Genomic DNA, 91,484 nt, shown 5'->3' with positions numbered 1-91,484 from the left:
GGCCTTGGCGCGGCACTGCGTTTCGCCGATGGCGAGCGCCCGGTGCTGGCCAGCGAGATCGGCCATGCCGCGCTCGGCGCCGGCAACGCGCTGGAACTGCAGGTGCTGGGCAAACTGCTGCAGCGCTGGACGCACGTGGACAACGAGCGCGTGCTGTCCGGCAGTGGCCTGATGAACCTGTACCCGTGCCTGTGCGAGCTGCGCGGCGTCACCCCGGTGTGGACCAGTACCGAAGCACTGATCGGTGCCGCCCGCAGCGGTGAAGACGCGCTGGCGGTGGAGACGCTGCAGGTGTTCTGCGCCTGGCTGGGCAGCCTGGCCGGCGACGCAGCGATCGCCGTCGGTGCGCGCTCGGTGTACCTCGCCGGAGGTATTTCCGCGCATGTGCAGGATTTCCTGGCCGATGGCCGCTTCCGTGAGCGCTTCCTCAACAAGGGCGTGCTGACTGAGGTGCTGCGCCAGGTGCCGGTATGGCGCGTGGAGCACGGCCAGTTGGGCGTGCTCGGCGCAGCGGTCTGGCACGCCGCACGGCAGCCCACGCACGACTGATCGGCATGACCGGCATCGTGCCGGCCGTGCATTGCAGACTGGGAGGGGAAGATGGTGGATCGCAGGCAGTTCCTGCAGGCCGGTGCACTGGCTGCAGGCATGGCGGCTTTGCCGGGCGTGCAGGCGCGCACGCAGGGTGGGGCCAAGGTGGTTTCGACCTGGGACTTCGGCGTACCGGCCAACCAGGCCGCGTGGAAGGTACTGGCGCAGGGCGGCAGCGCGCTGGATGCGGTGGAAGCAGGCGCACGCTGGGCCGAGAGCGAGCTGTGCAACCCCACCGTCGGCCATTGTGGCAACCCCGATCGCGACGGCGTGCTGAGCCTGGACGCGAGCATCATGGATGGCGATGGCCGTTGTGGCGCAGTGGCCGCGCTGGTCGACATCCTGCATCCGGTGTCGGTGGCCCGCAAAGTGATGGAGAACAGCCCGCACGTGCTGCTGGTGGGCGAGGGCGCGCAGCAGTTCGCGATGCAGCAGGGTTTCGAGCGCAGGCACCTGCTGACGCCGCAGGCCGAAGCGGCCTGGCGCGAGTGGCTGAAGACGGAGAAGTATCAGCCGCAGATCAACGCCGAGCGCCGTAGTATTCCCGGCAACAGCGACAACCACGACACCATCGGCATGCTGGCGCTGGATGCCAAGGGCCACCTTGCCGGTGCCTGCACCACCAGCGGCATGGCCTGGAAGCTGCACGGCCGGGTCGGCGACAGCCCGATCATCGGTGCCGGCCTGTATGTCGACAACGACGTGGGCGCGGCCACTGCTTCGGGCGTGGGTGAAGAGATGATCCGCAACGCCGCTTCGTTCCTGGTGGTCGAACTGATGCGCCAGGGGCGCTCGCCGGCACAGGCCTGCCGCGAAGCGATCGACCGTGTGGTGCGCAAGCGGCCGGAGGCGAGCAAGACCCTGCAGGTGTGCTTCCTGGCCATGAACAAGCAGGGCGAGGTCGGCGCCTACGCGCTGCATCGTGGCTTCGTCTATGCGGTGTGCGATGCGCAGCGCCAGGATGACCTGCGTGACTCGCCGTCGATCTACACGAGCTCCCAGGCGTGAGTACGCGGCGGATCCTGGAGATCGCCAGCAACTCGCTGGCCTCGGCGCTGGCCGCGCAGGCCGGCGGCGCCGACCGCATCGAGCTGTTCGACAACCTGGCCGAGGGCGGCACCACGCCGTCCTTCGCCAGCATCGCGATTGCCCGCGAACGCCTGTCGATTCCGCTGTTCGTGCTGGTGCGGCCACGCCCGGGCGACTTCCACTACGACGCGCTGGAAACCGAACTGATGCTGCGTGACATCGCGCAGTGCCGCGCGCTGGGCTGCGATGGCGTGGTGATCGGTGCGCTGGACGTGCAGGGCGGCATCGACCTGGCGCTGTGCCGGGAACTGGTGCAGGCCGCCGGGCCGTTGCAGGTGACCTTCCATCGCGCCTTCGATGCGGCCCGCGACCTGCCGGCAGCGCTGGAACAGGTGATCGGGCTGGGCTGCCAGCGCGTGCTGAGCTCGGGCGGCCAGGTCAGCGCCGAGGCCGGTGCCGAAGTGCTGGCGGGCCTGGTGACCCAGGCGAAGGGACGCATCAGTGTGATGGCCGGCGCGGGGCTGGGCCCGGCCAATATCACCGCCGTTGCGCGACGGACCGGCTGCACCGAACTGCACGCCTCAGCCAAGGGCCTGCGCCGGTCGGTGATGCAGTTCCAGAACCCGGCGCTGCGCGGGCTGGACCCGGACTGGAGCCAGACCGCCACCGCCACTGTTGCCGCGCTGCGGCAGGCGCTGGACGGCGCAAGGTAGCCCGCTTCTTCTGTAGAGCCGAGCCCACGCTCGGCTGCTCTTTGGGCCCCGGGGTCGGATCCCTTCGCAGAATGGCTCCGACCCCGGGCCTGCCCATCGTTGCGGCCCAAGAAGTGACGCTTACAGCACGTTCGAACGGCTGGGGCGGCAGGCCAAGTCGTTGAAATGGATACGCTGGTGCGCCGTCGCATGGCGGCGCAGTCGGTGATTGCCGATAGTGGTTCATACCGTCGTTCGCCAACGAATTCCCGCATGTTTCGACTGTTCCTGCTGCTTGTCTGCGTGGTGCCAGCCATTGCAATCGGCGCACGTGAAAGGCATGCACCGGAGTGGGTGCGGGAGGTGACTGCCGACAAGGACCTGCAGGTTGACCCCGAAATGGTTGGTGTGAGGCTTGAGCCAACCGCGCGGGGCGCGTTGCTCGACACGCGCGTACATCGGATCGGGGAGAAGCGCTTTCGCGCGCTGTATCAGGTGTTCGATTCAAACGCTTCCAACCCGATGGGACGTTGTGGCGCTGGGCGCGAGATCCATCTGTTCGTCTACGAATTGACCCTGCCGAAGCCCATTGAGCGCGGCAGGGTGTTGATCAGCAGCTGCCTTGAAACCCTGTCTCTGGTGAGCCAGAACTCAGGGCGATCCAACAGTGAATCCGACTTTTCCTCGGTCATCTGGCAGGGGGACGGGTTCTCCATCGAGTGGTGGGGTATCGGACCCGGAGGCGATACGTCGAGCCACTACGCGCTCCGAAATGACCGCTTCGTCCCGACTCGATCGGGTGAGGGGAATCGCTGAGGGCGGACAAAACCGTTCCGCGCGCGGTTGTCGTGATCATGTCACTACTTCGTGCGCCGTTCTCTCAGCGATGTGTCGCAACTATTTGATTGTTATGGATGTCGGTGGCCGCTAGCGGCATTCCGCCGGCTGATGCTGCGCCGCCGCATGCCGGGCGTGGTTCAGCTGTGCTTTAGTTTGGATCGATCCACAGGGGAGGTGCCATATCGGTCGTGAACCGATCCAAGCGCCTGGATCCGTCGTAGTGCCGCGCCACCGTCCGCCCGTGCGTCCACATCTTCGAAGAGCAACCACCATGGCTCAGATCGTCCACAAGCGTCGCCACCTGCTGTCCCAGGCCCTGATCCTGGCCCTGCTTCCCCTGGCTGCCAATGCGCAGCAAGCCTCAAGCTCGTCTACCAAGGATCTCGACGCGGTCACCGTCACCGGCTCGCGCATCAAGCGCGCCAGTGTCGAAGGCCCGGCCCCGGTCAACGTGATCACCGCGCAGCAGATCCAGAAAGAGGGCTTCGTCAGCGTGTATGACGCGCTGAAGACGCTCACCGAAGCGACCGGCACCGTTGAAGCCGCCTCGCAATGGGGCTCGCACACGCCCAACGCCAGTGGCCTGAACCTGCGCGGGATGGGCCCGAACCGTTCTCTGCTGCTGGTCAACGGCCGCCGTGTGGCCGACTACCCGCTGCCCTACGGCGGCGAAACCAATTTCTCCAACTACGGCAACATTCCGGCCGCAGCAGTGGAGCGGATTGAAGTGCTGACCGGCGGCGCCTCGGCCATCTACGGTTCGGATGCGATCGCCGGCGTGGTCAACGTCATCCTCAAGACCAACTACGACGGCGACGAAGTGCGCGTGCGTGGCGGTACCTCCACAGAAGGTGGACGAGATACCTGGGACCTGTCCTGGGCCGGCGGCAAGACCGGCGACAACTGGAGCGTGACCTACGCGCTGCAGTACACCAAGCGCGATCCGCTGTTCGGACGCGACCGACCGCAGATGGACGACGCCGACGACGCACCGTATCCCTCCTGGAACATGGAGCAGCGCAAGGTCGGCTTCCGCCCCACCTCGGGCCTGGCATTGATCGACCCGACCAACGGCCAGCGCCTGGCACCGCCTGCAGGCACCTGCGAGAAGTTCGACGGCGAGTACTACACTGCCGATCGGCTGGTCTACAACTACGCTACCAACACCATCACCAACACCGGCCGCCTGTGCGGCATGAGCGCCGACTACGCCAACTGGCTGCTCACCGGCGGCGCCGAGAATGTTTCCGGCAACCTCTACGCCACCTTCGATTTCAGCAGCGACCTGCAGGCCTGGACCAACCTGGCGGTGTACCACTCCGAAGCGATCTGGGGCACCAATCCGCCCAGCGTCTCGCTGATCGACGACGACAACGGCTATTACTGGGATGCCAACCGCAACCGCCCGATCCTGGGCGTGCGCCAGTTCACTCCGAACGAAGTCGGTGGCCTGGATACCCTGCGCAACACCAACCGCGAGCTGTCCTGGGACTGGAGCGCAGGCCTGCGTGGCCGCCTTGCCGATCGCTTCGACTGGAGCGCCTCGGTGGGCCGTTCCTACTACCGCGTGGAAGAACGGCAGAACGTGGTGGACGAGCAGAAGTCGTACGACTACTTCCTCGGCCCGCGCCTGGGCACCACCCCCGATGGCGAGGCGATCTACGCGTTGAACGAATCGCGCTGGTGGAATCCGCTCACGCCGGACCAATACTGGCAGATGGGCACGGTGGCCAGGAACCGCGCGTCATCGTGGGTCAACCAGGCCTCGGCGGATATCACCGGCGAGCTGTTCCAGGGCTGGGCAGGCCCGATCTCGTTCGCAGCGGTTGCTGAAGTCGCGCAGCAGGGCTACCACCTCAGCCCGGACCCACGCGCCGGCATCGATTTCGACCTGCAGAACGTCGACCGCGGTGGTGGCGAGCGCACCCGGTATTCAGCGGGCGTCGAGTTCAAGATCCCGCTGCTGGAGAGCGTAACGGCCACCGCGGCCGCGCGCTACGACCGCTATGGCAACTACAAGGCCGATGACAGCAGTGAAGCGTTGGATATCGGCAGCCAGAAGGAAACCACCTGGAACGTCGGCCTGGAATGGCGCCCGGTCGAATCGCTGCTGGTGCGTGGCTCGTATGCCACCAGCTTCCACGCGCCGGACATGCACTACCTGCTGGGCCAGCCGAGCAGTTCCGAAGTGCAGACCTATGATCGCCTGCGCTGCATCCAGAGCGGTGCCTACCTGGTCAACAACTGTGGCGTGGGCAACACCGATGTCTGGTACACCTTCGACGTGAACCGCCGTGGCACGCCGCTGCTGCGCTCGGAAACCGGTGATTCGTGGACGGTCGGCTTCGTCTGGGACGTGATGCCCAACCTGTCGGTCAGCGCCGACTACTGGGCGATCAAGCTGGAAGACATGATCGTCGACGTCGGCGCCGATGAGGTGCTGGCCAGCGAGGCGGGCTGCCTGACCGGCAAGAACATCGATGGCACGCCATGGGCCAATCCGGCCGGTGGCGACTACTGCGCCGGCATCCTGGCGCGCGTGAACCGTGACAGCAACGGGCGCCTGGTGTCGATCGAGCGCGGCCCGTTCAACCTGGCCAGCCGCGAAGTGCGTGGCGTCGACCTGACCGCGCGCTACCGTCTGGAGACCGCGCAGTGGGGCAGCTTCCAGCTGGGTGTGAACTACACCAACCAGATCTCCACCAAGGAACAGCGCTACGCCAACGACCCGAACCCGGAACGCCGCGACCGCGACCTGCGCAGCAAGCTGCGCGCGAGCCTGGCCTGGCAGCGCGGCAACTGGAATGCCAATGTCTATGCCGACCGCGTGGGCTCGGTGCCGGGCGTGCGCTACCACTGGGGCACCGACCGCCTGGACAACCCCGGCGGCTGCCTGCCGTTCGCCGATGGCTACGTGCCCAGCGACAGCCCGTCGCTGAACTGCCTGGAGCCGGCAACGCGTCCGGATGGCTCGCCGAACCCGAACCCCAATGCCGGGCAGCAGACGGCGCGCTACTACGGTCGCGTGGGGCCGTTCATCACCTGGAACTTCAACGTGGGCTACCAGGTGACCGAACACGCGAAGGTAAACGTGTACGTCAACAACGCCTTCAACTCCGCCAGCTGGAACCACAAGGATCCGTACAAGCTGGACTATGACTTTGCCCCGACCCGGTTGCTGAGCGCGGTCGGCCGTGAGTTCGCATTGGAGTATGTGTTCACGTTCTGAAGAGACCGACCTCGCCGCTAGATCCACGCCATGCGTGGATGCGGAAACGGAACGCCGGGCGCGGCGCCCCCTTCAGGCATGCGGACAGGCTGGATTTGACCTTCCCACGATGGCAAGGTTTAGCCTGTCCGCATCCAGAAGGAACCCCGGGAATCCGATCATGAGCACGCCCCGCGCCGCTGCCGCCTCCGCAAGTCCTGCCACCATCAGCCTGCCCATCGAGGGCATGACCTGCGCCAGCTGTGTCGGCCGGGTCGAGGCGGCGCTGTCCAGGGTCGAAGGCGTGGGCAGTGTTTCGGTCAATCTGGCCACCGAGCGCGCGGATATCCGCCCGTCCGGCCCGGTCGATCGGGCCGCGCTGATCCAGGCGGTGGAGCGGGTGGGCTACGACGTACCTGCCGCCACCGTTGAACTGGCCGTGGAAGGCATGACGTGCGCCTCCTGCGTGGGCCGCGTGGAGCGCGCGCTGCTGGCGGTGTCAGGCGTGAGCCAGGCCAGCGTCAACCTGGCCACCGAGCGCGCCACGGTGCGTGGCGTGGCGGATGCTGCGACGCTGGTCGCCGCCATCGACAAGGCCGGCTATGACGCACGCGTAATCGAGGCGGGTGTGCAGTCCGATGACGAGGCCGTAGAAAAGAAGGATGCCGAGCGTGCCGAACTGAAGCGCGACCTGATCGTGGCCACTGCGCTGGCATTGCCGGTGTTCGTGCTGGAGATGGGCTCGCATCTGATTCCCGGCATGCACGAATGGGTGATGGCCACGATTGGCATGCAGGCCAGCTGGTACCTGCAGTTCGCACTGACGCTCCTGGTGCTGGCCATCCCCGGTCGCCGTTTCTACCAGAAGGGCTTCCCGGCGCTGCTGCGCCTTGCACCGGACATGAATTCGCTTGTGGCGGTGGGCACCGCTGCGGCGTTCGGCTATTCGGTGGTCGCGACCTTTGCACCGCGGCTGCTGCCGCCGGGGACGGTGAACGTCTACTACGAAGCGGCGGCGGTAATCGTCGCACTGATCCTGCTCGGCCGCTTCCTCGAAGCGCGCGCCAAGGGCCGTACCTCGGAGGCGATCAAGCGCCTGGTCAACCTGCAGGCCAAGGTCGCCCACGTGATCCGTGACGGCCGCACCGTCGATATCCCGGTCAATGAAGTGCAGAGCGGCGACGTGGTGGAAGTGCGGCCAGGCGAGCGTGTGCCGGTCGATGGCGAGGTGGTTGAAGGCCGCAGCTACATCGACGAATCGATGATCAGCGGCGAGCCGATCCCGGTTGAGAAGCAGCCGGGCAGCAGCGTGGTGGGCGGCACGGTCAACCAGAAGGGCGCACTGACGGTACGTGCGACGGCGGTGGGCGCGCAGACCCTGCTGGCGCAGATCATCCGCATGGTCGAACAGGCGCAGGGCTCGAAGCTGCCGATCCAGGCGTTGGTTGACAAGGTCACGCTGTGGTTCGTGCCGGCGGTGATGCTGGCCGCGCTGGCGACCTTCGCAGTCTGGCTGATCTTCGGCCCGTCGCCGGTGCTGAGCTTCGCGCTGGTCAACGCGGTGGCGGTGCTGATCATTGCCTGCCCCTGCGCGATGGGGCTGGCCACGCCGACCTCGATCATGGTCGGTACCGGCCGCGGCGCCGAAATGGGCGTGCTGTTCCGCAAGGGCGAAGCACTGCAGCTGCTGAAGGACGCGAAGGTGGTGGCGGTGGACAAGACCGGCACGCTGACCGAAGGCCGCCCGCGCCTGACCGACTTCGAGATCACGGACGGCTTCGATCGCAGCACAGTGTTGGCGGCAGTGGCTGCAGTGGAATCGCGCTCTGAACATCCGATCGCCCGCGCCATCGTCGATGCAGCCACTGAACAGTGCATTGCACTGCCGTTGATGGTCGATTTCGAATCGGTCACCGGCATGGGCGTGCGTGCCAGCGTTGATGGTGCGCGGGTGGAGGTCGGTGCCGATCGCTTCATGCGCGATCTGGGCTTGGACATCACTTTGTTTGCGGAGCTGGCGGCAGAGCTGGGCACCCAGGGCAAGTCGCCGCTGTATGCCGCCATTGACGGTCGTCTGGCCGCAATCATCGCGGTATCCGATCCGATCAAGCCGAGCACGCCGGCCGCAATCGCGGCACTGCATCAGCTTGGCCTGAAGGTGGCGATGATCACCGGTGACAACGCTGGTACCGCGCAGGCGATCGCGCGCCGCCTCGGCATCGACGAAGTGGTGGCCGAGGTGCTGCCGGAAGGCAAGGTCGAGGCGGTGCGCCGCTTGAAGACCACACATGGCCATGTCGCCTTCGTCGGCGACGGCATCAACGATGCGCCGGCATTGGCCGAGGCCGACGTCGGCCTGGCGATCGGAACCGGTACCGATATCGCGGTGGAATCGGCCGACGTGGTGCTGATGTCGGGTAACCTGCAGGGTGTGCCGAATGCCATTGCGTTGTCGAAGGCGACGCTGGGCAACATCCGGCAGAACCTGTTCTGGGCCTTCGCCTACAACACCGCGTTGATTCCGGTGGCCGCCGGCGTGCTGTATCCGGTCTGGGGCGTGCTGCTGTCACCGGTGTTCGCGGCCGGTGCGATGGCCCTGTCCAGCGTGTTCGTGCTGGGCAATGCGCTGCGCCTGCGCCGCTTCCAGCCACCGATGGCGGATTCCGCCGCCGTCACTGATTGAAGGGAATACCCATGAACATCGGTGAAGCCGCCAAAGCCTCCAGCGTGTCGGCGAAAATGATCCGCTACTACGAACAGATCGGCCTGATTCCCGCCGCTGATAGAACCGAGTCGGGCTACCGGGCGTATTCGCAGGCGGACATCCACCGCCTGCGTTTCATCCGCCGCGCACGCGATCTGGGCTTCCAGGTGGCCGAGATCACCGATCTGCTCGGCCTCTGGAACGATACCTCGCGGCACAGCGCCGACGTCAAGCACCTGGCCGAGCAGCACATCGCCGATCTGGAGCAACGCATCGAGCACATGCGGCAGATGGCCGACACGCTGAAGTCGCTGATCAGCTGCTGCGCGGGCGATGAGCGCCCGGAGTGCCCGATCCTGGAGCGGTTGGGTGAGGACAATGGGACGCTGGTACCGGTCGATACCGCGAAGACTGGTGCGGTGCGGCGGCGTACGCACAAGCATTGACTCGATATCGCATGCATGAAAAAGCCCGCCGGGTGCTGTAGTACCCGGCGGGCTTTTCAGTATGGGACAGGACAGGGGATCAGGCAGTACGCGGCGGGAAGCCGGCATCGGTCAGTGCCGCCACGATCTGCGCTTCGCTGGCCGAGGTCTGCACCTGCACTCGGCGGCTGGCCGGATCTGCCTGCACGCTGGCCTGCGGATCGACCAGTTCGATCGCCTTGGTCACGCTGCGCGCGCAACCGCCGCAGGTCATGCCTTCAACATGGAATTCCATCCGTAGCTCCTTGGGTGCTCTTGGGGTGGAGTCAGTGTGCACCTTCCAACGATGGCAGGGTCAAGTGCCGGGCTGAACGACAGGCAAGGCGGCAAAAAGAAACGGCAGCCGCCTGTACCAGCGCGGCTGCCGTGGAGGAACGTCCCCGCCAGGGCGGGGCGCGGGTTGCACCGGGGCGCGCCCGGGCAACCCGGTGTTGCCTTAGAACTTCCAGGTAGCGCCGAAGTACAGCTGGCGGCCTGCATAGGTATTGGAGATCAGGCGTGCCTTGGTGTCGCTTCCCAGGTGCACGCGCTGCTCGGACTTGGTGGCGTTGATCACCGAGGCGGTCAGGGTCCAGTCCGGGGTCAGGTTGTAGGCAACATTCAGATCCAGCTGGTCATACGGTTCGGTGTAGACGGTGAGGCCATTGTTGAGCCCGCCGACCACTTGGCCGCGACGGTTGAACGAAGCGCGCGCGAGGAACTTCTCGTTCTCGTAGAAGACCGTCACGTTGGCCTGGTTCTTGGCGCTGCCGACCAGCGGCGAGGAGCCGATTTCCTGCCCGTCCAGAACAATGGAAGCCAGGTTGGTGTCGTTGTAGGTGTAGTTGGCCTGCACGCCGAAGCCGAAATCGAAGGTGTACTGGCCATACAGCTCGACGCCCTGCGACACACCATCGCGGCCATTGGCCTGGGTCTCGTAGCGCTGCACGTTCACCGCTTCACCGTTGATGACCATGGGCGTGTCGCGCACCACCGGCAGGGTGAAGTTGTCCACGTTCTTGCGGAACAGGCTGACGCCGGCGACCGCGCCCGGCTGGAAGTACCACTCCAGGCCCAGGTCGAACTGGGTGGCCTTGAACGGCTCCAGCTGCTTGTTGCTGCCCTGGCCGACCCAGCCTGCGGTCGATGCGCCACCGGCAACGCGGCGATCATTGACGTACTCCTCGCTGTAGTAGCTCAGTGCGCCCGGTGCTGCGATGTCGGTGTAGCCAGGGCGGGCGATCACCTTCGATGCGGCACCACGCAGCACCAGCGTGTCGGTGATGTCCCATGCGATGTTGAAACTCGGCAGCACGTCGGTGTAGGTGCGGTCCACGCCGATCAGGCTGTAGGTCTTGCTCTGCGCCAGGTCATGCGGCAGGCGCACGAAGCCGCTCTCGCAGCTGTAGGTCGGGTAGGCCGCAGCGGCGGGGTCGGTGCACGCCATCGGCGCGCCGGACGCGTTGTCCAGGAAGTAGTCGTTGAACTTCTCGATCGAGTCGGAAGACTGCGCGAACTGCTTGGTGCGCACCACGCGCACGCCGACATTGCCGCGCACGCGCTCGGTGCGGAAGTTGGCCTGGAAGTAGCCGGAGTAGATCTTCTCGTTGACGTTGTAGACGAAGTCTTCCTCGGTACGGTTGTGCGAACCACCGTAGGTCTTGTTCAGATAGTCGATGTACGCCGGGTAGTTGATGCCCGGGAACACGTTGGCATTGAAGCCACCGGCAATGTTGCTGATCGGATTGGACAGGAAGAAGCCGGGCTGCGCATCGCCGGCAGTCGGATCGCAGCCACTCTGGTAGCGGCTGTTGTCATAGTCGGCCGGGTCACGGCCGGGGCACACCCAGTAGGTGTTGCCGGTGTTGCGGTGCACCTTGCCGTCGCGGTATTTGGCACCGAACTGGATTGAATCCAGCCAACCGGTCTCGAACAGCTTGGTCACGTCGGCCTGGAAGTAGTTCTGCTTGACCTCGGTGCGCTTCCACGACGAATCGGTCGAGCCGGTGTCGACTTCGGCGATGCCGTTCATCAACTGCTGCTGCAGGTCGGGCGAGAAGGTGGCAGACGGCGTGCCGGTCAGGTCCCATGCGCTGTACTGGTTACCGGACAGGTAGTCGTTGCCGACCTTGCGGCGCGGCTTGGCCGACATGCGGAAGTTCATCGACGGACCACCTTCGGACCAGGTGCGGCCACCGGTGAACGAGGCCTTCCACAGCGGGCTGATGTCCCAGTCGATGGTCAGGTCGGCGGTCTGCGACAGCGCCTTTTCCTTGCTGTAGCCACCGGTCAGCTGCGGTGTCGGAATCGTGCAGTCGTCCGGGCCCCAGCCGCCGGGCTTGAGGCCGGCGGCCTTGGCCTGGTCTTCGCTGCAGTAGTAGGTCTTTCCTGCCAGCTTTTCGAACTGGGCACCGGTGACGGTGTTGCCGCTGGCATCGAAGTCCAGGCCATTGAGCAGGCGGCCTCCGGCCCAGTTGCCGTCCTGGTTGTAGCGCGCCATGCTCCATTCCGGAATCTTCAGCATGTTCTGGGTGTAGTCACCCTGCAGCTCGAAGCGGAAGTAGTTGGCGGTCATCGTGACGTTGTCGACCGGCTTGAACTGGAAGGTCAGCTGGCCGCCCTTGCGCTCGCGCTTTTCTTCCTTCACCGCGAAGTTGACCGAGGTCGGCATGAAGAAGTCGCTGTAGTTGCCGCCGGTCTGGTTGTTGAAGCCGGACTTGCCCCACCAGTAGTGGATGCCATCCTGCTGCTGCACGTTGCCATAGGCGTCGCGTGCCCTGCCGGCGCCGTACCACTGGTAGTCCTCGGTGCTGGCTTCCATGGTACGGGTCGTGCGCTTCTGCTGCGTCACGCCGACCAGCACGCCGAAACGCTCATCCTTGCTGTGCCACGAATACAGGGCCGAGGCCTGCGGGTCGATATCGTGGTGGGTATCGGAGGAGGTGCCCTCCAGTGTGACGAAGCCCGAGTTGGACTCCATGTCCAGCGGACGGCGGGTGTGCAGGATGACCGTGCCGCCGATGCCGCCTTCGTCGATGCGTGCTTCCGGCGACTTGAACAGCTCGGCGCTGGACAGCATGTTCGACGGCAGCAGGGTGTAGTTGAACGAACGGGTGGCTTCGTCGTTGGTTTCCGACGTGGCCACGTAGTTGCCGTTCAACTGGGTCAGGGTCAGGTCCGGCGCAAGGCCGCGCACGCTGACACTCTTGCCTTCACCACCGCTGCGGGTGATGACCACGCCGGGCACGCGCTGCAGTGCGTCGGCCACGTTCTTGTCGGGGAACTTGCCGACGTCCTCGGCGGTGATCACTTCGACCACGGCGTTGGCATCGCGCTTCTGCTCAAGGCTCTTTTCAATGGCATAGCGGTAGCCGGTGACCTGGACGCTGTCCAGAGTGGTGGCATCCGGCGCGCCGGTAGACGTGGCCTGTTGCGCGGCGGCGCCAGCCGGAATGACGGCGGCGGCCAATGCCAGCGCGATGGCCAACGACAGTGCGTCCTGGCCATGCGTACGTATTGAATGCTTCATTCCCATCTCTCCCTCTCTCCTGGATTGATCCGGTGACGTGGCACGGACAACTTGAATCGATCTAATTTGAAGTGACTTTGCGGCTGTCGCCATGTGGGTGGCAGAGCACCGCGCGTGTGGCCTGGTACGTCCTGTTGCTGCTCCCCCAACTCCCGGCCATCGCAATGTCGTTCTTGGATCGATCTAAGCGATGGGCGGGCGATTTTTAGCACGGGTCGCCCGTGGGCGCATGCTGCTGCGCAATATGGTACTGGCGTGGCGAAGGGATGACGGTTTGCTGAAATCAGTGAAATCGTTTTCGTGCGCAGGGGAAGGGTGGGTCGGCAGGGCTGCGCCCTGCACCTGCTTGAAGCCAGGGCAACGGCCAAAGCTAAAGCCAAAGCCAAAGCCAAAGCCAAAGCCAAAGCGGCTCTGGTTTTCTGCTGGTTTGGCGGGACGGTGTGGGCTGGCAGGACACGCCGTAAACCCGTCCATGGGGGCTCGATGGCGCCATCCATGGCGCCAACGGTCCTGCCAGCCCACACCGCCCCACCTTTGACAGTTTCCCGGTGACGGTTGGATGGGTCCTGGAATTGCGTGGGGTCATGGAGTCAGATCCGTTTTCCAGCGGAAAACGGATCTGACTCCAATCGATTTCGTTATCCGACAGAGATTCATCCACGCATGGCGTGGATCTACAGATCGCGGGACTCTGTCGAAGGCGGGGTGGGTCCGGTTGCGGGGGCGTGAGCCGCATGGATGCGGCGACCGAGCTTACATGGATGTACTTGCAGCGTCCCCCGCAACCGGACCCACCCCGCCATCCCGCCGAATGCCTGCTTCTGCTGTTGCTGTTGCTCCAGCTCGAAGCAGGTGCAGGGCGCAGCCCTGCCGAACACCCCTCTCATGCTGCGCCGCAGAATGCATTCGGCTGAACCTGCATGCTCTACTTGAATCGATCTAAATTCACGGTCGCATGGGTCGGGCGTCATTCCAGGGGGAGCTCTCTGCCGGTCACGGCGGGACTCAGCGGAACGGTGCCGAACGACCCCGGCCGTCTGCCTCCGCGTCATCGACTACAGGAACCTGACATGCGCCCAGTGCCGTCCGCTCCCGCCGTCCCATCGACCTCGCGCCCGCTGTCGCGCCTGGCCTGCCTGTTCGCGCTGTCGGCGGTGCCGATGCTGCTGCAGGCCGCGCCGGCAGCGCTGGAGCGGGAGGTCAATACATTCATCGGCAGCAAGGACGACGGCAATACGTTCCCGGGCGCGTCGGCGCCGTTCGGCCTGATCCAGGTCAGCCCGATCGGCAGCCACTATTCGGGTTGGCGCTATGACGACGAGAAGATCCGTGGCTTTGGCCACTCCTTCATCTCCGGTGCCGGCTGCTGGGAACAGGGCGGCCAGGTGTCGGTGCTGCCGGTGACCGGCTCGATCGGCCCGGGCGGCGATTTCGATACCGGAAACCCCAAGAAGTTCGACCACAAGACGTATGCCTCGAACTACACGCATGACGGCGAGATCGGCCAGGCTGGCTACTACAAGGTGCGCCTGACCAGCTACGGCGGCATCGATGCCGAGGCGACCGCGCGCACCCGTGCCGCGGCCGAGCGCTACACCTTCAGCCAGCGCAGCGGCGATGGCCACGTCCTCGTCAATGTCGGCCAGGCCAACGAACGCCATTCAGTGATCGGCAGCGTGGTCGATGTGGTCGGCGACCGTGTAGTCGAGGGCAAGCTGGTGACCAAGAGCTTCTGTGGCGGTCATCAGTACACCACCTGGTTCCGCATCGAGTTCGACCGTCCGTTCAAGGCGCATGGCACCTGGGGCGAGGGCGGTGGCCTGCCGGGCGCGCGCCACAGCATGGAAGGCGAGCAGAAGCCGAACGGTGCTTGGCTCAGCTTCGACCTGGCCAAGGGCCAGTCGGTGACGGCGGTCAGCGCGATCTCGCACGTGGATGCCGAAGGCGCGCGTACCAACCTGCGCGCGGAAGGCATGCAGGGCGGGGCGCTGCTCGGTTTCGACCGGATGCGGGCGCTGTCCCAGCAGTCGTGGCGCGAGCAGCTGGGCCGGGTGCGCGTGCAGGGTGGCAACGCCGACGACCGCGCTGTGTTCTACAGCGCGGTCTACCACGCGCTGCTGCAGCCGATGACCGGCAACGACGCCGACGGCCGCTACCGCGGCTATGACGATGGCATCCACCGTGCCGATGGCTGGACCTACTACGAGTACTTCTCGCTGTGGGATACCTACCGCGCGCAGAACCAGTGGTTGGCGCTGACCCGTCCGGACGTGGCGCGCGACATCGGCCGTACCCTGCTGGCGATCGACGAGCAGGGCGGCTGGCTGCCGCGCTGGGGCTATGCCAACTTCGAGACCAACATCATGACCGGCGATCCGGTCACCCCGTTCATGGTCGACCTGTGGCGCTTCGGTGCGCTCAAGGGCCGTGAATCGCGGGCTTGGGATGCGCTGCGCCGCAATGCCTTCGGCACGCCGCCGCTGAACTCGCGCATGGCTGGCCGCTCCGGCAACCCGACCTATCTGGACAAGGGCTACGTGGTCTACGACCGCGCGTTCCCGTCCAAGGGCATGGACGTCGATCCGCATCACGGCGGTTCGGCGACGCTGGAATACGCGCTGGCCGACTGTGCGCTTTCGCAGATGGCCGATGGCCTCGGCCATGCGCAGGACGCGGCGACGCTGCGTGAGCGCGGCCGCAACTGGCGCAAGGTGTGGGACCCGCAGGTGCGTGACGCCGAGACCGGCTTCACCGGTTTCCCCCGCCCGCGCACCGAGGATGGCCAGTGGTACACCCCGGCCGATGGCCACTACAGCCCGCGCTCGCATCACGGTTTCCATGAAGGCACGGCGTGGCAGTACCAGTGGCTGGCGCAGCAGGACGTGCCGGGCCTGGTCGAAGCCATGGACGGCCGCGAACAGGCCGGCCGCCGCCTCGATGCGTTCTTCGCGATGGACGCGCTGCAGGCCGACCCGCTCAATGCCGCCCGCAAGGCGTGGGTGGTCGGGCCGTACAGCTATTACAACCAGTTCCGCTACAACCCGAACAACGAGCCGGACCTGCACGCGCCGTGGCTGTACACGCTGATCGGCCAGCCGTGGAAGACCGCCGCCGTGGTGCGTGCGGCGCAGCAGCTGTTCACCAACGCCCCCAACGGCGTGACCGGCAACGATGACCTCGGCACGATGTCGGCCTGGTACCTGTTCAGCGCCATCGGCGTGTACCCGGCGGTGCCGGGCAGTGGCCAGTTCCTGCTGCACACCCCGCGCTTCAGCAAGGTGGAAGTGGACATGGGCAATGGCCGCACGCTGCGCATCGATGCGCCGGGCGCCGATGGCCGCCGCCTGCAGTATGTGCAGGGCGTGCAGGTCGATGGCCGGCCGCATGCGCCGGTTTGGCTGGACTGGAACCAGCTGCAGCAGGGCCCGCGCCTGCAGTTCGCGCTCGACGCGAAGGCGCCGGAGCAGGGCTGGGGCACGGCGGTGAAGGACCTGCCGGTATCCTGGTGCGCGGCACCGGGTAGCCAGCTGCGCTGAGACGGACTGTGCCGTTCGCGGTGACCCAGCGAACGGCACGGCACGACAGGTCCCTGATCCATTAGGCTTGAGCATCCAGCGGAGTCCGGGAAGACGATGAACGACAACGGCAGCAGTCCCAGCAAACGCGCCGGCAAGGCGGTGACGGTGACCGACATCGCGCGTGCCATCGGCGTGTCACGGGCAACGGTGTCGCTGGTGCTGCGCGGCAGCCCACTGGTCAACGTCGATACCCGCGCCAAGGTCGAGGCCGAACTGCGCCGCCAGCGTTATGTCTACAACCGCGCGGCGGCCAACCTGCGCCGGCGCACGTCATCAAGCATCGCGCTGGTGATCAACGATCTGTCCAACCCGTTCTTCGCCGAATTCGCATCCGGTGTGGATGAGGCGCTGGGCGGGCGTGGTTATGTGACCCTGCTGGGCAGCACCGGCGAATCGCCGGAGCGCCAGCAGGCGGTGCTGTCCACGCTGATGGAGCACACCCCGGCCGGCCTGATCCTGTCGCCGGCCGAGGGCAGTGATACCACGCTGCTGCGGCAGGCGCTGGGTGCCAATGCCAACGTGCTGCTGTTCAACCGCGAGCTTGAAGGGGCTGACTGGGATTTCCTCACCCTCGACAACCAGCACGGCGCCTATCTCGCCACGCGCCACCTGATCGAGCGCGGCCATCGCCAGATCGCTTTCTTCGGCGGCCACGCCGCATCCAGTTCGTGCCACCAGCGCCGTGCCGGTTTCCAGCAGGCGCTGGCCGAGGCCGGTCTGTCGCTGCCGCCGGGCTGGATGATCGAATCTGCACCGAACCGCCTGGAAGCCGCCGCGCGCACCGATGAGTTGTTTGCCGACGGCCATCGCCCGAGTGCGGCGGTCTGCTACAACGACACCGTCGCGTTGGGCCTGATGCTGGGCCTGAATTCGCGTGGCATCCGTCCGGGCGGCGATTTTGCCGTTACCGGTTTCGATGATATTTCCGAGGCTGCGGTGGCGGTGCCGCCACTGACCACGTTGACCGCCGACCCGCGCGAGCGTGGCCGGCAAGCTGCGGCGCTGCTTCTGCAACGGCTGGACGAACCGGATGCGCCGCCGCGGCGCACGGTCGCGCCGGTGCAGCTGCGCATCCGCGAAAGCAGTGCCGCACGACCGAACTGATTCCTTTCATACATCCCTTCCACGCAACAACGACCTTCCGCGCATCGAGGCGCGTACCGCATGCCGATCTCCGCAACGCCCCGTCCATCGGGTTCTTCGGGCAACGCACCCGCCGTCACCAACGGCAAGGCGCTGGCCGTGGTCACCACGATCTTCTTCATGTGGGGCTTCCTGACCTGCCTCAATGACATCCTGATCCCGCACCTGAAGGCGGTGTTCGAGCTGAACTACGCCAAGGCGATGCTGGTGCAGTTCACCTTCTTCGGCACCTATTTCCTGATGTCGCTGCCGGCGGGTCGGCTGGTGGCGGCGCTGGGTTACAAGAAGGGCATCGTGGCCGGCCTGCTGATCGCCGGTATCGGCGCACTGGGTTTCTGGCCCGCGGCCGAGCTGCGCGTCTACGGCGCCTTCCTCGGTGCACTGTTCGTGCTGGCGACCGGCATCACGGTGCTGCAGGTCGCCGCCAACCCGTACGTCGCACTGCTGGGACCGGAGCAGACCAGCTCAAGCCGCCTGACCCTGGCGCAGGCGTTGAACTCGCTGGGCACGGCCATCGCCCCGATCTTTGGCGGCATGTTGATCCTGTCCAACACGGTGAAGAGTGCCGATGACATCGCGGCGCTGCCGGCCGCCGAGCAGCTGGCCTACCGTGCCGCCGAGGCGCAGGCCGTGCAGGGTCCATACGTAGGCCTGGCGGTGGCGCTGGTACTGCTGGCGCTGTTCGTGTTCCTGTTCCGCCTGCCGGCGTTGAGCGACGCCACCGAGCAGGCTGACCAGGGTCACCACCACAGCTACCTGGATGCACTGCGCAAGCGCCACCTGCTGCTGGGCGTGCTGGGCATCTTCTTCTACGTCGGTGCCGAAGTGTCGATCGGCAGCTTCCTGGTCAATTACCTGTCGATGCCCAACATCGGTGGCTTCAGCGAACAGGAGGCCACCCATTACGTGTCGGCCTACTGGACGATGGCGATGATTGGCCGCTTCGCCGGCTCGGCGCTGCTGGCGCGCTTCTCGCCCAGCCGCCTGCTGGCGATCTTCGCGCTGGTCAACGTGGCCCTGCTGGTTACGACCATGCTGACCTCTGGCAGCATCGCGCTGTACTCGGTGGTGGCGATCGGCCTGTTCAACTCGATCATGTTCCCGACCATCTTCGCGCTGAGCATCGAGCGCCTGGGGCCGCTGACCAACAAGGGCTCCAGCCTGCTGATCATGGCCATCGTCGGCGGTGCCGTGGTGCCGTACCTGCAGGGCGTGCTGGCCGACCACATCGGTGTGCAGGCCAGCTTCATCCTGCCGCTGCTGTGCTACGGCTACATCATTTTCTACGGACTGGTCGGCGCACGTACGCCGGCTTCCGCAACGCAGGGAGGCTGAGTCCGGAATGGGTGCCATTGTCTGCTTCGGCGAAATTTTGATCGATCTACTAGCGCAGCCGCCGGCCTCGGCCGACACCCCGCGCGCATTCCTTCAGTACGCCGGCGGTGCGCCGGCCAACGTTGCGGTGGCGGCAGCGCGACTGGGGGCGAAGACCCAGTTCGTCGGCATGCTGGGCCGAGACATGTTCGGTGACTTCCTGGCGGACAGCCTGGCCGAGCACGGCGTGGGCACGGATTACATCGTGCGTACCGATGCGGCAAAGACCGCGCTGGCCTTCGTCGCGCTGGATGCCAGCGGCGAGCGCAGCTTCAGTTTCTACCGCCCACCGGCGGCCGACCTGCTGTTCCGTGACAGCGACTTCCAGGCCGCGTGCTTCGACAGCGCGCAGTGCTTCCATGTCTGCTCCAACAGCCTGACCGAGCCGGGCATTGCCGAGGCGACCTTCGCCGGCATGGACCGCGCCCGTGACGCCGGTGCGGTGGTCAGCCTGGACCTCAATCTGCGCCCGGCGCTGTGGCCGGCCAACGAGGACCCGACGCCGCGCCTGTGGCAGGCGCTGGAACGTGCCGACCTGGTCAAGCTGTCGCGCGAGGAGCTGGACTACCTGGCCGCGCCGCTGGGCAGTGACGGCGAGGCGACGGTGCTGCGGCGCCTGCTGGCCGCGCAGGCGCGCTGGGTCATCGTCACCGACGGTGCGGCCACGCTGCACTGGTACACCCGCGACAACCACGGCACGGTCACCAGTTTCCGCGTGGCCACGGTCGACACCACGGCTGCTGGCGATGCCTTCGTCGGTGGCGTGCTGGTTGGGCTGCTGGAGCGTGGCGGGGCCGGTGCAGGCTTTGCAGCGTTCTGCCAGGACCCGGAGGCGATCACCGCCACGCTGCGCTTCGGTGCCGCGGTCGGCGCTCTGGCTGTTACCCGCAAGGGCGCGTTCGCCGCGATGCCCTCGCTCGATGAAGTGCAGCAGCTGCTGCAGGCCCAGGACATTACCGCATGAGCACCTCGCCCGATTTCCGTTCACCCGCGTTCCTGCGGGCGCACATCGCCGACACGATGGCGTTCTACCACCCGCGCTGCATCGATCCGAACGGCGGCTTCTTCCACTACTTCCGTGATGACGGCAGCATCTACGATGCCAGCCACCGCCACCTGGTGAGCAGCACCCGTTTCGTCTTCAACTACGCGATGGCATACCGCGAGTTCGGCAACGCCGAATACCGCGACGCAGTCGAGCATGGCGTGCGCTATCTGCGCGAGGTGCATCGCAATCCGGCCACCGGTGGCTACGCCTGGACCCTGCGCGATGGCAAGGTCGAGGACGACATGAACCACTGCTATGGCGTGGCGTTCGCGCTGTTGGCCTACAGCTGCGCGCTGAAGGCCGGTCTCGAACAGGCCCGCGCATGGATGGACGAGACCTGGCAGCTGCTGGAAGCGCGTTTCTGGGAGCCGCAGCACGGCCTCTACAAGGACGAAGCCGATGGGCAGTGGAATTTCACCGGCTACCGTGGCCAGAACGCCAACATGCACATGTGCGAGGCGATGCTGGCCGCCTTCGAGGCCAGCGGCGAACAGCGCTATGTGGAGCGCGCGTTGCAGCTGGCCGACAACATGACCCGCCGCCAGGCCGCCAAGGCCGGTGGCCTGGTGTGGGAGCACTACGATTCCAAGTGGGAGATCGACTGGGATTACAACTTGGATGACCCCAAGCACCTGTTCCGCCCGTGGGGCTTCCAGCCGGGCCACCAGACCGAATGGGCCAAGCTGCTGTTGATCCTGGACCGCCATGTGCAGGCCGATTGGCTGGTGCCGACCGCGCAGCACCTGTTCGACGTGGCCGTGGCGCGCAGCTGGGACGAGGCGCGGGGTGGCCTGTACTACGGTTTCGCGCCGGAATCGCGCCGGCAGCCGGGCATGGATGGCGCCCCGATCGGTGGCGACAGTTTCGTCTGCGACGACGACAAGTATTTCTGGGTGCAGGCGGAGACGCTGGCGACCGCCGCACTGATGGCCAAGCGTACCGGCGATGACCGCTATTGGCAGTGGTACCAGCGTATCTGGGCGTATTCGTGGGAACACTTCGTCGATCACCGGTACGGCGCCTGGTTCCGCATCCTCGATGCCGACAATCGCAAGTACAGCGACGAGAAGAGCCCGGCCGGCAAGGTGGATTACCACACCATGGGTGCGTGCTACGAAGTGTTGAACGTGGTGCGTTGAGGTTGGTGCGCCGGGCATGGCCCGGTGCTGCCGTGAGCTGGACTTGCAGGTAGCGCCGGGCCAAGCCCGGCGGAATAACAGGAGCATCCCGTGCATCGCTTTCCCCTCGTTGTCCGCCTGCTCCTGCTGCTGATCGCGGCGTCCGCCTTCCCGGTCGCTGCCGCGCCGCTGCAGGCGCAGTGGAAGTTCCGCATGCTGCCCGGCGACGCGCAGGGTGCAGCCCATCCGGGCCTGCAGCAATGGCGGGCGGCGACGGTGCCGGGCAGCGTGCACACCGACCTGCTGGCTCACGAATTGATCCGTGATCCGTATGTCGGTGCGCCCGAGGCCGAACTGCAGTGGATCGGCCTGGCTGCCTGGGAGTACCGCGCGCGCTTCGACGTCGATGCCGCGACGCTGTCCAGGCCCAATGCCGAACTGCGCTTCGATGGGCTGGATACCTACGCCGAAGTCAGCCTCAACGGAAAGCCGCTGCTGCGCGCGGACAACGCACACCGCACGTGGCGTGCCCGGGTCGAAGGCCGCCTCCGTGCGAGCAACAATGAACTGCAGATCGTGTTCCGTTCGCCGATCCGCACCCTGCTGCCGGGCGTGCAGGCGATGCCGCACAAGATCGCTGGCAACTACCCGTCGCCGTATGGCGATGAGCCGAAGGACGCGATGGTCGGCAACTTCGCGCGCAAGCCGGCCTACCACTTCGGCTGGGACTGGGGTCCGCGCTATGTCACCGCCGGCGTCTGGCGCGGAATCGATCTGCAGGCTTGGGACGCGCACCGCCTGACCGATCTTGCGGTGCGCACGGATGCATTGAGCGCGGAGCAGGCGAAGCTGGCCGTGCTGCTGCGAGTGGAGCAGGGCGCGGCGGCGGGCTCGGCCGTGGTGAATGTGGATGTGCAGGATCCGCAGGGCCGCAACGTGGCCCAGGTGCAGCGCACGGTGCTGCTGAAGCCCGGCCAGAACAGCATCGAGGTTCCGGTTGAACTGGCCGATCCGCGGCGTTGGTGGCCAGTCGGCCACGGCGCGCAGGACCGCTACACGGTGCAGGCCCGCCTGGACCAAGGTGGCGCGCCGGAGCTGGTGCGCGAGCAGCGCATCGGCCTGCGCACGGTTGAACTGCGCCGCGAGGAAGACGGCAAGGGCGGGCAGGGCTTCGCTTTCGTCATCAACGGCGTGGAGATCTTCGCAAAGGGCGCCAACGTCATTCCGTTCGATGCCTTACCCGCACGGGTCGACGCCGCGCGCCTGCGCCAGGTGCTGACCGCCGCACGCGACGCCAACATGAACATGCTGCGCAACTGGGGTGGCGGCTACTACGAGGACGATGCGTTCTTCGACATCGCCGACGAACTGGGCCTGCTGGTCTGGCAGGACTTCATGTTCGGTGGTGGCATGCAGCCGGGCTACGATCCGGCCTTCCGTGCCAGCGTGGTGGCCGAGGCACGCGACAATGTGCGCCGGCTGCGCCATCACCCCAGCATCGTGCTGTGGTGTGGCAACAACGAGGAAGAAACCGCCTGGAAGGACTGGGGTCACGGCCGCGACCTGCAGGCGGCCGACCCGGCATTTGCGGCGAAGGTCTGGCAGGGCTATGTCGACCTGTTCGGCAACGACCTGCGCCAAGTGGTGGGCGAGGAAGGACTGGGCGTACCGTACTGGTCCAGTTCGCCCAGCAATGATCTGGACGGGAAGGCCAACGATTCCACCCGCGGCGACAAGCACTACTGGCAGGTCTGGGGCAATCCGGCGCTGCCGGTGCAGGCCTACCTGCGTGAGACGCCACGCTTCATGTCCGAGTACGGCCTGCAGGCATGGCCGTCGGTGGCCACCGTGGACCAGATCGCCACCCGCGCCGAGCAGCGCATCGACAGCCCGGTGATCCGCGCGCACCAGAAATTCATGGCCGGCGAGGGCAACAGCCGCCTGCGGCACTACATCGAACTGGGCTACGGCACGCCGAAGGACTTCGAGGACTTTGTCTACCTCAGCCAGGTGATGCAGGCCGATGGCATCGCGCTGGCCGCGTTGCACCATCGCGCTTCGCGGCCGTACACGATGGGCTCGCTGTACTGGCAGCTCGACGATGTCTGGCCGGGTGCTTCATGGTCCAGCGTGGACTACTTCGGTCGCTGGAAGGCGCTGCACTTTGCCGCGCGGCGCTTCTTCGCGCCGGTCACGGTAGCGGCGCTGCGCGATGAGGGCAGCACGCGGGTACGCCTGATCAATGACGGTGCGGCGCTGGATGCACGTTGGCGGCTGCGGGTGATGGACGTGGAAGGGAAGGTGCTGCGCCGTCGCGAGGACGCGGTGACGCTGGCGGCGTCGGGCGTGACCTCGATCGGTGATTTCCGCGATGCCGAGCTGCTGGCCGGTGCCGACCCGAAGCGCACGGTGGCGGTGTTCGAGCTGCTGCAGAACGGGGCGGTGAGCGCGCGGCAGGTGGTCGGATTCGTCGAAGCCAAGGACCAGATGTTGCCGCGGCAGAAGCTCAAGGCCACGTTGTCCATCGAAGGCGACCACTATCGACTACGGCTGGAAAGCGCGGCTTACGTGCGCGCGGCGTCGATTGATTTCGGTGCGTTGGATGTGCAGGTCGAAGACAATCTGCTGGACTTGCTGCCGGGCGAAACCCGCGATATCGCCGTACGCGGCCCGGTGGATCTGGTTACCCTGCGCGAAGCGCTGAAGGTGAAAACGCTCAACGATCGATGAGGGCAGGTGAACCATGTTCTGGTAGGTGTCAACCTTGGTTGACACATCGGCCGTATGCCAACCAAGGTTGGCAACTACCAGAAGCGGAGCCGGGTAGGTGCGGACCGTTGGTCCGCACACCCTTCTTTTTTACAGTTGGATCTGCTGGAAGTTCTCGACCCGCTCGTGGCCATTGGCGGCCTGGCCGGTGCGCGGCATCGGGTAGTCGTCGCGGCGGTCGATCAGGCGCGTCTGCAGGCCGGCTTCACGGGCGGCATCCAGCTCTTCCACCACATCGGACAGGAACAGGATCTCGCCGGCCGGTACGCCGATGGCCTGCACGATGCGGCGGTAGCTGTCGGCCTCGCGCTTGCCTCCGATCTCGGTATCGAACCAGCCCGACACCAGCGGGCTGAGGTCACCGGCATCGCTGAAGCCGAAGAACAGCTTCTGTGCCGGCACCGAGCCGGAGGAATACACGTACAGCGACAGGCCGGAAGCGTGCCAGCCCTTCAACACCGGCGCCACCTCCGGGTAGAAGTGCGCGGTGTAGTCGCCGCGGCGGTAGCCTTCATCCCAGATCAGGCCCTGCAGCGCTTTCAGCGCGGTGTGCTTGCGGTCCTGGTCGATCCAGCCCTGCAGGGTCTCGGCCACCAGGCTGTCCTGGCAGGCACCGCCGATCTCGGTCGCCACCGCATCCAGCCAGCGGCGCACTTCCGGCTGCTGGCCGTGTTCGGCGACGAACGCGGGCAGGGCCTTGCGGGCATAGGGGAACAGCACGTTCTTGACGAACGAGATGCTGCTGGTGGTGCCTTCGATGTCGGTCAGGATGACGCGGGCTTGCATGGATCAGGACGCCTGGGTGGGTACGTAACGAGGGAACTTCTGCGCGATGTCGGTGCCGGTGAAATGGCCGACCCAGCCGTCCGGCTCGGTGAAGAAACGGATCGCCACGAAGCTGGGTTCCTCGCCCATGTCGAACCAGTGGGTGGTGCCATCGGGCACGGCGATCAGGTCGTCCTTCACGCACTCGATCTCATAGACCTTGTCACCCACGTGCAGGGTGAACAGGCCGGAGCCGGCGACGAAGAAGCGCACCTCGTCTTCCTTGTGGAAGTGCTCGTCGAGGAACTTTTTCCGAAGCTCGGCGCGGTTCGGGTTGTCCGGGGCGATCGAGGCCACGTCCACGCTCTTGAAGCCGCGCTCGGCGACCAGGCGGTCGATGTCCGCACGGTAGGCGGCGAACACTTCCTCCTGGCTGGCGCCCGGCGCGACTGGCGCGGTGGCCTGCCAGCGCTCGAAGGTGACGCCGATCTTCTGCAGTTCGGCAGCGATGACCGCGCCGTCCTGGGTGTCCAGCAGCGGCGATTCGGGGCGGGTGTCGTCGTAGATGCGCAGTCGGCTCATGGCGGCAGCTTGAACGTCTCGGGGGAAGACAGGGTAGCAGGGTGGGGGGGGGCGCAGATTCCGGATCGGCATCTGCACCTGCGCGCCGGTTCAGCTGCGCAGCTTGCGCAGTTCCAGTTCGCAGTGGAACAGGAATTCGAACGCTTCCAGGTGGCGGCGTGCTTCGGCCATATCGCGGCCCCAGGCGTACAGCCCATGGCCGTCGATCAGGTAGCCCCACAGGTTCTGCCGGTCGAGCAGGTCATCGACCTGCTGCGAAAGCACGTTCATGTCCTGGGTATTGGCGAACACCGGCACGTCGATGGCCATCTCGTGGGTGCTGTTGCCGGCGAAGGCCTTCAGCAGCTCGTAACCCTCCAGGCGGATGTGGCCCTGCGGCGCATACAGGCGCGAGGCGATGGTCTGCACCGGCGAATGCGTATGCAGCACGCAGCCGACCTCCGGGAAGCGGCGGTACAGCTGGGTGTGCAGCAGGGTCTCGGCGGACGGGCGCAACGGACGGCCCACGGCCTGGCCGTCGAAGTCCACCACCATGATGTCATCCTCGATCAGGCGGCCCTTGTCCTTGCCCGAGACGGTGATCGCCGCGTGGCGGTCGTCCAGGCGGTGGGAGAAGTTGCTGCTGGTGGCCGGGGTCCAGCCGGCGTGGGCCAGTTCGCGGATGTTGTCGATCAGCAGCTGGGCCAGTTCGCTCAGGCGCGCGGTGTCGTACGGGAAGGTGGGGGCGTTCATGTCGGCGATTTTACTGGATTCGGCCAACGGCTGAGCCCCTCGTGGCGGGTCGTGTAGAGCGGTCCAATGGGTAGGGCGGGGCGGGTGGGCCGTGCAGGGGACGCTGCAAGTACATCCCTGTAAGCTCGATGGCGCCATCCGAGGCGCCAACGCCCCTGCACGGCCCACCCGCCCCGCCTCTGACAGGTTCCGGCGCGCGGCCGGCCACGGAGTGAAGAAGGAAAAGCGAAAGCGGGTCGCTTCGCTGCGCTTGCTCGGAGCGGAGCATGGCTCCGCTCTACAGAATCATTCATTCCGGAGCATTCGTTCATGAGAACGTTTCATCCACGCATGGCGTGGATCCACCGGACGCACCGGGATACTGTCAGGGGCGGGGGGCATGGGTTCGCGGGGGTGTCCGCGGCATGGATGCCGCGGCCAAGCCTCCAGGGATGGATTCACGGCGTCCCCCGCGAACCCATGCCTCCCCGCCAAGCCCTCAGCCCAGCTGTTGCCGTTGCTGTTGCCGTTGCTCCGGCTTCAAAGGCGGGGGCAGGGCCGCAGGCCCTGCAATGCAAAACCCCTTACTTCCCCCGCAGGCGGCTGTGCCTGAAGCCGTAGCAGAAATAGATCACGAAACCGACGAAGGTCCAGACGCCCATCAGCATCCAGTTGTGCATTGTCATCGCTGACAGCAGCGCCAGGCAGCTCAGCACGCCCAGGCTGCAGATCAGCCAGGCCATCGGCATGCGGAAAGGGCGCGGCAGATCCGGTTGGGTGCGGCGCAGGATCAGCACGCCGGCGCAGACCGCCGCGAACGCAATCAGCGTGCCCATCGAGGTCAGCTCGCCGAGAATGTCCAGCGGGAACAGCGCCGCCAGCAGCGCGATGCCGATGCCGGTGATCACCGTGTTGATGTGCGGGGTGCGGTACTTCGGGTGGATCCTGGTGAACACCGGCGGCAGCAGACCGTCGCGGCCCATGATCATGAAGATGCGCGGCTGGCCGATGATCATCACCAGCACTACCGATGACAGGCCGACCAGCGCGCCGACCTCGACCACCCAGCGCAGCCAGCCCAGCTGCGGGTGTGCGGCCACGGCAGTCACCACCGGCTCGTCGGTGCCCAGCAGCTGGAACGGCACCAGGCCAGTCATCACTGCGGCCATCGCGATGTACAGCACGGTGCAGATCACCAGCGACAGCATCATGCCGATCGGCATGTCACGCTGCGGGTTCTTCGATTCCTGGGCCGCCACCGATACCGCCTCGAAACCGATGTAGGCGAAGAACACCATCGCCGCGCCACGCAGCACGCCTTCCATGCCGTACTTGCCCGCGCCTTCATTGGCCGGAATGAACGGGGTCCAGTTGCTGGTGTCCACGTACTTCCAGCCGACCACGATGACCAGCACGATCAGGCCGGTCTTGAGCACGACCATTGCCATGTTCATCGTCGAGGACTTGCTGATGCCGACGTAGCACAGCCAGGTCAGCAACAGTACCAGTGCCGCGGCGGGCAGGTTGGCGATCGCGCCGGTGGGCCGCAGCTGTGCGTCCAGTGGCGCACTGACCAGCGCTGCCGGTAGATGGATGTCGAACTGGCTGAGCAGGCTGAGGAAGTAGCCGGTCCAGCTGACCGCCACCGCCGATGCAGAGACGCCGTATTCGAGCACCAGCATCCAGCCGATGAACCAGGCCGAAAGTTCGCCGAAGGTGGCATAGGTATAGGTATAGGCGCTGCCGGAGACCGGCACCATCGAGGCGAACTCGGCGTAGGCCAGCGCGCAGAAGGCGCAGCAGATGGCGGCCAGCACGAACGACAGCATGATCGCGGGGCCGGCGTGGTTGGCGGCCGCCTGGCCGGTGATGACGAAGATGCCGCCGCCGATCACCGCGCCGATGCCGAGGGCGGTCAGCCCCCAGGGGCCTAGGTGGCGGCGCAGGCTCAGGCCGTTGGCGTCTTCATGGGCGGCATGCGGGTGCTTGGTGGCCCACAGTTGCTTGAACATGTGTGGTGGTCTTGTCGAAGCGCGCCAAGAGCGGCGCGCGGGGAAAACGGACGGGCCGGCGCGAGGCCGGCCCGTAGGCGGATCAGGGCGACTTGGCCAGCTTGCTGTTGCGCATGCCGTAGCCGAGGTAAATCAGCATGCCCAGCACGGTCCAGCCGACGAACAGGTGCCAGTGCACCACGAACGCCTGCCAGAACAGGAACAGGCAGGCCGCGGCGCCAAGCGGGCAGATGATCCACACCGCCGGTACGCGGAACGGGCGATGGATCTCCGGCTTGGTATAGCGCAGCACCAGCACGCCGATGCAGACGGTGGCGAAGGCCAGCAGGGTGCCCATCGACACCAGTTCGCCGAGCACGTTCAGCGGCACCAGGCCGGCCAGCGCGGCGGCGATCACGCCGACCACGATCGTGGCCCAGTAAGGCGTGCGGAACCGGGCGTGGACCTTGCCGAAGAACTTCGGCAGCAGGCCGTCGCGGGAAATGGTGTAGGCGATGCGGGTCTGGCCCATCATCATCACCAGCACCACCGAGGACAGGCCGGCGATGGCGCCGATCTCGACCAGGGTCTTCAGCCACGACAAGGTCGGGTAGGGCTCCAGTGCGGTGGCCACCGGCTTGTCGGTGCCCAGCAGGTGGTACGGCATCATGCCGGTCAGTACCGCGCAGACGATGATGTAGACGATGGTGCACACCGCCAGCGAGCCGAGCAGGCCGATCGGCATGTTGCGCTGTGGGTCTTTGGTTTCGCCGGCGGCGGTGGAGACCGCATCGAAGCCGATATAGGCGAAGAACACGATGGTGGCCGCGCGGAAGATGCCGCTCCAGCCGAACTCACCCGGCACGCCGGTGTTTTCCGGGATGAACGGCTGCCAGTTGGCCGGGTCGATATGGGCCGCGCCGATGCCGATGAACAGGCAGATGACGGTGACCTTGATCGCCACGATGATGGCGTTGACGAAGGCCGACTGGGTCACGCCCACGTACAGCAGGCCGGACACCGCCGCCACGATCAGCACCGCAGGCAGGTTGAACAGCTTGCCGGAGGAGACGAACTCGCTGCCGGTCCAGGCGATGGGCGCGGCGCTGAGCAGGTCCGGGAACGGCATGTGCAGCGTGGTGGTGATGAAACTGATCAGGTAGGCCGACCAGCCCACCGCGACCGATGCCGAGGCGAACAGGTACTCCAGCACCAGGCACCAGCCGATGAACCAGGCCATGCCTTCGCCGAGGGTGGCATAGGAATAGGAATAGGCACTGCCGGAGACCGGCATCATCGCCGCGAACTCGGCATAGCACAGGCCCGCCAGCGCACAGGCGAAACCGGCCAGCACGAACGACAGCATGACCGCCGGGCCCGCGTGGTTGGCTGCGGCCTGGCCGGTCAGCACAAAGATACCTGCGCCGATCACCGCACCCACGCCCAGCAGGATGAGGTGTTTAGCCGTGAGGGTCCGTTTCAACGTGGCTTCGCCGTCCAGGCTGCCTTCGATGGGTTCGCCGGCATCGACGTGCCCGGCCGGCTGGACCGGCTTGACCCTCAACAGAGCTTTCAGCATGCAGTACTTCCTAGTGATCGGATGGGGTGGGCGGCCGATACGTTGCCGGCTGCCTTGAATGGTGAAGGCCGTGCGAACAGCCCGCTGTACCTTAGCCAAAGCTGAAGCCAACGCACAAGCGCAATCGCAACAATGAACGGCGATAATGAGCAGTATTTTTCCGAACCGCCCCCATTCATGCGCCAGACTGCCGAAACCCTTGCCGTGCTTGACGATCGCCTGCGCGGTCTGTTGCGGGACTATGCCCGCCGCGAGCCCGCCCACGACGCACTGGCTGCCGAATTCGGCACATTGCTGGATGATCCGGAAGATCCGTTCCGGCGTGAGCGGCTTGCAGGCCACTTCACCGCGAGCTGCTGGCTGGTCAGCGCCGACGGCCAGCGCCTGCTGCTGACCCACCATCGCAAGCTGCAGCGCTGGCTGCAGCTGGGTGGCCACGCCGACGGCGACCGCGACCTGGCCCAGGTGGCGCTGAAGGAGGCCGAGGAGGAGTCCGGCCTGAGCGGGCTGGTGCTGGAAGACCCGGCCATCTTCGATCTGGACAAGCACTGGATTCCGGAGCGCAAGGATGTGCCGGGGCACTGGCACTACGACGTGCGTTTCGTGATCCGCGCGCTCGGTGGCGAGGCATTCGTGCTCAGCGAGGAGTCACTTGACCTGGCATGGCGGCCGGTGACCAAAGTCGCGGCCGACCCCGAATCGGATGAATCCATGCAGCGCATGGCGCGCCGGTGGCTGGCACGTTGATGCTCTCGGACGGCTGTGCCGCGTTTGTTGCGGCTCATGCCTGTGGCGAGGCGAAGCAGAATGCTGCCCTTGCGATGATCAAGGCTGCATTGCCAGTCGTCACATGCATCGACTGGGAGCGCGTGCCATCGCGCCTGGAGGTCCCCGGGGTGGGGCGGGAGCGGCTGGCGCAGGAGTTGAGCGCCATTGCAGATGCTGTTGGCTTGCCAAGCGAGGCTGCGTTGACGGTTGTCCAGGTGGATGGGGCGGTACCTTCACTGGGCAGCCGCCTGCAGGACTGGCTGGCTCATGCCGAGGAGCTGGATTTCGTCGATACGCTGTTCCTGTCGATGGAAGACAGGGTTCTGATCCATTGGGACTTTTACAAGAACCTCCACGCCGTAAGGTTCTGAGGTGTTCCATCCACGCCGTAAGGTTCTGAGGTGTTCCATCCACGCCATGCGTGGATGGCGCGATGCCGGAAGCAATCCGCCGGGGCATGCCCGGCGACGCCTTGCTCAATACAGGATGCGCGTCCGCAGCGTGCCCGGAATCGCGGCCAGCTCGTCGCGCACGGCGGCGGCCTGCGCCTCGCTGGCGGTGATGTCGATCACCACGTAACCCACCTTCGGGTCGGTGCGCAGGAACTGGCCGTCGATGTTGACGTTGTGGCGCGAGAAGATCTCGTTGACCTTGGACAGCACGCCCGGCACGTTCTGGTGGATGTGCAGCAGGCGCAGGCTGTCTTCGTGTTCGGGCAGGGTCACTTCCGGGAAGTTGACCGCCGACAGGGTGCTGCCGTTGTCGCTGTAGCGCACCAGCTTGGCCGCCACTTCCACGCCGATGTTGTCCTGCGCTTCCAGCGTGCTGCCGCCGACGTGCGGGGTGAGGATGACGTTGTCGTGGCGGGTCAGCGGCGATTCGAAGATATCGCCGTTGCCCTTCGGCTCGACCGGGAACACGTCCAGCGCGGCGCCACCGACGTGGCCGCTGGCCAGGGCCGCGTCCAGCGCATCGATGTCGACCACGGTGCCGCGCGCGGCGTTGATCAGGTGCGCGCCCTTGCGCATCTTCGCCAGCTCGGTGCTGCCGATCATCCACTGCGTGGACGGGGTCTCCGGCACGTGCAGGGTGACGATGTCGGCGCGCGCCAGCAGGTCGTCCAGGCTGGCCGCTGCACGGGCATTGCCCAGCGCCAGCTTGGTTTCCACGTCGTGGAAGATCACCTGCATGCCCAGCGATTCGGCCAGCACGCCGACCTGGGTGCCGATGTGGCCGTAACCAATGATGCCCAGCGTCTTGCCGCGCACTTCATGGCTGCCGCTGGCTGACTTCGACCAGCCGCCGCGATGGCATTCGGCGTTCTTCTGCGGAATGCCACGGGTCAGCATGATCGCCTCGGCGATCACCAGCTCGGCCACGCTGCGGGTGTTGGAGTAGGGCGCGTTGAACACCGGGATGCCGGCCAGTTCGGCCGCGTCCAGGTCGACCTGGTTGGTGCCGATGCAGAAGCAGCCCACCGCGATCAGGCGCTTGGCCTCGGCCAGCACCTCGGCGCTGACCTGGGTGCGCGAGCGGATGCCGACGATGTGCGCCTCGGCGATGCGCGCCTTCAATTCGTCCTCGGGCAGTGCCTTGGTGTGCGCCTCGATCTGGCTGTAGCCGGCCGCGCTGAACACCTCCACGGCGGTCTGGCTGACCCCCTCCAGCAACAGCACGCGGATATCCTGCTTCGGGAACGAGGTCTTCTTCGGCGACATGGGCAACACGGCCAGTGGGACAGGGGCTAACCACTATGCCAGATCGCAGCGCTCATGGTGCGGTGCGCAATTGGTTGCATCCGTAGCTATCTGCCTGCTCGCAGGGCTGGACGCTGGCGCGTGCCGCTGGCACGCTTGCCCGTTCTTCACGCCCCGCGCTGGACCGTCATGACCAATTCCCGCATTGCCTCGCTGCAGCAGGCCTGTCCCGGCCTGAAGCTGAAGACCGACCCGGCCGACCTGGAGCATTACGGGCGCGACTGGACCCGGCGCTGGACGCCGGCGCCGTTGGCGGTCGCACTGCCGGCCACGGTCGAGGAAGTGCAGGCGGTGATGCGCTGGAGTGCGGGCGAGGGCGTGGCCGTGGTGCCGTCCGGCGGCCGTACCGGCCTTTCCGGTGGCGCGGTGGCCGCCAACGGCGAGCTGGTGCTCAGCCTGGAACGGATGAACAAGGCACTGGCCTACGACGCGGTCGATCGCACCCTGGTGGTGCAGGCCGGCATGCCGCTGGAGGCCGTGCACAACGCCGCGCTGGACCACGGCCTGATCTACCCGGTGGACTTCGCTGCGCGCGGGTCGTGCACGATCGGTGGCAACATCGCCACCAATGCCGGCGGCATCCGCGTGATCCGCTATGGCAATACCCGCGAGTGGATCGCCGGGCTGAAGGTGGTCACCGCCAGCGGCGAACTGCTGGAACTCAACAAGGGCCTGATCAAGAACTCCAGCGGCTATGACTTCCGCCAGCTGCTGATCGGTTCGGAAGGCACGTTGGGCGTGATCGTCGAGGCGACAGTGAAACTCACCGATCCGCCGCCAGCCAGCAACGTGATGCTGCTGGCCGTGCCCAGCTTCGAGGTGCTGATGCAGGTGTTCGCCGCGTTCCGCGCGCGCCTGCAGTTGCAGGCCTTCGAGTTCTTCACCGACCGGGCGCTGGAGCACGTGCTGGCGCATGGTGCGCAGGCACCGTTCGACGAGGTGCACCCGTATTACGTGGTCACCGAGTTCGCCGCCAACGACGAAGCGCAGGAAGCGGCGGCGATGGCGGCCTTCGAGGACTGCATGGGCAACGGCTGGGTCAGCGACGGCGTGATCAGTGCCAGCGATGCCCAGGCTGCCCAGTTGTGGCGCCTGCGCGAAGGCATCACCGAATCGCTGGCACGCTACAAGCCCTACAAGAACGACGTCTCGGTGCGGATCTCGGCGATGCCGGCGTTCCTGGCCGAGACCCAGGCATTGATCGGGCAGGCCTACCCGCACTTCGATGTGGTGTGGTTCGGTCATATCGGTGACGGCAACCTGCACATCAACGTGCTGAAGCCCGATGACACCAGCGACGCCGATTTCGTCGCGCAGTGCGAGCATGTGACCAAGCTGCTGGCGCAGGTGCTGGCCCGGTTCGATGGCAGCATCTCGGCTGAACACGGCATCGGCCTGGTCAAGAAGGGCTACCTGGACAGCACCCGCGGCCCGGCCGAGATCGCCCTGATGAAGGCGGTCAAACGTGCGTTCGATCCCCAAGCGCGGCTGAATCCCGGCAAGCTGTTCGACGTTTGAGCCGGGCAAATCCTTCACGCACCCGTTACGCTCCACGCATCCTCACAACCGGCTTCGAACCGATGACCCGTCCGCTTCTGCTGCTCGCCCTGCTCGCCCTGCTGTCCCTGCCGCTGGCCGGCTTCGCTTCCAGCTTCGCCGGCACCTCGGCCGGTTCCGCCACCGGTGCCTCCTCCGGCTCCTCGGGTAGCAGCTCGGGTGACGACAAGGTGGTACTGGCTGCGCGCGACGACGCTGCGGCGTTCGTCGCCAGCGACGGCCAGATCCGTGGCGCCCGCCTGCAGGCCGCGCTGGTCCACCTGCGTGAGCAGAGTGCCGCCGCACAGCAGCAGAGCGACCTGGAACTGGCCCGCGCGCTGCTGGCGCGTTGATCCGGACTGCATGACCCCGGCGACATCGCGTTCTGTAGAGCCGAGCCATGCTCGGCTGAATGCCTGGCGCATGCGGATCGCAACAGTAGCCGAGCATGGCTCGGCTCTACAGAGGCTTGGCCGGTGGAACGCAGCCACGCATGGCGTGGCTCTACTGCTGGTCGCCCACGTCGCGCACGCAGCTGATCGCCTGCAGCTGGACCCGGCAGGGTTGAGCCCTGCACAGCAGCAGGTGGCGACGCAGACCTTGGCCGACGTGCAGGCACTGCTGCCGGATGGCCTGCTCCGCGCATTGCCTGCACAGGTCCAGGTGCGCTGGCGTGATGACCTGCCGGCCGATGTGCACGGTCGCGCTTTCGCCGGGCGCATCGCCCTGCGTCGCGAGCTGCTGGATGATGCCGTGCCCGGCGCGCGCCGCGCACGCCGCAGCGCGCTGGTACACGAACTGACCCATGTTGCCGACCGTACGGGGGCGAACTGGTCGCGCAGTGTGCGCTGGCGCGATCTGGCTGGATGGCAGCGCAAGCCTTGGCATCTCGGCCGTGGCGACAACGATTTCCGCGACCGCAGTCCCGATGCGTATGAACTGAAGGACCCGGCCGAGTACCTGGCAGTGAACGCCGAGCATTTCGTGCTCGACAGCGAGTTCGCCTGCCGGCGCCCGGCAGTGGCGCAGTGGTACCAGGTCCATTTCGGAACCCCGCCATCGCTGCCACAGTCGCACTGCGCGAACGCGTTGCCATTGCTCCAGGCCGAATCGGAAGAGGGGGCGGCATCGCTGTTACACCTCGATCCGGCGCGCGTCTACGCCGTGGACTACCTGTTCGCCGAGGGCAGTGCGCAGCCGATGAGCCGATGGGGGCACAGCATGCTGCGGCTGGTGATCTGCCGGCCGGGCCGTGCACCGGGTCCGGACTGCCGCCTGGACCTGGAGTACCAGCGCGTGCTGTCGTTCCGCGCGTTCGTCGGCGATGTGCAGATTTCCAACTGGCGCGGCTTGACCGGCGGCTACCCGTCGCGGCTGTTCGTGCTGCCGCTGCAGCAGGTGGTGGACGAGTACACCAAGGTGGAACTGCGGGGCCTGCAGTCGTTGCCCTTGCAGCTGCAACGCGACGAGATCGCCAGCCTGCTCGAGCGCACCGCGCAGGTGCACTGGAGCTATGACGGGCGCTATTACTTCGTCAGCAACAACTGTGCGGTGGAGACCGCCAGGCTGCTGCAGGCCGGAGTGCCCCGGCTGGGCGAGGCCGGGCTGGCCCAGCTGAGTCCGCGCGGTCTCAAGCGGCGGCTGGCGCGGCTGGGCATGCTCGACGAGCGGGTACTCACGGACCGCAACGCAGCGCAGGCACAGGGCTATTACTTCGCTTCCGCGCGCGACCACTACCAGCAGTTGTTCACAGTGGCGGCGACCCAGCTGGCCTTGCCCGCGCGCGATGTGCGCGGCTGGTTGAAGCTGCCGGCAGAACAACGGGCACTGTGGCTGCTGAAGGGCAACCTGCGCGCCAGTGCCGGCCTGCTGCTGCTGGAACAGGCGGCACAGCGGCGTGCCCAACTGCGCGCACGCGATGTGCTAAAGCGGAAGCTACTGGCTGCTGCGGACAGCGCGGAAACCCGCAGCCTGCGCAGCCTGCTGGCGCAGAGCGGGCAGTGGTTGCGCCCGGGAACGCTGCTGCAGGGCGGCTACGGGTTGCCGCTGGCCGATGAGCAGGCGGTGCTGGCCGAAGCGGTTGCCACTGCCAGCGCAGAGGCGGTGCCGGCCTGGCAGGCGCTGCGCGTGCAACTGCGCCAGCAGTTGCCGGTGGGCCAGCGCAACGAGATGGATGCGATCGATGCCAACCTCGCCGCACTTGGCGCGCACCTGCGGGAACAGGCAGCCACGCCCGCTACTGGCGCGGCAGTTCGATGACGAAACGGCTGGCGCCGGCGTTGCCCGCCGTGCAGTAGACGCGGCCGCCGTGCGCGTCGGCGATGGCCTTGACCACCGCCAGGCCGAGGCCACTGCCGCCGCCCTGGCGTGAACGTGAGCCGTCGGCACGCATGAACGGGCTGAAGATGTCGGCGTGCAGGTCCGGATCGATGCCAGGGCCCTCATCCTCGATTGCCACTTGCACATGTCCCGGTGTGTCATGCACGGCAATCCGCACCTTGCCCGGGCTGGCATAGCGGCGCGCGTTTTCCAGCAGCGCCAGCAGCGCCTGGCGGAGGCGGGTCGGGTCGCAGTGCGCGTTGTGTTCCTCGCGGCTGGTTTCCAGCTCCAGCACGAAGCCGGCGGCGCGGAACTGCGGATCGACCAGGGTCATCACCGAATGCACTTCGGCCACCACATCGGTGCGCGCGCGACGTACGTCCAGCCGCGCGTTGTCGGACAGGCTCAGCACGCGCAGATCCTCGATCAGGCGCGAGAGGCCCTCGACCTGCGCCAGCAGGCTGCGGAACTGTGACTCGTCCGGCTGGAACACACCCTCTGCCAGCCCCTGCAGGCGCCCGCGCAGGATCGTCACCGGCGTGCGCAGCTCATGGGCGATGGCCGCGTGCCACATCGCGCGCTCGCTCTCCATGTGCTGCAGGCGGCGCGCCATCGCATTGAAGTCCTCGACCAGGGTCGCCACCTCGCCCGGCGAATTTTCCTCGACGCTGGCGCGTGCACCCAGGTCGCCGCCGGCAAGCGCACGCACACTGTCCACCAGTGAATTCAGTGGCGACAGGATCCGGTGCGCAAGACGGAACGAAGCGGCGATGGCCAGCGCCAGTCCGGTCAGGATCACGCCCACCATCCATGCCAGTTCCGGCCCGGTCGGCAGCCAGCTTTCCGGCTCCTCGGTGCTGCCGGGGAAGAACTCGACCAGCACCGCGTACAGCAGCCACGACGACAGGATCATCATCACGATGACGCCGATCACCATCAGCGACATCGAGATGATGATGTGGCGGCTGAGCCCGGAACGGCGCAGACGCGCCATCAGCGGTCGGCCATCAACCGGTAGCCGACACCGCGCACGCTGGCCGGGACGTTGACCATGCCCACGTCATCGAGTTTGCGGCGCAGCTTGCTGACATGGCTGTCGACGGTGCGTTCCAGCGCTTCGCTTTCCGGCAGGCATTCGTGCATCAGTTCGCTGCGGCTGAAGATGCGGGTCGGCGCCAGCGCCATGCAGTGCAGCAGCTTGAACTCGGTGAGCGTGAGCAGCACTTCGTGGCTGTAGCCTTCGCCCTCCACATGCACGGCATGGGTAGCCGAGTCGATCAGCAGCGGGCCCGCCCGCAGCGCGGTCGGTGCGTCCAGGCGCGAGGCGCGCAACGTACGCCGCAGCACGGCGCGCACGCGTGCTGCCACTTCGGCCGGATTGAACGGCTTGACCACGTAGTCGTCGGCGCCCATGCGCAGCGCGGTGAGCTTGTCCAGGTCCTGGTCCAGTGCGGTCAGCATGATCACCGGCGTTTCACCGCGCTGGCGCAGCTGGGTCAGCACGCTCCAGCCATCCAGGCGCGGCAGCTGCACATCAAGCAGGACCAGGTCGGGGCGGGCGCTGCGGTGCAGGTCCAGCGCGCTTTGGCCGTCGGCGGCGCGCAGCGTACGCAGTCCTTCGCGTTCCAGATAGGCGGTGAGAATATCGGCGATCTCGGCCTCATCCTCGACGATCAGGACGAGGGCAGCGAGGGCAGGGGCGGCATGCATGAAGGGGCGGGGCCTTAAGGTGCTTGCCTCCATCGTATCTCCACAGTTCCTCCATCGAAACCCCATCATCGCCACGCACACTTCACGCTTCAGAACCTATCAGCCGCCTGCGCGGCATTGTGCACAGCAATGAGAACCTTCAGGACTCCGGTCGCGTTGATCGCGGCCCTCGCCCTGGCCGTGACGGCCTGCTCCGCCCCCGAAGCCACGCCCGAAGCGGCACCGCGCGTCAGCGTGGTCACTGTCGGCCCGCAGGTCGTGCAGCGCGACGATGAACTGCCCGGCCGTGTCGCCGCCGTGCGCACCGCACAGATCCGTGCGCAGGTCGGCGGCATCGTGCAGCGCCGCCTGTTCGAACAGGGCGCCGAAGTGCGCGCCGGCCAGGCCCTGTTCCAGATTGATCCGGCGGCGTTCCGTGCCGATGTCGACTCGGCACTGGCAGCGCTGCAGCGCAGTGAGGCAGCCCTGGGCCGCAGCCGCGTGCAGTCGCAGCGCCTGCATGCGCTGGCGGCCGCGCAGGCGGTCAGCCAGCAGCACCGCGACGATGCCAGTGCCGAGTACGAACAGGCCCGTGCCGCGGTGAACGAGGCGCGCGCGATCCTGGCCCGCCGCCAGCTCGACCTGCGCTATGCCACGGTCAGTGCACCGATTGCGGGCCGCATCGACCAGGCGCTGGTGACCGAAGGTGCACTGGTCGGCGTGGCCGATACCGAGCCGATGGCGGTGGTGCAGCAGATCGACCAGGTCTACGTCGATGTGCGCCAGCCAGCGGCGCAGCTCGAGTCGCTGCAACGCAGTGCCGGTGGCGGCGAGCTGCCGGTGACGATCATCGGTGCGGCCGGCAGGCCGCTGCCCGAACGTGGCCAGATGCTGTTCTCCGGCATCAATGTCGATGCGCGCACCGGTGATGTGATCCTGCGCATCCTGGTTGACAACCCGCAGCGGCAGCTGCTGCCCGGCATGTACGTGCGCGCGAGGGTGCCACGTGGCGCGCCCGCCAGTGCATTGACCGTGCCACAGCAGGCGGTGCTGCGCAGCGCCGGTGGCCAGGCCTATGCCTGGGTGATCGGCGCCGACGGCAAGGCGGTGATCCGCACGCTGGAAGTGGACGGTAGTGTCGATCGCCAGTGGCTGGTGCGCACGGGCCTGAAGGCCGGCGAGAAGGTGGTGGTCGAGGGTCAGGAGCGCCTGCAGGAAGGCGTGGTGGTCGATGCGCGCGACTGGCAGATGCCGGTTGCCAGCGCCGGTGCAGTACAGGCCGGCAGCAAGGGCTGAGCCTGTTCCGGGCCGGTCCCTCCAGGAAAATCCAACATGGCACGTTTCTTCATCGATCGCCCGGTGTTCGCCTGGGTGCTGGCGATCTTCATCATCCTGGCCGGCGTGCTGGCGATCCCGCGGCTGGCGGGGGAGCGCTATCCGGCGGTAGCGCCGCCCAGCGTCAGCATCTACGCCAGCTACCCGGGTGCCAGCCCGCAGACGCTGAATGACGCGGTGGTCGGCCTGATCGAGCGCGAGCTGTCCAGCGTCAAGCACCTGCTGTATTTCGAGTCTTCGGTGGACACCTCCGGCGAAGCCTCCATCACTGCGACCTTCAAGCCGGGTACCAACCCGGAGCTGGCGCAGGTGGACGTGCAGAACCGGATCAAGGCGATCGAGCCGCGCCTGCCGCGCAGCGTGCGCCAGAACGGCCTGTTCGTGGAAGCAGCCGATTCCGGCTTCCTGATGCTGGTCGGCCTGCGTTCGCCCGATGCCAGCGTCAGCGAGGCCGCACTGGGCGACTTCATGGCGCGCAACATCATCGAGGAGCTGCGCCGCATCGATGGCGTCGGCCGCGTGCAGCTGTTCGGTGCGGAGCAGGCGATGCGCGTGTGGCTGGACCCGGCCCGGCTGACCGGCTATGGGCTGACCATGGGTGACGTGGCCGCTGCCATCGAGCAGCAGAACCTGGAGATCTCGCCGGGGCGCATCGGTGATTCGCCGGGTGTTCCAGGCCAGCGCATCACCGTGCCACTCAGCGCCGACGGCCAGTTGTCCACGCCGGAACAGTTCGCGGCGATCGTACTGCGCGCCGGGGCCGACGGTTCACGGGTGGTGCTGGGTGATGTCGCCCGCGTCGAACTGGGCGCGCAGAGCTATGCCTGGGGCACCCGCGAGGACGGCCATCCGGCCACCGCTGCCGGGGTGCAGCTGCGGCCGGGCGCGAATGCGGTGCGCACGGCGTCGGCGGTCCGTGAGCGCATGGCCGAACTGGCGCCGCTGTTGCCGCGCGGCGTGGAGGCGAGCATCCCGTTCGACACCGCGCCGTTCGTGAAGATCTCGATCCAGAAGGTGGTGCAGACGCTGCTGGAGGCGATGCTGCTGGTGTTCGCAGTGATGTACCTGTTTTTGCAGAACTGGCGCTACACGTTGATCCCGGCGTTGGTCGCGCCCATCGCGCTGTTGGGTACGTTCGCGGTGATGCTGGCGCTGGGCTTCTCGATCAACGTGCTGACCATGTTCGGCATGGTGCTGGCCATCGGCATCATCGTCGATGACGCCATCGTGGTGGTCGAGGGCGTGGAGCGGATCATGGCCGAGGAGGGCCTGCCGCCGCGTGAGGCCACCATCAAGGCGATGCGCGAGCTGACCGGCGCAGTGATCGGCATCACCCTGGTGCTGACCGCGGTGTTCATCCCGATGGCGCTGGCCAGCGGCTCGGTGGGCGCCATCTACCGCCAGTTCACCGTGGCGATGGCGGTGTCGATCCTGTTTTCGGCGCTGTTGGCCCTGAGCCTGACGCCGGCGTTGTGCGCGACGCTGCTGCGCCCGAACACCCATGGCCATCATGGCCGTGGCGGGCTGTTCGGTGCCTTCAATCGTGGCTTCGAGCGGATGACCGGGCGTTACCAGCGTGGCGTGGCGTCGGTGCTGCAGCGGAGCGGGCGGGTGATGGGCGTGTTCGCCGCGCTGGTGGCGGCGTTGCTGCTGGGCCTGCACTGGCTGCCGGGTGCATTCCTGCCGGAAGAGGACCAGGGCTACTTCATGACCTCGATCCAGCTGCCGGCTGAAGCCACCGCCGAACGCACGCTGGCCGTGGTCGAAGCCTACGAACGGCACGTGGCGTCACGCCCGGGCATCGGCTCCAACCAGTCGATCCTCGGGTACAGCCTCTCCGGTTCCGGCCCGAGCGCGGCGCTGACCTACACGATGCTGAAGGATTGGGGCGAGCGTGCAGGGGCCACCGCGGCCGGCGAAGTGGAGGCCGCGCAGAAGGCGATGGCGACGATTGCCGAGGGCGAGGTGATGAGCGTGATGCCGCCGGCGATCGACAGCCTGGGGCGTTCGTCCGGCTTCTCGCTCGCCCTGCAGGCGCGTACCGGGCAGAGCCAGGCCGAACTGCGTGCGGCCCTGCAGCAGCTGCTGAAGCTGGCCGAGGCCAGCCCGCTGCTGTCGGAGGTGCATGCCGATGGACTGCCAGCAGGTACCAGCGTGCGGCTGGACATCGACCGCGCCAAGGCCGAGGCGATGGGCGTGGGGTTCGAGCAGATCAGCAGCACGCTGTCGGCGGCGATGGGCTCGCAGTACGTCAACGACTTCCCCAACAAGGGGCGGCTGCAGCAGGTGATCCTGCAGGCCGATGCACCCCACCGGATGGAGCTGGAGGATGTGCTGAGGCTGTACGTGCGCAATAGCGAAGGTGGCATGGTGGCGTTGTCGGAACTGGTGACGCCGCACTGGACCGAGGCGCCGCTGCAGCTGCAGCGCTATCTCGGCTTCCCGGCGCTGAACCTGTCCGGCGCACCGGCCTCCGGCGTGTCGACCGGCCAGGCCATGGCGGAGATGGAGCGGTTGGCCGAGAAGCTGCCGTCCGGTTTTGCCCTGCAGTGGACCAGCCAGTCGCTGCAGGAGCGGGAGTCCGGTGCGCAGGCGCCGTGGTTGCTGCTGTTGTCGATGCTGGTGGTGTTCCTGGTGCTGGCGGCACTGTACGAGAGCTGGTCGATTCCGCTGGCGGTGATGCTGGTGGTGCCGCTGGGCCTGTTTGGTGCGGTTGCTGCGGTGCTGTTGCGGGGCATGCCCAACGACGTGTTCTTCAAGGTCGGCATGATCACCGTGATCGGGCTGTCGGCGAAGAACGCGATCCTCATCGTCGAGTTCGCGCGCCAGCTGCAGCAGCAGGGTCGCGGCCTGGTTGAAGCAGCGCTGGAGGCAGCGCGGCTGCGACTGCGGCCGATCGTGATGACCTCGCTGGCATTCGCGCTGGGCGTGGTGCCGCTGATGCTGGCGCAGGGCGCGTCGAAGGAAACCCAGCAGGCGATTGGAACCGGTGTGTTCGGCGGCATGGTCAGTGCGACCGTGCTGGCCGTGTTCTTCGTGCCGGTCTTCTATGTAGTGGTGCAGGGCGCGCGGCAGTGGATCGCGCAGCGCCTGCGCAGACGCCGGCCGATGCCGGGAGGAACCGTGGATGGAACGGAACATCGTTGAAGATCTGCATGAGCGGCAGTTGGCAGCGCTGGAACAGCGCCTGCGGCAGGCATTGCTGGATGACGACCACGATGCGCTGACCGCGCTGGTATCGCCGGCCTTGTTCATGATGGATGGCCACGGCGGCCGCATGCTCGACCTGCCGTGGCTGGGCGACTGGCTGACCGGAAACCTGCAGGTGCGCAGCCTGCAGTCGTACGCGGTGGAAACGTTGCTGTGCGGACGCCTGGCATTGTTGTCCAGCGACGTGCGCTTGTCGGTGCGCGGCCAGGGCCAGGAGCGCGAGCTGAAACTGCGCCTGCTGCGGGTGTGGACCTGCAGTTCCGGCGAAAGCGGCGCGCAGCTGCTGTCGATGGCGGTGCTGGCCGCATGAGTGCGGTCAGGCCGCTTTCAGGCCCCGCTCACCGCGAGGTGGTAGGGTCGAGCATTCCTGTAGTGTCGACAAGGAGTCGAGCCATGCGTGTAGTTCCCAGTCTGTTGGCAGCCTCCCTGGGGCTGGTCCTGGTCGCTTGCCAGCCGGCCCAGGCACCCGCGGCGGGCAGCAATGACGCCCCGCCTGCCACGCCGCAGCCGAGCGCCAACACGGAAGGTGGCAGCGAGACCGCCTACCAGTGTGGTGATCTGAGTGTGGGCGCGACATTCAATGGCGAGGATGCTGCCACGCTGGTGATCGGCGAGCGTAGCTTCGCCATGACCTCCGAGCGCGCGGCATCCGGCGCCAAGTACAGCGATGGTCTCGGCAACAGCTTCTGGACCAAGGGCAGCGATGATGGCCTGCTGAGCCTGAAGGGTGAACCGGATCGCGAGTGCCATGCGGTGGAAGCTACCGAAGGCGATGGCAGCGCCGGCAATGCGGCATTCCGTGCCACCGGCAATGAACCCGGCTGGCTTGCAGTCGTCGACGGCGATGCGCCGGGCCTGCAGGTGGAGGTCGATTATGGCGAGCGCCGCTTCGACGTGGCCAAACCCACCCAGGGCGCTGATGGATGGAGCGGAAAGGCATCCGACGGCACCGACGTCAAGCTCAGCTTCCAGCGCACCACCTGCCAGGATGACATGAGCGGCGAGGCGTTCGAGGCCAAGGCGATGCTGACTGTCGGTACCCGCCAGTACCATGGCTGCGGCAACTTCGGTGCGAAACAGCCGTAACCGCTGCCACCGATGATCCGTCCGCTGCCTGCGGCGAACACGCCGCAGGCAGGGACAGGCAGCCGATCAGCGCGAGGCGCTTAGTCGGCACGGCCCGCGAATTCGCCGGTGGCGGTGTTCACCAGCACGCGTTCGCCATTGACGATGTACTCGGGCACCATGATTTCGATGCCGGTGTTGAGCTTGGCCGGCTTCGGGCGCTTGGTGGCGGTGCCACCCTTCAGTTCCGGCGGCGTCTCGATCACCTCCAGCACCACGGAGGCCGGCAGCTGGATCGCCACCGGCTGCTCGTCGATCACCTGCACGTAGATGCCGGTCAGGCCGTCGGTGATGTAACCGGCGTCGTCGCCGATCACGTCCGCATCCAGGGTGTACGGGGTGTAGTCCTCGTCATCGAGGAACACGAAGGCATCGCCGTCCTTGTACGAATAGGTGGACTGGCGGCGCAGCAGTTCGACCTCGACCAGGTTGTCGTCGGCATCGAAGCTGGCGTCGAGCTTGTTGCCGCCCGGCACGCTGTACATGATGAAGCGGAAGCGGACGTTGCCGCCGCGACCCTGCGGCGAGCTGCGCTCGATGTCGCGGATCTGGTACACGCCGTTGTTGTACTCGACGACGTTGCCCTTCTTGATGTCGTTGGCTTTCATGGTGATCTAGGTCGTTGGGGGAGGGCGCCGTCCCGGCGCCCGGGGGGGAATCACTTCGGAGCGAGGCGGGTAGCGCCGTCCAGGCGGATGGTCTCGCCGTTGAGGTAGGTGTTGCCGAGAATGAAGCCGACCAGACTGGCGAAGTCTTCCGGCTTGCCCAGGCGCGACGGGAACGGGATCGAGGCGGCCAGCGACTGCTGTACGGCTTCGGGCATGCCATCGACCATCGGCGTCCAGAACACGCCAGGAGCAATCGTATTGACGCGGATGCCGAAGCGCGACAGTTCGCGTGCCATCGGCAGCGTCATCGAGACCACGCCGCCCTTGCTGGCCGCATACGCGGCTTGGCCGATCTGGCCTTCATAGGCGGCGATGCTGGCGGTGTTGATGATCACGCCGCGCTCGCCGTCTTCGCCGGCGTCGTTGTCCTGCATGCGATTGGCCGCGGCCTTGGCCACGTTGAAGCTGCCGACCAGGTTGACCATTACCGTGCCCTGGAAGCCGGCCAGCGGCATCGGGCCTTCCTTGCCGAGCACGCGACCGGCGCCGAGGATGCCGGCGCAGTTCATCGCCACGTTCAGGCCGCCGAGGAAATCGTGGGCCTGGTCGATGGCTGCAGCCACGGCCGCCTCATCGCTGACGTTGACATTGAAATAGCGGGCCTTGTCGGCACCCAGCCCGGCAACGGCAGCTGCACCCTTGTCGTCGTTGAGGTCGAACAGAGCCACCTTGCCGCCCTGGGCGACGAGGTGCTGGGCCACGGCCAGGCCGAGGCCGGAGACGCCGCCAGTGATCACGGCACGTACGGAAGACAGCTGCATTGCACGGTCCTGCAGGTTCGAGAACCGCCGATTCTAACGGAAGCGGCGACCGTCGCCGTTGTGCGCTGCGCCGCCCGAGCGGGAGCGGCGCAGCGGGGTGCTCAGCCGGTCGCTGCGAGCGCCTGGCCGGTGCGGCTGGGGGGGGCGCGGCCGAGCAGGCCGGCCAGCCAGCGGCCGGTCTCGGCCAGTGCCGGCAGGTCCACGCCGCTGTCCAGGCCCAGGCCCCGCAGCAGGTAGACCACGTCTTCGCTGGCGACGTTGCCGCTGGCACCCTTGGCATACGGGCAGCCACCGGCCCCGGAGACGGCACTGTCGACCACGCGCACGCCTTCTTCCAAGCAGGAGGCGATGTTGGCGACGGCCTGGCCATACGTGTCGTGGAAGTGCACGGCCAATGCCTCCATCGGAATCTCGGCAGCGACCGCCTGCAGCATCGCCCGTGCCTTGCGTGGGGTGCCGACGCCGATGGTGTCGCCCAGCGAGATTTCGTAACAGCCCATCTGGTGCAGCGCGCGCGCCACGCGCACCACGTCGGCCAGCGGCACCTCGCCCTGGTAGGGGCAACCGAGCACGGTGGAGACGTAGCCGCGCACGCGCACGCCATCGGCGGCGGCGCGGCGCAGGATCGGCTCGAACCGGGCCAGCGACTCGTCGATGCCGGCATTGGTATTGGTGCGGTTGAAGGCCTCGGACGCAGCGGTGAACACCGCTACTTCCTCGACGCCGACCGCGCGGGCGCGGTCGTAGCCCTGTTCGTTCGGCACCAGTACCGGGTAGTGGATGCCGGGGCGGCGCTGGATGCCGGCGTAGACTTCGGCGGCATCGGCCAGCTGCGGAATCCACTTCGGGCTGACGAAACTGGTCGCCTCGATGCTGCGCAGGCCGGTGGCCGACAGGCGGTTGATCAGTTCGATCTTGTCGGCGGTGGAGACCGACTGCTTTTCGTTCTGCAGGCCGTCACGCGGGCCGACCTCGACGATGCGGACGTAGTCGCTCATGCAGCCACCTCGCCGACGGGGCGATGGCAGACCGCTTCGATGTTGTTGCCGTCCGGGTCGAGCACGAAGGCGGCGTAGTAATCCGGGTGGTACCACGGGCGCAGGCCCGGCGCGCCGTTGTCGCGGCCACCGGCGGTGAGGGCGGCGGCGTGGAAGGCGTCCACCTGCGCGCGGCTGGCGCAGGCGAAGGCCACGTGCACGCCGTGGCTGGCGGTGCCGCCATTGCCGAGCCAGAAGAACGGCTTGCCGTCGCTGCCGAAGCCGACGTGGTCGTGGTCGCCGGTCAGTTCGGCGCTCACTTCCATCACCACGCCGATCTGCAGTGGCGCCAGTGCCTGCAGGAAGAAGGCCTTGCTGCGCGCCAGGTCGGCGCTGGTCAAACCAAGATGATCGAGCATGTTCAGGCTTCCGTGACCCAATGGGGGGCGCGCTTGTCGAGGAAGGCGCCCAGGCCTTCCTGGCCCTCGGCGGAGACCCGCAGGCGCGCGATCAGGGCCGCATTATCGCGATCCAGGGCGTCGCGGTCATGGCTGTCCCGGACCTGCCGCACCAGCTGCTTGGCGGTGGACGAGGCGATCGGGCCGGCCTTGTCGAGCAGGGCCAGCTGGCGTTCGAGCGCCTCGTCCAGGCGCTCGGACTCGACCAGCTGATGGACCAGGCCGATGCGCAGCGCGGTGTCGGCATCGAAGTGCTCGCCGGTGGCGAACCAGCGACGGGCCTGGCGGGGGCCGATGGCTTCGATCACATAGGGCGAGATCACCGCCGGCAGCAGGCCGAGGCGGCTTTCGGTCAGGCCGAAGCGGGCCGAGGTGCTGGCGATGGCAATGTCGCAGCAGGCGACCAAGCCGACGCCGCCACCGAAGGCCGCGCCATGGACCCGGGCCAGGGTCGGTTTGGGCAGCTCGTCCAGGGTACGCATCAGCCGGGCCAGGGCCAGCGAGTCCTCGCGGTTATCGGCTTCGCTGGCCGCCGCCATGCCGCGCATCCACTGCATGTCGGCGCCGGCCGAGAAGGAGGCGCCATGGCCGGCCACCACCACGGCCCGGATCGAATCGTCCCGTCCGGCGGCCTCCAGCGCGGCGGTCAGCCGGGCGATCAGGCTGGCGTCGAAGGCATTGTGCAGTTCCGGCCGGTTCAGCCAGAGGGTGATGACGGCGCCGCGGCGCTCGATCTGCAAAGCATCGTTCATGGGATTCCAGGGTCACTCCATACCTGTATGGATCATAGCGGGCCATTGGTCATGGGCCATGACGCGACGCGGGAATGTTAGAATCGAGAACCATTTACATCCAGCAGAGAACACGCTAGATGACGCTGTCCGAACTGCCGCTGCACACCTCGGCCGTGGTCGAGTCCGTGCAGGACCTGCACGCCAACGATGCCATCGCCCGTCGCCTGCGCGAGCTGGGTTTCGTCAATGGCGAGGAAGTGCGCCTGGTGGCCAAAGGTCCGGTGGGGGGGGAGCCGCTGCTGGTGCAGGTCGGGTTCACCCGGTTCGCGCTGCGGATCAGTGAGGCCAAGCGCGTCGTGGTAGACGCCAACCGCCAGGAGCGACGCGCATGAGCGCTTCCGCTGCCACCGCCCCGCTGCGCATTGCGCTGGTCGGCAACCCCAACAGCGGCAAGACCGCGCTGTTCAACCAGCTGACCGGCAGTCGGCAGAAGGTCGCCAACTACACCGGCGTCACCGTAGAGCGCAAGGAGGGCCGCCTGCGTGCGCCGTCCGGCCGTGAATTCGCGGTGCTTGATCTGCCGGGCGCCTACAGCCTGCATCCGGCCAGCCTGGACGAGGCGATCACCCGCGACCTGTGCCGGGGCTTCTACCCAGGCGAAGCCGCGCCGGACGTGCTGCTGTGCGTGATCGACGCCACCAACCTGCGCCTGCACCTGCGTTTCGCGCTGGAGCTGCGCGAACTGGGCAAGCCGATGGTGGTCGCGCTGAACATGGTCGACGCCGCACAACGCCGCGGCATCCAGGTGGATGTGGCCGCGCTGGAACGCGAGCTGGGCGTGCCGGTGGTGGAGACCGTGGCGGTGCGCAAGCAGGGCGCCAAGGCCTTGGTCGAGCGCCTCGATGCGATGGTGCCGCACCTGGATGCGCCGGTGCCGGGCCCGGAAGGTGGCATCGACTACCACGCCAAGGTGCGCGAGATCCTTTCGGTCGCCGTGCGCATGCCGGCGCGAACCGCGAAGATCGACGACGCGCTGGACCGCTGGCTGCTGCACCCGGTGTTCGGGCTGATCAGCCTTGCGGTGGTGATGTTCCTGATCTTCCAGGCGGTGTATGCCTGGGCGACGCCGTTGATGGATGGCATCGAGGCTGGCTTCGCCTGGCTCGGTACTCTCGTTGGCAGCGTGTTGCCGGAGGGTCCGCTGGCCAGCCTGCTGACCGACGGCATCATCGCCGGTGTCGGTGGCGTGGTCGTGTTCCTGCCGCAGATCCTGATCCTGTTCTTCTTCATCCTGGTGCTGGAGGAATCCGGCTACCTGCCGCGCGCGGCGTTCCTGCTCGACCGCATGATGGCCGCTGCCGGCCTGTCTGGCCGCTCGTTCATCCCGCTGCTGTCCAGCTTCGCCTGCGCGGTGCCGGGCATCATGTCCACGCGCAGCATCCAGGACCCGCGTGACCGCCTGGCCACCATCCTGGTCGCACCGCTGATGACCTGTTCGGCGCGCCTGCCGGTGTACGCGCTGCTGATCGGTGCGTTCATTCCGCAGAAGACCGTGTGGGGCGTGTTCAACCAGCAGGGCCTGGTGCTGTTCGGCCTGTACGCCGCCGGCATCCTCAGTGCGCTGGCGATGTCGTGGATCATGAAGAAGTGGCGCCGCGACAAGAGCGAGCATCCGCTGATGCTGGAGCTTCCGTCGTACCGGCTGCCGCATGCGCGCGACCTGGCGGTGGGGCTGTACGAGCGCGGCATGATCTTCCTCAAGCGCGTCGGCGGCATCATCCTGGCGCTGACCATCCTGCTGTGGGTGCTGCTGTCGTTCCCAGCGGCGCCGGCGGGCGCCACGATGCCGGCCATCGACTATAGCTACGCCGGCCAGCTCGGCCATGCGATGGCGGTGTTCTTCGCACCGCTGGGCTTCAACTGGCAGATCTGCATCGCGCTGATCCCGGGCCTGGCCGCGCGTGAGGTGGCGGTGTCGTCGCTGGCGACGGTGTATGCGCTGTCGGCGGCGGATGACGATGCGGCCAGCCAGGCACTGACCCCGTTGATCAGCGATGGCTGGTCGCTGGCCACGGCCCTGTCGCTGCTGGTCTGGTACATCTACGCACCGATGTGCATCTCGACGCTGGCCACCATCAAGCGCGAGACCAACTCGTGGAAGCAGATGGCCTTTGCCGCGTTCTACCTGTTCGCCGCAGCTTACGTGGCGGCGCTGATCACCTACCAGGTGACCAGGGCGCTGGGAGGTGGCTGATGGATACCGGGCTGCTGATCCAGTACCTGATCATCGCGGTGGCCGTGCTGGTCAGCGCCTGGGTGGTGCTGAAGAAGCAGTTCCCCGGCACGGTGCGCAAGCTGCGCGGTGCCTTGGCGCTGGCTCTGCTGAAGCCGGGCCGCGCGGCCTGGGCGCAGGCGCTGGGGCGGAAGATCGCGCCGCCTGCCAGCGGAGGTGGCGGTGCCTGTGGCGGTTGCGACAGTTGCGGGCCGACCAACAAGAAGTAGCGTCGAGCCATGCTCGACGGCGGCTGTGCGGCGGGTGCGAACTTTCGGCCTGTGGGTGCGAACCTTGGTTCGCACGCTTTCCGGGGTTCAGACCTCTTTGCGGATGATCGCGCGAAAGCGTCCCTCCTGCTGCATCCGCCGTACCGAGGCGCGATTTCCATGGGTCGCTGCGAAGCCCGCCACGTCGGCAAGGGCATTGAGCAGCAGGCGCTTCATCGCGTTGCGATCGCCAGCATCGAGGAGGTCATGAAGATCCTGCTGGGTGAAAGCCCGGCGCAGGCCTGGCGTCTCTTCGATACGCCAGTCGACATGCGGCGTGGGGATGCTGGAGCGGTACCTGAAAGCCGTTTCAAGATCGTCGGGCGTGAGGGGGTGCACGAGCAACTCTGGAAAGTAGAGTCCGGCATTCACATAGAAACCGCGGCTTTCGCTGGCGCGTTGGTGATTCACGACAAGCAGGGCGTCATCCAGCAAGCGGTAGCGGGTGGTCGTGGTCCCGGCATAGCCGGTCTTCCTGGCGCACTTGCTGAAGACGGTCGCGGATTTCATGGGCGTTGCCTGGGCCGGAAGAGGGGACCACAGCCTTGAGTGGCCGCGTTTCTGCGTCCAGTGGTAAACGCGACATCTACGGTGTCGCATGCGCTCCGCCTGGTGCAGTCAAGAGAGGCGTACCCAGGGAGGAACGAGCATCCATTGCGCGGAAGGTCACCCAGCGTCGCAGTGACGGCGCTTGCCGGAGCAGGCGTGCTGCCGCTAGCCTGCAGGCATGAACCAGACTCCCCTGCGATTGCTCATTCACGGCGCCTCCGGGCGCATGGGCCAGGCCCTGCTGCGGCTGGCCGCCGAACATCCCGAAACCCTGCAGATCGTGGCCGCCGTGACCGGCCGTGCGCCGGCGCAGCGCGTGGTCGACGGCGTGCCGTTCTTTGGTGCCAGCGAAGTGTCCGGTGCGCCGGTGTTCGACGTGGCCATTGACTTCAGCCTGCCGGAGGGCTTCGACCCGATGCTGGCGCTGTGCGTGGAACGCGGCGCGGGGCTGGTGTCGGGTACCACCGGCATCTCCGGCACGCAGCGGCAGGCGCTGGATGCAGCAGCGGCGAAGATCCCGTTGGTCTGGGCGTCGAACTTCAGCCTGGGCGTGGCGGTGCTGGACGAGCTGGTGGAGCGCGCCGCGCAGGCGCTGGCCGGCTGGGACTGCGATATCGTCGAATCGCACCACACGCAGAAGAAGGACGCACCGTCAGGCACCGCGCTAACCCTGGGCGCGGCCGCGCAGCGCGGCGGAGCGGAGCCGCATTACGCGAGCCTGCGTGCTGGCGATATCGTAGGTGAGCATCTGGTGCAGTTCACCGGGCTGGGCGAGCGCATCGAGCTGGTGCATAGGGCCACCAACCGCGACATCTTCGCCCGCGGTGCGCTGTTCGCCGCCCGCCAGCTGCAGGGCCGGGCCCCGGGCAGCTACCGGGTGCGGGACCTGCTGGCGTAGGGCGGTAGTGCCGGCCGCTGGCCGGCAACCCAGGGTTACGGGACGCCGATGGGATTGCCGGCCAGCGGCCGGCACTACCGGGTGGCGGGTGCCGCATACGCGGCCGCATTGAGATGAATGCGCAATCGCCTGTTCATATAGCGCGATAACCGCTGGCGCGAGCGCCCCGGCAGCGTTACAATTCGCACTCGCCGAATCACGAAAGCCGGACCGGTCCCAGACCGCACGTCCGCGCTTTTTTGCAACCGGATTTCCGTGAAGCGCAGGCGTGACTTCGGCAGCCCCCTCGGTAGCCAAAGTGAGATTCCCGTGACCCAAGCCGCAATCCTCGTCCTCGAAGACGGCACCGTATTCGAGGGCGAATCCGTAGGCGCGCCCGGCCTGTCCGTCGGTGAAGTGGTGTTCAACACCGCCATGACCGGCTATCAGGAAGTATTGACCGACCCGTCCTACGCCCGGCAGATGGTCACGTTGACCTATCCGCATATCGGCAACACCGGCATGACCGACCAGGACGATGAAGCGTCCAAGGTGTGGTCGGCCGGTCTGATCGTGCGCGACGTCCCGCGCCGTCCCAGCAACTGGCGCAGCCAGCTGTCGCTGCAGGACTGGCTGATCCAGCGGGGCGTGGTCGCCATCGCCGGCATCGACACCCGCAAGCTGACCCGCATCCTGCGCGAGAAGGGCGCGCAGAACGGTGCGCTGATGGCCGGCGACATCGACGTGGAAAAGGCACTGGAAGCCGCCCGCAAGTTCCCGGGCCTGAAGGGCATGGATCTGGCCAAGGTCGTCACTACCGAGAAGACCTACACCTGGACCGAGGGCCAGCTGGACCTGGATGCCAATGCTTTCGTCAGCGTGCCGGCCCGATTCAAGGTCGTGGCCTACGACTTCGGCGTGAAGACCAACATCCTGCGCATGCTGGCCGAGCGCGGCTGCGAAGTGACCGTGGTGCCGGCGCAGACCCCGGCCGCCGAAGTGCTGGCACTGAAGCCGGACGGCGTGTTCCTGTCCAATGGCCCGGGTGACCCGGAACCGTGCGACTACGCCATCGACGCGATCAAGGCCTTCATCGACGTGAAGATCCCGACCTTCGGCATCTGCCTGGGCCACCAGCTGCTCGGCCTGGCCTCTGGTGCGAAGACCATGAAGATGGGCCATGGCCACCACGGTGCCAACCACCCGGTGCAGGACCTGGACAGTGGCCGGGTGATGATCACCTCGCAGAACCACGGTTTTGCGATCGATGAAGCAACCCTGCCGCCGACCCTGCGCGTGACCCACCGTTCGCTGTTCGACGGCACCAACCAGGGTGTCGCCCGCACCGACGTGCCGGCGTTCTCGTTCCAGGGCCATCCGGAAGCATCCCCGGGCCCGCACGATGTCGGTCCGCTGTTCGACCGCTTCGTGGCGCTAATGGAGCAGGCCAAGGCGTGATCAGTACGCCGCCGGCCTGCCGGTGGCGTCGCGATGGACCGTAAACCCCGCATCGCTGCTGCCCCTGGCGCGGCGCTGCGGATCAAGATTCCTGATCGACAGCGTGCGATCACCCCCCTTGTCACGCTGTACTGACTTAGAGAAGAAAATGCCCAAGCGCACTGACCTCAAGACCATCCTCATCATCGGTGCTGGCCCGATCGTCATCGGCCAGGCCTGCGAGTTCGACTACTCCGGCGCCCAGGCCTGCAAGGCCCTGCGTGACGAGGGTTACCGCGTGGTGCTGGTCAACAGCAACCCGGCCACGATCATGACCGACCCGGAGATGGCCGACGCCGTCTACATCGAGCCGATCAACTGGCAGACGGTCGAGAAGATCATCGCCAAGGAAAAGCCCGATGCGCTGCTGCCGACCATGGGTGGCCAGACCGCGCTGAACTGCGCGCTGGACCTGGCCGACAACGGCGTGCTGGAGAAGTACAACGTCGAACTGATCGGCGCCAAGCGCGAAGCGATCCGCATGGCCGAAGACCGCGAGCTGTTCCGCGTGGCCATGGGTGAGATCGGCCTGGAATGCCCGACCGCCGCCGTCGCCCACACCCTGGACGAAGCGCTGGAGATCCAGACCCGCGTCGGCTACCCGACCATCATCCGCCCCAGCTTCACCCTGGGCGGCAGCGGTGGCGGCATCGCCTACAACCGCGAAGAGCTGGTCGAGATCGTCAGCCGCGGCCTGGAACTGTCGCCGACCACCGAGGTGCTGGTGGAAGAGTCGGTGCTGGGCTGGAAGGAGTTCGAGATGGAAGTGGTCCGCGACACTGCGGACAACTGCATCATCGTCTGCTCGATCGAAAACCTGGACCCGATGGGCGTGCACACCGGCGACTCGATCACCGTGGCCCCGGCGCAGACCCTGACCGACAAGGAATACCAGCGCCTGCGCGATGCCTCCATCGCCGTGCTGCGCAAGATCGGCGTCGATACCGGTGGCTCGAACGTGCAGTTCGGCATCAACCCGAAGACCGGCCGCGTGGTCGTCATTGAGATGAACCCGCGCGTGTCGCGTTCCTCGGCGCTGGCGTCCAAGGCCACCGGCTTCCCGATCGCCAAGGTCGCCGCCAAGCTGGCCGTGGGTTACACCCTGGACGAACTGAAGAACGAGATCACCGGCGGCCTGACCCCGGCCTCGTTCGAGCCGTCGATCGACTACGTGGTCACCAAGATCCCGCGCTTCGCCTTCGAGAAGTTCCCGGCCGCCGACGCCCGCCTGACCACCCAGATGAAGTCGGTGGGCGAGGTGATGGCGATGGGCCGCACCTTCCAGGAGTCGGTGCAGAAGGCCCTGCGTGGTCTGGAAACCGGCAAGGTCGGCTTCGACCCGACCGGCCTGGACCTGGGCAACGAAGACGACCTGCAGACCTTGCGCCGCGAACTGAAGGCACCGGGTCCGGAGCGCCTGTTCTTCGTTGCCGATGCATTCCGCGCCGGCATGAGCGTGGAAGAGATCTACGCACTGTCGTTCATCGACCACTGGTTCCTGGACCAGATCGAGGAAATCATCGCTGCAGAAGGCGAAGTCGCTGCCGGTGGCATCGACGCGCTGGACGCCGCACGCCTGCGCAAGCTGAAGCGTGCTGGCTTCTCCGATGCGCGGCTGGCGCAGCTGACCGGCACCAATGAAGCCGCCATCCGCGCGCTGCGTCGTGCGCACAAGGTGCGACCGGTCTACAAGCGCGTGGACTCCTGTGCCGGCGAGTTCTCCACCGGTACCGCCTACCTCTACTCGACCTACGAGGACGAGTGCGAGGCCGCGCCGAGCAACCGCGACAAGATCATGATCTTGGGCGGTGGTCCGAACCGCATCGGCCAAGGCATCGAGTTCGACTACTGCTGCGTGCACGCGGCACTGGCGCTGCGCGAGGATGGTTATGAAACCATCATGGTCAACTGCAACCCGGAAACCGTGTCGACCGACTACGACACCTCCGACCGCCTGTACTTCGAACCGCTGACCCTGGAAGACGTGCTGGAAATCGTCGAACTGGAACAGCCGAAGGGCGTGATCGTGCAGTACGGCGGCCAGACCCCGCTGAAGCTGGCGCGCGCGCTGGAAGCCAATGGCGTGCCGGTGATCGGCACCAGCCCGGATTCCATCGACCTGGCCGAAGACCGCGAGCGCTTCCAGCAGCTGGTCGACACGCTGGGCCTGAAGCAGCCGCCGAACCGCATCGCCCGCAACGACCAGGAAGCGCTGCTGCTGGCCCGCGAGATCGGTTACCCGCTGGTGGTGCGCCCGAGCTACGTGCTGGGCGGCCGTGCGATGGAAATCGTCTACGGTGAAGCCGACCTGGCCCGCTACGTGCGCGATGCGGTCAAGGTGTCCAACGATTCGCCGGTGCTGCTGGACCGCTTCCTCGACAACGCCGTCGAGTGCGACGTCGACATCATTGCCGATGCCCAGGGCAACGTCCTGATCGGCGGCGTGATGGAGCACATCGAAGAAGCCGGCGTGCACTCGGGCGATTCCTCGTGCTCGCTGCCGCCGTACTCGCTGTCGGCTGAAACCCAGGCCGAGCTGCGCCGCCAGGTGGTGGAGCTGGCCAAGGCCCTGAACGTGGTCGGCCTGATGAACACCCAGTTCGCTATCCAGACCAGCGACGAAGGTGCCGACACCATCTACCTGCTGGAAGTGAACCCGCGTGCCTCGCGCACCGTGCCGTTCGTGTCCAAGGCCACCGGCATGCCGCTGGCCAAGATCGCCGCCCGCTGCATGGCCGGCAAGACGCTGGCCGAGCAGGGCGCGACCAAGGAAATCGTGCCGGACTACTACTCGGTGAAGGAAGCGATCTTCCCGTTCGCCAAGTTCCAGGGCGTTGACCCGATCCTCGGGCCGGAGATGCGCTCCACCGGTGAGGTGATGGGCGTGGGCCGCAGCTTCAACGCCGCCTTTGCGCGTGCGCAGGAAGCGGGTGGCATCAAGGCACCGCCGGTTGGCAAGGCCTTCGTGTCGGTGCGTGATCCGGACAAGAAGCGCGTGCTGCCGGTGGCCAAGGCGCTGCTGGCGCGTGGCTACAGCCTGGTCGCCACCCGTGGCACCGCCGCGTGGCTGCAGCAGCACGGCATGGACTGCGAGATCATCAATAAGGTGGTCGAAGGCCGTCCGCACATCGTCGACTCGATCAAGAACGGCGAGATCGTCTACATCGTCAACACGACCGAAGGTCGTTCGGCGATCAACGACTCGTTCTCGATCCGTCGCGAGGCGCTGCAGCATCGCGTCACCTACTCGACCACCATTGCCGGCGCCAAGGCGCTGGTGGATTCACTGGAATTCCGCGGCACCGGCCCCGTCTGGTCGCTGCAGGAGCTGCACAAGGAGTTGAATGCATGAGAGCCCCCATCACCATGAAGGGCGCGCAGAAGCTGCGCGACGAACTGGATCACCTGAAGTCGGTCAAGCGCCCGAAGGTGATCGCCGCCATCGCCGAAGCGCGCGAGCATGGCGACCTGAAGGAGAACGCCGAGTACCACGCCGCGCGCGAGGAACAGGGCTTCATCGAAGGCCGCATCAAGCAGCTGGAAGGCGAGCTGTCGCACGCCGAGATCATCGACGTGAGCAAGCTCAATGCCGGCTCCAAGGTGGTGTTCGGCGCCAGCGTGACCCTGGCCGACGTGGAAACCGACGAAGAGAAGAAGTACCAGATCGTCGGTGACCTGGAGGCGGACATCAAGCAGGGCCTGATCGCGATTTCCTCGCCGGTGGCGCGCGCGATGATCGGCAAGCTGGAAGGTGATTCGATCGTGATCGACGCCCCGGCCGGCCAACGCGAGTACGAGATCGTCAGCGTCAGCTACGTGGACTGACCCGGTGGCAACGGCGACCCTGCTGTTGCCGGCACGCAGCCGCTTTGCCGCGGCTGCGCTGCCGGACGATGTGGCGCGCGCGCTTGGCCGCGCCACGACGGTGCAGGTCGCACCGGGTGAACGCGCGCAGCTGACGCGCCATTTCACGGTGGCCGCGCCGCACTGGCCGGTGGCCGCGTTGACCCGTCAGCGCGACGTCGGCGATGCCGCTGGCGCCAGCTGGCTGCGTGCCGATCCGGCCTGCATGGTGCCGGACATGCATGGCGCGCGGATGATGGCCTACGGCGAAACGCTGCGGCCGACCCTGGCCGACTGCCTGGCGTTGCTGCCGGTGCTGCAACCCTTGTTCGCCGATGCCGGATTCGTGCTCGACGCACCGGACCCTTCGCGCTGGTACCTGCGCCTGCCGATCGACCTGGCCCTGCCGGACTTCGACAGTCCGGACGAGGTGCTGGGCGATGATCTGTTCTCGCACCTGCCGGAAGGCGAGGGTGGCCGCCGTTGGCGGGCGCTGATGACCGAAGCGCAGGTACTGCTGCATAACCATTCCTGGAACCAGCAGCGCGCCGCGCAGGGACAACAGCCAATCAATTCGCTGTGGTTCTGGGGTGGTGGCGTGATGCCGGTGTCGGTCAGCACGCCGCACGCACAGGTGCGCAGCCGCGACGCGCTGCTGCAGGGCCTGGCTCTTGCGGCTGGCGTAGCCGTGGATGGCGAGCAGGCGGTGGATGCACTGGTTGATCTGCGCCAGCTGCGTTCGCTGCAGCAGCTCGGCAATGATGCGATCCGGCCGCTGCTGGCCGCGCTCAAGCGTGGCGAGCTGCAGCAGCTGGTGCTGGATTTCGAGGACGGCCTGCAGTTCCAGCTGGACCGCGGCCAGCGCTGGCAGTTCTGGAAGAAGCCGCGCCAGCTTCACGATTGATCGGGGTCGACCGATCGGGGTCGGATCCGTTTTCCATCGGAAAACGGCGCTGACCCCCAGGGTTTGTCGGGGTTGCCGACCAGCGGGCGGCACTATCGCAGGTAGCGGCGCCTCAACGGACCTCGCTGACCACCGTCGGCAGTGTCCAGTGCCCGCCGAGCATATTGCGGCACTGGCCCGTCGTGAAATCGCTGCTCTTCACGAAGCGCTCCCCGTCCCACACCCAGTCATTGGCGGAGATGCAATCGCCGACACCGCGGCCTCGGGAGCGGCCTCGCAGCGTAGCGTCATCGCGGTCAAAATCTTCGGCCAGGTTGGTGACAAAGATCGCCTGGTACGGCGATCTGTCTCGCACCACCCAGTAGGCGTTGCTCATGTTGTAGGCACCCACGAAGCAGCTGGTGCTTGCCAGCACATGCCGGGCGTCCAGTCGCTGGATCTCGATCTCGTCCGTCCCGCCCTCGCTCAGGCGGCCGCACTCATCCGGCTTCGGCAGGCTGGCGATCAGCGCCTTGCGCAGGCCCGGTGCCTTGGCCAGTGCCGCGTCCGAGGCGCGCGATGCCACCAGCGTGCCGCGCACGATCACTGGCACCGGCAACGCCGCAGGCACGCATGCTTCGGGCCTGTCGCCACGCCGTACCAGCGCACCGGGCGTTCCCAGCCGGCCCTGGGCCTCGTCCATCTTCAGCAGTACGGCTGCTGCACCGCTGTCGGAGATCGGCCACGCCTTGCCCTTGCCGTCGATGATCTCGATGCGTGCCTGGCGCGGCAGTGCGGCGACCAGTGCATTGGTCTGTGCCTGCTGCAATAACACTTTTTCCCCGTCGCCCGTGTCGCGCACCGGGCCCAGGTCCTTGCCGTTCAGGCGCAGGCGCAGCGCCCCGGTCGGCGTCGGGCTTTCGCCATTCTCGCCATTTCGCAGCCGCGCGAGCACCTTCGTACCCGGGCCGCCGGCGCGCTCCAGCATGAGGCTGAGCAGGTTGCCGGGTTGTTCCGGACTGTAGCCGGCGGCGCGACAGGTGCGGGTGTTGTCACAAGCCAGCGACCAGTCGTTGTGTTCGAATTCGACCCCGGGCCTGGGCTCAGGCGTGGCGGAGTGGGCGGCCCGGGCCACGGTGAGTGCCATCAGCGCGGTCAGCAGGGTGCGGATCATGGATGGAAGTCCGTTCAAGGGCAGGCAAGCATGGAAGATGCGGTCGTGAAATCCAAATGCTGCTGGCCGAAGAGCCAAGGTGCCTCGTCAGCAGCGGCAGCCGACTGGCAGAGTGGTGCACGTTATGATGTGCAGGTCTTTCGTAACCGGCGATGCCGATGTCCCTTGCCGCCGATGCTGTGCAGCCCGCCTCTGATACGCCGATGATCCGCCGCCGCGATGCGGTCGTACCCGGCAGTTGGCCGGAGGGCACGCTGCCGCTGCTGGCGCGTCTCTATGCCAGCCGTGGCGCAGGTACACCGGAGTTGGCGCAGCCGAAGCTGGGCAATCTGCACGCGCCTGAGCTGCTGACCGGCATCGATGATGCGGTGGGTCTGCTGATCGAGGCCATCGCCAACGACAAGCGCATCCTGGTGGTCGGCGATTTCGATTGCGATGGCGCCACCGCCTGTGCGGTCGGCGTGCGCGGCTTGCGCATGCTCGGTGCGCAACACGTCTTCCACGCGGTGCCGAACCGCATGGTGCATGGCTATGGCCTGTCACCGTCGCTGGTGGAAGAGCTGGCCGCGCTGCAGCCGGACCTGCTGGTCACGGTCGATCACGGCATCGCCTGCCATGCGGGCGTGACCGCGGCCAAGGCACGCGGCTGGCAGGTGCTGGTCACCGACCATCACCTTCCCGGGCCGCAGCTGCCGCCGGCCGATGTCATCGTCGATCCAAATCTCGACGGCGACGCTTTCCCCAGCAAGTCGTTGGCCGGTGTCGGCGTGATCTTCTATGTGTTGATGGCGCTGCGCCGGCAGATGCGCGAGGCCGGCGTTTTTGCCGATGGCAAGGGGCCGGACCTGACCACGCTGCTGGACCTGGTGGCGGTCGGCACCGTTGCCGACCTGGTGGCGCTGGATCCGAACAACCGGGCACTGGTCAGCGCGGGCCTGCGCCGTCTGCGCGCGGGGCAGGGCTGCGTCGGCCTCCGAGCGCTGATCGAAGCCAGCGGCCGTGATGCGGCGCGGCTGACCGCCACCGACATCGGCTTCGCACTCGGCCCACGCCTGAACGCGGCGGGCCGGCTGGAAGACATGGCGCTGGGCATCGCGCTGTTGCTGACCGAAGACCCGCGCCAGGCACGCGAGATCGCGCAGACGCTGGAGCAGATCAACTCGGAACGGCGCGCCGTCCAGCAGTCGATGACTGACGACGCCGAGCAGGCGTTGACCCGCGTGGTGCTGGACATGGCCGGTCAGCGACCGGTCGCGGCCTGCCTGTTCGATGCTGACTGGCATCCGGGTGTGGTCGGCCTGGTCGCATCGAAGATGAAGGATCGCCTGCATCGCCCGGTGATCGCCTTCGCCCCGGCCGAACCCGGCGCCGACACCCTGCGAGGCTCGGCGCGCTCCATTCCCGGCCTGCACATCCGTGACGCCCTGGCGCTGGTCGATGCGCGCCATCCGGGCCTGATCGAACGCTTCGGTGGCCACGCCATGGCGGCCGGCCTCAGCCTGCGGCGTGACCACGTCGATGACTTCAAGGCCGCCTTCGTCGCGGTGGTGCTGGAAATGCTCGATCCGGCGGCACTGCAGCAGCAGGTGCTCAGTGACGGCGAGCTGGCCGCGGACGAGCTGGACCATCGCCACGCCGACGCGTTGCGCTTGGCCGGACCTTGGGGCCAGGGCTTCCCCGAACCGTTGTTCGACGGCCACTTCGAAGTGGCCAACTGGCGCGTGCTGAAGGAGCGCCACCTCAAGCTGGAGCTGCGCCTGCCGGGCGTACCCGGCACGATCAACGCCATCCATTTTGGCGGCTGGCACGGCAACGCGCCATCACGTCACGTCCACCTGGCCTACCGGCTGGCCTGCGATGACTACCGTGGCGGCAGCGCCATCCAGCTGATCGTGGAGCACTGCCTGCCCGCATAGAAAAAGGGGACGGAGGGGATTAAGTCGCTTGTGCCTCGTTTGCCACTTGCGACTTAATCCCCTCCGTCCCCTTTTTGGGGGCGCCAACCCCATTACGGTTGCTGGTGCGTTCAAAGGTTTACGATCCCACTGGAGTCCGCTCATGGTCTTCGTCCGTTGCTGCACTGTGTTGTTGCTGGCCCTCGCGGCCTGGCCCGCTGGCGCGCAGTCGCCGCCGATCTCCCGGCCGCAGGCCAGCATGCCTCTGCTAATTGCCCCGGCCGCCGAGCAGGCGGTGCAGCTGCGACACGCCCGCATCGAAGGCGAAGTCCAGGCCGGCATCGCCCAGACCCGGATCACGCTGGAATTCCACAACCCCAACCGGCGGGTACTGGAGGGCGAGCTGCAGTTACCGCTGGCCGATGGCCAGCAGATCAGCGGCTTCGCGCTGGATATCAACGGCGAGATGCGTGACGCGGTGCCGGTGCCCAAGGACCGCGGCCGCCAGGTGTTCGAGGAGATCGCCCGTCGTGGCGTCGACCCGGGGCTGCTGGAACAGACCGCCGGCAACCAGTTCCGGCTGCGCATCTATCCGCTGCCGGCCGGCGGCAGCCGGCGCGTGCAGCTGGTGATCCGCGAGTCGTTGGCCTTCGCCGGCCAGGGCTGGCAGTGGACGCTGCCGCTGCAGTTTGCCGCCGGTGCAGCCTCGGTTGAGCTGAAACTGCAGGCCCCCGTCACGGCCACCGCGGGTACGGCGCCATTCCGCATCAGCGCGGGCCAGCTGCAGTGGCAGGGCAAGGGGGCGCAGCTGCCGAAGCAGCTGCAGTGGGATCTGCCGGCGACCCGCCAGGCACAGGTGCAGGTGGCGCACTGGCAGGATGGCCACTATCTGCTGGCGCAGCTGCCGGTGGCGGCCAGCAGCACGCCGCGCAAACTGCCGAGCGAAATCGGCCTGCTGTGGGATGGCTCCGGTTCGGCGGGCCAGCGCGATCACACACGTGAGTTCGCCCTGCTGGATCGCTATTTCGCTGCGCTGCGCGACGGCACCGTGGCCTTGACCGTGCTGCGCGATCGCGCCGAGCCGGTGCGTCGCTTCCGCATCCGCGCCGGCAACTGGAGTGAACTGCGCGCAGCCCTGCAGGCCGTGCGCCCGGACGGTGCCAGCGCGCTGGCACAGTGGCAGCCGCAGCCGGGCGTGAAGGAATACCTGCTGGTCAGCGATGGCCTGCTGACCTATGGGCCGGAACAGCTGCCGGCGATGGCGCCGGATCAACGCCTGTTTGCGGTCAGCAGCGCCGGCGCGCGCACCGATGCCGTGCGACTGCGGGGTTGGAGTGAGGCGCATGGCGGTCGCTTCGTCGCGCTGGGCAAGGATGTCGATGCGGCGGCGCACGCGTTGCTGGCATCGCCGCTGGATGTGCAGGTCGATGCGGGACGCGGCGTGCAGGATGTAGTGATCGATCGGCGCAGTGAAGCCGACGGCTGGCTGTGGCTGCACGCACAACTGGCAGCCGACGGTGTGCCGATGCGGGTGCGCGTTGGCGACGGTGAGTGGGAAGCGCTGCCAGCGACGCAGAAGAGCAAGGACGGTGAACTGCTGGCCGGTTCGTGGGCACAGGCGCGCCTGCAGCAACTGGCCGTCGACCGCCGCGGCAACCGCGAGGCCATGCAGCGCCTGTCGCAGCAGTTTGGCCTGGTCGGGCCGGACACCTCGCTGATCGTGCTGGAGACGCTGGAGGATTACCTGCGTCATGCCATCCGTCCGTCCGGCAAGCTGCGCGCGGACTACGACGCGCGGTTCGCACGGCAGGTGACAGACCGCGCCGCTGCTGATCGCCAGCGTCTGGATGAAGTGGCGGCACACTGGAAGGAGCGCCAGCAGTGGTGGAACCGTAGCTGGCCGAAGGGAATGCCGCCGCAGCCGAAGGGCGGGGCACTGGAAGTCGCCTCTGCGGACTACGCGATGGAATCGGCGCCGGTGGCGATGCTCGCCGCGCCGGCCCCTGCGGCACCGCCCGCCCAGGCCCCGATGGCCGCCGCCGAGCAGCGCATGGAAGCCAGCAGCGCGCGTGCACGTCGCTCGGCGCCTGTATCGAACAAGGCCCTGGATTCAATCACGGTCACGGGTGGCCGTGTCGCTGCGCCCGCTGCCGCCAACGAGGGCGAGCTCGGCATCCAGCTGGCGGCCTGGCAGCCAGACTCGGCCATCGCCCGGCGCCTGCGCCAGGGCCCGCCGTCGCAACTGTATGACCGCTACCTGGCCGAGCGCGATGCCCACGCCGACAGCAGCGCCTTCTTCCTTGATGTGGCCGACCTGCTGCTGGCGCAGGGTCAGCGCGACCTGGCGCTGCGTGTGTTGTCGAACCTGGCCGAGATGGACCTGGACAATCGCCACCTGCTGCGCGTGCTCGGCTATCGGCTGATGCAGGCCGATGCCCCCGCGCTGGCGGTGCCGGTGTTCGAGCAGGTGCTGGCGATGGGCCAGGAAGAACCGCAGAGCTTCCGCGATCTCGGCCTGGCACTGGCGGCGGCCGGCAAGCCGCAGCAGGCGCTGGCGCCGCTGTACCAGGTGGTGGTGCGGCCGTGGGACAGCCGCTTCGATGGCATCGCCCTGATCGCCTTGGATGAACTGACCAATCTGGTGGCCCGCAGCACGCCCCGGCTGGATACCACCAGCATCGACCCGCGCCTGCTGCAGGCAATGCCGCTGGACCTGCGCGTGGTGCTTTCCTGGGATGCCGACAACAGCGACATGGACCTGTGGGTGACCGACCCGAACGGCGAGCGCGCCTACTACGGCAACCGCCTGACCTACCAGGGCGGGCAGATGTCGCAGGACTTCACCGGCGGCTATGGTCCCGAGCAGTTCTCGCTGCGCAACGCCAAGCCGGGCAAGTACAAGGTGGAGGCGAACTACTTTGGCAGCCGCCAGCAACTGGTCACCGGCGCGACGACACTGATGCTGCGTCTGACCACCCATTGGGGCACGGCAAAGCAGAAGGATCAGATGGTGACGATGCGACTGAAGGACCGCGCCGAGACCGTGCTGGTGGGCGAGTTCGAGGTTAAATAGTCAACTGCCCCAAGTGGCCGTCCGAGGGTGGACCAAGGAAGACCCTCGTCGACGCCGCTCTGGGGCAAGGAGGCCCTGTGTGGGGTCGGCTGCAGCCTGGCCGGCTCCCCGCGCCAAGGCGGGTACCGCCTGCCTGAATGCAGCGCCGACACATCACGCTCGAGGCTCCCCGGCGCAGGCCCAGGCCCTCATTCCGGGCGCCCACGGCCTGCGGTATCATTACCAGTCATCTTTTGAATGCATAACCGCCGACATGATCGAACTGAATCCTGTCCGCCAGCGCATCACCGATCTGACCGATCGCGTGCTGTCGCTTCGGGGGTATCTTTGACTACGACGCCAAGAAAGAGCGTCTTGAAGAAGTAACGCGGGAGCTGGAAAGCCCCGACGTCTGGAACAACGCCGAGTACGCCCAGAACCTGGGCCGCGAACGTTCCAGCCTGGAAAAGACCGTGGGCGGCATCGCCTCGGTGCTCGATGGCCTGAACGATGCCACCGAGCTGCTGGAGCTGGCCGAGTCCGAGCAGGACGAGGACACCGCCCTGGCCGTGGTCGCCGACCTGGACAAGCACCAGGCCCACGTGGAGAAGCTGGAGTTCCAGCGCATGTTCTCCGGCGAGATGGACAATGCGGCGGCGTTCGTCGACATCCAGGCCGGTGCCGGCGGCACCGAAGCCCAGGACTGGGCCGAGATCCTGCTGCGCATGTACCTGCGCTGGTGCGAGTCACGCGGCTGGAAGACCGAACTGATGGAAGTGTCCGGTGGCGACGTCGCCGGTATCAAGTCGGCCACGCTGCGCGTGGAAGGCGACTATGCCTATGGCTGGCTGAAGACCGAGACCGGCGTGCACCGCCTGGTGCGCAAGTCGCCGTTCGACTCGGACAACCGCCGCCACACCAGCTTCACCTCGGTGTTCGTGTCGCCGGAAATCGACGACAACATCGACATCACCATCAACCCGGCCGACCTGCGTACCGACGTGTACCGTTCGTCCGGTGCCGGTGGCCAGCACGTGAACAAGACCGAGTCGGCGGTGCGCATCACCCACATCCCGACCAACATCGTCGTGGCCTGCCAGACCGGCCGCAGCCAGCACCAGAACCGCGACAACGCGATGAAGATGCTGGCCGCCAAGCTGTACGAGCTGGAGATCCAGAAGCGCAACGCCGAGAAGGACGCGGTGGAAGCCACCAAGTCCGACATCGGCTGGGGCAGCCAGATCCGCAACTACGTGCTCGACCAGAGCCGTATCAAGGACCTGCGTACCGGCATCGAGCGCTCGGATACGCAGAAGGTGCTCGACGGCGACCTGGACGAGTTCGTCGAGGCCAGCCTGAAGGCGGGCCTGGCCGTGGGCTCCAAGCGCGTCGATGCCTGATCGACGCGCCTGCGCGGATAGCATCGCCTTCCGCAACGGAGGGCCATGATGCGCAGCGAAAGTGAACGCAAGGAACTGGGCGGCTTCCTCAAGGCCTGCCGCGCCCGTGTCGACCCCGCCACGCTCGGCCTGCCGGCCGGGCGCCGGCGTACCCCGGGCCTGAAACGCGAGGAAGTCGCGCTGGCGATCGGGGTCAGTGTCAGCTGGTACACCTGGATCGAGCAGGGCCGTGAAGTGCGCGCCTCGCCCGAGGTGCTGGAGCGGCTGGCGCAGGTGCTGCGCATGAGCGACGACGAGCGCGCCTACGCGTTCGCGCTGTCCGGCTACGGCGTGCCGCTGGAATCACCGGACGAGAGCGTGACCGACGGCTTGCGCCAGCTGGTGGAGGCGATGCAGCCGATCCCGGCCTATGTGCGCAACACCCGCTTCGATATCCTGGCCTGGAACCCGGCCATCGCCGATCTGTTCGTGGACTACAGCCAGTTGGCGCCGCACGAGCGCAATACGCTGCGGCTGATGTTTCTGTACCCGCCGTACCGCACGCTGATCCTCAACTGGGAAGAAATGACCCGCGGCCTGCTGGCAGGCTTCCGTGCGGCGATGGCGCAGGCCCCGGACAAGGCCCCGTTCCTGGCGCTGGTGGAGGACATCGCCGCGCACAGCGAGGAGTTCCGCCAGTGGTGGCCGGAGCACGATGTGCGCCGGTTCGATGAGGGTGCGAAGAAGCTGAACCATCCCACGCGGGGGTTGCTGGACCTGCAGTACGTGGCGCTGGTGCCGGAGAGCCGGCACGATCTTTCCCTGGTGACTTACCTGCCGCGGAAGTAGGGGGTGTTCGGCAGGGCTTGCAGCCCTGCACCAGCAGAGGCCGAAGCGACAGCAACAGCAACAGCAAGAGCGGGCATTCCGTGGGATGGCGGGGCGGTGTCGGAGTGCGGGGACGCCGTAAACCCGTCCCTGGGGGCTTGGCAGCCGCATCCATGCGGCTGACACCCCGCACTCCGACACCGCCCCACCTTCGACAGGTTCACGTGGCTGTAGGTAGGTGTCGACCTTGGTCGACACATCTGTCAGATATCGAATGAAATTCCGGGGGTCAGATCCGTTTTCCATAGGAAAACGGATCTGACCCCAAAAAGTATTTCCGACAGATCGCGGAAAACTGTCGAAGGCGGGGTGGGTCCGGTTGCGGGGGCGTGAGCGCCATGGATGGCGCGACCGAGGCTACATGGACGTATTCACGCCGTCCCCCGCAACCGGACCCACCCCGCCATCCCACGGAATGCAGGCCTTTGACCTTGACGTTGCCCTGGCCTCTGCGGTGCAGGGCGCAGCCCTGCCGGCACCTATCCCCATTCAGGCAGGTAAGTGCAGGTCACAGGATAAGCAGACGCCTTGTTGCCTCCGCCAATCGGGTCCACATTCCTGTGCAGGAGACGGGCCACCGCCCGTTGTCGAGACACCAGGAGCCCTGCATGTCCGCTGCCCCCACCACCGCCATTTCCCGCGATCCGGCTACCGGCCAGCAGATCGCCAGCCATCCCTTCGCCACCGATGCCGAACTGGATGCGATCCTCGAGCGTGGCCAGGCCGGCTTCGCCGCCTGGAGCGCCAGCAGCTTCGAGCAGCGGGCCACAGTGCTGCGTGCGATGGCCGCCGTACTGCGGCGTGACCGTGAAAAGCTGGCCGCGCTGGCCACTGCCGAAATGGGCAAGGTCCAGGCCGAAGCACTAGCCGAGATCGAGAAGTGCGCCGTGCTGTGCGACTGGTACGCCGACCACGGTGCGCAGTTCCTGCGTGACGAACCCACCCAGGTGCCCGATGACAAGGCTTATGTATCCTACCTGCCGCTGGGCGTGGTGCTGGGCATCATGCCGTGGAATTTCCCGTACTGGCAGGTGATGCGCGCGGCGGTGCCGATCCTGATGGGTGGCAACGGCTTCCTGCTGAAGCCGGCCGAGAACATCGTCGGTACCGCGCAGCTGCTCGACGCCGCCTGGCGCGACGCGGGGCTGCCGGAAGGCACCTTCATCGCCGCCAACATCAGCCGCGAGGGCACCAGCCGCGCGATTGCCGATGACCGCATTGCGGCAGTCACCCTGACCGGCAGCGTGGCCGCCGGCCGCAGCATCGCCGCCCAGGCCGGGCAGGCGCTGAAGAAGGTGGTACTGGAGCTGGGGGGCTCGGATCCGTTCATCGTGTTGGCCGATGCCGATCTGGACGCTGCCGTGGAGGCGGCGGTGGCCTCGCGCTTCCAGAATACCGGGCAGGTCTGCATTGCCGGCAAGCGCATCATCGTTGAAGACGCGGTGTACGACCGCTTCGTCGCGCAGTTCTGCCAGAAGGTGCAGGCACTGACGATCGGCGATGGCCGCGAGGCAGTCAACCGCATCGGGCCGATGGCACGCCAGGACCTGCTGGAGCAGCTGGATGCGCAGGTGCGTGCCTCGGTGGAGGCCGGCGCGAAGCTGCTCGTCGGTGGCCATCAGCTGGATCGCCCGGGCGCGTTCTACGCCCCCACCGTGCTGGCCGACGTGGAGCCGGGCATGCAGGCCTTTGATACGGAGACGTTCGGGCCGGTGGCCTCGATCAGCCGCGCCCGCGATGCCGACCATGCGGTGGAACTGGCCAACCAGAGTGAGTTCGGCCTCAGCGGCAACCTGTGGACCGGCGATCGTGCACGGGCCATGCAGCTGGCGCGCCGGCTGCAGACCGGAGGCGTGTTCGTCAACGGGTTCTCCGCGTCCGATCCGCGCGTGCCGATCGGTGGCGTGAAGAAGAGCGGTTTCGGCCGCGAGCTGTCGCACTTCGGCATCCGCGAGTTCGTCAACGCGCAGACCGTGTGGTTCGACAAGCATTGACGCGTTGCTTCCAACCTTCCTGCAACGATCCATCACCAGTCCAGCGAAAAGGACGGCATTCCAATGTCCAAGGGTTCAGACCTGCTCGTCGCCGCGCTTGAGAACGAAGGCGTCGAGCGTATTTTCGGCATCCCCGGCGAAGAGAACCTCGACGTGGTCGAGTCGCTGCGCCATTCCAGCATCGAGCTGGTCATCACCCGCCACGAGCAGGCGGCGGTGTTCATGGCCGCTACCTACGGCCGCCTCACCGGCAAGCCGGGCGTGTGCCTGGCCACGCTCGGCCCGGGCGCGCTCAACTTCACCACCGGTGCCGCCTATGCGCTCCTTGGCGCGTGGCCGGTGATCATGATCACCGGCCAGAAGGGCATCGTCGCCAGCAAGCAGGCGCGCTTCCAGATCGTCGACATCGTCAGCACGATGAAGCCGCTGACCAAGCAGGCGCGGCAGATCGTCTCGGCGCGCACCATCCCGACCATCGTCCGCGAAGCGTTCCGTGTGGCCCAGGAGGAGCGCCCGGGCCCGGTGTTGCTGGAGCTGCCCGAGGATATCGCCGCCGATGAAGTAGAAGGGGTGTCGCTGATTCCGCCGCATGCGGTGGAGCGGCCGATTGCCAGCCCCGAGGCGCTGGACCGCGCCGCGGAGATCATCCGCAGCGCCAAGCGCCCGCTGCTGATGATCGCTTCGGCGGCCTCGCGGCCGCAGTCCAGCGACGCGCTGTCCGCGTTCGTGCTGCGCGCCGGCATCCCGTTCTTCACCACGCAGATGGGCAAGGGTGCGGTGGCCGGCGGCTCGGGCCTGTACATGGGTACCGCGGCGCTGACCGAACGCGACTACGTGCACATGGCCATCGACCAGGCCGACGTGATCGTGACCATCGGCCATGAGGTCACCGAAAAGCCGCCATTCGTGATGCGTCCAGGCGGGCCGACCGTGATCCATATCGGCTACTCGCAGGCGGCGGTGGAGCAGGTGTACTTCCCGCAGGTGGAAGTGATCGGTGACATCGGCCGTTCGCTGACCCAACTGGCCGACCGCATCGAAGGCGCGGTGCCCCATGCCGATGCGCTGCTGCCGCTGCGCGCGACCATCCTCGAGCACCTTGCCGATCGCGCCGAGGACGCTGGTTTCACCCCGCAACGACTGGTGCACGACGTGCGCCAGGTGATGCCGCCGGACGGCATCGTGGCGCTGGACAACGGCATGTACAAGATCTGGTTTGCGCGCAACTACCGCACCCAGGTGGCCAACACATTGCTGCTGGACAACGCGCTGGCGACCATGGGCGCGGGCCTGCCGTCGGCGATCATGGCCTCGATCCTGTACCCGCAACGACGGGTGCTGGCGGTGTGCGGCGACGGCGGCTTCATGATGAACAGCCAGGAGCTGGAGACGGCGCGCCGGCTGGGCCTGAACCTGGTGGTGCTGATCCTCAACGACGGTGCCTACGGCATGATCCGCTGGAAGCAGGCGGTGGATGGCTTCACCGACTACGGCATGACCTTCAGCAACCCGGATTTCGTGAAGTACGCGGAAGCCTACGGCTGCAAGGGCCACGAGGTGACCGCCATCGAGCAGTTCATCCCGACGCTGGAGGCGGCCTTCAACGAGGGTGGGGTGCACCTGGTGTCGGTGCCGGTGGACTATTCGGAGAACCAGCGGGTGCTGGTGGATGAGTTGCGGCAGGCCTTCCCCGGCAACAGGTAGACATCCAGGGCCAGGCAGGGTCCCGGAGGCGGTCAGATTCCTTTGCGCAGCAGGGGGATCTGACCCCTCTCCCGGCTGGGGCAGGGCGGTTTTGGTATGCTGGGCAACCGGCTGTGCCGGGCGCTGCATCCCCCTCACTACACGATTCCCGCAGATCCATGAGCGAAGCTACCGATACCCCCCCGTCGACGAAAACAAGTTGATCGCCGAGCGCCGTGAGAAACTCAAAGCGCTGCGTGGGCAGGGCATCGCGTATCCGAACGATTTCCGTCGCGAGGACTTCGCCGGCCGCCTGCAGGAAGAGTTCGCCGATGCCGAGCAGTGGACCGCCGAGGCGCTGGAAGGCAATGGCCGCCAGGTGAAGATGGCCGGCCGCCTGATGGCCAAGCGCATCATGGGCAAGGCCAGTTTCGCCCAGATCCAGGACGAGTCCGGCCGCATCCAGCTGTTCCTGCAGGGCACGGTGCTGGGCGATGCCTATACCGCCTTCAAGGGCTGGGACGTGGGCGACATCATCGCCGTCGAAGGCGGCCTGACCCGCACCAGGACCGGCGAGCTGTCGGTCAAGGCCGAATCGATCCGCCTGCTGACCAAGTCGCTGCGCCCGCTGCCGGACAAGTGGCATGGCCTGGCCGACGTCGAGCAGCGCTATCGTCAGCGCTACGTCGACCTGATCGTGACCCCGGAATCGCGCGCGGTGTTCATCAAGCGCTCGAAGATCATCCGCGCCATGCGCGCCTGGCTGGACAGCCGCGACTTCCTGGAAGTCGAGACGCCGATGATGCATTACATCCCCGGCGGCGCGGCGGCCAAGCCGTTCACCACCCACCACAATGCGCTGGACCTGGACCTGTACCTGCGTGTGGCGCCGGAGCTGTACCTCAAGCGCCTGACCGTGGGTGGCCTGGAGCGCGTTTACGAGATCAACCGCAACTTCCGCAACGAAGGCGTCAGCACCCGCCACAACCCGGAATTCACCATGATGGAGCTGTACGAGGCCTACGCCACGTACAACGAGATCATGGACCTGACCGAAGGCGTGATCCGTGACGTGGCCAAGGCCGTCAACGGCAGCACCGAGGTCGAGTGGGACGGGGCGAAGATCGACCTGGGCCCGGCGTTCCGCCGTTGGCGCATGGACGAGGCGGTGCGCCACCACAACCCCGAGATTTCCGTCGCCGACTGCACCGACCGCGACGCGCTGCTGCGCCATTGCGAGCGCCTGAATATCCGCGTCAAGCCGTCCTACGGCTGGGGCAAGCTGCTGCTGGAGATCTTCGAGGCCACGGTCGAGCACACCCTGATCCAGCCGACCTTCATCACCGACCACCCGGTGGAGGTCTCGCCGCTGGCTCGTGCCAACGACAACGACCCGGGTTACACGGATCGCTTCGAGCTGTTCGTCAACGGCAAGGAGCTGGCCAACGGCTTCTCCGAACTGAACGACCCGGAAGACCAGGCGCAGCGTTTCCAGGCCCAGGTGGCCGCGAAGGAAGGCGGCGACGACGAGGCGATGCACTACGACGCCGACTACATCCGTGCGCTGGAGTACGGCATGGCCCCGACCGGCGGCCTCGGCATCGGCGTGGATCGCCTGGTGATGCTGCTGACCGGCAGCAGCTCGATCCGTGACGTGCTGCTGTTCCCGTACATGCGTCCGGAGCAGTAAGTCGTCTTTTTGACCCCTGTTTGTGCGCGCCGTCGCGAAATGAGACGGCGCGATTGACGCCTCCCGCACTCGGCGTATCGTTAATGCACTACCTTGACGTCTGTTATGGCTTGATCGGCGCCGGGGGGAGTGCGCATTGTGGAGAGTCCGCTTCACAATGTGATGACGATCATGAACCGGGACGCATGACACGGGAGTCGGGCCGATGCAGGGTGCGAGCGTTCGCAGCGGCAGGGTATCCTCGCCTGCTGATGATCCAGCATGGTCGAGAAACCAGGCGGAGTACGCGTTGAACATCGTCATTGTTGACGACCAGACGTCCGCGCGGACGATGCTGCGTCACGTCATCGAAGACATCGCGCCGGAACTGAGCGTGCATGACTTCGGCGATCCGCTGACCGCATTGGCCTGGTGCGAGGCGCACCCGGTCGACCTGCTGCTGCTCGATTACCGCATGCCGGAGATGGACGGGCTGGAGTTCGCCCGCCGTTTCCGTCGCCTGCCCAAGCACCGCGATATCCCGGTGATCCTGATCACCGTGGTCGGCGACGAGCCGATCCGGCAGGCGGCGCTGGAAGCGGGGGTCATCGACTTCCTGGTCAAGCCGATCCGCCCGCGCGAACTGCGCGCGCGCTGCTACAACCTGCTGCAGCTGCGCCAGCAGACCGAGAACGTGAAGCAGCGCGCGTTGTCGCTGGAGCAGCGCCTGCTGGCCAGCATGCACGAGGTCGAGGAACGCGAACGCGAGACCCTGTCGCGATTGGCACGGGCGATCGAGTTCCGTGATGCCGGCACCAGTGCCTACCTCGAACGCATGGCGCGCGTGGCGGGGCTGATTGCCGAGCAGCTGGGCCTGCCCGAAGACGACGTGCGCCTGATCGAGATGGCCGCACCGCTGCATGACATGGGCAAGATCGCCATTCCCGACGCGGTGCTGCTCAAGCAGGGCAAGCTCAATGACGAGGAGCTGGCGATCATGCGCCGGCATCCACGCATCGGCCACGAGCTGCTCAGTGGCAGCCAGAACCGTTTCATCCAGGTGGGCGCGCTCATTGCGCTGCGCCATCACGAGCGCTATGACGGCAGCGGCTATCCCGACGGCCTGGTCGGCGAAGCGATCCCGCTGGAAGCGCGGATCGTTGCTGTCGCCGATGTCTTCGACGCACTCATCTCACCCCGTCCGTACAAGGAAGCATGGACCATGGAAGCCACACTGGCCTATCTGTACGCACAGCGTGGCCGCCTGTTCGATCCACGCTGCGTGGATGCGCTGATGCGCGGCCGCCAGCAGTTGATGGACATCTGCGCCCAGCACTCGACGGCATCGACGCGACCGGGTGGGTGACATGCAGGACCTGTTCGCACGCGTGAAGCGTCGGCTGGCGCAGCGTCCGGATTCGGAACATGGCCAGGCGATCGTGCGGGTGGTGCTGATCTCGCTGATCCTGATCTATGTTCTGCTGTCCGGTGCCCGCCTGCACCGGTTGGATCAGTACCAGGGCGTGCTGGCAACGGTAGTGACCGGCCTGGGCCTGTCGCTGCTGCTGTTCGGCTGGCTGCTGTGGAGGCCGCAGCGCTCGGACCCGCGACGGGTGGCCGGGATGCTGGCCGATTACGGACTGATCGCGATCGGCATGATCCAGATGGGTGAGCCGCTGGCGTGGGTGTATGGGGTGGTGATGTGGGTGACAGTGGGCAACGGCCTGCGCTTCGGGCCGTGGTACCTGGCCGCTGCCGTCGTGCTGGCCATGGCCAGTTTCGGCACTACGGTGCTGTTGACCCCTTACTGGCAGGCCAACCTGGGCCTGGCGGTTTCACTGTGGCTGGGGCTGTTGGCGGTACCGTTGTGCTGCTCCTCCCTGCTGCGCCGAAGGATGCGACATCCGACCATGGATACGACGCCCGCCACTGGCTCCGACAAGCGCTCGCTGCTGGCCCGCTTCAAGCAGCGCCTGTCCGGGCGCGAGGACAGCGAGCACGCGCAGAACCTGATCCGCATCATCATCACGGCGCTGTTCATCAGCTATCTCGGCTGGCGCTCGCTGAGCGGTGGCGGTGAGGCGCTGACTGCGACGTGGCTGATCCTCGCCTTCGAGCTGACCATTTCCGCAGGCCTGCTGGCCGCGATCCTGGTCAATCCGGGCGTGTCGCATGTGCGCCGGGTGATCGGCATGCTGACCGACTACACCTGCATGGCCTGGATCATGACGATCCAGGGCGAGCCGGCCGCACCGCTGTATGCGGTGATGCTGTGGGTCACGATCGGCAACGGCATGCGCTACGGCAGCACCTACCTGCGCGTGGCCACGGCCATGGGCTGCCTGGCGTTCCTGTGCACGGTGATGCTGTCGCCCTACTGGCGCAGCCACGACTATCTGGGCTGGGGCCTGCTGCTGGGCCTGGGCGCGATTCCGCTGTACTTCGATTCGCTGTTGCATGCCTTGACCCGGGCGGTGGCCGAGGCGCGCCAGGCCAACGAAGCCAAGAGCCGCTTCCTGGCCAACATGAGCCATGAGTTCCGCACGCCGCTGAACGGGCTGGCGGGCATGACCGAAGTACTGGCCACCACCCGCCTGGACGACGAACAGCGCGAGTGCCTGAACACCATCCAGGCCTCGACCCGCAGCCTGCTGGCGCTGGTGGAAGAGGTGCTGGACATCTCCGCGATCGAAGCCGGCAAGGTGCGCGTGGAGTCGCACGAGTTCGCACTGGCCGACGTGCTGCAGGCGATCAACCTGATCCTGACCCCGCAGACCCGCTCCAAGTCGCTGGACTATCGCGTGCAGGTGGACGACAACGTGCCGCCGCGCCTGCTGGGTGATGCCGGGCATCTGCAGCAGATCCTGCTGAACCTGATGGGCAACGCGGTCAAGTTCACCGACAGCGGCTACGTGCATCTGCGCGTGTCGAGCCCGGACGCGCCGGGCAGCCAACGGATGCGCCTGCGATTCGAGATCGTCGATACCGGCATCGGCGTGCCGGTGGCGCTGCGTGGGCGCCTGTTCAATGCCTTCGAGCAGGGTGATGTCGGCCTGGCCCGTCGCCATGAGGGCACCGGCCTGGGCACGGCCATTGCCAAGGGCCTGGTCGAGTCGATGGGGGGGCAGGTCGGCTATGTACCGAACAGCCCGCGCGGCAGCGTGTTCTGGGTCGAGATCACGCTGGACGTCGCAGAGACCGCATCAGCCCCGGCGGTTCCGTCCGAGGTGGCTGAAGCCGGCAATGTCATCGCGTTTTCCAACCCCTTCCTGCGCCATCGTGCACGGGTGCGCAGCCTGCGGGTCCTGGTGGCCGACGATCACGAGGCCAACCGCATGGTGCTGCAGCGGCTGCTGGAGAAGGCCGGCCACAAGGTCACCTGCGTCAACGGCGGCGCCGAAGTGCTCGATGCGTTGGAGCAGGCCAGTTACGACGCAGCGATCGTCGACCTGCACATGCCCGGCATGAGCGGACTGGATCTGCTCAAGCAGTTGCGGGTGATGCAGGCCAGCGGCATGCCTTACGTTCCGGTCATGGTGCTGAGCGCAGACGTCACCCCCGAGTCCATCCTGCGTTGTGAGCAGGCCGGCGCCCGCGCCTTCCTTGCCAAGCCAGTGGTGGCCACCCGCCTGCTGGAAGTGCTGGCCGATGTCGCCGCCAACACCCGCGCCGAGCCCGGCATCCAGTCGGTGCCTGCATTGCCGGTCGGCGATGGCGTGCTCGATACCGCGGTGCTGGACGAGCTGGCGTCGCTGGGCATGGGCGATGGCTTCGAACGCAAGTTCATCGACCAATGCCTGGCGGACGTCGACGCGAGCATGGGCCAGCTGCAGGGCTGCGGCGAGCGCCAGGCGTGGGAGGATTTCCGCGAGCACGCCCACGCGCTGCGTGGCGTGGCGAGCAACCTGGGGCTTGTCCAGGTTGCCGCCTCCAGTGGCGAAATCATGCGCATGGTGGACTGGCAGCTGAAGGGTGAATGGAGCGCCCGCCTCAGCAACCTGGCGACCGCTCTGCGCAACGGCAGGAATGCGTTGGCTGCCCGTAGTGCGGGGGCACCGCACCGCGACGACAGCGAGCGCAGCCCGTCCTGACCCGCCAGACGATCAGGCCGGGTCGCCATTGCGTCGGGGCTGCGCCCGTACCAGCCGATCCATGGTGCGCAGGGATTTCTCGCCGAGCTGCATTGCAGTGTCTACCCAGATCTCGGTGATCCGCATCATTTCATGCAGCGGCACCATGGTGGCGATCTCGTTGACCTCACGCATCGCCGCCCAGGCGTGCGGGATGCGTCGGCTTTCCTTGATCACCTGTTCGACTGCGGCAACACCTTCGCCCACCGGCACCACGATGTCGACCAGGCCCATTTCCTTCAGCTGGCTGGCGGTGTAGAGGTTGCCTTCCAGCATGATCTTCTCCGCCAGTCGCGGACTGATCCGCTGGCACAGGAAGGAGTAGGCGCCCATGCCGGGGAACAGGTCGAACAGCACCTCCGGCAGGCCCATCAACACGCCTTCCTCAGCGACAATGGTGTGGCAGCTCAGTGCGGCCTCGAAGCCGCCCCCCAGTGCATTGCCCTGGACCAGGGCGATGCTGTGGGCACGGGTGCCCAGGCCGGCATGGAAGGCATGCACGCCGCGCACGCAGCGCTGGGCATAGTCGAGCAGGCGGGCGCGGTCGCCCTCGCGGATCAGGCGGCAGAACAGTTCGAGATCGCCGCCCAGGTTGAACACGTCGCTGTCCGAGGCAAGTACGACATGGGGTGACAGAGCGTGCGAGGCGCTGAGGCGATCGCCCAGTTCGCGCTGGTAGTCGACGATGTCATCGACCAGGCGCGAGGCGAAGCACGGCCGGCCTGGCTGGTTGACCAGGTTGGCGTGCATATGGATCCAGTAAACGTCCCGCTCGGGTTCTTCGGTGATACGCAGGGTAGGGTGCTGCGAGGGACGGGTAATGATGGGGCGTACTGCAGACATGGGAGTTCTCCGTGTGACCGTCCGGCCAACCGCAGAGCGGACGGAGAGGAGTGAGGGGGCGAGCTGAACATGCGGCGGCGACTGATTCTATGCACCCGTCGTGAACCGCCCGCAAGCGCCGGGCCGGCCATGTTCCGGCAACAAAAAGACCCCGCCGTCTCCGGCGGGGTCCCCTGTACTGTCGTGTTGCCCGGAAACCCTTACTGGGCGGGCGTATCACGCAGCTCGCGACGGAGAATCTTGCCGACGTTGGTCTTCGGCAGCTCCTTTCGGAATTCTACGATTCTGGGGTGCTTATAACCGGTCAGGTTGGCCCGGGCATGTTCCTTGACCATTTCCGCGGTCAGGTTCGGGTCCTTCTTCACGATCACGACCTTCACGACCTCGCCGGACTTCTCGTCCGGGACACCGACCGCAGCCACTTCCAGCACGCCGGGCATCATCGCGATGACGTCCTCGACCTCGTTCGGGTACACGTTGAAGCCGGACACCAGGATCATGTCCTTCTTGCGGTCGACGATGTAGAAGAAGCCCTGTTCGTCCATCTTCGCCATGTCGCCGGTGTGCAGCCAGCCGTCGGCGTCGATGGCGGTGGCGGTTTCCTCCGGGCGCTGCCAGTAGCCCTTCATCACCTGCGGGCCCCTGATGCACAGTTCACCCACTTCGCCCAGCGCCAAAATGTTGCCGTTGTCGTCCTTGATGCAGGCATCGGTGGACGGGATTGGAAGGCCGATGGCGCCGTTGTACTCGGGCAGGGTGAGCGGATTGATGCAGGCTGCCGGCGAGGTCTCGGTCAGGCCGTAGGCCTCGACCAGGGTCACGCCGGTGACCTTCTTCCAGCGTTCGGCCACGGCACGTTGGACGGCCATGCCACCGCCCAGGGTGAACTTGACCGAGGAGAAGTCGATCTCGTCGAAGCCGGGGGTGTTGAGCAGGCCGTTGAACAGCGTGTTGACACCGGTGATGGCGGTGAAGCGGGTACCCTTGAGCTCCTTGACGAAGCCCTTCATGTCGCGCGGGTTGGTGATCAGGTGGTTGCAGCCACCGAATTTCATGAAGACCAGGCCGTTCGCGGTCAACGCGAAGATGTGGTACAGCGGCAGGGCCGTGATGATCACTTCCTTGCCCGGCTCGATGCCCGAGGTGGACAGCCACGCCGACGCCTGCTGCATGTTGGCGATCAGGTTGCGGTTGGTCAGCATCGCGCCCTTGGCCACGCCGGTGGTACCGCCGGTGTACTGCAGGAAGGCGATGTCGTCGTGGTCGATCTCGACAGGCGGAAGCGCGTGGCGGCTGCCCAGCTTGAGCGCCTGCCTGAAGCGGACGGCGCCCTTGATGTGGTAGTTGGGCACCATCTTCTTGACGTACTTCAGTACGAAGTTGACGATCGCGCCCTTGGCGCCGAGCAGGTCGCCCAGGCCGGTGGTGACCACGTGCTTGACCGGCGTATCGGCGATGACCTGTTCGACGGTGTCGCCGAAGTTGTCGACCACCACCAGCGCACTGACGCCGGCGTCGACCAGCTGGTGCTTGAGTTCGCGCGCGGTGTACAGCGGGTTGACGTTGACCACGGTCAGTCCGGCGCGCAGCACGCCGAAGGTGGCCACCGGGTACTGCAGGCAGTTGGGCATCATCAGGGCGACGCGGTCACCCTTCTTGAGCTTGAGCTCACCCAGCAGGTAGGCGGCGAACTGGGTGACCAGCGCGTCTGTCTCACCATAGGTGAGGACCTTGCCGAAGCTGGAGTAGGCGGGACGGTCGCGGAATTTCGCGACGGAAGCGTCGAAGACCGAAGCTACCGAATGGAACTCGTTGACGTCGATTTCGGCGGGAACGCCTTTCGGATAGCTCTGCAGCCAGGGACGATCCAGACTCATATTCCCCCTCCAGGAATCGTGATGTATTAGGTTCGGCCCCGAGCGTATCGACAATGGCCGTTCATTGCAGCATACCCCGCCGTAGGGAAAACGCGAAGAGGGGTTTGCGTGGCGCATTGTGCGAACGCGTCAAACGGCGCCGGGCATGGCCTGGCGCTACCGAAGGCAGGACGCGCCTGGTAGCGCCGGGCCATGCCCGGCGGGTGTTTCAAGGTGTGCGGCTGGCTCAGCCCTGCTTGCGCACCGGTGCACCGTTGGCCTTGTAATACGGCGCGGTGCTGCGGGCCAGCGGGGTGCGGCCGCGGATCACGTCGGCCAGCTTCTCGGCCATCATGATGGTCGGCGCGTTGAGGTTGCCGGTCACCACCTGCGGCATGATCGAGGCATCGACGATGCGCAGGCCTTCCAGCCCGTGCACGCGGCCCTGGCCGTCGACCACCGCCATCGGGTCATCGGCATGGCCCATCTTGTTCGAGCACGACGGGTGGTAGGCGGTCTCGGCATGCTCGCGCACGAATGCGTCGATCTGCGCGTCGGTCTGCAGCGCGCTGCCCGGCGAGATCTCGCGGCCGCTGTACGGTGCCAGCGCCGGCTGCGCGAAGATCTCGCGGGTGATGCGGATCGCCGCGCGGAACTCACGCCAGTCCTGCTCGTGCGACATGTAGTTGAACAGGATGCTCGGATGTTCGCGCGGATCCTTCGAACGCACATGGATGCGGCCGCGGCTGGGCGAGCGCATCGAACCGACGTGCATCTGGAAGCTGTGCGCCTTGATCGGGTTGGAGCCGTTGTAATTGATCGCCACCGGCAGGAAGTGGTACTGCAGGTTCGGCCAGTCGAATTCGGCGTCGCTGCGGATGAAGCCGCCGGCCTCGAACTGGTTGCTGGCGCCGATGCCGGTGCCCAGGAACAGCCACTCGGCACCGATCGCCGGCTGGTTGTACAGCTTCAGTGCCGGCGCCAGCGACACCGGCTTCTTGCATTCGTACTGCAGGTACATCTCCAGGTGATCCTGCAGGTTGGCGCCGACGCCTGGCAGGTGGTGCACCAGGTCGATGTCCAGGCTGCGCAGCAGGTCGGCCGGGCCGACGCCCGAGCGCTGCAGGATCTGCGGCGAGGCGATGGCGCCACCGCACAGCAGCACTTCGCGGCGGGCGGTGGCACGCTGTGGCTGGTCGTTGTGCAGCCACTGCACGCCCACCGCACGCTTGCCCGAGAACAGGATGCGGTCGGTCAGCGCGTGGGTGACGATGGTCAGGTTCGGACGCGGCTTGGCCAGGTCCAGGTAGCCGCGGGCAGTGCTGGAGCGACGGCCCTTCGGGGTCACCGTGCGGTCCATCGGGCCGAAGCCTTCCTGCTGGTAGCCGTTGAGGTCGTCGGTGCGCGGATAGCCGGCCTGCACGCCGGCTTCGACCATCGCCGCGAACAGCTCGTTGTTGCCGGCCTTCGGCGTGGTCACGCGCAGCGGGCCGTCGCCACCGTGGTAGTCATTGGGGCCGATGTCGCGGGTTTCGGCCTTGCGGAAATACGGCAGGCAGTCCAGGTAGGTCCAATCCTCCAAGCCCGGCATGCTGGCCCAGTTGTCATAGTCCATCGCGTTGCCGCGGATGTAGCACATGCCGTTGATCAGCGACGAGCCGCCCAGGCCCTTGCCGCGTCCGCAGTCCATGCGGCGGTTGTTCATGAAGGGCTCCGGATCGGTCTTGTACGCCCAGTTGTAGCGCTTGCCCTGCAGCGGGAAGGCAAGCGCCGCCGGCATCTGGGTACGGAAGTCGAACCGGTAGTCCGGGCCACCGGCTTCCAGCAGCAGCACGCTGACATCGGCATCTTCGGTGAGGCGGGTGGCCAGCACGTTGCCGGCCGAGCCTGCGCCGATGATGATGTAGTCGTACTCGTTATGGGTGCTCATGGGTGTCTCCTGCAGGCCGCGGCGCGCTGCATGCAGGCGTCGCGGCGGAATGTCGGATCGGCGCGGTGGCCGGACGAGGGTGCGCGCTTGCGGCGCGCCGGTCAGAACACGCTGGCGTAGTCGCCCAGCTCGACCTGCACCGACTTGATGCGGGTGTAGTGGCCGAGGGTGGAGATGCCGTTCTCACGGCCGACGCCCGATTCCTTGTAGCCACCGACCGGCATTTCGGCCGGCGATTCACCCCAGGTGTTGATCCAGCAGATGCCGGCTTCCAGGCGGTGGATGATGCGGTGCGCGCGGCTGATGTCCTTGCTGACCACGCCCGCAGCCAGGCCGAAGGTGGTGTCGTTGGCGCGGCGCACCACTTCGTCCTCGTCGTCGTAGGCGAGGATGCTCATCACCGGCCCGAAGATCTCTTCCCGGACAATCGTCATGTCATCGCGGCAGTCGGAGAACACGGTCGGCAGCACGTAGGCGCCATTGGCCAGCGCGCCCTCGGTGGCACGGCCACCGCCGGTCAGCAGGCGGGCGCCCTCGGCCTTGCCGCTCTCGATGTAGCGCAGCACGTTTTCCATGTGCGGGAAGCTGGTCAGCGGGCCGAAGTTGGTCTCGGCGTCCATCGGGTCGCCGATGCGGATGCGCTTGACGCGCTCGACGACGGCGGCCTCGAATGCGGCCAGCATGCTGCGCGGCACGAACACGCGGGTGCCGTTGGTGCAGACCTGGCCGGAGCTGAAGAAGTTGGCCATCACCGCGATGTCGGCCGCGCGGTCCAGATCGGCGTCATCGCAGATCACCAGCGGCGACTTGCCGCCCAGCTCCATGGTCACTTCCTTCAGCGACGAGGACGCGGCGCTGGCCATCACCTTCTTGCCGGTGGCGACGCCGCCGGTGAAGGAGATCTTCTCGATCACCGGGTGCTCGGTCAGCCACTGCCCGATCTCGCGGCCCGGGCCCTGCACGACGTTGAACACGCCGGCCGGCACACCGGCTTCGGTGTAGATCTCGGCCAGGCGGATCGCGGTCAACGGGGTCACTTCGGAGGGCTTGAACACCATCGCGTTGCCGGCAGCAAGGGCCGGGGCCGACTTCCACATGGCGATCTGGATCGGGTAGTTCCAGGCGCCGATGCCGGCGACCACGCCCAGCGGCTCGCGACGGGTGTAGAAGAAGCTCGATTCGCGCAGCGGCAGCTGGATGCCCTCGATGGCGGTGGCCAGGCCGGCGTAGTACTCGACCACGTCGGCACCGGTGACGATGTCCACGGTGGTGGTTTCGGCCAGCGCCTTGCCGGTGTCCAGAGTCTCCAGCTGGGCCAGTTCGTCGTTGCGCTCGCGCAGGAGCTCGACGGCGCGGCGCAGGATGCGCGAACGCTCCATGGCCGTCATCGCCGCCCACACCTTCTGGCCCTCGGCCGCGCTCTGCACGGCGCGCTCGACGTCGGCCTGGCTGGCGACCTGCACCTCGGCGATCACCTCACCGGTGGCCGGGTTGACGGTCTTGAAGGTCTTGCCGCTGGTGGCATCGACGCGCTGGCCGTGGATGTAGAGCTGTTGGACGGGCAGGGTGGTCATGGGGCGTACTCCTTGGAAGGGGGCGGGTGCTGAAGCGCTTATAGCGCGGCAGCCTGCAACTGGAAGTCGATGTAGCCGTAAGCGATGCGCCGGGACTTCTCGGCATTGAACTGGCCGCCGACCAGGCTGCCGCGCAGCCACAGGCCATCAATCATCGCGGCCAGGCCGCGGGCGGCCAGGCGGGCCTGCGGGTGGGGCAGCAGGCGGTTGAACTGGTGGCAGAGGTTGGAGAACAGGCGCTGGTCGTTGGCGCGCTGCAGCCGGGCCAGTTCCGGCTGGTGCATGCTCGCGGCCCAGAAGGTGAGCCAGACGCGCATGGCGGTGCCGTTGATCTGGCTGTCGTCGAAGTTGCCATCGACGATGGCGCGCAGCTGCTCGCGCGGGTCGTCGCTGGCGTCGGCGCGGTAGCGGGCGACGGCGTCCTTCAGTTCGCGCAGGATCTGCCGCATTGCAGCATTGAGCAGGCCGTCCTTGTCGCCGAAGTAGTGGGCGACGATGCCGCTGGACAAGCCCGCCTTCTTCGCGATGGTGGCGACGGTCGCATCGGCCATGCCGATCTCGTCGATGGTCTGGAAAGTGGCCCGGATCAGCTGCTCGCGCCGTACCGGTTCCACGCCTTTCTTCGGCATTGTCTCTCCACGGTTTGCGACCCGAAGGATCGGGCTGCCCGCCATTATGCTTTTTATTGATTGAACGTTCAATCAATAAACCCTAGGATGCGCTCGCGCCCCACGCCATGGGCCCGGTTTACCGGTCCGGCCCCGCCCATGTGCTCCCTCGGACTTGATGAGACGACCCCATGTCTTCCCTGGCTCATCCCAAGCGTTCGCCCCTGCGCTTGAACCGTTTTGTTTTCCTCAGCTCCTCGGTGTCGATCGGCATCCTCGGGCTGCTCACCGTTCTCTATCCCGAAGGCAGCGAGCACTGGCTGCAATGGGCGCAGGCCGAAGTGTCGGCCGCGTTCGGCTGGTGGTACATGCTGCTGATCGTGCTGTGCCTGGGCTTCGTGCTGTGGCTGGCGTTCTCGCCGTACGGCCGCATCCGCCTGGGCCACAACGAGGAATCACCGGCCTTCGGCTATGTCGCCTGGGTTTCGATGCTGTTCTCGGCCGGGATCGGCATCGCGCTGCTGTACTACGGCGCCTACGAGCCGCTGGATCATTTCCTCAATCCACCCGGGCAGCCCGGCGGCACCGTGGCCGCCGGCCGTGAAGCGATGGTGCTGACCTTCCTGCACTGGGGCCTGCATGGCTGGGCGCTGTATGCGCTGGTCGGCGTGGCACTGGGCTATTTCGCCTATCGCCGGGACCTGCCGCTGGCGCTGCGCTCTGCGTTGTACCCGGTCTTCGGTGAGCGCATCCATGGCCGCATCGGCGACATGGTGGATGGCTTCGGCATCCTGGCCACGCTGATCTCGATGGTGACCAACCTCGGCATCGGCGCGCTGGTGGTGCAGTCCGGCCTGGTCTACCTGTTCCACATCCCGGATACGCCGCAGGTGCTGGTGGCGATCGTGCTGGTGATGATGGTGGTGGCCACCATCGGCGTGGTTGCAGGCGTGGAAAAGGGCATTGCCTGGCTCTCCAACCTCAACGTGCGCCTGCTGTGCGGCCTGCTGCTGTTCGTGCTGGTCACCGGCCCGACCCTGCACCTGTTCGATGGCCTGATCCAGAACACCGGCGATTACCTCGGTGCGTTCGTGCGCAAGAGTTTCGACATGTACCTCAACGACCCGAAGGGGCGTGAGTGGATGGGCTCGTGGACGCTGTTCTACTGGGCCTGGTGGATCGCCTGGGCGCCGTTCGTCGGCCTTTTCGTGGCGCGCATCTCGCGGGGACGCACCATCCGTGAAGTTGTCATGGGCGTGCTTCTCATCCCGCTCGGTTTCACCCTGGCGTGGCTGTCGATCTTCGGCAACACCGCCATCGACCTGGTCCTCAACCATGGCCAGGCGATCCTGGGCGACGTGGCCCAGCACGATGCGGCGATGACGCTGTTCAAGCTGCTGGAATACCTGCCCGCCGCGCCGTACGTGGCCGGTGCCGCGGTGGTGATCGGCTTCGTGCTGTTCCTGACCCCGGTCGATTCGGGCACGCTGATGATCGCCAACCTGTGCACCCGTCGTGTTGACGATGGCGTAGAAGATGGCCATGACGCGCCGATCTGGCTGCGCGTGTTCTGGGCCGTCGGTATCACCGTGGCCAGCGTCGGGCTGCTGCTGGCCGGCAATTTCAGCGCAATGCAGACGGCGGTGGTGCTGTGCGGCCTGCCGTTCTCGTTCACCCTGGCGTTCTACATGTGGGGCCTGCTGAAGGCGCTGCGCACCGACCCGGACGCACCGCGCCGGTGAGCGCTTCTGTAGAGCCGAGCCCACGCTCGGCTGCTGTCGGCGCAGAAGCAGCCGAGCGCAGGCTCGGCTCTACAAGGGGGCATCAGAAACGCAAAGGGCCGGACCCGCAAGGATCCGGCCCTTTTCCGTTACTTGCTGGCCAGCTGGCGCAGCACGTACTGCAGCAGGCCACCGTGACGGAAGTACTCGACTTCCTTCGGGGTCAGCAGCATCACCGACACCTCGAAGGTCTTCCTGGTGCCATCGGCCTTGGTGGCGGTGACCGTGGCGCGCTTGCTGGCACCGTCCTGCAGGCCGGTGATGTCGATCACTTCCGAGCCGTCCAGGCCCAGGCTCTGCGCATTCTCGCCGTTGCGGAACTGCAGCGGCAGCACGCCCATGCCGACCAGGTTGGAACGGTGGATACGCTCGAAGCTCTCGGCGATGACCGCCTTCACTCCCAACAGCAGGGTGCCCTTGGCCGCCCAGTCGCGCGACGAGCCGGTGCCGTATTCCTTGCCGGCCAGCACCACCAGCGGCACCTTGTCGGCCTTGTATTTCATGGCCGCATCGTAGATCGCCAGCTTTTCCGGCTGGCCGCCGTCGGCCGGGTAGTACAGGGTGTTGCCGCCTTCCTCGCCACCGAACATCAGGTTCTTGATGCGGATGTTGGCGAAGGTGCCGCGGACCATCACGTCGTCGTTGCCGCGGCGGCTGCCGTAGCTGTTGAAGTCGGCCGGCTGCACGCCGCGTGCCTGCAGGAAGCGGCCTGCCGGCGAGTCCTTCTTGATGTTGCCGGCCGGGGAGATGTGGTCGGTGGTGATCGAGTCGCCGAACAGGCCCATCACGCGCGCGCCGTGCACGTCGTCGATGCTGCCGGTCTGCATGGTCATGCCATCGAAATATGGCGGGTTCTTGATGTAGGTGGAGGCGTCGCTCCACGCGTACAGGTTGCCGTCCGGCGAGGCGATGGTGTTCCAGCGGGTGTCACCCTTGAACACATCGGCGTAGTTCTGCTTGAACATCTCCGGGCCGATGGTGGCGGCGATGACGTCGCCGATTTCCTTGTTGCTCGGCCAGATGTCGCGCAGGAACACCGGCTGGCCATCGCTGCCGGTACCCAGCGGCTGGGTGGTCAGGTCGATGTCGGTGGTGCCGGCGATGGCGTAGGCCACCACCAGCGGCGGACTGGCCAGGTAGTTCATCTTCACTTCGGGGTGCACGCGGCCCTCGAAGTTGCGGTTGCCGGACAGCACCGAGGTGACCACAAGATCGCCGGCGGCGATGCCGGCGCTGACTTCGGTCGGCAGCGGGCCGGAGTTGCCGATGCAGGTGGTGCAGCCGTAGCCGACCACGTAGAAGCCGATCTTCTCCAGTTCCTTCAGTACGCCCGCCTTTTCCAGGTAGTCGGTGACCACGCGCGAGCCTGGGCCGAGCGAGGTCTTCACCCACGGCTGGCGGTTCAGGCCCTTGGCGGCCGCGTTGCGGGCCAGCAGGCCGGCACCGATCATCACCGCCGGGTTGGAGGTATTGGTGCAGGAGGTGATGGCCGCGATGACCACCGCGCCATCTTTCAGCCGCACCTTGCTGCCTTCGATCTCGATGTCGGCGAAGCCCTTGGCCAGCTGCTCGTTGCCGACCGCCGCGCCACCGCCTTCGTTGACGAAGGTGGCAACGTCCTCGCTGCGCTTGTCACGGTTGGCAGTCAGGCCGACCAGCGCTTCGCGGTAGTTCTTCTGCACGTCTTCGAGCAGGACGCGGTCCTGCGGACGCTTCGGGCCGGCCAGCGACGGCTTCACCGTGCCCATGTCCAGTTCCAGCGTGGTGCTGTACTGGGCATGCGGGCTGCCCGGTTCGTGCCACAGTCCTTGCGCTTTGGCATAGGCCTCGACAAGGTTGATCTGCTCTTCGCTGCGGCCGGACAGGCGCAGGTAGTTCAGCGATTCGGCGTCGATCGGGAAGATGCCGCAGGTGGCGCCGTATTCCGGGGCCATGTTGCCGATGGTGGCGCGGTCGGCCAGCGGCAGGTGCTGCAGGCCATCACCGTAGAACTCGACGAACTTGCCGACCACGCCCAGCTTGCGCAGCATCTGGGTAACGGTCAGCACCAGGTCGGTGGCGGTGGCGCCCTCGGGCAGCTTGCCGGTCAGCTTGAAGCCGACCACCTGCGGGATCAGCATCGACGACGGCTGGCCGAGCATGGCCGCCTCCGCTTCGATGCCGCCCACGCCCCAGCCCAGCACGCCGATGCCGTTGATCATGGTGGTGTGGCTGTCGGTACCGAACACGGTATCCGGGTAGGCCACGGCTTTGCCATCCTTCTCCGCGGTCATCACCACGCGAGCCAGGTTTTCCAGGTTCACCTGGTGCACGATGCCGGTGTTGGGCGGCACTACCTTGAAGTTGTCGAAGGCCTTCTGGCCCCAGCGCAGGAAGCCGTAGCGTTCCTGGTTGCGCTGGAACTCGATCTTGCCGTTGAGGTCCAGCGCGTCGGGCTTGCCGAACACATCGACCTGCACCGAGTGGTCGATGACCAGTTCGGAGGGAATCTGCGGATTGATCTGCTCCGGCTTGCCGCCGAGCTTGACGACGGCGTCGCGCATCGCGGCCAGGTCGACCACGCAGGGCACGCCGGTGAAGTCCTGCAGGACCACGCGTGCGGGCATGAACGCGATTTCGGTGTCCGGCTCGGCCGCCGGGTTCCAGCGGGCCACGGCTTCGATGTGGTCCTTGCCGACGGTGATGCCGCCATCCTCGTGCCGGAGCAGGTTCTCCAGCAGGATCTTCATCGAGTAGGGCAGGTGGGAGATATCGAAGCGCTGGCCCAGCGTGGGCAGGCTGAAGTAGTCGTACGTCTTGCCGCCGACGTTCAGCTGGCTGCGGGTGGAGAACGAATCGCTCATGCGGGGTAACTCCTTCTTGCGGATGGCTTGCAGTGGCCCGCGCATGGGCGGGCCTGCTTGCGGTCGCCGCGGGCCTGTTGGCCCCGGAAGTTCCAGTATGAACCCGAAACTGAATGGATTCACCCGGGCCGGGTTCGGCCTGCGGCATCGGTTCCAGACTACAGGGGAGGTTGTATGGCGTATGTCACGTTTGTGGCCGATCCTTTGCGAGGCAAGGGCTGGCGGGGTGCCGGTCCTGTTCAGGGTGGAAGTATGCCCAAGGAAGTATGTATAATTTGTGCATACTCTGGAGGGCCTACCGATGGAAGCCACTGTTGCAGAACGCGGACAGATCACCCTGCCCAAGGCGGTGCGTGATGCCCTCGGCCTGACCAAGGGCACGCTGCTGAAGGTCGAGCTGGACGGCAGCCGCATCATCCTGCGCAAGAGTGTTGACGATGCCATTTCACGGGCGCGCGGCAAGTTCGCGCTGGACGGCTTCGAATCCTCCGACGCAGCGGTACGCGCGGTGCGTGACGAGGAATAAGCCGTGATGATCGCCGTCGATTCACCGGTGCTGGTCGAGCTGCTCAGCAATGGTCCGCAGGCCGATGCCGTGGAGGCCATCCTCCGGCAGAGCCTGGTGGGTGGCCGTGTGGTGGTCTGCGGCGCGACCCTGGCCGAGGTCTGCGCATCGCTGCGCGGCGGCGCCGAGGTGCTCGAAGCGCTGGAAGAAATGGGCGTGCACTTCAACCCGATGGAAGCCAAGTCGGCGCTGCGCGCCGGCGAGATGCACCGCCGTCATCGCCAGCGTGGCGGCAGCCGCCGCAGCCTGGACGAATTCATGGTCGGCGCCCACGCACTGCTGCAGTGCGATGGCCTGATCACCTGGAACGACACGTTTTACCGCGACTACTTCAAGGGCCTGAAGCTGATCGTGCCGCACGCCTGAGCCCACTTTGTTATTTCAACCTACGCATTACCCGGGAGTTGTCATGTTGGAAGCCTACCGCCACCACGTCGCCGAGCGCGCTGCGCTTGGCATCCCGCCGCTGCCGCTGAGCGCGCAGCAGACGGCCGATGTCATCGAACTGCTGAAGAACCCGCCGCAGGGCGAGGCCGAGTTCCTGCTCGACCTGCTGACCCATCGCGTGCCGGCCGGCGTCGATGACGCGGCCAAGGTCAAGGCGTCGTACCTGGCGGCGATCGCCCTGGGCAGCGAGCAGAACCCGCTGATCAGCCGTGAGCGCGCCACCGAGCTGCTGGGCACCATGCTCGGCGGTTACAACGTCGCCCCGCTGGTGCAGCTGCTGGACGACGCCAGCGTCGGCACCATCGCCGCCAACGGCCTGAAGAAGACCCTGCTGGTGTTCGATGCGTTCCATGACGTGCAGGAAAAGGCCAAGGCCGGCAACGCCAACGCCCAGGCCGTGCTGCAGAGCTGGGCCGATGCCGAGTGGTTCACCAGCAATCCGGAAGTGCCGCAGAGCCTGACCGTCACCGTGTTCAAGGTGCCGGGCGAGACCAACACCGACGACCTGTCGCCGGCACCGGACGCGACCACCCGCCCGGACATTCCGATGCACGCGCTGGCGATGCTGAAGAACAAGCGCGACGACGCGCCGTTCACCCCGGAAGAAGACGGCAAGCGCGGCCCGATCCAGCAGATCCTGTCGCTGAAGGACAAGGGCCACCTGGTGGCCTACGTCGGCGACGTGGTCGGCACCGGCTCCTCGCGCAAGTCGGCCACCAACAGCGTGCTGTGGTGGACCGGCGATGACATTCCGTACATCCCGAACAAGCGTGCCGGTGGCGTGTGCCTGGGCGGCAAGATCGCCCCGATCTTCTACAACACGATGGAAGATGCCGGTGCGCTGCCGATCGAGCTGGACGTGTCGAAGATGGAGCACGGCGACGTCATCGAGCTGCGCCCGTACGAAGGCAAGGCGCTGAAGAACGGCGAGGTGATCGCCGAATTCCAGGTCAAGTCCGACGTGCTGTTCGACGAAGTGCGTGCCGGTGGCCGCATCCCGCTGATCATCGGCCGTGGCCTGACCGGCAAGGCGCGCGAAGCGCTGGGCCTGGCCCCGACCGACCTGTTCCGCCTGCCGGTGCAGCCGGCCGATACCGGCAAGGGCTTCTCGCTGGCGCAGAAGATGGTCGGCCGCGCCTGTGGCCTGCCGGAAGGCCAGGGCATGCGCCCGGGCACGTACTGCGAACCGAAGATGACCTCGGTCGGCTCGCAGGACACCACGGGCCCGATGACCCGTGACGAGCTGAAGGACCTGGCCTGCCTGGGCTTCTCGGCCGACCTGGTGATGCAGTCGTTCTGCCACACCGCCGCCTACCCGAAGCCGGTGGACGTGAAGACCCACCACACCCTGCCGGAGTTCATCTCCACCCGTGGCGGCGTCTCGCTGCGCCCGGGCGACGGCGTGATCCACAGCTGGCTCAACCGCATGCTGCTGCCGGACACCGTCGGTACCGGTGGTGACTCGCACACCCGTTTCCCGGTGGGCATTTCGTTCCCGGCCGGCTCGGGCCTGGTCGCCTTCGCTGCGGCCACCGGCGTGATGCCGCTGGACATGCCGGAGTCGGTGCTGGTGCGCTTCAAGGGCAAGATGCAGCCGGGCGTGACCCTGCGTGACCTGGTCAACGCGATCCCGCTGTACGCGATCAAGTCGGGCCTGCTGACCGTGGCCAAGGCCGGCAAGAAGAACATCTTCTCCGGCCGCATCCTGGAAATCGAAGGCTTGCCGGAGCTGAAGGTCGAACAGGCGTTCGAACTGTCCGACGCCTCGGCCGAGCGTTCGGCCGCCGGTTGCTCGGTGCGGCTGAACAAGGAACCGATCATCGAGTACCTGACCAGCAACATCACCCTGCTGAAGTGGATGATTGCCGAGGGTTACCAGGATCCGCGTTCGCTGCAGCGTCGCATCGAGAAGATGGAAGCCTGGCTGGCCAACCCGCAGCTGCTGGAGCCGGATGCCGACGCCGAGTACGCCGCCGTCATCGAGATCGACCTGGCCGACATCCACGAGCCGATCGTGGCCTGCCCGAACGACCCGGACGACGTGAAGACCCTGTCCGAAGTCGCTGGCGCCAAGATCGACGAAGTGTTCATCGGTTCGTGCATGACCAACATCGGTCACTTCCGTGCCGCTGCGAAGCTGCTGGAAGGCAAGCGTGACCTGCCGACCCGCCTGTGGGTGGCCCCGCCGACCAAGATGGATGCCTCGGAGCTGACCAAGGAAGGCGTGTACGGCACCTTCGGTGCCACCGGCGCACGCATGGAAATGCCGGGCTGCTCGCTGTGCATGGGCAACCAGGCGCAGATCCGCGAGGGTTCCACCGCGATGTCGACCTCGACCCGCAACTTCCCGAACCGCCTGGGCCGCAACACCAACGTGTACCTGGGCTCGGCCGAACTGGCCGCGATCTGCTCGCGTCTGGGCCGCATCCCGACCAAGGAGGAGTACATGGCGGACATCGGCGTGATCAACGCCAATGGTGCGGAGATCTACCGCTACATGAACTTCGACCAGATCGAGGAATATCAGGACGTGGCCAAGACGGTCGCTGCCTGATGCGGTAACTGAAAACCCCCGGCTTGCGCCGGGGGTTTTTTGTGAGCGGACAACGCATGGGGGTGTCGGCTGCTGGCCGGCACCCCGATGAAACGAAGAACCCTCGGTGAAAGCCGGGGGTTCTTTCGTTGCCTGATGGCCTGTAGCGCCGTCCATGCTTGGCAGCTGTTCGCGCGATGCGCGATGAGTCGAGCGCGGCTCGACTCTACAAAGGCATCCACGCATGGCGTGGATCTACTGCCCGCGGAGTCCTTGAGCCGGGGCGCGCTATCAGCCGCGAGCGAGCGCCAGCAGCCGCTCGGCAATCCGTTCCAGTGGCACCTGTTCCTCAGCGGCGCCGAGTTTGAACGCTGCACCGGGCATGCCCCAGACCACGCTGGTGGCCTCGTCCTGCACCAGTGTCGGCGCGCCGGCCTGGCGCATTTCCAGCAGGCCGCGTGCGCCGTCGTCACCCATGCCGGTGAGGATGGCCCCGATGGCATTGCCACCCGCGCTCTGCGCGACCGAGCGGAACAGCACGTCCACCGCCGGCTTGTGCCGGTTCACCGCTGGGCCGTCGTCGACTCGGCAGCGCCAGCGTGCACCGTCACGGATGATGCGCAGGTGCTTGCCGCCGGGTGGCAGGTAGGCATGGCCGGGCAGCACCGCTTCGCCGTCGCTGGCCTCGCGCACGGCCATGGCCGAGTGGCGGTCCAGGCGTTCGGCGAAGGCACTGCTGAAGCTGGCCGGCAGGTGCTGGGTCATCACCACGGCTGGGCCATCGGCGGGCATGCCTTCCAGCACCACGCGCAGGGCTTCGGTGCCACCGGCCGACGAGCCGATCGCGATCAGGCGGTCGGTGGTGCGGAACTGCGGCGAGGCAGCACGCGTTGCCGGCGTTGCGTCCAGCGTGAGCTTCGGGGCGGCCGCGCGCACCAGCGGTCGCACCCGCGAGCGCGCCGCCATCTTCACCTTGGCGATGATTTCGTCGGCGTAGCCCTGCAGGCCGCGTGCGACGTCCAGCTTGGGCTTGGAGACGAAGTCCACCGCGCCCAGTGCCAGCGCCTGCAGCGTGGTGTCGGCGCCGCGTTCGGTCAGCGAAGAAATCATCACCACCGGCAGCGGGTGCAGCCGCATCAGGTTTTCCAGGAACGCCAGGCCGTCCATGCGCGGCATTTCCACGTCAAGCGTGATCACGTCCGGGGCCAGGCGCTTGATCTTCTCACGCGCCAGCAGCGGATCTGCGGCGGTGCCGACCACGTCGATGGCCGGGTCGCTGGACAGGATTTCCGTGAGCATCTGCCGCACGACGGCAGAGTCGTCGACGATCAGGACCCGGCAGGGGGCGTTGCCGGTCAGGGTCATTCGAACAACTCCACGCCGCCGGTGACCGGGGCC

Annotated in this window: 67 protein-coding genes; 43 read left to right on the top strand and 24 right to left on the bottom strand. The window is 66.6% G+C overall.

What is annotated here, in order from left to right:
- The 7 genes from BN1263_RS05135 to cueR all read left to right on the top strand — a co-directional run.
- The coding region (locus BN1263_RS05135; protein ID WP_144435325.1) for a glucokinase at positions 1–549 on the top strand (549 nt) is incomplete at its 5' end.
- Between the two features lie 51 nt (positions 550–600).
- Positions 601–1,599 carry a glycosylasparaginase gene (locus BN1263_RS05130; RefSeq protein ID WP_058979994.1) on the top strand — a complete coding sequence of 333 codons (999 nt, stop codon included), beginning with the start codon at positions 601–603 and terminating at the stop codon, positions 1,597–1,599.
- Entirely contained in the window at positions 1,596–2,333 is a 738-nt protein-coding gene (locus tag BN1263_RS05125; RefSeq protein WP_058979992.1) for a copper homeostasis protein CutC, read from the top strand. The genes BN1263_RS05130 and BN1263_RS05125 overlap by 4 nt, the downstream gene beginning before the upstream one ends.
- Positions 2,334–2,498: 165 nt before the next feature.
- Positions 2,499–3,128, top strand: coding sequence for a hypothetical protein (locus BN1263_RS05120; RefSeq protein ID WP_260832910.1), 630 nt, complete (start codon positions 2,499–2,501; stop codon positions 3,126–3,128).
- A gap of 295 nt (positions 3,129–3,423) precedes the next feature.
- Complete coding sequence (locus tag BN1263_RS05115; protein WP_058979987.1) at positions 3,424–6,381, top strand: TonB-dependent receptor plug domain-containing protein; 2,958 nt, start codon at positions 3,424–3,426, stop codon at positions 6,379–6,381.
- Between the two features lie 160 nt (positions 6,382–6,541).
- Positions 6,542–9,043, top strand: coding sequence for a heavy metal translocating P-type ATPase (locus BN1263_RS05110; protein WP_058979986.1), 2,502 nt, complete (start codon positions 6,542–6,544; stop codon positions 9,041–9,043).
- An 11-nt stretch (positions 9,044–9,054) separates the two neighbouring features.
- Positions 9,055–9,510: a Cu(I)-responsive transcriptional regulator gene (gene cueR / locus BN1263_RS05105; protein WP_058979984.1), complete on the top strand. Its 456-nt coding sequence runs from the start codon at positions 9,055–9,057 to the stop codon at positions 9,508–9,510.
- Positions 9,511–9,589: 79 nt separating this feature from the next.
- Here the strand turns inward: cueR and BN1263_RS05100 are convergent, their stop codons facing one another.
- On the bottom strand, positions 9,590–9,784 hold the full coding sequence (locus BN1263_RS05100) for a heavy-metal-associated domain-containing protein (protein WP_021204511.1): 195 nt from the start codon (positions 9,782–9,784) through the stop codon (positions 9,590–9,592).
- A 201-nt stretch (positions 9,785–9,985) separates the two neighbouring features.
- A complete protein-coding gene (locus tag BN1263_RS05095) occupies positions 9,986–13,063 on the bottom strand; it encodes a TonB-dependent receptor (RefSeq protein ID WP_058979982.1) in 3,078 nt (1,025 codons plus the stop codon).
- Positions 13,064–14,127: 1,064 nt separating this feature from the next.
- On the opposite strand from BN1263_RS05095, the gene BN1263_RS05090 reads away from it, so the two are divergent.
- The 6 genes from BN1263_RS05090 to BN1263_RS05065 all read left to right on the top strand — a co-directional run bounded on the left by BN1263_RS05090 (position 14,128) and on the right by BN1263_RS05065 (position 24,048).
- Positions 14,128–16,593: a GH92 family glycosyl hydrolase gene (locus BN1263_RS05090; RefSeq protein ID WP_058979979.1), complete on the top strand. Its 2,466-nt coding sequence runs from the start codon at positions 14,128–14,130 to the stop codon at positions 16,591–16,593.
- Positions 16,594–16,689: 96 nt separating this feature from the next.
- Entirely contained in the window at positions 16,690–17,739 is a 1,050-nt protein-coding gene (locus BN1263_RS05085; protein ID WP_057499695.1) for a LacI family DNA-binding transcriptional regulator, read from the top strand.
- Between the two features lie 60 nt (positions 17,740–17,799).
- Positions 17,800–19,113, top strand: a complete 1,314-nt coding sequence (gene fucP, locus BN1263_RS05080; protein WP_019661435.1) for an L-fucose:H+ symporter permease — start codon at positions 17,800–17,802, stop codon at positions 19,111–19,113.
- 7 nt (positions 19,114–19,120) lie between these two features.
- Positions 19,121–20,116, top strand: a complete 996-nt coding sequence (locus tag BN1263_RS05075) for a carbohydrate kinase family protein (RefSeq protein ID WP_058979977.1) — start codon at positions 19,121–19,123, stop codon at positions 20,114–20,116.
- Positions 20,113–21,339: an AGE family epimerase/isomerase gene (locus BN1263_RS05070; RefSeq protein WP_058979976.1), complete on the top strand. Its 1,227-nt coding sequence runs from the start codon at positions 20,113–20,115 to the stop codon at positions 21,337–21,339. The genes BN1263_RS05075 and BN1263_RS05070 overlap by 4 nt, the downstream gene beginning before the upstream one ends.
- Before the next feature lie 90 nt (positions 21,340–21,429).
- Positions 21,430–24,048: a beta-mannosidase gene (locus tag BN1263_RS05065; protein WP_058979974.1), complete on the top strand. Its 2,619-nt coding sequence runs from the start codon at positions 21,430–21,432 to the stop codon at positions 24,046–24,048.
- A gap of 129 nt (positions 24,049–24,177) precedes the next feature.
- Here BN1263_RS05065 and mtnC read toward each other — a convergent pair whose 3' ends face one another.
- From mtnC to BN1263_RS05040, 5 genes are all read right to left on the bottom strand, one after another.
- Positions 24,178–24,873: an acireductone synthase gene (gene mtnC / locus BN1263_RS05060; RefSeq protein ID WP_058979972.1), complete on the bottom strand. Its 696-nt coding sequence runs from the start codon at positions 24,871–24,873 to the stop codon at positions 24,178–24,180.
- Between the two features lie 3 nt (positions 24,874–24,876).
- Positions 24,877–25,434, bottom strand: a complete 558-nt coding sequence (locus tag BN1263_RS05055; RefSeq protein ID WP_021204389.1) for a 1,2-dihydroxy-3-keto-5-methylthiopentene dioxygenase — start codon at positions 25,432–25,434, stop codon at positions 24,877–24,879.
- Between the two features lie 90 nt (positions 25,435–25,524).
- Complete coding sequence (locus BN1263_RS05050) at positions 25,525–26,166, bottom strand: methylthioribulose 1-phosphate dehydratase (RefSeq protein WP_026347187.1); 642 nt, start codon at positions 26,164–26,166, stop codon at positions 25,525–25,527.
- Positions 26,167–26,729: 563 nt separating this feature from the next.
- Entirely contained in the window at positions 26,730–28,157 is a 1,428-nt protein-coding gene (locus BN1263_RS05045; protein ID WP_058979971.1) for an amino acid permease, read from the bottom strand.
- Positions 28,158–28,239: 82 nt separating this feature from the next.
- On the bottom strand, positions 28,240–29,715 hold the full coding sequence (locus BN1263_RS05040) for an amino acid permease (protein WP_005416354.1): 1,476 nt from the start codon (positions 29,713–29,715) through the stop codon (positions 28,240–28,242).
- 132 nt (positions 29,716–29,847) lie between these two features.
- Between BN1263_RS05040 and BN1263_RS05035 the strand changes: the two genes are divergently transcribed.
- Complete coding sequence (locus BN1263_RS05035; RefSeq protein WP_080398781.1) at positions 29,848–30,462, top strand: NUDIX hydrolase; 615 nt, start codon at positions 29,848–29,850, stop codon at positions 30,460–30,462.
- Positions 30,462–30,854 carry a hypothetical protein gene (locus BN1263_RS05030; protein WP_058979967.1) on the top strand — a complete coding sequence of 131 codons (393 nt, stop codon included), beginning with the start codon at positions 30,462–30,464 and terminating at the stop codon, positions 30,852–30,854. Before BN1263_RS05035 ends, BN1263_RS05030 begins: the two co-directional genes overlap by 1 nt.
- A gap of 105 nt (positions 30,855–30,959) precedes the next feature.
- On the opposite strand, the gene serA is transcribed toward BN1263_RS05030, so the two are convergent.
- Positions 30,960–32,201, bottom strand: coding sequence for a phosphoglycerate dehydrogenase (gene serA, locus BN1263_RS05025; protein ID WP_058979965.1), 1,242 nt, complete (start codon positions 32,199–32,201; stop codon positions 30,960–30,962).
- Between the two features lie 168 nt (positions 32,202–32,369).
- On the opposite strand from serA, the gene BN1263_RS05020 reads away from it, so the two are divergent.
- The 3 genes from BN1263_RS05020 to BN1263_RS05010 all read left to right on the top strand — a co-directional run bounded on the left by BN1263_RS05020 (position 32,370) and on the right by BN1263_RS05010 (position 36,035).
- Entirely contained in the window at positions 32,370–33,758 is a 1,389-nt protein-coding gene (locus BN1263_RS05020; RefSeq protein WP_058979963.1) for a D-2-hydroxyglutarate dehydrogenase, read from the top strand.
- Positions 33,759–33,820: 62 nt separating this feature from the next.
- Positions 33,821–34,129, top strand: a complete 309-nt coding sequence (locus BN1263_RS05015) for a DUF2388 domain-containing protein (protein WP_058979961.1) — start codon at positions 33,821–33,823, stop codon at positions 34,127–34,129.
- 70 nt (positions 34,130–34,199) lie between these two features.
- Entirely contained in the window at positions 34,200–36,035 is a 1,836-nt protein-coding gene (locus BN1263_RS05010; RefSeq protein ID WP_448226377.1) for a DUF7844 domain-containing protein, read from the top strand.
- Here the strand turns inward: BN1263_RS05010 and BN1263_RS05005 are convergent.
- Together BN1263_RS05005 and BN1263_RS05000 are read right to left on the bottom strand one after the other, a co-directional pair.
- Positions 36,013–37,089, bottom strand: a complete 1,077-nt coding sequence (locus BN1263_RS05005; RefSeq protein ID WP_058979957.1) for an ATP-binding protein — start codon at positions 37,087–37,089, stop codon at positions 36,013–36,015. The genes BN1263_RS05010 and BN1263_RS05005 overlap by 23 nt on opposite strands.
- Complete coding sequence (locus BN1263_RS05000; RefSeq protein WP_186008951.1) at positions 37,089–37,805, bottom strand: response regulator; 717 nt, start codon at positions 37,803–37,805, stop codon at positions 37,089–37,091. The genes BN1263_RS05005 and BN1263_RS05000 overlap by 1 nt, the downstream gene beginning before the upstream one ends.
- 129 nt (positions 37,806–37,934) lie before the next feature.
- Here BN1263_RS05000 and BN1263_RS04995 point away from each other — a divergent pair, with 129 nt between their 5' ends.
- From BN1263_RS04995 to BN1263_RS04980, 4 genes are all read left to right on the top strand, one after another.
- Positions 37,935–39,080 carry an efflux RND transporter periplasmic adaptor subunit gene (locus BN1263_RS04995; RefSeq protein WP_058979953.1) on the top strand — a complete coding sequence of 382 codons (1,146 nt, stop codon included), beginning with the start codon at positions 37,935–37,937 and terminating at the stop codon, positions 39,078–39,080.
- 36 nt (positions 39,081–39,116) lie between these two features.
- Positions 39,117–42,266 (top strand): multidrug efflux RND transporter permease subunit, encoded by a 3,150-nt coding sequence (locus BN1263_RS04990; protein WP_058979950.1) that lies wholly within the window; start codon positions 39,117–39,119, stop codon positions 42,264–42,266.
- Entirely contained in the window at positions 42,247–42,639 is a 393-nt protein-coding gene (locus BN1263_RS04985) for a nuclear transport factor 2 family protein (RefSeq protein ID WP_019661450.1), read from the top strand. The genes BN1263_RS04990 and BN1263_RS04985 overlap by 20 nt, the downstream gene beginning before the upstream one ends.
- Before the next feature lie 83 nt (positions 42,640–42,722).
- Positions 42,723–43,415, top strand: a complete 693-nt coding sequence (locus BN1263_RS04980) for a COG3650 family protein (RefSeq protein WP_021204541.1) — start codon at positions 42,723–42,725, stop codon at positions 43,413–43,415.
- Positions 43,416–43,495: 80 nt separating this feature from the next.
- Here the strand turns inward: BN1263_RS04980 and yeiP are convergent, their stop codons facing one another.
- The 5 genes from yeiP to BN1263_RS04955 form a co-directional block, all read right to left on the bottom strand.
- The gene (yeiP, locus tag BN1263_RS04975; protein WP_005409468.1) at positions 43,496–44,062 is read right to left on the bottom strand and encodes an elongation factor P-like protein YeiP; all 567 of its coding nucleotides are present in this window, start codon (positions 44,060–44,062) and stop codon (positions 43,496–43,498) included.
- 50 nt (positions 44,063–44,112) lie between these two features.
- Positions 44,113–44,883 (bottom strand): SDR family oxidoreductase, encoded by a 771-nt coding sequence (locus BN1263_RS04970; protein WP_058979948.1) that lies wholly within the window; start codon positions 44,881–44,883, stop codon positions 44,113–44,115.
- 101 nt (positions 44,884–44,984) lie between these two features.
- Positions 44,985–45,881 carry a hydroxymethylglutaryl-CoA lyase gene (locus BN1263_RS04965; RefSeq protein ID WP_058979946.1) on the bottom strand — a complete coding sequence of 299 codons (897 nt, stop codon included), beginning with the start codon at positions 45,879–45,881 and terminating at the stop codon, positions 44,985–44,987.
- Positions 45,878–46,279, bottom strand: coding sequence for a VOC family protein (locus tag BN1263_RS04960; protein WP_019661453.1), 402 nt, complete (start codon positions 46,277–46,279; stop codon positions 45,878–45,880). Before BN1263_RS04960 ends, BN1263_RS04965 begins: the two co-directional genes overlap by 4 nt.
- A 2-nt stretch (positions 46,280–46,281) precedes the next feature.
- Entirely contained in the window at positions 46,282–47,070 is a 789-nt protein-coding gene (locus tag BN1263_RS04955) for an enoyl-CoA hydratase/isomerase family protein (RefSeq protein WP_058979945.1), read from the bottom strand.
- 119 nt (positions 47,071–47,189) lie between these two features.
- On the opposite strand from BN1263_RS04955, the gene BN1263_RS04950 reads away from it, so the two are divergent.
- The 3 genes from BN1263_RS04950 to BN1263_RS04940 are packed head-to-tail and all read left to right on the top strand — an operon-like array spanning position 47,190 to position 49,554.
- The gene (locus tag BN1263_RS04950; RefSeq protein WP_021204543.1) at positions 47,190–47,444 is read left to right on the top strand and encodes a FeoA family protein; all 255 of its coding nucleotides are present in this window, start codon (positions 47,190–47,192) and stop codon (positions 47,442–47,444) included.
- The gene (gene feoB, locus BN1263_RS04945) at positions 47,441–49,306 is read left to right on the top strand and encodes a ferrous iron transporter B (protein ID WP_058979943.1); all 1,866 of its coding nucleotides are present in this window, start codon (positions 47,441–47,443) and stop codon (positions 49,304–49,306) included. Before BN1263_RS04950 ends, feoB begins: the two co-directional genes overlap by 4 nt.
- The gene (locus tag BN1263_RS04940) at positions 49,306–49,554 is read left to right on the top strand and encodes a DUF6587 family protein (RefSeq protein ID WP_021204545.1); all 249 of its coding nucleotides are present in this window, start codon (positions 49,306–49,308) and stop codon (positions 49,552–49,554) included. Before feoB ends, BN1263_RS04940 begins: the two co-directional genes overlap by 1 nt.
- 87 nt (positions 49,555–49,641) lie before the next feature.
- Here the strand turns inward: BN1263_RS04940 and BN1263_RS04935 are convergent, their stop codons facing one another.
- Positions 49,642–50,103 carry a DUF4304 domain-containing protein gene (locus BN1263_RS04935; protein ID WP_019661458.1) on the bottom strand — a complete coding sequence of 154 codons (462 nt, stop codon included), beginning with the start codon at positions 50,101–50,103 and terminating at the stop codon, positions 49,642–49,644.
- 217 nt (positions 50,104–50,320) lie between these two features.
- Here BN1263_RS04935 and dapB point away from each other — a divergent pair, with 217 nt between their 5' ends.
- From dapB to BN1263_RS04910, 5 genes are all read left to right on the top strand, one after another.
- Complete coding sequence (gene dapB / locus BN1263_RS04930) at positions 50,321–51,040, top strand: 4-hydroxy-tetrahydrodipicolinate reductase (protein ID WP_080398780.1); 720 nt, start codon at positions 50,321–50,323, stop codon at positions 51,038–51,040.
- Between the two features lie 309 nt (positions 51,041–51,349).
- Entirely contained in the window at positions 51,350–52,477 is a 1,128-nt protein-coding gene (gene carA, locus BN1263_RS04925; RefSeq protein WP_031270821.1) for a glutamine-hydrolyzing carbamoyl-phosphate synthase small subunit, read from the top strand.
- A 148-nt stretch (positions 52,478–52,625) separates the two neighbouring features.
- A complete protein-coding gene (gene carB, locus BN1263_RS04920) occupies positions 52,626–55,868 on the top strand; it encodes a carbamoyl-phosphate synthase large subunit (protein ID WP_058979938.1) in 3,243 nt (1,080 codons plus the stop codon).
- Between the two features lie 8 nt (positions 55,869–55,876).
- Complete coding sequence (gene greA, locus BN1263_RS04915) at positions 55,877–56,341, top strand: transcription elongation factor GreA (protein WP_181453298.1); 465 nt, start codon at positions 55,877–55,879, stop codon at positions 56,339–56,341.
- Positions 56,342–56,345: 4 nt separating this feature from the next.
- Positions 56,346–57,263, top strand: coding sequence for a hypothetical protein (locus BN1263_RS04910; protein ID WP_058979936.1), 918 nt, complete (start codon positions 56,346–56,348; stop codon positions 57,261–57,263).
- Between the two features lie 112 nt (positions 57,264–57,375).
- Here BN1263_RS04910 and BN1263_RS04905 read toward each other — a convergent pair whose 3' ends face one another.
- Entirely contained in the window at positions 57,376–58,416 is a 1,041-nt protein-coding gene (locus BN1263_RS04905) for a DUF1176 domain-containing protein (protein ID WP_058979934.1), read from the bottom strand.
- 158 nt (positions 58,417–58,574) lie between these two features.
- Here BN1263_RS04905 and recJ point away from each other — a divergent pair, with 158 nt between their 5' ends.
- From recJ to BN1263_RS04860, 9 genes are all read left to right on the top strand, one after another.
- Entirely contained in the window at positions 58,575–60,332 is a 1,758-nt protein-coding gene (gene recJ, locus BN1263_RS04900; protein ID WP_058979932.1) for a single-stranded-DNA-specific exonuclease RecJ, read from the top strand.
- 142 nt (positions 60,333–60,474) lie between these two features.
- Positions 60,475–63,384 (top strand): DUF2135 domain-containing protein, encoded by a 2,910-nt coding sequence (locus BN1263_RS04895; protein WP_058979930.1) that lies wholly within the window; start codon positions 60,475–60,477, stop codon positions 63,382–63,384.
- A 253-nt stretch (positions 63,385–63,637) separates the two neighbouring features.
- A protein-coding gene (gene prfB, locus BN1263_RS04890; protein WP_014037064.1) for a peptide chain release factor 2 occupies positions 63,638–64,763 on the top strand; the annotation gives its coding sequence in 2 pieces (ribosomal slippage) (positions 63,638–63,712 and positions 63,714–64,763; 1,125 coding nt in all).
- Positions 64,764–64,808: 45 nt separating this feature from the next.
- Complete coding sequence (locus tag BN1263_RS04885) at positions 64,809–65,591, top strand: helix-turn-helix transcriptional regulator (RefSeq protein WP_019661470.1); 783 nt, start codon at positions 64,809–64,811, stop codon at positions 65,589–65,591.
- A gap of 647 nt (positions 65,592–66,238) precedes the next feature.
- Positions 66,239–67,624, top strand: a complete 1,386-nt coding sequence (locus tag BN1263_RS04880) for an NAD-dependent succinate-semialdehyde dehydrogenase (protein WP_058979928.1) — start codon at positions 66,239–66,241, stop codon at positions 67,622–67,624.
- Positions 67,625–67,687: 63 nt separating this feature from the next.
- Positions 67,688–69,328 (top strand): acetolactate synthase large subunit, encoded by a 1,641-nt coding sequence (locus BN1263_RS04875; protein WP_058979925.1) that lies wholly within the window; start codon positions 67,688–67,690, stop codon positions 69,326–69,328.
- 154 nt (positions 69,329–69,482) lie between these two features.
- Complete coding sequence (gene lysS, locus BN1263_RS04870) at positions 69,483–70,997, top strand: lysine--tRNA ligase (protein ID WP_058980000.1); 1,515 nt, start codon at positions 69,483–69,485, stop codon at positions 70,995–70,997.
- Between the two features lie 205 nt (positions 70,998–71,202).
- Positions 71,203–72,342, top strand: a complete 1,140-nt coding sequence (rpfG, locus tag BN1263_RS04865; RefSeq protein ID WP_019661474.1) for a cyclic di-GMP phosphodiesterase response regulator RpfG — start codon at positions 71,203–71,205, stop codon at positions 72,340–72,342.
- A gap of 1 nt (position 72,343) precedes the next feature.
- Complete coding sequence (locus tag BN1263_RS04860) at positions 72,344–75,067, top strand: response regulator (RefSeq protein WP_080398779.1); 2,724 nt, start codon at positions 72,344–72,346, stop codon at positions 75,065–75,067.
- A gap of 12 nt (positions 75,068–75,079) precedes the next feature.
- On the opposite strand, the gene rpfF is transcribed toward BN1263_RS04860, so the two are convergent.
- The 5 genes from rpfF to betI all read right to left on the bottom strand — a co-directional run bounded on the left by rpfF (position 75,080) and on the right by betI (position 81,938).
- Positions 75,080–75,949: a diffusible signal factor synthase RpfF gene (gene rpfF, locus BN1263_RS04855; RefSeq protein WP_058979922.1), complete on the bottom strand. Its 870-nt coding sequence runs from the start codon at positions 75,947–75,949 to the stop codon at positions 75,080–75,082.
- Positions 75,950–76,149: 200 nt separating this feature from the next.
- A complete protein-coding gene (locus BN1263_RS04850; RefSeq protein ID WP_019661476.1) occupies positions 76,150–77,826 on the bottom strand; it encodes a long-chain fatty acid--CoA ligase in 1,677 nt (558 codons plus the stop codon).
- 226 nt (positions 77,827–78,052) lie between these two features.
- Entirely contained in the window at positions 78,053–79,735 is a 1,683-nt protein-coding gene (gene betA, locus BN1263_RS04845) for a choline dehydrogenase (protein ID WP_021202070.1), read from the bottom strand.
- Between the two features lie 101 nt (positions 79,736–79,836).
- Positions 79,837–81,309, bottom strand: coding sequence for a betaine-aldehyde dehydrogenase (gene betB, locus BN1263_RS04840; RefSeq protein WP_058979920.1), 1,473 nt, complete (start codon positions 81,307–81,309; stop codon positions 79,837–79,839).
- 38 nt (positions 81,310–81,347) lie between these two features.
- A complete protein-coding gene (betI, locus tag BN1263_RS04835) occupies positions 81,348–81,938 on the bottom strand; it encodes a transcriptional regulator BetI (protein ID WP_049395317.1) in 591 nt (196 codons plus the stop codon).
- Between the two features lie 170 nt (positions 81,939–82,108).
- Here betI and BN1263_RS04830 point away from each other — a divergent pair, with 170 nt between their 5' ends.
- Positions 82,109–83,659 (top strand): BCCT family transporter, encoded by a 1,551-nt coding sequence (locus tag BN1263_RS04830; RefSeq protein WP_058979918.1) that lies wholly within the window; start codon positions 82,109–82,111, stop codon positions 83,657–83,659.
- Positions 83,660–83,787: 128 nt separating this feature from the next.
- On the opposite strand, the gene acnA is transcribed toward BN1263_RS04830, so the two are convergent.
- Positions 83,788–86,541, bottom strand: coding sequence for an aconitate hydratase AcnA (gene acnA, locus BN1263_RS04825; protein WP_058979916.1), 2,754 nt, complete (start codon positions 86,539–86,541; stop codon positions 83,788–83,790).
- 301 nt (positions 86,542–86,842) lie between these two features.
- Between acnA and BN1263_RS04820 the strand changes: the two genes are divergently transcribed.
- Genes BN1263_RS04820 through acnB form a run of 3 tightly spaced genes read left to right on the top strand, consistent with a single transcriptional unit; the run spans position 86,843 to position 90,107 of the window.
- Complete coding sequence (locus tag BN1263_RS04820) at positions 86,843–87,067, top strand: AbrB/MazE/SpoVT family DNA-binding domain-containing protein (protein ID WP_005409505.1); 225 nt, start codon at positions 86,843–86,845, stop codon at positions 87,065–87,067.
- Between the two features lie 6 nt (positions 87,068–87,073).
- On the top strand, positions 87,074–87,472 hold the full coding sequence (locus BN1263_RS04815; RefSeq protein WP_005416402.1) for a type II toxin-antitoxin system VapC family toxin: 399 nt from the start codon (positions 87,074–87,076) through the stop codon (positions 87,470–87,472).
- 43 nt (positions 87,473–87,515) lie between these two features.
- Positions 87,516–90,107 carry a bifunctional aconitate hydratase 2/2-methylisocitrate dehydratase gene (acnB, locus tag BN1263_RS04810; RefSeq protein WP_058979914.1) on the top strand — a complete coding sequence of 864 codons (2,592 nt, stop codon included), beginning with the start codon at positions 87,516–87,518 and terminating at the stop codon, positions 90,105–90,107.
- Between the two features lie 270 nt (positions 90,108–90,377).
- Here acnB and cheB read toward each other — a convergent pair whose 3' ends face one another.
- Positions 90,378–91,451 carry a protein-glutamate methylesterase/protein-glutamine glutaminase gene (gene cheB, locus BN1263_RS04805; RefSeq protein WP_144435324.1) on the bottom strand — a complete coding sequence of 358 codons (1,074 nt, stop codon included), beginning with the start codon at positions 91,449–91,451 and terminating at the stop codon, positions 90,378–90,380.
- Positions 91,452–91,484 lie beyond the last annotated feature (33 nt).

Origin of the sequence: Stenotrophomonas thermophila, from assembly GCF_001499715.1 — a bacterium.
Classification (GTDB): domain Bacteria; phylum Pseudomonadota; class Gammaproteobacteria; order Xanthomonadales; family Xanthomonadaceae; genus Stenotrophomonas; species Stenotrophomonas hibiscicola.
This window is presented reverse-complemented; position numbering and strand designations above follow the sequence as displayed.

Coding starts and splice junctions, on each gene's coding strand:
- BN1263_RS05130 (WP_058979994.1), top strand. CDS start 601: ATGGTGGATCGCAGGCAGTTCCTGCAGGCCGGTGCACTGGCTGCAGGC.
- BN1263_RS05120 (WP_260832910.1), top strand. CDS start 2,499: ATGGATACGCTGGTGCGCCGTCGCATGGCGGCGCAGTCGGTGATTGCC.
- BN1263_RS05115 (WP_058979987.1), top strand. CDS start 3,424: ATGGCTCAGATCGTCCACAAGCGTCGCCACCTGCTGTCCCAGGCCCTG.
- BN1263_RS05110 (WP_058979986.1), top strand. CDS start 6,542: ATGAGCACGCCCCGCGCCGCTGCCGCCTCCGCAAGTCCTGCCACCATC.
- cueR (WP_058979984.1), top strand. CDS start 9,055: ATGAACATCGGTGAAGCCGCCAAAGCCTCCAGCGTGTCGGCGAAAATG.
- BN1263_RS05100 (WP_021204511.1), bottom strand. CDS start 9,784: ATGGAATTCCATGTTGAAGGCATGACCTGCGGCGGTTGCGCGCGCAGC.
- BN1263_RS05095 (WP_058979982.1), bottom strand. CDS start 13,063: ATGGGAATGAAGCATTCAATACGTACGCATGGCCAGGACGCACTGTCG.
- BN1263_RS05090 (WP_058979979.1), top strand. CDS start 14,128: ATGCGCCCAGTGCCGTCCGCTCCCGCCGTCCCATCGACCTCGCGCCCG.
- BN1263_RS05085 (WP_057499695.1), top strand. CDS start 16,690: ATGAACGACAACGGCAGCAGTCCCAGCAAACGCGCCGGCAAGGCGGTG.
- fucP (WP_019661435.1), top strand. CDS start 17,800: ATGCCGATCTCCGCAACGCCCCGTCCATCGGGTTCTTCGGGCAACGCA.
- BN1263_RS05075 (WP_058979977.1), top strand. CDS start 19,121: ATGGGTGCCATTGTCTGCTTCGGCGAAATTTTGATCGATCTACTAGCG.
- BN1263_RS05070 (WP_058979976.1), top strand. CDS start 20,113: ATGAGCACCTCGCCCGATTTCCGTTCACCCGCGTTCCTGCGGGCGCAC.
- mtnC (WP_058979972.1), bottom strand. CDS start 24,873: ATGCAAGCCCGCGTCATCCTGACCGACATCGAAGGCACCACCAGCAGC.
- BN1263_RS05055 (WP_021204389.1), bottom strand. CDS start 25,434: ATGAGCCGACTGCGCATCTACGACGACACCCGCCCCGAATCGCCGCTG.
- BN1263_RS05050 (WP_026347187.1), bottom strand. CDS start 26,166: ATGAACGCCCCCACCTTCCCGTACGACACCGCGCGCCTGAGCGAACTG.
- BN1263_RS05045 (WP_058979971.1), bottom strand. CDS start 28,157: ATGTTCAAGCAACTGTGGGCCACCAAGCACCCGCATGCCGCCCATGAA.
- BN1263_RS05040 (WP_005416354.1), bottom strand. CDS start 29,715: ATGCTGAAAGCTCTGTTGAGGGTCAAGCCGGTCCAGCCGGCCGGGCAC.
- BN1263_RS05035 (WP_080398781.1), top strand. CDS start 29,848: ATGAACGGCGATAATGAGCAGTATTTTTCCGAACCGCCCCCATTCATG.
- BN1263_RS05030 (WP_058979967.1), top strand. CDS start 30,462: ATGCTCTCGGACGGCTGTGCCGCGTTTGTTGCGGCTCATGCCTGTGGC.
- serA (WP_058979965.1), bottom strand. CDS start 32,201: ATGTCGCCGAAGAAGACCTCGTTCCCGAAGCAGGATATCCGCGTGCTG.
- BN1263_RS05020 (WP_058979963.1), top strand. CDS start 32,370: ATGACCAATTCCCGCATTGCCTCGCTGCAGCAGGCCTGTCCCGGCCTG.
- BN1263_RS05015 (WP_058979961.1), top strand. CDS start 33,821: ATGACCCGTCCGCTTCTGCTGCTCGCCCTGCTCGCCCTGCTGTCCCTG.
- BN1263_RS05010 (WP_448226377.1), top strand. CDS start 34,200: ATGCGGATCGCAACAGTAGCCGAGCATGGCTCGGCTCTACAGAGGCTT.
- BN1263_RS05005 (WP_058979957.1), bottom strand. CDS start 37,089: ATGGCGCGTCTGCGCCGTTCCGGGCTCAGCCGCCACATCATCATCTCG.
- BN1263_RS05000 (WP_186008951.1), bottom strand. CDS start 37,805: ATGCATGCCGCCCCTGCCCTCGCTGCCCTCGTCCTGATCGTCGAGGAT.
- BN1263_RS04995 (WP_058979953.1), top strand. CDS start 37,935: ATGAGAACCTTCAGGACTCCGGTCGCGTTGATCGCGGCCCTCGCCCTG.
- BN1263_RS04990 (WP_058979950.1), top strand. CDS start 39,117: ATGGCACGTTTCTTCATCGATCGCCCGGTGTTCGCCTGGGTGCTGGCG.
- BN1263_RS04985 (WP_019661450.1), top strand. CDS start 42,247: ATGGAACGGAACATCGTTGAAGATCTGCATGAGCGGCAGTTGGCAGCG.
- BN1263_RS04980 (WP_021204541.1), top strand. CDS start 42,723: ATGCGTGTAGTTCCCAGTCTGTTGGCAGCCTCCCTGGGGCTGGTCCTG.
- yeiP (WP_005409468.1), bottom strand. CDS start 44,062: ATGAAAGCCAACGACATCAAGAAGGGCAACGTCGTCGAGTACAACAAC.
- BN1263_RS04970 (WP_058979948.1), bottom strand. CDS start 44,883: ATGCAGCTGTCTTCCGTACGTGCCGTGATCACTGGCGGCGTCTCCGGC.
- BN1263_RS04965 (WP_058979946.1), bottom strand. CDS start 45,881: ATGAGCGACTACGTCCGCATCGTCGAGGTCGGCCCGCGTGACGGCCTG.
- BN1263_RS04960 (WP_019661453.1), bottom strand. CDS start 46,279: ATGCTCGATCATCTTGGTTTGACCAGCGCCGACCTGGCGCGCAGCAAG.
- BN1263_RS04955 (WP_058979945.1), bottom strand. CDS start 47,070: ATGAACGATGCTTTGCAGATCGAGCGCCGCGGCGCCGTCATCACCCTC.
- BN1263_RS04950 (WP_021204543.1), top strand. CDS start 47,190: ATGACGCTGTCCGAACTGCCGCTGCACACCTCGGCCGTGGTCGAGTCC.
- feoB (WP_058979943.1), top strand. CDS start 47,441: ATGAGCGCTTCCGCTGCCACCGCCCCGCTGCGCATTGCGCTGGTCGGC.
- BN1263_RS04940 (WP_021204545.1), top strand. CDS start 49,306: ATGGATACCGGGCTGCTGATCCAGTACCTGATCATCGCGGTGGCCGTG.
- BN1263_RS04935 (WP_019661458.1), bottom strand. CDS start 50,103: ATGAAATCCGCGACCGTCTTCAGCAAGTGCGCCAGGAAGACCGGCTAT.
- dapB (WP_080398780.1), top strand. CDS start 50,321: ATGAACCAGACTCCCCTGCGATTGCTCATTCACGGCGCCTCCGGGCGC.
- carB (WP_058979938.1), top strand. CDS start 52,626: ATGCCCAAGCGCACTGACCTCAAGACCATCCTCATCATCGGTGCTGGC.
- BN1263_RS04905 (WP_058979934.1), bottom strand. CDS start 58,416: ATGATCCGCACCCTGCTGACCGCGCTGATGGCACTCACCGTGGCCCGG.
- recJ (WP_058979932.1), top strand. CDS start 58,575: ATGTCCCTTGCCGCCGATGCTGTGCAGCCCGCCTCTGATACGCCGATG.
- BN1263_RS04895 (WP_058979930.1), top strand. CDS start 60,475: ATGGTCTTCGTCCGTTGCTGCACTGTGTTGTTGCTGGCCCTCGCGGCC.
- BN1263_RS04885 (WP_019661470.1), top strand. CDS start 64,809: ATGATGCGCAGCGAAAGTGAACGCAAGGAACTGGGCGGCTTCCTCAAG.
- BN1263_RS04880 (WP_058979928.1), top strand. CDS start 66,239: ATGTCCGCTGCCCCCACCACCGCCATTTCCCGCGATCCGGCTACCGGC.
- BN1263_RS04875 (WP_058979925.1), top strand. CDS start 67,688: ATGTCCAAGGGTTCAGACCTGCTCGTCGCCGCGCTTGAGAACGAAGGC.
- rpfG (WP_019661474.1), top strand. CDS start 71,203: ATGCAGGGTGCGAGCGTTCGCAGCGGCAGGGTATCCTCGCCTGCTGAT.
- BN1263_RS04860 (WP_080398779.1), top strand. CDS start 72,344: ATGCAGGACCTGTTCGCACGCGTGAAGCGTCGGCTGGCGCAGCGTCCG.
- rpfF (WP_058979922.1), bottom strand. CDS start 75,949: ATGTCTGCAGTACGCCCCATCATTACCCGTCCCTCGCAGCACCCTACC.
- BN1263_RS04850 (WP_019661476.1), bottom strand. CDS start 77,826: ATGAGTCTGGATCGTCCCTGGCTGCAGAGCTATCCGAAAGGCGTTCCC.
- betA (WP_021202070.1), bottom strand. CDS start 79,735: ATGAGCACCCATAACGAGTACGACTACATCATCATCGGCGCAGGCTCG.
- betB (WP_058979920.1), bottom strand. CDS start 81,309: ATGACCACCCTGCCCGTCCAACAGCTCTACATCCACGGCCAGCGCGTC.
- betI (WP_049395317.1), bottom strand. CDS start 81,938: ATGCCGAAGAAAGGCGTGGAACCGGTACGGCGCGAGCAGCTGATCCGG.
- BN1263_RS04830 (WP_058979918.1), top strand. CDS start 82,109: ATGTCTTCCCTGGCTCATCCCAAGCGTTCGCCCCTGCGCTTGAACCGT.
- acnA (WP_058979916.1), bottom strand. CDS start 86,541: ATGAGCGATTCGTTCTCCACCCGCAGCCAGCTGAACGTCGGCGGCAAG.
- BN1263_RS04820 (WP_005409505.1), top strand. CDS start 86,843: ATGGAAGCCACTGTTGCAGAACGCGGACAGATCACCCTGCCCAAGGCG.
- BN1263_RS04815 (WP_005416402.1), top strand. CDS start 87,074: ATGATCGCCGTCGATTCACCGGTGCTGGTCGAGCTGCTCAGCAATGGT.
- acnB (WP_058979914.1), top strand. CDS start 87,516: ATGTTGGAAGCCTACCGCCACCACGTCGCCGAGCGCGCTGCGCTTGGC.
- cheB (WP_144435324.1), bottom strand. CDS start 91,451: ATGACCCTGACCGGCAACGCCCCCTGCCGGGTCCTGATCGTCGACGAC.